This window comes from Kribbella sp. VKM Ac-2568 (assembly GCF_004345365.1).
Taxonomy (GTDB): domain Bacteria; phylum Actinomycetota; class Actinomycetes; order Propionibacteriales; family Kribbellaceae; genus Kribbella; species Kribbella orskensis.
On the sequence record NZ_SLVF01000009.1, the window covers coordinates 169,317 to 281,881 of the forward strand.

The window sequence follows — 112,565 nt, forward strand, 5'->3', positions numbered from 1 at the left end:
GTCATCGGGATCTCGTCGGCCTTGCCGTTGCCGTTCGGGTCCTTCGTCTTGAAGGCCTGCAGCACGGTGCGCAGTTCCTCGGTCGTCTTCGGCATCTGCAGACCGAGCTTCTTCAGCCAGGTGCTGTTGATCCACAGCTTGTCCGGGTAGGTGCAGTGGAAGCAGTCCGACCACTGCGGCAGGGCGTAGATGTGACCGTCCGGAGCGGTCGACATCTCCTTGAAGGTCTTGTTGGAGTCCAGCGCCTTCTGGATGTTCGGCGCGTTGTCCTTGATCAGGTCCTCCAGCGGCAGGGCGACGCCCTGGGTCCCCAGCTTGAGCACCTCGGCCTGGGTGAACCCGTCGACCCACGGGATCAGCATGAACAGGTCCGGGTAGTCGCCGCTGGCCAGCGCGATCTGCCGCTTCTCCTTGGCCGGCCCACCGTCGTACGTCGTGGTCTGCCAGCGGAACTGGATCTTGAACTTGTCGCTCATGATCTTGGTGACAGCGTTCGAGTCCAGCTTGTCGTCCGGGCCCTGTGGCGAGAAGGTGTCGATGACCACCTTGCCGTCAGCACTCACCTCGTTCGTCGCACCGTCGTCGGACTTGTCGGAGCTACAGCCCGCGACAGCCAGCGCGGTGGCTGCCACCAGGGCGGCCACCACCCTGCTCTTGGTTGAGCGCATTTTTCCCTGTTTCCCTTCTGGAACTTACTTACTAACCCTTGACAGCGCCGACCATGACGCCCTTGGTGAAGTGACGGGCGATGAACGGGTAGATGAGCAGTACGGGCAGACTCGAGATGACGATCAGCGCGTACTTGAGCACGTTCGCCAGCTGCTGCCGTTCGAGCTGCTGGGCGACGTCGGAGGCGGATCCTGTGGTGGAGTTCAGGATGAGGATGTTCCGCAGCACGATCTGGAGCGGATACAGGCCCGGGTCCTTCAGGTAGACCAGAGCGTCGAAGTAGGTGTTCCACTGGAAGATCGCGTACATCAGCGCGATGACGGCGATCACCGGCTTGGACAGCGGCAGCACGACCGACCAGAGGAAGCGCAGGTCGCTCGCCCCGTCCAGCACCGCGGCCTCGTAGAGGTCGTCGGGGATCGTGCTGCGGAAGAAGGTGCGCGCGATGATCACCTGCCAGACGCCGATCGCGCTCGGGATCACCATCGCCCAGCGGGTGTTCAGCAGGCCGAGGTCCTGGACCACCAGGTACGTCGGGATCAGGCCGCCGGAGAACAGCATGGTGAACAGCAGCACGCTCATGATCACGTTGCGGCCGAAGAACGTCTTGCGCGAGAGCGGGTAGGCGATCGCGATCGTCAGGGTGACACTGATGAACGTCCCGCCGACGGCGTAGATCAGCGAGTTGTAGTAGCCCTTCAGGATCTGCGGGTCGCTGAGCGCCTCGCGGTACGCGCGCAGGCTCGGCTCGACCGGCCAGAGGAACACCCGGCCGCCGCTGACAGCGCTCGCGCTGCTGAAGGAGTTGGCGACCACGTAGATCAGCGGGATCAGTACCGCGATCAGCGCGACGGTCAGCATGATCTTGATGCCGATCAGGAAGATCCGGTCGGTCCGGGTCTCGGCGATGGTGGTCTTCTCCACCTGCGCCCCGGGCTTGTTCAGCCGCGCCTTGAACGGCTGCAGGGTGACGCTCATCGGTTCTCCTCCGACAGGTAGCTCGAGCTCGCGGTCATGACCACAGTCCGTTCCCGGTGATCCGCTTGGCGGCGAAGTTCACGCCGAGGAGCAGGAAGAGGTTGATCACCGAGTTGAACAGGCCGACCGCGGTGGCCATGCTGAAGTCTGCGTTGAGCAGGCCGGTCTTGTAGACGTAGGTGGCGATGATCTCGGACTGCGCCAGGTTCAGCGGGTTCTGCAGCAGGAAGGCCTTCTCGAACCCGATCGACATGATGTTGCCGACGCCGAGCACCAGGATGATCACCGCGGTCGGCATGATGCCGGGCAGGTCCACGTGCATGATCCGGCGGATCCGGCTGGCTCCGTCGATCTTGGCCGACTCGTGCAGCGCCGGGTCGATGCCGGCCAGCGCGGCCAGGTAGATGACCGCGGAGTACCCGGTGGTCTGCCAGACGTCGGACCAGACATAGATATGGCGGAAGTAGTTCGGATCGCCCAGGAAGTCGATCGACGGGATGCCGAACAACCCGATCGCGTCGTCCACGAAGCCGATCCGGGGCGACAGCACCAGGATCGTCATCGAGACGACCACCACGGTGGAGATGAAGTACGGCGCGTAGGTGACCAGCTGGACGGTCTTCTTGAAGAAGCCCTGCCGGATCTCGTTCAGCGCGACCGCCAGAATGATCGGGATCGGGAAGCTGGCCAGCACCGTGTAGGCGGCGAGCAGGAAGGTGTTCTTCACCAGCGTCCAGAACACCGGGTTCTGGAAGAAGAGCTCGAAGTTCTTGAAGCCGACCCAGTCGCTGCCCCACGGGCCCTTGATCGGGCTGTAGTTCTTGAACGCGATCACCGCGTTGGAGATCGGGATGTACTTGAAGATGACGAAGTACGCGAGCGGGATGATGATCAGCAGGTAGAGCTGCCAGTGCCGGCGGAAGCTGTGCCGGGCTTCGGTCCAGCGGCTCGGCCGCCGGATCCGGGTGGTCGCCGCCGCCGCCTGCTTCACCACCGGCGCGGGTGGCGCCGGTTTCACCTCGATCGTTCCGCTCACACCTGCATCCCTTCGGTACAAATCCGCACCCACCCGACCGCCCGGTCAGGTGTCGTGCACATGCTGTGACGAGTTGTCACATCCTGGAACCAAACCGATATCCGATAGGATCTCGGCTCCACCGGGAGAATGACACAGAACCGGGCCGGGCGGAAGAGGCACCGTCACGGTCGATATCGGACCTTGACCGAGTGGCCTTCCGGCCTGCACCACAAAGGGATCCGCGCATTTGCCCAGGGCAACCAACGCCGCAAGATCCCGTGGCACACCACGGGACCTGGGCGGTCGTCAGCGCCGGGCGGACTCACTCTGAGCCGCGACCCCGGACCGCTGTCCGAGTTTATTTCCTTTGTGAACTATATGGCAGTCAACTGCCCCGCGCTCATCGTGTCAAGACGTGGATGATGAGATGTCACCGACCACCTCGGCAAGTGTGACGCGCCGTTTCTCGGTGGCGGATCGGACCGCGGCCTCGACCATCGCCAGGCTCTGCACGTTACTGTCCGCCGCGGTCGTGGACGGCTCACCAGTTCGCACGCAACGGACGAATTCCGCGAGCGAGCCATCCGTCTGTTCGGGATCGTCGTCGACCGGAACCTCCCGCGGCGGTTCCCCCGCGAGCGGAGCGTTGTCGCCGTCCCAGGTCGCCGTGCCGAGCTCACCGGCCACCCGCCAGCGGCTGTTCCACGAGGTCTCCTGGCCGGAGTTGCACCAGCTCCCGTTGAACACGAACCTGGCGCCACCCGGGAACTCGAAGATCGCCGTCGCCGCCGCATCGCCGGCGAACCAGCTCCAGGCCGGGTTGTACGACTCGCAGTACACAGAGACCGGGTCCTCGCCGAGCAGGGCGCGGGCGGAGTCGAACTGGTGGATCGCCATGTCGACGAGCAGCGGGTACGGCATCTGCTCGCGGAAGCCACCGAAGTGCGGGGCTGTGGCGAACTCGCAGGAGACGGACGCGATCGGGCCGAGCTCGGCGACCGCGTCGCGCAGGGCGGTGAACTGGTTGAGGTAGCGCCGGGACTGGCTGATCATCAGGAGCTTGCCGGTCTCCTTCGCGACCTCCGCGATCCGCTGGGCCTCCGCGACCGTCGGCGAGATCGGCTTCTCGCAGAGCACCGGCAGGCCGGCGCGCAGGGCTTCCTCGTTCACCGGGTTGTGCGCGCCCGGCACGGTCACGTTGACGACCGCGTCCGCGCCGACGAGATCCACCAGCTCGGTGAGCGACCTCGCGACCGGGACGACCGCGGCGAGTTCCTCCTCGCTGACGCGCTGGGCGAGCTCCAGATCCAGGTCGACCAGGCCGACGACCTCGGTGTCCGGGGACCGGCCGAGCGTGTGCAGCCAGGTGTGACCCATCGCGCCGGCGCCGACCAGGATGATCCGCAGCGGCGCGGCCGCCTTCCTCTGCTTCCTCCCCCGTGGCTCAGACACCGAAGTCCCCCACCGCGTGACGCTCGAGCGTCGGCGCCTTCCGCTCCGGCCGATCGGTGACCGCCCAGGCGACCCCGTTCGCGATCACCTTGCGGACGTCGTTGTGGTGGTAGACCGGGTACTCCTGGTCCCCAGGCGAGAAGTAGAAGATCCGGCCGTGGCCGCGGCGGAAGGTGCAGCCGCTGCGGAACACCTCGCCGCCGCTGAAGTTGCTGACGAACACGAGTTCGTCGGGCACCGGGATGTCGAAGAACTCGCCGTACATCTCCTGGGCCTCGATCTCGATCGGCTGCGGGACGCCCTGCGTGATCGGATGGGTCGGGTCGACGGTCCAGACCAGCTCGCGGTCGCGCTCGTTGCGCCAGCGCAGCGTGCAACTGGTGCCCATCAGCGCACGGAAGATCTTCGACCAGTGGCCGGAGTGCAGCACGACCAGGCCGAGACCGGCCAGCACGTGCCGCTGGACCCGCTCGACCACCTCGTCGGACACCTCCTCGTGCGCCATGTGACCCCACCAGACCAGGACGTCGGTGCTGGCGATCACCTCCTCGGTCAGCCCGTGCTCAGGCTCGTCCAGGGTGGTCGTCCCGACCGTGAACCGGTCGCCGAGGTTCTCCTCGATGCCTTCCTTGATCGTGGTGTGCATGCCGTCCGGGTACAGCTCGGCGACCCGCTGGTCGCGGTGCTCGTGCCGGTTCTCGCCCCAGACGAGAACGCGCGGGGTGTCTGCCATGAATGTCCGTTCGATCGCGTCGAGCTGGGCGGTAAAGCGATTAACCTGAGCCTAGCGGCGCGAGCGGCGCCCATGTCAAGACTTAGGGAGTACTGCGGGTGGCCACGGTGCGGGATGTCGCCGAGCGCGCGGGAGTGTCGATCGCGACGGTCTCCTTCGTGCTGAACGGGACCAAGCCGGTCACCCCGGCGACCCGGGATCGCGTCGAAGCGGCGATGGCCGAGCTCGGCTACCGCCGCAACGTGCTCGCCCGGGCCCTGGCGTCGCGCCGGACCCGGATCCTCGCTCTCGCCCACCCGACCCTGGAGCAGCGGTTCGGGAGTACGACGACGGACTTCGTCACCAGCGCGGCGCGAGCCGCCCGGGCGCGGGGATACCACCTGGTGCTCTGGCCGGCGGACACCGACGGCGACGAGATCCGCGAGCTCCTCAGCCAGGGTCTGGTCGACGGGGTGGTGCTGATGGAGGTGCTGCTCGAGGACGCCCGGGTGGAAGCGCTGACCGGCTCCGGCACCCCGTTCGCGCTGATCGGGCGTACTGCGGATCCGGCCGGGCTGATCCATGTGGACATCGACTTCGACCAGAGCATGGCGATCGCGCTCGACCATCTGCAGGAACTCGGCCACCGGAAGATCGCGCTGGTCAGCGCCGGCCACGCGCTCCCGGAGTACGGGCCGAAGGTGCGGTCGGTGGCGGCGTACCGGCGGCTGTGTGGAGAGCGGGGGCTGCGGCCGCTGCTGCTGGAGTGCGAGGCGAGTGTGGTGGGTGGGCGTTCGCTCGTGCCGCGGTTGGAGGGGAGCACCGCGGTGGTGGTGATGAACGAGTTCGCCGGCTTCGGGTTGCTGTCCGAGCTGGCGAGCCGCGGCGTCGCAGTACCGGGTGACGTGTCGATCGTGTCGTTCACTTCGCCTGACATGGCGGCGATCGCCGATCCGCCGCTGACGATCATGCGGTCGCCTGGCGCCACGCTCGGTGCGCTCGGGGTCGACGCCTTGATCGATCGGCTGGAGGATCCCGGGCTGATGCCACCGCCCCAGCTCCTCCCCTGCACCTTGGAGCTGGGCGGTTCGACTGCTCGGACTTAGGTGTCCAGTCGGGCTTGGTCGTCGGTGCGGAGGCGGCCGTGGAGGTGCCAGTCGTGCCAGCCGTCGGCGTGCTTGATCGCCTGCCGCAGGGTGCCCTCGTGCCTGTATCCGGTGCGCTCGGCGACGCGGCAGGACGCGGTGTTGGCGGTCGAGTGGTGGATGTCCAGGCGGTTGAAGCCGATCACGCCGAAGGCCCAGGCGGTCAAGGTATCCACAGCCCTCGCCGCGGTGGCTCTGCCGCGGGCGCTCGGCGTCACCCAGTAGGACAGGCTGGCCGATCCCTCGGCCAGGGAGATATTGCGCAAGCCGACCTGGCCCAGCGGTTCGTCCGCTTCGTCCACGACTGCCCAACTGGCCGCGCTCTCGTCATCCCAGCGCTGCTTCCATTGCCCGGTCCACTCCTGCGCTTCGTCGAGGCTGTCCAGCCGGCGAACGTGCCAGCGCTGGATGTCCGGATCCTCGAACGCGGTCCGTACCGCGTCGGCGTCGCTCCTCCGCCACGGGCGCAGTACGAGCTTGTCGGCCGCGAGCCGAGGCTGGCCGAGTGTGTGCAGAGTTCCCTTGGACAAGGCCGGATCCACGAGCAGAGGCATGCCCTGATTCTAGGGTTTCGGGGTTCCAGTCAGGCCGAGCTGGCGTTCGATCATGGGCAGGTCGAACGAGCCGGTACGGCGGCCGTCGGTCAAGTGCAGGTTCCAGGTCGCGAAGTCGCCGTGCACGATGGTCTGCGGCAGCTCGAGAAGGTTGTTCTCGGCAACGGACTTCTTCGCCTCGGCCATCGCGAACGCGGCCCAGGTCGAGGTCCGCGAGGTCGGCGTGCAGCGTCGCGAGCAAAGTCCCGCGCTCGTCGATCTGCGCCGCCGTCTCGTTCTGGTGCGGAGCACCCGGGACGTGGCGAGTCGCCGCCCACAGGCGTTCGTCGTACCGGATCGGGCCGGCGACCGGCGTCGGTACGGACCAGCCGCGCGCGGTGAGATGGCGCAGTACTGCGGACTCGTACGCGAGATCCTCGGCGGTGGAGCTGCGGATGCGGCCGTAGGTGGCCGGCGAGGTGCGAGCGGACGTCGGGTTCACCCCCTGACCCAGCGGCGCCTTTCGTTGCCGAGGTCAACCCGACCGGGAGCGTCGCGCTTTACGAAAGCCTGGGCTACCGGATCACGGTTCGGCAGCCCAGGTATCGCAAGGCCTTCTAGTCCACGATCGCGCCGCAGCTGAGGTTGACCACCGCGCCGGTCATCGCGCCGGCGCGGTCGGAGGCGACGAACGCGGCGGTGCCGGCCACCTCGGCGAGCCGGGGCAGGCGGTCCAGCGCAGTACCGTCGATCAGCGGCTTCAGGCTGTCACCGTCGAGATTCACCCACTCCGGATGGGTTTCCGGCGTGAAGTTCGGGCGGAGGGCGACGACGCGGACGCCGTACCGGCCGACCTCGCCGACCAGCGTGCGGGTCAGGCACTCGATCGACGCGCACGCGAGGCTGAAGCCGCCCATCTCGAAGCCGGACTCCCGCGCCGAGGAAGCAGACAACATCAGGATCACGCCCCCGCCCTGCGCGATCATCCGGCGCGCGGCCGAGGTGGCGGTGACGAAGTTGGTCCGGGCCGCGTCCTCGACCGGCCGGACGAGTCCTCCACCGACAGGTCGACGAGCGGCACGTTCTGCTTCTCCCGGACGCTGACCCCGTTGAAGCAGACGTCGATCGGCCCCTTCATCGAGGCCGTGTACGCCTCGACCGCCTCGGCGTCGTACCCGTCGACGACTGCCGTGGTGGCACGACCGCCGGCCTCGGCGATGTCGGCAGCGACCTTCTCGAGCTTGGCGAGCGTCCGCCCGGCCAGGTGCACGGTCGCGCCCTCGCGAGCGAAGGCCCGGGCGACCGCGCCGCCCATCGCGCCACCGCCTCCGTGGACGATCGCGACTTTGCCGTCGAGCAGCATGGTGTTCTCCTTCGTGCTCAGGGGGATTCCTCACTGAGACGACGAAGCTCGCGGGCGGATCTCTACACACCCGCTGACAGAAAAGACCCGACCCGACCATCACGGGGGAACGGCCGGGCCGGGCTAGTTCCGATGGTACCCCCGCGAGGGCTGCTCAACCGGGTAATTCGGAGGCGGAGAACGGCGGGTCTGCCTTACCATCGCGCACATGCAACGTCGCTCCTGAAAGCGCACCACCGCCCTCACCGGCCGGCGCCCGTCTCCACCTCGTGGAGCGGCGCCATCCTGAGCTGTGCCGTCGTGCGTCACGTCCGGCGCCTGACCGTCGCCAGTCGAACGGTCGCGCCTCGTCATGCCCGCACACGTGATGCTTTCAGGAGCTCCCGACGATGCCTTTTCCTGCCTATCGGGCCGCTGATCCGGTCCGCACCTACTACGCGTTCAACGGCGTCTGGTCTTTCCTGTCCGCGCTGACCTTCACGCTCAGCATGGTCTACTACGTCAAGGACGTGGGCCTCAGCCCGCTCCAGATGGTCCTGGTCGGGACCACCCTGGAGGTGGCCTGCTTCCTCTTCGAGGTCCCGACCGGGATCGTGGCCGACCTGTACAGCCGCCGGTTGTCGATCATCATCGGCTTCACGCTGATCGGCGCCGGCTTCCTGCTGCAGGGGCTGGTTCCGGCCTTCATCGCGATCCTGGCCGCCCAGGTGCTCTGGGGTATCGGCTACACCTTCACCTCGGGCGCCGACCAGGCCTGGATCACCGATGAGGTCGGCGAGGACCGGGTCGGCCGGGTGTTCGTCCGCGAGCAGCAGGTCAACCTGACCGCGAAGATCGCCGGCACGATCTCGGCCGGCGCACTCGGTCTGCTCAGCCTGCCGCTGCCGATGATCCTGTCGGGAGTGGGCATGGTGCTGCTGGCCCTCGGCCTGGCGGTGTTCATGCGAGAGGAGAACTTCCACCCGACTCCGAAGGCCGAGCGCGAGACCTTCCGGCAGATGGGCGACACCTTCAAGCACGGGCTGGCGGTCGCGCGCCGGCGTCCGGTGGTCCGCACGCTGGTGCTGATCAGCCTGATCTCCGGGCTGTCCAGCGAGGCGTTCGACCGGCTGTGGTCGGTCAAGATCCTCAACGACTTCAGCTTCCCCAGCCTGTTCGGTACTTCGGACCCGGCGGTCTGGTTCGCGGTGCTCTCGCTGATCGGCACGTTCCTCGCGCTGACCGCCTCGCTGGTGGTCAACAAGGTGTCGCCCGAGCGGGTCAACTCGTTGCACCCGAACGGACTGCTGGCTCTGCTGTCCGGCATCCAACTGGCCGGCGTGATCGGGTTCGCGCTGGCGGGTCACCTCTGGCTCGCGCTGGCGGCGATGTGGATCGGCACCGTCGCCGGCACCATCGCCTACCCGGTCGAGTCCGCCTGGCTGAACCGCAACGTCGATTCCCGCTCGCGCGCGACGGTGATCTCGATGGTGTCCCAGTCGAACGCCATCGGCCAGGTGGTCGGCGGACCACCTCTCGGTGCGCTGGCGGGCCGGACCTCCCTGCGTACTGCGCTGGTGGTGTCGGGGTTGATCCTCACGCCGATCCCGCTGCTCTACCTGCGGTTGCGGCCGGACCGGCGTACCGAAGTACCGGCCGAACCGGAGGCGACGGCGGCTTAGGCGCCTAGTCCATGCTGACGCGGCGGCGGTCGTACCCGGACTTGATCAGGCTTGCGACCGTCGTCACCAGCAGCGTGCCGGCGATGAACCCGAGTGAGGTGGCGATGCCGATGTGCGGCAGGTGGATCGCGCCGATGTCGTCGATGTGCGAGCCGTGCAGCGCCTCGATGATCAGCTTGACGCCGATGAAGGCCAGGATCACCGACAGGCCGACGTTCAGGTAGATCACCCGCTCCAGCAGACCACCGATCAGGAAGTACAGCTGGCGCAGCCCCATCAGGGCGAAGGCGTTGGCGGTCAGTACGACGTACGCGTCCTGGGTGAGGCCGAAGATCGCCGGGATCGAGTCGAGCGCGAAGATCACGTTCGCCATCCCGATCGCCGCGATCACGATCACCAGCGGGGTGAGCATCCGCTTGCCACCGACCTTGCTGACCAGCTTGGCGCCGTCGTAGTCGTGCTGCAGCGGCAGGATCCGGCGCATCCCGCGCAGGACGGCGTTCTCCTGGAAGTCGGTCTCGTCGTTCTCGCCCTCGAGCGCCAGCCGGACCGCGGTGTAGACCAGGAACGCGCCGAAGATGTAGAACACCCAGCTCGCGGCGGCGATCGCGGCGGCGCCGGCCAGGATGAAGACCGCCCGCAGCAGCATCGAGACGACGATGCCGATGTAGAGCACCTTGTCCTGGGCCAGCGACGGGACGGCGAACCTCGCCATGATGATGACGAAGACGAACAGGTTGTCGACGCTGAGGCTGTACTCCGTGATGTAGCCGGCCACGAACTCCGACCCGGAGGCCCCCGGTGTGAACAGGAACAGCGCGACCGCGAACAGCCCGGCCAGACCGATGTAGAAGAGCACCCAGCGGGTGGCGTCCTTGATCGTCACGGTGTGTTTGCGGCGGGCGATCACGATCAGGTCGAAGGCGACGATCGCGAGCAGACCGATGACGGTGATGATCCACACGTGGGTGGGCACAGCAGAGACCATGACGATCCTCCGGACGACGACAGGGGCGGGTCCGGAGGTCTCTTCCGCCCGAGTGACTCGGACCGACAGCACCGGGTCGACCGCCGTCCCGGCGGGGCCGGGGGTCTTCCGTGATGACGACGCTGCCGCGAAGGAATACTCCCCTCCACAAACGGGCCGATCCTACCCGCGCGAGTCCGTCAGGACCGTGCCCGGGGTCACAGCCCGTTGCATTCGTCGAGAATGGTATACCGGATACTGCCGCCACCACCAGCCCCAAGGTCTGCCGTCCCACCGTTTGCCGCCCCGGCCGGCCGGGCACCCGGAGTGCCGATGACACCCCGCCGGTCCGCCGGTACGGCGTGATCCACAACCTGAGGAGGCACGATGGGTATCGGTGCGGGAATCTTCCTGCTCGCATTCGGCGGGGTGCTCGCGTTCGCGGTCTCGGACCGGATCAGCGGCGTCGACCTGACCATGGTCGGCTACATCCTGATGGGAGCGGGCGCCCTGGGCCTGATCCTGGCGGTCCTGCTCAACAGCCGGCGCCCCCGCAGCGTCGGCACCCACACCACAGTCATCGAAGAAGAACGCCACACCCCCCGCGACCCCCGCGTGTAAACAACTAGCCGCAGGCGGCCAGGACGTCGGTGACGCCCCCGCCACGCCGGCGATCGCGTTGGTGCCGGCCGACCGGTGGCTGCGGTGATCGTGGGGCTGAGGACAACAAAACGGGACCTCGGACAGGTCATCTCCTGTCCGGGGTCCCCACTTCCTGTCCAGGGTCCCCACTTCCTGTCCGGGTCCCCACTTCCTGTCCGAGGTCCCCACCTCTTGCCTGAGGTCCCCACCTTTGTCCCAGGTCCCCACCCCACCTGCTGTCCGACGTCCCCAGTACCTGTCCGAGGTCCCCGCTTGATGTTCGGACCCACTACATGGGCTCGGCCGGGCAAACACCTGGGCGGGCGTGGGGTTGGTGGTCAGCCCGGACCGCCAGTACTCATCAACCAGGCCCGACCCTGGGGCGCGCTGCGTGGCAGCGCCAACCCAGGAGCGACCGGCCAGGTTGCTGAGTGGCGGCCGTCCGCTGGTCATGCGGGTCATCGCATCAGATGGGCCCTCGACGGGGGTTCGCCGTACTCGCGCTTGAAGGCTCGGGTGAAGGTGTCGGGTCCGGATCCTCGCGGCCAAGAACGCGGCTGACCCGGTCGGTCATTACTCCCGCTCCGACGTGCTCCGGCTTGCACTTCAACCGGCAGGCGAGGCCCAGGGGGGTCGAGACCGTCGAGGCGGATCTGGTGGAGGTCGACCGACGCGCGGAATATGGAGGGAGCGCCGTCGGCTGTAGCCGATATCAGCGACAGCATCTCCGAGGAGCTCCCGATGAAGGCAATCGTGCACGACCAGCTCGGCCCCGCCGAGTCCGTACTCCGCCTGGTGGACAGGGAGGTTCCCGAGCCCGGCGCCGGCGAAGTACGGATCCGGGTGACCGTGTCGGGCGTCAACCCGACGGATTGGAAGGCCCGGACCGGCCTGTACGGCGGTGAGGTGGTCGAGTCGGTCCCGAACCAGGACGGCGCGGGTGTTGTCGACGCGGTCGGGCCGGACGTGGACGGCCTCGCGGTCGGCGATCGGGTCTGGGTCACCCTGGCGGCCTACCTTCGGCCCACGAGCGGGACGGCGCAGCAGTACACGGTCGTTCCCGCCGAGCGGGTCTTCCCGCTGCCGGGTGATGCTTCCTTCGACCTCGGCGCGAGCATCGGGGTCCCGGCGATCACCGCGCACCGCGCTCTCACCGTCGCCGAAGACGGGCCGACGCGTCTCGCGCCTGGAGCTCTCGACGGCAAGGTGGTCCTGGTGGCCGGTGGGGCCGGCGCCGTCGGGCATGCGGCTATCCAGCTGGCTCGGTGGGCTGGAGCCACGGTCATCGCGACCGTCGGGTCAGCCGCCAAGGCCGGCTATCCGGAGGCGGCCGGCGCGCATTACGTCGTGAACTACAACGACGCGGACGCGGGTGCGCAGATACGCGGATTCGCGCCCGAGGGCGTCGATCTCGTGGTGGAGGTTGCCATCGGCGCCAATGCCGAGCTCGACCTCGAGGTACTGCGGCCGCTCGGCACCATCGCGATCTACGCGAACAACGGCGACAAGCCGTTCGCTGTCGACATCCGTCAGAACATGGGCCTGAACGCGCGGTACCAGTACGTGCTGCTCTACACAGTCGGGTGGGACAAGCTGACCGCGGCGGCGGAGGACATCAACGCCGCCATCGAGGCCGGCGCGCTGCCGGTCGGCGAGGACGCCGGCCTGCCACTGCACCACTTCACCCTCGACCGGACCGCCGAAGCCCACCAGGCGGTCGAATCCGGCGCCACCGGCAAGGTCCTGATCGACATCTCCTGACGGTCCCCGCGGCTGGGCGGGGTGGGCGGTCGATCGGCGGGCGCGGCTGGTGGGTTCCACGGCGGCTGGCAGCGTGTAAGGCGTCAGCGGGCGAACACCCCGTCATCGGGAGGCCGGTCGCGGGCTTGGAGCCGATGGCGCGCGGTTGAGGACGCACGTCAGCAGTTCTTCGCCGCCCTCCGATTGGCGGGCAACGGCGACTACACCTGGCTGGTCCGGACCGCGATCGGCTGGCCACCTCCGGCTCGTTCGTCGAGGCCGGCACGCTGTACGGCGGACGGGTGGTCCGCCGGCTGGGTCAGGCAGGTGGGGCGACGGTTGCGTCTGGGCGGTTGGAGCGGTGGAGGGAGCTGGCGACGAAGCCGTTGGCTTTCTGGTCCTCGATGAAATGCCGGAGGAACTCGACGGTCTCGGGGCGGCGCGACTTCGTCGTACCGAGGGCTTGCTGGATTTGCATGAAGGCGTCGTCGATCACGCGCAGGCCGTCGTTCGCGGCGACGAAGTCGGTGACTGGTTGTCTGATGCCGGCGCCGGCCTCGAGGCGGTCGGCGAGGAACACGTCGACGCCTTCGTCTCCGCGGACCAGCGTCGCGTGCTCGAGTGTCCGGGTCAGGAACAGGTCGTAGGCGGAGCCGTTCTTCACGCCGACACGGAACCCCTCGCGATCCACATCGGCAGACTTGGTGATCGCCGAGTCTTCCGGCACCGCGAAGACACCCTCGATGACGACGTACGGCGCGGTGAAGGCCACCTCGGCTTCCCGGGCCGGGTCGATCGCGAGGAAGCAGATGTCGGCCTGGCCGTTCACCATCGCCTCGAAGGACTTCCGCGCGGCGTCGAAGCAGACGAACTCGACCGGGACGCCGAACCGCGCCGCGAGCTCGCGAGCCAGGTCGACGGTCACGCCCGCCGGCGCGTCCGGCGTGCCCTGCGCGAGCACTGGATTGCCCAGGTTGATGGACGCCCGCAGGGTCCCGGTGGGCGCGAGATCCTCGATGACGGCTGAAGAAACGTTGCTCATGCCGCCCAACCTACGAGAGCGTTCACCAGCTGGTGTCGACGGGTTTGCCTTCGGTGTAGCCGGCTGCGCTCTGGATGCCGACGACGGCTCGCTCGTGGAACTCCTCAAGGTTGGCGGCGCCGACGTAGGTGCAGGAGCTGCGGATGCCGGAGACGATCGAGTCGAGCACGTCCTCGACGCTGGGTCGCTCCGGGTCGAGGTACATGCGGGCCGTCGAGATTCCCTCGCCGAAGAAGCTCTTGCGGGCGCGCTGGAAGGGGGTGTCGTCCGCAGTACGGAGGCGGACGGCGCGGGCGGACGCCATCCCGAAGCTCTCCTTGTAGATCCGGCCGTTGTTGTCGCGGTGCGGGTCCCCGGGCGACTCGTAGGTGCCGGCGAACCACGAGCCGATCATCACGCTGGACGCCCCTGCGGCGAGGGCGAGCGCCACGTCCCGCGGATGCCGTACTCCCCCGTCGGCCCAGACGTGCTTGCCAAGCTCCCGCGCCCGGGTCGCGCACTCCAGTACTGCGGAGAACTGCGGCCGGCCGACCGCGGTCTGCATCCGGGTCGTGCACATCGCACCCGGCCCGACGCCCACCTTCACGATGTCGGCGCCGGCCTCCACCAGATCGGTGACTCCCTGCGCCGTCACCACGTTGCCCGCCACAATCGGGACCTGCGGCTGCAGCGCGCGGACGAGACGCAGTACCTCGAGCATGCGCTCCTGGTGACCGTGAGCGGTGTCGATCACCAGTACGTCGATGCCGGCGTCGAGCAGGGCCTTCGCCTTCTGCTCCGCGTCGCCGTTGATCCCGATGGCCGCGGCGACCCGCAACTTCCCGGCCGCGTCGACGGCAGGCTCGTACAAGGTGGCGCGCAGAGCTCGTTGACGGGTGAGAATGCCGACGATGTGGCCGTCCGCGTCGACGACCGGCGCCAACCGGTGGCGACCGTCGTGCAACTGGTCGAACGCCTCCTCGGCGGCGATCCCGGCCGGCAGCGTAAGCAACTCGCGGGACATGATCCCGTCCAGTTGCGTGTACCGGTCGACGCCCTCACAGTCCGCGTCCGTCACCACACCGACAGCCCGGCCCTCGTCGACCACGATCACAGCGCCGTGACCGCGCTTCGGCAGCAGGTTCAGGGCCTCACCGACAGTGCCGTTGGGCGCCATCGTGAGCGGGGTGTCGTAGATCGTGTGCCGTTGCTTGATCCACGAGACCACCTCGGCGACCACCTCGACCGGGATGTCCTGCGGGATCACCGCCAGCCCGCCACAGCGAGCGATCGTCTCGGCCATCCTCCGCCCGGACACCGCGGTCATGTTCGCCGCGACGATCGGGATCGAGGCCCCGGTCCCGTCCCCGCTGGACAGATCCACATCCAGCCGAGACGCCACCACCGACCGGTTCGGCACCAGGAACACGTCACTGAACGTCAGGTCCTGCTCGGACACTCGATCATGAAGGAACCGCACGTCAACCACCTCACCGGCCAGTCGTCAGTTGCACCCGGCAATCACAACGAACCCTTCGGAGCGTACGTCATCGCCCCCACCGGTTCCCATGCATTCACCGAACAAGCCCGACCGGCCGCAAAGGGTTCAGAGAGTACGGCGGAAGCGGCCCGGGGTGGTTCCGACCGCCTCCTGGAAGGCCCGGGCGAAGGCGGACTCCGAGTGGTAGCCGACCTTCGACGCGACCGCGGCGACGGTGACTTCGCGATCCGCGAGCAGGTCGGCCGCGGCCATCATCCGGACGTTCGAGAGGAAGGCGCCGACGGTGGTCCCGGTGTTCTTCACGAAGCGCCGCAGGAAGGTGGCACGCGCGAGTGCCGCGATCCCGGCCAGCCTCTCGATCGACCAGTCGGCACCGGGATCCCGCAGTACGGCGTCGATCACGAGGGCGATCCGCTTGTCGTCGACGGCGGTCCACAGCGGGGTCTCGGCCGGCCGGCCGGTGGACTGCCGGAGCACCATCGCCAGCAGCGCGGTACAGATCGACGAGAGGATCGCGCTGGTCCCTGGACCTTCGGCGAGGGCCTCCTGCCGCATCAGCCCGCTCATCGTCCGGACCATGTCGCCACCCTCGCCGAAGGACACCACGAGCGGATCGGGAAGGCTGCGGACGAGCAGTACTCCAGCGCGCGAACCGAACGTGTAGTGCCCGCAGAAGAGGTCGATCACCCCGTCACCCGCGGAATCGCTACGAATGGTGTCGAAGAAGTCACCGTGGGTCTCGACGACTCCCTGCGCCCGACCGGCGCCCGCAGTACGGATGCGGTGCGGCGGGCTGCTCGGCAACAGGACCGCGTCGCCTGCCTTCAGGGCGTAGTTCTTGCCGCCTGCCTCCAGCGTGCACTCGCCGTCGAGCAGAAAGTGGAAGGCGGACTCGGCGTCGCCGTACGCCGGCACGTCCATCACTGTCGTGCCTGCGAGCAGGCAGCGCTTGTCCAGCCGGGCCTGCACCCGGGCCAGGTCCAGCAACTGGCTGATCGCATCCATATGGGACTCTCACGAAGAAAATTGGCATGGAAACACCTAGTGAGGATCATTCCCCACGGTGGAGGCTACTCCCCATGGACAACAACACCCTGCATGCCGACGTCGTGGTGATCGGATTCGGCAAGGGCGGCAAGATCGCCGCCGCGACCCTGGGACGGCTCGGCCGGAGGGTCGTGCTGATCGAGAGGTCGGACCAGATGTACGGCGGGACCTGCCCCAACGTCGGGTGTGTGCCGACCAAGGCGCTGGTGCACCACTCGGGCAACCGCCGGCCGGACGACTCGCCGCAGGAGTGGTTCGAGCACGCCGTCGGCCAGGTCCAGGCGCTCACCTCGCTCTTCCGGGCCGGCAACTACGACGCACTCAACGGCGCCGACACCATCACCGTGATCACCGGCGCCGCCGCGTTCGTCGACTCGCACACGGTGGCCGTCGGCAAGGGCGCGGATCGGATCACGGTGACCGCCGAGACGATCCTGATCAACACCGGGTCGGCGCCGGTGATCGCCGACATCCCAGGGCTGGCGGACAGCAGCCGGCTCGTGACGAACGTCGACCTGATCAAGAACACCACGCTGCCCGGGCGGCTCGCGGTGATCGGCGGTGGCTACCTGGGCATCGAGTTCGCCTCGATCTACCACCGGTTCGGCTCCCGGGTCACCGTGTTCGAGGCCTCTGCCCGGATTCTCGGCAGGGAGGACGACGACGTCGCGGCCGCCGCCGAGCAGATCCTCACTGACGAAGGCGTCGACATCATGCCGGGCTCCACCGTGCTGGAGATCCGCGATGGCGCGAACGAGACAACCGTCGTCTACGAGAAGAACGGCCGGCAGCACACCCTCGTGGTCGACGCCGTCCTCGCCGCCACCGGCCGCGCGCCAGTGACGGACGGCCTCGACCTGGAGAAGGCGGGCATCCGTACTACGCCCCGCGGTGCGATCGACGTCGACGAGTACCTCCGGACCAGCCAGCCGCACGTGTTCGCGCTCGGCGACGTCAACGGCGGCCCGCAGTTCACCTACATTTCCCTCGACGACAGCAGGATCGTGCTCGACCAGTTGACCGGCGAAGGCAAGCGCACCACCACGGACCGGGTCGCAGTACCAGCCACGCTCTTCATGACTCCTCCACTGGCCACGATCGGCATGACCGAGAAGCAGGCCCGCGCTGCCGGGCACCGGATCACGGTCGCGCGGCAGAACGTCGCCGACATCGTGGCGATGCCGCGCGCGTACATCGTCGAGGAGACCCTCGGCCTGATGAAGTTCGTCATCGACGCGGACACCGACCAGATCCTCGGCGCGGCCCTGCTCAGCGTCGACGCCCAGGAACTGATCAACACGGTCGCCCTCGCGATGCGCCACGGCATCACCGCCTCCGAGCTGCGCGATTCCATCTACACACACCCGAGCTCGACCGAGGCCTTCAACGACGTCATCGGCGCCGTCATCCACACGGACGACCCGCTGGACGTCTGACCGGGTCGATCCGGCCGGGGGTCGCGGTGCGTACAGGCTCTCGTCAGTCCCTACCACGAGAGTTGAACATGATGTACCGAATCCTCTTCGCCTTCCTGGCCTTCGGTTTCGCGGCCGGTGGCGTCGGAACCTTGCTGGGCGTCCGCTTCTACACCGACATCCTGGATCGGGTCGGGGTGGGCAAGCGCCTTGGCACGCTGATCTCCTGGTTGGAGATCGCGGCGGCCGCAGCGCTGGTCGCAGGTCTCTTCTATCCCTTGGCCGGCATTGCGGCCGCCATCGGCCTGGCTGTCCTGATGGTGGGCGCCCTGCTCTACCACCTCAAGGCCAAGGACTACAAAGGTCTGCCCACACCTCTGGTCCTGGGCATCCTCTCGGCCGCCGCAGCCCTGATCGCCTTACCCAGCGCCTGACAGCTTCCGTCGCCCTATGCTGAGGCCCGTGGTGCGGCGGGTCGGGTGGGGATTCATCTCTTTGTACGCCTTGGCGTACATGAGTACTTGTCTGGTGCTGATCGCGCCGCTGCTGGTCACGCTGGCCCTGAAGGTCAACTCGCTCGTAGGGATCGAGCGCGCGCCGAACAGTCTGGCGCTCGTGGCCGGGGTCGGCTCCCTGGTGGCGATGGTCGGAAACCCGTTCTTCGGCAAGGTGAGCGACCGCACCTCGTCGTCCCTCGGGATGCGGCGGCCATGGATGGTCATCGGCCTGATCGGCGGATCACTCGGGGTACTTGTCGTCGCGCTCGCGCCCACCATCGCGGTCGTGCTGATCGGGTGGTGCATCGCCCAACTCTTCTTCAATGCTCTCCTCGCCGCCCAGGTGGCGGTATTACCGGACCAGGTGCCGACGGTCCAACGCGGCATGGTGTCCGGGGTTCTGGGCATCTGCGTACCGATCGCGTCGGTGAGCGGGACCTTCCTGGTCAGGTTGTTCACCGGCAACCAGGTGGCCATGTTCCTGGTCCCCTGTGCGATCGGCGGATTCTTCATCCTGCTCTTCGCGATCGTGCTGAAGGATCGCCTGCTGTCCAGGGCGGACAAGCCGGCCTGGTCTCTGCGCGAGTTCGTCGGCACCTTCTACGTCAACCCGCGGACCAGCCCGGACTTCGCGTGGGCCTTCGCCGGACGCTTCCTCTTCGTGCTGGCCTATGCCTTCCTGGTCACCTATCAGGCGTACTACCTGCTGGAGAAGCTCGGCAGCGCGGAGGAGGACGTGCCCGGGCAGATCTTCCTCGGCACGCTCACCCAGTCCACCTTCATCGTCGCGGCCTCCCTGATCGGCGGAAGGCTCTCCGACCGATCGGGGCGACGGAAGATCTTCGTCATGATCGCGTCGATCGTGTTCGGTCTGGGGCTGTTCGCGGTGGCCGTGGCCGGCGACTTCAACGGATTCCTCGTCGGCATGGCGATCAGCGGACTCGGCTTCGGCCTGTACATGGCGGTCGACCTCGCGCTCGTGGCCGACGTACTGCCGGATCAGGACAACACGGCCAAGGATCTCGGCGTCTTCAACATCGCCGGGGCTCTGCCCTTCTCCGTCGGACCGGCGATCGCGCCGCTCATCCTGGCGATCAACGGCGCCGGCTACGGCGTCCTGTACGCCGTAGCCGGGATCTGCGCGATCGTGGGGGCCTTCGCCATCCTGCCTGTCAGGCGTGTTCGATGATCGGCGCGGGCTTGAACCCCTTCACGACCAGCCAGGCGCCGAGGGACAGCTCCCAGAAGAAGATCGGCGCGACCAGGATCATCGCGACCGGCGAGAACTGACCGAAGACGCCGAACAGCGTCGCGATCGAGGAGGCCAGCAGCAGCGGGGCTCCGATGAGTCCCACCGTCGGGATGATCCGCGGGACGAGGCCGGACTTGTACATCAAGGTGCCGATCAGCAGTGCGTTCATGGCGGCCATGAAGCCGGGGCCGAGCAGCATCGTCCAGTCACGGACGGCAACGAGCGACTGCCCGGCGACCACCAGTGAATCAGCCTCTGCCCCGGAGGCTCCGGGCTGTCGCAGAGTCACGATGGACAGCAGGCTCACGATGCCGATGACGATCACGGCGGCCTCGAAGAGTCGCGTGGTGACGAACCCGAGAGCCAGTGACTCGTTCTGTCGCTTGACCACCGGGAACAGCGCGACCGCCGTACCGATGGCGGCGAGAGCGTTGATGAAGTCGAGGAGGCAGGCGAACAGCACGCGGTTGTCGGCGCCGGAGCTGATGATGTAGTTCGCGTTGTTGAGCACGGGGTCGAGCAGCGGAACGGCCGGGATCGAGCTGGCGAAGGTCAGCAGGTAGAGGCCGCCTGCGATGAGTGCCGTCTTCCGGTAGAGGCCTTGCTTCTTGGTCGATGGCGCTGTCGTGGGTGGGAGTGTGCTGGTCATGTCGGTCTCCTTGGTGCTGTGACGAGTCATTGACGTTCAGTGGGATGCGCGGCGGGCTGATCGAGCTGCCGGAAGGACAGCAGCGGCAGCCCCACGTCGCGCACCTTCTGGAGCAGGCCGTGCAGCGCGGCCTGGTCGACCACCTGGCCGCGGATGAGGGTGGTGCCGTCGCTCTCGTTGGTGAGCGTCAGCCCGTCGAACCAGGCGGCCCAGCGGGCATCGAGGTGCCCCTTGAGGCGGATCTCGCAGCAACCGGTCTCGGGAGGTTCGCCAGTCGCCGCCTGCGTCTCGTTCATCGTGCTCCTTCCGCCGTTGCTCGAAAGCTAGAAGGAGATGTGGTGAGGCGGCGTCATCACTTGTAATGAACGAGGTGATGATCCAGCCGGCACCCCGGTACGGCGTACCGGGTGGTCGCCGCTGGTACGGCGTACCGGGTGGTCGCCGCGGGTACGGCGTTCCCGTCAGCGGTGATGGGTGAGGAGGTCGAGCTCCTCGGCGCGGCGGACCGCGGCGCGGCGGTTGTTCACGCCGAGCTTGGCGTAGATGTGCTGGGTGTGGGTCCGCACGGTGTTCAGGGAGACGATGAGCTCGCGGGCGATGTCCGGACCGTCGAGGTCGGTGCCGAGCAGTCGGAGTACATCTAGCTCGCGGTCGCTCAGTGGCTCGATCAATCCCTGCCTTGCGGTGGTTCCGTGCCGCCCCGTCTTGTCGAAAGCGGTGAGCAGCCGGACGACGTACTCCGTCTGGTGGGCTGCTTTCAGCAGGGTTGCCACGGGTGCGCCCTCGTCGACGAAGATCCGGAAGTAGCCCTCCGGCTCAGCCAATGCCAGGGCCCGCTCGAGTGTGACCAGCGCAGCGGGAACCTCGCCTCGCAGTTGCTGCGCGAGCGCCTGCAGCACCAGGATCTCGATAGTGCTCCTGCCGCCCTCGTCCGCTGACTGGAGGAGTCGCTCCAGGAGTCCGATTGCCTCGTCGCTCTGATGCTGCGCCAGGAGCGCCCTGGCCAGCGTCACGTGCTCGAACTCCCGCAGGTAGCTGAGCTCATCCTCTGACGACAGGCCGCGCTCGCTCACCCAACTGGAGACGTCACCCATACGACCCTGCGCGATCCACACCCGTGCTCTCATCGCCGGAACCGGCCGTACGTCGGGCGAGAAGTCTCCCACATAGAGCCGCTCCGCCTCGTCGTACAGGTCGACTGCTGCATCCAGATCGCCTTCCGCCTCACGGATCCGGGCCATCGCGACCCGCCAGCGGTACCGGTTCTGCGGCAGCCCCAAGTGCTCGCCGAGTTCCTGGCTCCTGTCCAGGTACTGCGTTGCTGCCTCGAGGTCGCCGTGTTCGCGGTGGAGCGCGCTGATTCCGACGTACATGTCCGGCGTTCCCCGCAGCGGCGGCCCGTCCTGCTCGGACGCAAGCCGCAGGGCTCGCTCGTACGTGCGCATGGCGTCGCCGAGTCGTCCTTGCACGATCCGGATGTCCGCCAGGGTGATCGAGCAACCGAGGACGTCAGCGATGTATCCCGCCTTGTGCAGGCTGGCGGTGGTTGCGGTGTAGGCCTCGTGGGCTGTCTCGAGATCACCACTTCCCCAGGACGCGAGCCCGATCAGCGCCGAAGCCGCTCCCTGCCCGAGAAGATCGTCGGGGTCGAGAAGGTCGAGAGCGCGACGTGCGTGCGTCATCGTGGCGGCTGGATCGCCCAACATCAGAGCCAGACCGGCACGGTAGACGGCGATCCACCCGGGCAGACGCCGTACCTCCTGCTCACCAGCTGGTGTGGCTTTCGTCGTCTTGTTCGCAGACTCCAGCCATCGCTCGGCGTCCCGCAGGAGTGACTCGACTCCCTCGGTCTGGTTGGTGGACAGCAACGTCCCGGCGTACCTGACCGTTAGCACAGGCCGGACCTTGATCACCTCGTCGGGTAGCGCCTCGAGCCAGCTGAGCAACGCCCCCTCGCGTCGATCCTTGAGCATCGCCGGGGTCGCCAGTTCCACCAGGTCCGCCGCATGGTCGAAGTCCTTGGCAGCCAGCGCGTGGTCGATAGCGACGGCCTGTTCGCCATTTCCCTCGTACCACGTGCTCGCGCGTCGGTGGAGCTCTGGAACGTCGTCGGGCTGCTCGTCGAGCAGGTGCGCGCGCAGTACGTCCGCGAAAAGCTGGTGATACCGGTACCACTGGCGTCGATCGTCAAGCGGTACGACGAACAGGTTGCCCCGCTCCAGCGCCACCAGCATCGCTTTGCCGCCGGGTTGGCCGGTGACAGCATCACACAGCGGCCCCGTCAGCCTCTCGAGGATGGAGGTCTGGAGCAGGAAACGCCGTACGTCCTCAGGCTGTCGTTGGAGGACCTCCTCCACCAGGTAGTCGACGACGTACCGGTCGTCTCCCGCGAAGCCAGCGATGAAGGCCCCAGCGTCATCGCGCCCTTGCATCGACAGCGCCGCCAGTTGCAACGCCGCGATCCACCCTTCGGTGCGTCCCTCCAACGCCTCGACATCCCTGGCTGTCAGGCCCAGTCCCATCACGCCGTTGAGGTACGCCGCCGCCTCGTCCGGCCTGAACCGAAGATCGGCAGCGCGGATCTCGACCAGCTCGCCGCGCGCCCGCAACCGTGCCAACGGCAAGCCCGGGTCAGCCCTGGCAGCGATCACCAGACGCACCTGAGGCGGCAGGTTCTCGACCAGGAAGGCCATCCCCTCCTGCACTACACGCGCCTCGATCACGTGATAGTCGTCCAGCACCACCACGATCTCGTTGGGTAGGACATCGAGGTCGTTGATCAGGGTGGCCAGGACCGCCTCGATCGGCGGCTTGCCCGACTCCAGCAACGAGAGTGCCCCGGCACCGACTCCGGGCTCCGCAATCCTCAACGCAGCAAGGAGATACGCCCAGAACAGAGCGGGATCGTTGTCCCGCCGATCCAGCGAGACCCAGGCCACCGAGCATCCGCACTCAGCAGCCCACTCGGCCACCAAGGTGGTCTTCCCGAACCCGGCCGGCCCCGAGACAACCGTCAGTTTGTCTCCACGCCGAAGCCGCTCCCCCAGTCGCTCCCGGCCCACGACTCCCCGTCGCCGCGGGATACGCAACTTGGTCTCGACCAGCACGTCACCACCACCCCCAACCCCCTGTGCGCGGTTCCACCGTACGCGTCGACCGGCGCGGCTGCTGCTGCCTTTTGCTGGTGCCTCTGCTGGCGTCTGCTGGTTTGCCTCGGTGATCAGGCTGGCGCTTAGAGTGACCGGCTCGAGCGCCGCGGACGCAGTACGGGCTGGGTCAGCGACCCGTTGGCCGCCTCAGCGGCGGACCAGCCGGGCGTGGGTGGCTTTCTCCGAGCTGACCAACTCGTCCACTCGGTAGTTCTCGGAGATGTCGCCCAGGTTGTCGAAGAGACGCTCGCCGCGGCCTGCCAGAAGGGGGACGATCACCAGGGACAGCTCGTCGATCAGATTGGCCTGCTCAAGTAGTCGAGTGGCCCGACCGTTCGGCCGGGCCGTTCGCGCGTGTGACGTTATTCCTTGCAGCTTGCTGCCTCAGCGCAACTGACGACGCCGACCATCGACGAGCCGCGACGTAGGAGTGGCGGAACGAGGGTGGGTGGGTGGGAGCAGCGACGGAGGTGCTGCGTTGGCGTGTCAGTGGCCGCCGAAGGTTTCCAGTAGAACCTGGCGCTCGGCGTCGGTGAGGTTTGTGTCTATGAGTTTGCTGTGCATGCCGTGGAAGCGTTCGCCGACCCGGTCGAGATCGCCCTGCTCGGTGACCGCGAAGAGAGCCGAGGTTCCTGGTGTCACCTCGGTGCGGATCTTCTCCAGTTGTTCCTTCGTGATGCCAGAATCCTGGGTCACCTTGCTGATCGCCCCGATCGCAGCGCCGGCCACACCGCCGATCACGGGCACGAAGAAGAGGGCCCCGAGGAGCACGCCCCAGAGAGCACCCCAGCCCGTCCCGCGCCAGTTCTCTTCGTGTCCCTGCTTGGTGGTCGGGTGGGAATCGCCCTCCGGCCAGGAAACGACCGCGTGATCGAGGATCTTCACCAACCCGTCCCGCTCGCAGCCCTTGAGGACCGTAGCGGCCTTGTCGGCTCCACCCGGACCGTCGAACTTCCACACCGTAAAGGCAGTCATCTCGTACTCCTTGCCTCGACCCGCTAACCCTTCTGTCCATCGCGGGCACTGCGGATACTCACCGTCGACACCGCCAACCGCCGACGAGCCGCGCCAGAGTGGCGTACCGCCCCGGCCGACCCGAACACCCGCGACGCTAAGCGACGGAGGAAAGGGGACGCATCACCCGCACAGGATGAGCCACTGGCGGTGGCGCGATACGACGGACCAGCTGTGCCGGAGCCGGGCCAGTCGGCAGACAGTGCAGAGTTACGCCCATGGGTTTCCTCCTCCTGCTGCTGTTCGTGGTGCTGGCCGGGTTCGGGCTGTGGTTCTGGAGCCGGTCGCTGGTGGGCGGCCGGTGGCGGTACAGCGCTGGCTGGTTCGCCGGTACGGCGGTACTGCTCGTCCTGGGAACGGGTGTCACCTACATCGTCGGTTCCCTGGCCGGAGCGAGCCTGGACCCGGAGGAGTCGTGCCATGCCGACGGCCAGACCTACGACCCGGCTTACCGCAGGGCGAACTTCGACGAGTACACCCAGTGGTTCCCCCTCCACGACAAATGCCACGCGAACTACGACCTGGTCCCGGCCTGGGTGAACCCGACCCTGGTCATTCTCCCCATCCTGGCCATCGCCTGCCTGGCATACGCAGTACGGCTAACCGTCATCCGCCGACACATCAAGGCAGGCACACCGTCATCGAGGTGATCAGGGGAGGTCAGCTGAACGACTGGGGGCCGAAGCGGGCGATGGCTACGAAAGCGATCAGGGCTAGGTAGGTCAGGTTCAGCAGGGCGTGCTTGGGCTCCTGGCGGCGGGTGGTCACGATCGCCGCGCCGGTCATGATCGTTGCCAGGCCGACGGCCGCGAGCGGTACCAGGATCGGTGCGACGTCGAGTGCGGCCGGTAGGATCAGGCCGACGGCGCCGAGGATCTCGACTGCTCCGAGGGCCTTGATGAAGCGGGCGCTGAAATCGTTGACCCATCCCCCGCCAGGCGCCTTGGCCAGTTTCTCCCGAGGAATGAACAGCTTGTTGGCACCCGCGACGAGGAAGACTGCTGCCAGCAAGCCGGCGATGATCCACAGAGCGAGGTTCATGAATTTCCTCCTGATCGGTTACCTCGGCCCGTCCGGGCCCGTCATCCCCCATGACGGAACTCGCTTGTGGGAGGTAACAACATGACCGGCTCTGGTCCGGAGGAAGCCGTAGCGGAAGCCTTCGAGGAGCAGCGCGGACGGCTGGTGGCGGTGGCCTACCGGATGCTCGGATCGCGGGCGGACGCCGAGGACGCAGTACAAGAGGCATGGCTGCGGCTTGCGCGCCAGGACCCGGCTGCCATCGACAACCTCGCCGGCTGGCTGACCACCGTGGTGGGCCGGGTCTGCATCGACGTACTGCGCGCGCGCAAGGCCAAGCCCGAGGCGTCGTACGACGATCGGCTGCCCGAGTTGGTGGTGACCGAGGAGGCCGACGGAGCGCCCGAGGACGACGCGCTGCTCGCCGAATCGGTCGGGCTGGCGCTGCTGGTGGTGCTCGATACCCTCCGCCCCTCCGAGCGGCTGGCGTTCGTGCTGCACGACATGTTCGCGGTGCCGTTCGAGGAGATCGGTCAGATCATCGGCAGGTCCCCCGACGCCAGCAAGATGCTGGCCAGCCGAGCCCGCCGGAAGGTACAGGGCACGCAGCGTTCAACCGATGAACCGCAGCAGCAGCGTGCGGTGGTCGATGCGTTTCTCGCGGCAGCGCGGAGTGGAGACTTCGAAGGGCTGCTGCGGGTGCTCGATCCGGACGTGACGTGGCACTCCCAGACCCCGCGTGGCGTGACCGTCAAGCTGGGGGCCACCGAGGTGGCCGCAAAGGCCAAGCTCGCGACGCGCGCGAAGCAGGTGACAACGCACCCCGTGCTCGTCAACGGTGAGCCCGGGGTGGTGGCGTGGGGCGCGAACGGCCAGGCGCTGAGCGTGATGGCGTGCACCGTCATCGACGGCCGGATCGTCGAGATCGTGTCAGTGACCGACCCGGAACGCCTCGCGTCCATGGACCTCCCCGGACGTCCCGTCCAGCGTCCGGCCGGAATCGATCAGTTTTGAAGAAGCAGGTACCGCGGGTCGCTGCATAGCATCAGGATCGTTGACATCGATCACGTAGACGGGACCCTCCGATGAACGCCACGCAGAGACGCACCGCGAAGAAGACCTCGGCCTCGCAGGACAAGTCGTACGGGGGCTTCACCGACGAGGAACGAGGCGCGATGAAGGAGCGCGCGAAAGAACTGAAGGCGGCCGCACGGGGCGCCGAGGCGGAAACCGCCGTAGTGGAAAAGATCGCCGAGATGTCGGAAGCGGACCGTACGATCGCCGAGCGGGTCCATGCCATCATCACGGCCAACGCGCCCGAGCTCTCGCCGAAGCTCTGGTACGGGATGCCCGCGTACGCCAAGGATGGCAAGGTCGTCTGCTTCTTCCAGCCCGCCGACAAGTTCAAGGCGCGGTACAGCACGTTCGGCTTCAACGACTCGGCAAATCTCGACGACGGCGACATGTGGCCGACCGCCTTCGCCCTGACGAAGCTGACCCCCGCCGTGGAGAAGCAGCTCATCGCCCTAGCACGGAGAGCCGCGAGCTGAGCACCATTCGCCAGGCCCTGGGCTGTCAGGCGCGGGAGCCGGGGCGGGTCTAGGGTCCGCCTCATGTCGCTCGGCCGCCTCCTGACCCACGGGCCGCACGGAACCCGCTCCCGACCGCAGCGGCACCCTGCTTGATGATGATCCGGCGGCCCGCCGCGGTGAGAGCGGGCCACCGGATTGTGGGTTAGCGCCCGGTGGCGAAGAAGGTTGAGAAGACGTTCTGGAGCGCGAGTGAGTCGACCAAGGTCGGGTTGGCGCTGCCCTGGTTGCTCCAGCCGTAGGTGTAGTCCATCACCGGGGACGGCACGAGCCGCTTCCACTCGGTCAGGATCGCGTGCTCCTGACTCGCGGTCGGCAGGTTGTAGTAGTGGCTCGTCGTCCGCTCCTGGCCGAATGCCTGGTACACGGGCACGATAGCTGTCAGCGGGACACCCGCCGCCCGAGCCGCGTCGACCTTCTGGCCGATCTTGCTCAGGTCACACTGAGGGTGGGCGATCGAGCAGGGGTACGGGTCGAGGCCGACCAGATCGACATGGCTGCTCGCCGGCGCGAACGGCTTGTAATCGGCCACCTTGCTGAGCACGATGAATGACTTCTGCCGCCCGCCGCTCGCGGCGCGAATGTAGTCCGCGCGCGACCGCAGCGCCGCGGGACCGCCTGGGCAGTCCCCGATGTGCGGCTCGTCGGACAGGTAGTAGGCGAACACCTTCGGGTTCGAGGCGAGGGCGTCGACCTTGGCCTTGAAGGTGCTGTCGGCCGGGGTCGGGCACTTCTGGCCCAGCCAGAACACCGACTGCACCCCGGTCGGCAAAGTGCTCAGACTGGAGACCGAGGACTTGTCGGCCAGGGTGTAGCCGAGGGCGAAGGGCGCGGTCGCCCCCTTGAGATTGGTCACGAAATGCCGGGTCGGCGTCTGTGCCTCCGTCTGGGCCTCCGCCTGCGCTCCGCCGGAGGTGGCGGTCAGGGCAACGACGAGGCTGGCGAGCAAAGCGAGCAGGCCGGCACCGAGGGTGATCTTGGTCGTTCGCGTCATTGGCGGCCCCTCTCGCCGCGGGTCGAGACAAGGCAGGGGAATGACAGGTGAGCGGGGATGGCGGACATGCAGCAACCTCTCGGGGCGCGTCGGATTACCGGACGGAGGGCGACCATCCGGTCGGCAGGTCACCACGGCATTCGTGCTGCGGTATCAGTTCCGCAGCGGCCGCATCATGGTGACTCAGGGGCGATTCCCCAGGTCACATCGCCCTCTCTGCCTGGCGCGTGACCTTACCGTGATGTTGCCGGGACAGCGAATGCCCCCCGGATACCGGTCGGCCAGGTCCGCTGGCCGTGCTCTCGTCAGAGGATGCCGCGATCCGCGAAGGCCTTCTGGACCGAGAGGTCAGCGGCTCTCCGCGTTGGGGCTCGTGGCGGCATGCCTCGGGGTGAACATCGTGGCCGCCTCCTACCAGGCGGTGTCACTGGATGGCGTCCGGTGCGTCCCCGTCATCGGGCACCAGCGCACCCTCCAGCTCGCCTGGTCGGCCGACAACGCCAACACCGCCCTGCCGGGATTCCTGGACATCGCCCGCCAGATCGCCCGGACCTCGCTTGTGCCCGGCGATCTACCGCTGGCCTAGCCCCGGGCCCGCAGTCCGCCCGGCCGTCATCACGCCGGAATCGCGGTCACCTTGCGCTCGCCCACAAGAGGACCCGGTTCCCACTGGATCGGCGAACCGCGAGTGGCGAGGCATGTTCTCACTATCCGTAGGCGGGTACTGCTCTGTTGCTCCGGCGGCGAGCGCACGCTGGTGGGCTTCGTCGAGCCCGACGACACCCAGTCCGAACGCGGACCTGTTCCCGTACTGGGGCTCGTCCGTCGATCGCACCCTGATATTCAAGAATCCAATGGCGTCGCCTTCTCCGAGGACCACCTGCTGGCTGGCTGACGCCTCCCCAGTTCTGAGAGTCGACCTTTGCCAGCGGCAACAGCCCGAGCTCGTCAGAGTGACGAAGCGTCGGAATCGACAGCCCGTCAAGCGGCGTACGGAACAACAGGAAGTACTCCGTCCCGCCTGCGCCTCAACCGCCTCGATTGGCATAGAGGTTGTCGCTGTGAGCAAGCTCTTCCTGTCGTTCGGTACGGCGGTGTCGGAGCAGCTGCTCGGGTGATCGTCTTGCGAGGTGGCCCGCCCGCCTGGACCCGGAGTCTGTCCTGTCGATCGTGAAGGGGATCAGGGTCAGCGGGTCAGGCGGATGTTGACGATGGGCTCAGTTTTGGATCAGGCCGCCGACCGGCACGGGAGGGACGTGGCCGGTTGCCGGTGCGGTCTGAGCCAGAGCGAGGCCGATGTCGACCAGCGATGAGCGGCGCAGGCCGGCGACGTCGAGGATCGGAGTCCAGACCGACTCGGCGGTTACGCCATTCGGCTCTGGGCGGAGTTGGCCGCCGGTGATACGGACCTGGTAGAAGATGCCGACATTCTGGTGCTCGATCCGCCCCCGCGCCTCGGCCGCGGGAATCACCCTCGAGTCTACGCCCAGCAGGCGTTCGACCAACCCGTCGCAGCCGGTCTCCTCAGCGACCTCCCGGATCACGGCATCGAACGGATCCTCCGCGTGCTCGACCCGGCCACCCGGAAGCGTCCAGTTGCTGTCGCCATTCGGTGATACGCAACGGGCGAGCAGCACCCGCCTGTCCGCGATGCACACGGCGTACGCCGCCAGCCGGAAACTCATCCCCGCACCCTAATTCCAACGTCCAAAGATCCACTCATCCCATGACCGTCTTGCCGCCTGCGCTCGAACATCTGACGATCAAGCGGATGGACCACGTCGGCGTCGCTGTCGACGACCTCGATGCTGCTATCGCGTTCTTTGTCGAACTCGTCGGCGAGCTCATGCAGTACGAGGACAGCTATCGGCTCTGCTAGGTCAGCGGCCCCGAGGGCATCATCGTCGCGCTGGCCGAGCAGCTCAGCTGAGCTACGGCCACGCAGTACAAGCAGAAGGCCGGTCTCCTGAGAGGGAGGACCGGCCTAGTGACTACTGGATGCAACCCTGGTGGCAGAATCAGCCAGGTGCTGATCGGGATGCTTGGTTCATTCGAGGTTCGTACGGACGACGGCACCTCCGCCGACGTGCCGGGCGCCCGGTTGCGCGGGCTGTTGATCGCCCTCGCCCTCGAACCGAACCGCGTCGTCCCAAAGGCGACGCTGATCGACTGGATCTGGGGTGAGCACTCCCCGTCCGACGCGTCGAATGCCCTGCAACGCTTGGCTTCCCGACTGCGGAAGGCGCTGCCCGGAGGCATGCTCGAGGGGCAGACGGGCGGCTATCGGTTGACGGTGGAACCCGAGGCTGTCGATGCCCTGCGGTTCGAACGCCTCGTCGGTCAGGCCCGCAACGAGGATGGTCTGCAGCGGGTTCGGCTGTTGCGCGAGGCCCTCGCCTTGTGGCGTGGGGCGGCCCTGCAGGACGTCGGTCTGGAGGACAGCGCAGCGTTCGACGCGGCGGTGACTCGGCTCGAGGGGCTACGCCTGGCGGCGATGGAGGATCGGTTCGAAGCGGAAGTCGGCCTCGGCCACGGTGCGGAGCTGGTCCCGGAACTGACCGACGCGGTGACTGCGCATCCGGTGCGAGAGCGGCTGGTGGCTGCGCTGATGCGTGCCCTCGCGGCAGCCGGTCGCGACAGCGAGGCGCTGCTCGTGTACGAGCGTATGAGGGAAGCCCTGGCCGATGCGCTGGGTGTCGACCCCTCGCCGGAGTTGTCGGCCTTGCATGTCGCGTTACTGCGGGGCGGGTTGGGCCGGCGGGAGGAGATCCGGAAGACCAACGTGCGTGCGGAGCTCACGAGTTTCGTCGGGCGGGAGGCCGATGTCGCCGCGGTCCGCGCACTCATCTCCGAGCATCGGCTGACCACCCTCATCGGGCCGGGCGGTTCGGGCAAGACCAGGCTCGCCACGGAAACCGCGCGGACGATGATCGGCGACCTGCCGGACGGGATCTGGCTGGTCGAGTTCGCCCCCATCGGCGCCGACGGTGACGTGGCGCAGACGGCGCTGGCCGGGCTCGGGCTCCGAGATGCCCTGCTCGGCGCGTCACCGAGCTCGGACCCCGTGGACGGGCTGATCGCCGCGATGCGCGATCGGGAGTTGCTGCTGATCCTGGACAACTGTGAGCATGTGATCGAGTCGGTGGCCGCGTTGGCGATGAGGGTGCTCGGGGAATGCCGGCGGCTGCGGATCCTGGCGACCAGCCGGGAAGGGCTCGGCATCACAGGTGAGGCGTTGTGGCAGGTCGAGCCGCTGGGCCTGCCGAACGGTGCCGGTCCGGCCGAGATCGCGTCGTCGCCGGCCCTCCGGCTGCTGCGGGACCGGGCCGGCGCGGTACGCAAGGACATCGGGATCGACGAACACACCAAGGCACTGATGGTGCGGATCTGCCGGTCGCTGGACGGAATGCCGCTGGCGATCGAACTCGCTGCCGCCCGGTTGCGCACCATGACCATCGAGCAGCTCGCCAACCGGCTCGACGACCGATTCCGCCTGCTGACCAGCGGGAGCCGTACCGCATTGCCGCGGCACAAGACGCTGCGCGCGGTGGTCGACTGGAGCTGGGAGTTGCTCACCGACGCCGAGCGGACGTTGCTGCGCCGACTGTCGGTGTTCTCGGGCGGGGCGAGCTTGGAGGCGGCCGAGCAGGTCTGTGTCGGCGATGTGGTCGAGCAGGATCAGGTGCTGGAGTTGCTCACCTCGCTGGCCGAGAAGTCGCTTCTGGTCACCCAGGGGGGCGGCGCGCCGCGCTATCGGATGCTCACCACGATCAAGGAGTACGCCGCGGATCGGCTCGCCGAAGCCGGAGAATCCGACCGGACCCGGCAGGCACATCTCGCCTACTTCACCGAGCTCACCGAGACCGCCGAGCCCCACCTGCGCCGCGCCGAGCAACTGGAATGGCTCGCTACGCTCGAGGTCGATCACGACAACCTCAGCGCCGCGCTGCGCGGGGCGATCGCGGCCGGAGACGCACAAGCGGCGATGCGGCTCGCTTCCGCCGCCGGTTGGTACTGGTGGCTGGGCGGACGCCGGTCCGAAGGCCTTGAGTCACTGATCGCCGCCGCCAACCTCCCGGGCGAGGTGACCGATGACATCCGTGCCATGACGTACGGGCTGGTGGTGCTCTACGTGACCTCGGGGCAAGGTGACGAACACCTGGGAGCGGAGTGGATCCACAAGGCGTATCGGTTCAGCCGGCTCAGCCGGAGCGACAACCCGCTGCTGGCATTCGTGATCCCGCTGGAACGCCTGCTGCAGGCACCGGAGGAAGCAGTGACCGCGTTCGAGTCGTTGCTGGACAGCGTCGACCCCTGGGTGCGCGCCATGGGTCGGTGGCAGGTCGCCAAGATGCGCACCATGCTCGGCCAGGGCCAGGACGGCCGGGAGGTGGAGACCCAGCTGGAGTTGGCGCTCGCGGAGTTCCGGACGCTCGGCGAACGGTTCGGGATTTCGCTGGTCCTGTCCGAGCTGGCCGGCCAACTTGCCCTGCGGGGTGAATTCGCCGGTGCCTGCGAGTACTACGAACAAGCGATCGCGGTCCTCACCGAGGTCGGCGCCGTCGAGGATGTCATCGAGGCGCGAACCCAGCAGGCCATGCTGTACTGGCTTGACGGCGATCGCGACGCCAGTGCTGCGTCCATCGCCGAGGCCGAGCGGAGCGCCGAAGGTGTCACCTGGCCGTACGCTCTGGTCTCCTTGGCGCTCGCCAAGGCGGGGCTTGCTCGCCTGGGCGGCGACGCCGAGGAGGCCCGCCGTCAGCTCGGCCTCGCGACCACCCTCTTGGGCGATGCCGCCGAGCAGGCGAACATTCGCGCGCAGATACACAACCAGCACGGCTACCTGGCCGACGATCTCCGGGAGACCCGTACCCACCGCGTGGCTGCCTGGCAGGCGGCGTCCGAGCTGGGACACGCCTTCCTGCTCGGCCCGATCCTCGTCGGTTTCGCGGACCTGGCAGCTCGCCTCGGCCAGTACGAACAGGCGGCGCGGTTGCTCGCGGCCAGTGTCGGCGTCCGCGGACTGGCGGATCTCTCGCAATCGGATGCGGCCAGAATCGAGCGGGACGCACGACGTCACCTCGGCGAAGCACGGTTCGCCGAGGTGACGCAGGAGGGTACGCAGACGGACTTGTCCGAGCTGATCGAGGTCACGCTCGCGTCGTGAGGGTCAGCTTGCGCGTTGAAGGGTGATGTCGCCGTGCCGGGTGCGGGCGTGGACCGAGACCTTGGCCTCGGACGGGCCCGGCTCGCCCTGCGAGGAAACGAAGTTGTGCACCGCCCCGCGCTCGCTGTTGACATCGATGGAGGCAGCGATGCCCTCGCTGATGCCGACCTCGATGTTTCCCGAGCCGTTCCTCAGCTTCGCCTGACCGTTGGTCATCCGGCCGATCCGGACGGCACCGCTGGAGGTCGCGGCGGTGACGTTGCCGTCGGCGCGGTCGATGTCGAAGTCACAGCTGGCACTCCCGAGATCAACGTCTTCCCAGGCATGGCCGATCCAGGCCTGACCGCCCGAGTTCGAGAGCTTGGCCGTGCCCTCGACCTCGCCGATCCGCAGCGCGAACGCGCCACCGTCGATCGTGGCGGGTCCGGCGATGTGGCCGATCACGACCTCACCGGACGCGATGTTCGCCCGCAGCGCGTCGAGGCGATCCAGCTGGACCTGACCCGATGCCATGTGCAGCTCGCACTCGCCGAATGAGCCGTCGGCGTGCACGGCCGAGTGCGCCAGGTAAGCGGCCAGGCCGGAGCCGGTGGGCAGGTCGATCGTGATGGCGACCGACCCGTTCTTGTTCCCGGAGACGGTCGTTTTGACCGACAGCTGGCCGTCGGCGAATTCGACCTTGGTCTTGTCGGCCACCTTGACATCCGACCGGTTCGCCTCGTCGATGGGTTCGACCAGGACGACGGTGTCGGTCCGGTCGCTCGCGGTGACCCGCACCCGGGCTCCGCCGACCTCGACGGTCGCGACGATGGGCCCTTGCGTGGCGAATGTAGGCATGACGAATTCTCCTTGTGTCTCGAACGTGAATGTGTTGGTGGGCGGCTCAACCCCGGCCCGGTCGGTCAGGCGCGCTTCTCAGCTGATCTGGCGCCGGTAGACCCGGATGGCGAGGACGTAGCCGAGAACGAGGATGCCGAGGCACCAGGCAAGTGCGGCCCAGATGTCGTTGCCGACCGGTTGCTGTGCGAACAGATCCTGGATGGTGTTGACGATCGACGTGACCGGCTGGTTCTCGGCGAAGGCGCGGACGGGACCCGGCATGGTGTCCGTGGGGACGAACGCCGAACTGATGAACGGCAGGAAGATCAGCGGGTAGGAGAAGCCGGCGGCACCGTCCACAGACTTCGCTGACAGGCCGGCGAGGACTGCGATCCAAGTGAGTGCCAGGGTGAACAGTGCCAGGATTCCGGCAACAGCCAGCCATGCCAGTAGGCCAGCCGATGTGCGGAATCCCATCACGAGGCCTACCAGCACGATGATCACGACCGAGAGCCCGTTGGCAACCAGCGAGGTCAGAACATGGGCCCACAGCACGGACGATCGTGCGATCGGCATGGAGTGGAACCGCTCGAAGATGCCGCTCTTCATATCGGTGAACAACCGAACGGCGGTGTACGCGATGCCCGACGCGATCGCGATCAGCATGATTCCCGGCAGCAGGTAATTGACGTAGTTGTCGGTACCTGTCTCGATTGCCCCGCCGAGCACGTAGACGAACAGCAGCATCATGGCGATCGGCGTGATCGCGGTCGTGATGATCGTGTCGACGCTACGGAAGATGTGACGCATGGAGCGGCCCGTCAGGACGGCCGTGTCTCCGAAGAAGTATGTGCTCATGACAGGTCCTTACTTGACTCGGCCTTGTTGTCGTTGCCCACCAGCGCGAGGAAGATCTCCTCCAGGGTCGGCTGCTTCTCGACGTACTCGACCTTCGCTGGGGGCAGGAGTTGCTTCAGCTCGCCGAGGGTGCCGTTCGCGATGATCCGGCCCTCGTGGAGGATGGCGATCCGCTCAGCGAGTTGCTCAGCCTCGTCGAGGTACTGCGTAGTGAGCAGAACGGTGGTCCCCCGGTTGGCGAGCTCCTGGATGACCTGCCACACCTCGATGCGTGCTTCGGGGTCGAGCCCCGTGGTCGGCTCGTCGAGGAAGATCACCTTCGGCTCCCCGATCAGGCTCATGGAGATGTCCAGGCGACGGCGCATGCCTCCTGAATACGTCGACACCTTTCGCGAACCCGCCTCGGTGAGGTTGAAGCGTGCGAGCAGGTCATCCGCGATCTTGCCCGGGTCCTTGAGGTGCCGCAGCTTGGCCACCAGCACCAGGTTCTCCCGGCCGGAGAGGATCTCGTCGACCGCGGCGAATTGTCCGGTCAGACTGATGGACTCCCGAACTCGGAGCGCGTCCGTCGTGACGTCGAATCCATTGACGGTCGCTGTGCCGGCGTCTGATCTCAGCAGCGTGGACAGGATTCTGACCATCGTGGTCTTTCCTGCGCCGTTCGAGCCGAGAAGCGCGAAGATGCTGCCCGGCGCCACCTCGAAGTCCACTCCCCGCAGGACGTGCAACTCCTTGTAGGACTTCTCTATACCCTGCACCCGGATCGCAGGTTCGCGGTCCCGCGTTCCTGATTCTGTGTTCGCTGAACTTGTCATGTGACAACCATCGGCGCCCGGCCTGACACACCCCAGCCACGCCCCTGACACGCCCACTGACACGGCCTTCCACCTCGTTGCGCCAGGCCAGGACACCGCGCAGAGCTGCGTGGAGCAGTTGCTCGTAGTACAGGCAAAGGCCGGGCTCCCGAGGTAGGAGACCGGCTCTTCGTGGGTGGAGCTCAGGGGTTCGCGGCACTCTAGACGAGGCGTCGTCGGGGCGGAGCCGGGAAGTTAATTCAAACGCCTTTCGGGGCGCTTTTGTTAGGATGAGCCCTATGGCGAAGAGAAATTACCTTGTCGAAGGCGGTTCGGGCACAGGCAAGAGTTCAGTATTTCGCGAGCTCCGAAGGCGCGGTTACAAAGCCATTGACGGTGATAATGAACTTGCTTATCAGGGCGACCCTGAAACGGGGAAACGAACCGAAGGCGTTAGTAGTCATGAGCATCACATATGGGATGTTGACAGAGTCAGAGAAATAGCAGCGAGCAAAGCGGATGAGATTGCTGTCTTCTGTGGCGGTTCAAGGAACTTCAATAAATTCTTGGACATATTCGACAAAGTAATCGTGCTGGACGTGGATACCGAAACACTCAAGCAGAGACTGGCTGGTCGTACTGCCGATGACTGGGGCGGGAATGAAGCGGAAAAGGAAAAGATACTTCGTCTTCATGCCACTAAAGAAGGTATACCCAAGGGCATGGTTATCGATACCGCACGTCCACTCGATGAAGTTGTTGACGCTATAGTCAAATGTATTGAAGCTTAGTTCTGACTTCCTCCACCACTGTCGCCGGCCTGCGAGCCCACGGCGCGGAACTCGTTGGAGAGGTGGCGCAATACCAGAACAGCTACCGGCTCTGCTACGTCCGCGGCCCCGAGGGGATCATCGTCGCGCTGGCCGAGCAGCTCAGCTGACACCCCGTCGCGGCCGAAATCTCCCGGTGGGATGTCGAGAACCCGCTCGCGGCTCCGTCCCCGGAGTGAACACGGCCACAGTGCGCCGTACGCGTAAGGAGAACATGATGGCCAAGTACCTGGCTGGAGGTTCGGCCGTTTCTGGCCGAGTCGCCCACGGTCACCGAGTGAACGAGCCGTTGCTTGCTCAGTGAGAGCGGGTTGGACATTGAGACGATCTCGCTGCTGGTCGGTCACAAGAGCACTCAGGTGACGAAGACCGTCCACCGCCACCAGCCTCGGCCTGTGCTCGCGGAGAGGGCCGAGGCGTTGGGCGGTGGAGCTTAGGGGATCCGATCCCTGACCTCTTCCATGTCTCATGGGTACCGACCAGGCGTGGTCACCGCTGTTTTGTCACGGATTTTGCTCTCCGACGGGACTCAAGGACGCCGATTTCGGTCAGCGCTTGGTCGTCGTGCCCGTTTGTCCTTCGAGGTCTCGGCCATCGATCGTCTGGCAACGGTCAGTCCAGCGAAAGCCGCGACCAATCCCGCCACCGATGACACCAGGCCGGCGACCGCCCCTATGACGTCGGTGACACCAGAGTCTTCGGGGATTACCGGTTGCGGTGGTGGCGTTTCCGGTTCTTCGCATGCCGTGCCCGTGCATGATGGTGTCGGTGACGCCGAGTGTGTTGATGATGGTTCCGGTGACGGCAGAGGCGGCCGCTCAACGCTCAGAAAGACCAGCCACAGCGTGACAATCCCAACTGCCAGCAGCACCAAGCCACCCGCTAGCAGGCTGAACCCGCGCAGCGTCCCCCTCACCCGCCCAGCGTAGTACTCCAGTCGCAGCAGGTGCAGGGTTCGAACCCTTGCGTGAGCACAAGCGGACAGATTTACAGACCGGGCCAAGACCTGCTCTGACCTGCGAGGTCAGGGGTCGGCTGGCGCGATTGACAGGCCATCAGCCTCCCGCCGCGGCGCCGTCCGCACCTCACCGAGGAACGGGAACTCGGCGATGCTGTGATGCACGCGCCGTCGCGCACGCCTTCGCCGTTCAAGAACAGATGAACCATGCCCCACTGTGAGGGAGCCCGGAGCGCTCACGCACTCCGGGCTCCTTGGGCTCCACCCGTCTGGAGGGACGTCCGGGCAGAGCTTTCTGCTACGGGTCGATCACGATCGTGCAGGTGTAGGTACCCGGCTGGAGGTTGGTCGCCGAGGCCGACCCGTCACCGTTCGCACCGGTGGTGCCGCTAGCCACGGTCCCACCGCCAGGTGCGGTGCAGACGATCGTCGACGCCGTACCGCCATTGATCTGCGAGTTGACCGAGACAGACAGGTCGGTGAGCGGAGTGTTGCTGAAGCTGACGGTCTCACCGAGGTACGGCGAGCCGGAGCAAGTCGCCACGTTGTCGACCACAACCGTCTTCGTGAGAGGCCCGTCGGCCACGTAGCCTGCCGGCAGTGTCTCGGTCACTGAGTAGCTCCCGAACTGCAGGTTGTCGAAGCATGTCTGACCGTTGGCGTCGGTGGTCTGAGTAACCCCGTTCACGGTGAACGCGACACCTGCATGCGGATGCGATCCAGGTCCATCGGCCGCGTGCTTCCTCGTCTTGGTGACCTTGATCGCGCCGCAGGTCGCGAGGTTGAGCGGCGTAGGAGCGATGAAGTCCTTCAGCGCCGATCCCGCGTCGTCCACCTTCAGGTTCGCGTCGGTGTCGATCTCGAAGTTGCTGCCCGGCAGACTGACCTCGGGATGCGAGGCCAGCGCTGGAGACGCGATCAGGGCGCTTGCCACCAGCAACAGCCCCGCGGCCCCGATCAACGGCCGCCGCGTCCTTGCCGTACAACGGTTTCATCACGGCTACTACCACGGCTCGGCCGACCACGTGGCGTGTTTCGATCGTGTGTGCGGATGGGGCATCGGCGGAGGCCTGAGCGTTGTGGTGATCACTGGAGCCAGTGCCGGAATCGGACGGTCTTGTGTCCCGGCGGACTGGACGCCCCGCGAGCTGCGGCACAGCTTCGTCTCGCTGCTCTCAAGCAGCGGAGTACCGATCGAAGACATATCGCGCCTGGTCGGCCACGTGAGCACCAACGTCACGGAGAAGGTCTATCGGCACGAGCTGCGGCCGGTGATGAGGAGAGGGGTCGCGAGGTCGAGAGCGGCGAGACGCTCGGGGTCGGCGGCGAGTGACTCGGGCAGGGAATGGTCGGCCACTGAGTCGGCCAGCCAGAGTCAATCGTCACGCGCCGTCGCCATCGCTGATGCGTAGCCCCGTAGTCCGTCAAGGTCGGTCACCACGATCTGGCGCCGGCGGGTTGCGATCAGCCCTTTGGTCCGCAACGTGCTGAGTCCACGAACGGCAGAGTCGCGCGAAGTGGACATCAGGCTGGCCAACTCCTCCTGAGTCAGATGGATGCTGATATCGATCACTGATCCGTCGGATGCGCCGTAGCTCTCCACCAGCTCGACCAGGAAACTGGCGAGGCTGCGCGAGACTCCCATCGAAGCTGAGGCCTCGCGACGGCGATCCGCCGCCCGCAACCGGCTGATGATGACACGCACCATCACCAGCAACATCCGCGGATGCGTCTCGAGGGACGCCATGAACTCGTCGCCCGGGATCACGCGGCACTCGACGGGCAGTACAGCGACATTGCCCGCTGACCGTTGCGGCCTTCCTTCGATCACCTCGAACTCGCCGAGAAGGTCGCCCGCCCCCAGGACGGCCAGCACGATCTCGCGACCATCCGGCGTGTCCAGGGTGACCTTGACCAGACCCGAAAGAGTGAGGAAGACGGTGTCGCTGTGGTCACCCTGGACGATGATCCTCGCTCCTTGGCGGAAGCGTTTCGGATGACCGAGCCGAAGCAGGAATGCTCGGTCAGCCGGTTCGAGCCTGCCGAGAAACGAGCGGTGGTCCACCACCTCCCCGCTTGCCATCCATCCAGCCTAGTGCCGCAGATGCCCCGTTCGCTGTGCCTCATTTGAGGCGGACGCGGCCCGTCGCCGGAAGCATCCTGGATGGGTAGTTCCCGCCGGTCCGCCTTGTAGACCGGATCCGTCTTGTAGAGAAGGTGAGAATCATGAATCGGAAGCCACACTCCATCTGGCGAACGACCACCGCGGCAGTGTCGGCGGTTCTCCTCAGTGCAGCCCTGCCGATCGCGCCCGTCGCTGCAGACGCTCAACCCGAGGACCGCGGACAGGGACCCCGGTCTGCCGCCCCTGGATCCGGCCCCGCCGTCTATGTCCTCGACGGCCGGGTTGTCGCCATCAGGCGGGATCCGTTGCCTTCGGGGGCGTACGGGGGCCAAGGCGTCGACTATTCACCTGACATGACGGCTTGGATTCTCGGTCCCCCATGCGGCCGATGAGCGACAAAGCGACGCAACAGGGGGCGCGACATGACAACCCAGCACATCGAGGCGGACGGATCACCGATCCTGTTCATCCATGGGCTGGTCGCAAAACCATCTCTGCCGGCAGAAGCAGTACGAAAGTGCGCTCGCCGACGAATTTCGATTCGTTGCCTATGACCTCCGTGGTCACGGCATGTCCGAGGGACCGCTCGACAAGCCGGCCAGGACCTTTGAGCCAATCGCGACCTCACTGCTGTTCACTGGTGTCGTGGTTGCGCAGGACCAGCGCCTGGGGATGGCGCACTTGACCGATGGCGGGCGGGTGGCCTATGCCCTGACAGGCAGCGGGCCGTTCCTGCTGGTTGCGCCGGGATGGCTCAGTCATCTCGAGCTCGGATGGGCCATCCCCGCCGAGCGCATGTTCCACGAGTCGCTGTCGTCGGGCCGCACGTTGGTGCGCTACGACCGCCCTGGTTGTGGCCTCTCGGACGCCTACGACGGCCCTCGCACGATGGCGCTCGAGCTTGCCACGATCGCCGCGGTGACCGAGGCGCTCGGCGTTACCCGCTGTGACGTCCTGGGCTGGTCGCTTGGGGCGGCGGTGGCCGCGCAGTGGGCCGCCGATCACCCGGAGAAGGTTTCGCGTCTGGTGCTGTACGGCGGCTGGGCGACCGGTGCCGCCATCGGCGACGAGGACAGCAAGAGGCACATGCTCGGGCTGCTTGCCTCTCACTGGGGTCTGGGATCAGACCTGCTCACCGATCTCTTCGCACCCGAGGCTGATGCCGGCACCCGCCTCGCGCTCGCCCGCTACCAGCGCGCAGCCTCCTCGCCCGAGACAGCGGTCGCCTTGTTGCGTCTGGCTTACGGCCTGGACGTGCTTCCGAGCCTGGCGCGGGTGCAGGCACCGACACTGGTGCTGCACCGGAGCGGAGACCGAGCCGCTCCGTTCGACCAGAGCAGGGTGCTCGCCGACGCGATCCCGGGTGCCCAGCTCGTGGAGCTCGTGGGTCGCTCGCACCTTCCTGCCTTCGGGGATGTGGAGTCGCTGGTCGAACAGGTGCGACGCTTCCTCGGACTGCCACGGCTACGAAGGACCGTTCCGACGGGACTCACCGCCCGCCAGACAGAAGTCGCGGCCCTCGTGGCGGACGGCCTCACGAACCGCCAGTTGGCCGACCGTCTGGGCATCACCGAACGATCCGCCGAGTCGCACCTCGAGCGGATCCGGCTGCGGCTCGGGTTCAGATCTCGTTCCCAAGTCGCAGCCTGGTACGTCGCGCGACACCCGCACAAGTGAGGTAATTCCACGGCTGCGCCGGGGACGGCCACCCCCGCAGTATGGAGACATGTCCCGACACCCTGCCCATCTCCTCCTCTCGGCCGCCGCCTGGTTGGGGTTCGTCGTTGTCACCGTGTGGACGATGGCCTTCCTCGCCGGCGTGGTCGTCCCCAGGACCGTCGACGGACCCGACCGCACGACCACCGCTCGCGCGGTCGCCATCGACCTGGCGCTCCTGCTGTTCTTCGCCGTCCAGCACTCGGTGATGGCGCGTCGTCAGGTGAAGTCATGGCTGAGTCGGCGGATCCCGACGGCGCTCGAACGCACTTCCTACGTGCTCGCCACAGACATCTGCCTCGCGCTGCTGCTGGTGCTCTGGCAACCCTGGGGTGGGCAGATCTGGCACGCCGAGGGCCCGGTCATGGTCATCGCCTGGTCACTCTTCGCCGCCGGTTGGGCGCTGACGATCACCGCAACGTTCGCGGTCGATCACCTCGAACTCATGGGGCTGCGGCAGGCCGGATGGGCGACCGCCCGAGACCCCGGTCTCACCTCTGACCTCTATGTCGGCGGTCTCCACGCCGTCGTGCGGCACCCGTTGATGACGGGGCTGGTGCTGGCCTTCTGGGCGACACCACGGATGGGCGCATCGCATCTTCTCTTCGCCCTCGCCGCGACCGGCTACATCGCAGTTGGGATCATGTTCGAGGAGCGCGACCTCCGCAACACGTTCGGAGCGGCGTACGACGACTACGCCGCCCGCGTCCCCGCCCTCCTGCCCAGACTTCCCGTCCGGCGAGGCTCGGTGCACAGCCCAGACCCTTCGCGTCGTGCGATACGTCGGCGAACCGCCGCCGCTGAAGACGTTCGCACCGAGACAGGTGAGGACACGGGCTGAGGGCCAGGACCGCGGCACGGCAGGTAGCCCAGCTCTGAGCCTCGCGGACTGCCGAACAAAGCAGCACCGTCCTCACGCCTCCTGGGTGCCACGCATCCGCTCATTGGATGAGGTGGAGATGGGTCGGCCTGGTCGCAACGGATTGGACTCCCCGCGAGCTGCGGCACAGCTTCGTCTCGCTGCTGTCCAGCAGCGGAGTACCGATCGAGGACATATCGCGCCTGGTCGGCCACGTGAGGGTCCGCGACGATGGATCAGATCTTCAAGCGGATGGACGACCACGGGTGGGAACTAAAGTCTTAGTCTCCCGGGTCAAACAGAAGAGGCCCTTTCCCAACCGGGAAAGGGCCTCCGACATGCGGTGGAGCTTAGGGGATTCGAACCCCTGACCTCTTCCATGCCATGCACACCTGACCACCGAACGACGGTCGGACCGCACCCGGCTCTCGTCCATCAACTTCCGTGGATGTCTGGGCCTGTTCGGCTCCGTTGTCACTCACTTAGTCACTCACCTACGACCCCAACTCGGATGCGGTCCAAGCTCGGGTGCCGCTACCGGCGAAATCTTCTCCAGATCAGCACCGGAAGCATGCTCACGCTCGACGGCTGGGCTAATCACCTTGCCCCAGAAGGGGATTCCCAATCGGTCATCGGCCGGCTGCCGTCCACGCTGGGTCTAAGGCACCGGTGGGCGTGCGGCTTGCGGATCAGTCGCGAGAGCCCGCCAAAGGTCCCCACGAGAGTGTGCACGTACGCGCAATCGTGGAGAAGCCGAGCGACTCGTAGAGACGGCGCGGTGCCGAGTAGCCGTCGTCTCCGCGTGGAGCGAGGGACCGGTTCAGTCGCGCGTGCCCGGGGCCACCTCGCGCACCATCACGCAGTTGCCCAGGCCCTTGGGCCGGTCGTAGGTGAAGCCCTCGCGCTCGTACATCCTGCGGGTGCCGTTGTAGAGGAACGAGGAGTTCTTCTTCCGGACCCCGCCGGTGTCGTGCGGGTAGCCCTCGACCAGGCCGCCGCCGGCCCGCGCGATCAGCTCGACGGCTCCGCGCAGGGCGATCGCCGCCAGGCCGTGACCGCGAACGCCGCGCTCGACCAGGATGCAGGTGACCCGGTAGTCGGGCAGTCGCTCGGCAGTGGCGACGTACTCCTTGCGGTGCTGGATGTTGGGCAGCTCCTCGGGTGATCCGTACTCCGCCCAGGCGATAGCCCGGTCGCCGTCGTAGACCAGCGCCGCGTGTGCGATCCCGTCGGCCACCAGACGTTGCTTGAGCGCCCGGTTCCCCTCGGCGCTCTGGCCCTTCTCCGCGCAGTCGGGATGGAAATGCGTACACCAGCAACTGGCGAACATGCCCTTGTTCCGCTCGACGAGAGCGGCGAAGTCGTCGAACGTCTCCGGCGTGAGCGCCTTGATCGCGAAGTCGGACATGCCGACAACGTACCCCCGATTGCGGACGTTCTGCGTCCGGTAGCGATGGACGAGATCCTGCCCCGAAACCGGTAGTCACTCAGGTCATGCAAGAGGCCGGTCTCCCGAAGGGGAACCGGCCTCTGATCTGCGGTGGAGCTTAGGGGATTCGAACCCCTGACCTCTTCCATGCCATGGAAGCGCGCTACCAACTGCGCCAAAGCCCCGCGGTGTCTTGCGACTCCGGAAGTTTAGCGGATGGGGGGCCGCAAAGAAAAATCGGGTGGGGTGGGGTTGGGGGTGAGCAGGAGCACGTCTGGGATGGGTGGGTTGTAGGCGCTGATCGGGGTGTTGGACTGGTAGATGGGCGACCAGTTTGGGGTTGTTGGTGTGCTCTTGAGAAAGCTGTCTTCAGCACCCAGCCCGCCCAGTGTCATCCGTCCGGTGTGTCAGCGTTGGGGGTCGTCGGACATGACCGGTTCGGGGAGCGAGCCGGCGTTCCACTCTTCGATTCGCCAGCCGTGGCGGCCGGGGAGGAGGGAGATCCAGTTGCAGTTGGAGAGGCCTCCGAAGGCGGGCCAGTGGGCCTTGGGGATGCCCAGGAAGAGGCAGATGCCTACTCGGGCTGCCAGACCGTGGGTGGTTACGACCACGGTGTCGGAGGGTTCACCGTGCTCGATGGCCCGGGCCAGGGCTGGGGCGAAGCGTTCGGCTACCTCTTCGACGGTTTCGCCGGCTGTACCGCGGCGCTGGGGTTCGCCGGACCGGATACGAGCGGCTGCTTCCGGGTGGATCGCGGCCAGCTCCTCCATCGTCATGCCGGCCCAGTCGTCGACGTTGATCTCGCGCAACGCGTCGTCGTACTCGATCTTCAGGCCGGTCAGGGCCGCCAGCTCACCGGCGGTCGCGACGGCGCGCTGGAGGTCGCTGGAGAAGAGCCGCGTCGGCGCCAAGGACGCCAGTCGCAAGGCGGCGGCGCGGGCCTGGGCGACGCCGACGTCGTCCAGCGGGATGTCGGCCTGGCCCTGGATCTTGTCCTGCAGGTTCCACTCGGTCCGGCCGTGCCGCCAGACGATCAGCCGCCCCGCGGTCATTCGGCCGTAGCGGACGTGCCGGCGCCGGCAGCACCGGACGAATCAGCGCCGGGACCGGGAGACGGCAGCGGGATGATCGGGCAGTCGCGCCACAGGCGCTCCAACGAGTAGAAGCTGCGCTCCTCGTCGTGCTGCACGTGGATGACGACCTCGAGGTAGTCCAGCAGCACCCAGCGACCCTCGCGCGCGCCCTCCCGGCGGACCGGCTTGGCGTCGAAGTCGACTCGCAGCTTCTCCTCGATCGCGTCCACGATCGCGCGGACCTGGCGGTCGTTGGAGGCGGAGGCGACCAGGAACGCGTCGGTGATGGCGAGCTGCTCGGAGACGTCGAACGCGAGAACGTTCTCGGCCTTCTTGTCGTGGGCCGCCTCGGCTGCCGCGGTGAGCAGCTCGATGGCGCGTTCGGTGGCAGGCATGCCTAGTCCTTTGATAGTCGGCCTTCTAGTGGTTGGTGTAGAGCTGACGCTTGGCGATGTACTGGACGATCCCGTCCGGGACGAGATACCAGGTCGGGTTGCCCTTGGCGACCCGTTTCCGGCACTCGGTGGACGAGATGGCGAGGGCCGGTACTTCGAGCAGGGTGACGCGGTCCATCGGGAGCTTGTCCAGCGGCAGCTCGAGCGACTCGGTCCCCGGCCGGGTACAGCCGACGAACTGGGCCAGCTTGAACATCTCGTCGACATCGCGCCAGGTGAGGATCTGGGCCAGCGCGTCCGCACCGGTGATGAAGAACAGCTCCGCGTCCGGGTAGAGCTCGGCCAGGTCGCGCAGCGTGTCGATCGTGTACGTCGGCCCGGGCCGGTCGATGTCGACCCGGCTGACGGAGAACCGGGGGTTCGAGGCGGTGGCGATCACCGTCATCAGGTACCGGTCCTCAGGCGGCGAGACCTGACGCTCCGACTTCTGCCACGGCTGCCCGGTCGGTACGAAGATCACCTCGTCGAGGTCGAAGTACGCCTGTACTTCGCTGGCCGCCACCAGGTGACCGTGGTGGATCGGGTCGAAGGTGCCGCCCATCACACCCAGGCGGCGACCGGGTCGCACCCGTTCCGGAGAATCCACGTCAGCTCGATCCGCCGCTCAGCTGTGCGGCCGGCCCTTGCCCATGATCAAAGTGATGAGCAGCATCACGACCAGGACAGCCAGGGCGAACCCGCCGTACCACCACGGTGAGATGTGCGCAGCCTTCTCGGCGGCGTCTTCGGTGGCCGCCAACTGCGGCAGGAGGAGGGAAAGCATGAGGCAGAGCCTATCTCTTGCCGGCCTACGCGAGCGCGACCGGTGGGCCGGGTGGCCTGCCGGTCGCGCGGGAGTGGTGTCAGCTGTGCCGGATGTAGCGGGTCAGCAGCCGGCGCCAAGCGGAGGGGCCGACGTGGTCGCGCTGATGGATCGCGGCGATACGGCGCTTCTCGTCGATGTGGGCACGGGCGACTTCGGGGGTGATCATGATTCCTTCACATGGTTGTACCGGACGTCGGAGCGGGCGGCTTCGACACTTGAAATTGTACGACGCGTCCTGCTACTACACAAACGAATTAAAGGCAGATCAGCTGATCTCCCTACGAATCTGCGGTAAACGGAGGGGAACACATGGACGCGATCGATCGGCAACTGGTCGAGGCGCTGCGCGCTAACGGCCGCTCCAGCTGGGCAGAGCTCGGCCGCGAGGTCGGGTTGTCCGGCCCGAGCGTCCAGGAGCGCGTCAAGCGGCTGGAGGAACGCGGCGTGCTGCTCGGGTACCGCGCCGTGGTCGCGCCCGAGCAGGTGGGGCTCGGCACCAGCGCGCTGGTCGGGTTGTTCCAGCGCGACGACGTGGAGACCGACGACATCGTCGAGGGGGTCCGCCAGATCCCCGCCGTGGAGGACTGCTGGTTCGTCGCCGGCGATCAGGAACTGGTGGTCAAGGTCCGCGTCCCCGACGTCGGCCACCTGGAGGAGGTCGTCGCCAGCCTCCGCCGCGTCAACGGCGTAGTCCGAACCCGGACGACCGTGGTCCTCTCCACCCGCTGGGAAGCACGCCCCGCTCCCCTACCGGAGTAAGAACGAGCGGACCTCAGCGGCGATCCGTGCCACCGCCTCAGGGCTACCGGTGGAGTTGATCGGGCTCGGGTCACTCGACGAGCCGTGGTCGAGGCCGTCGAACTCGATCCGGCGACCGCGCGGCAGCACCTCGACGAGCGCATCCCGTGCGGGCTTCAGAAAGGGCAGCCCCTTGCTGCCACCAAGAACCAGTACGTCGGCCGCAACCTCGCGAAACTCGTCGAACCGACCGGCAAGCTCGACGATCAGCGCGCCTTCGTAATGCACGGTCGGCGCCAGCTTGCGCAGGGTGATGTCGTCAGGCCCCGCCTGCCGATCCTCCTTCTTCATCATCTTGTCGGTGATCGACGCCAGCAGTCGGCGCGGCATCACCTTGAAGATCGGCGGCGCCAGTTCCAGGCCGTACATGCTGGTGATCATCGCGGCGGCAACGTTGCCCTGAGCAATCTCCTGGTCGAAGCGGGCCAACCAGGCGGTGTGCGGAGCCGCATCCGCAACCAGGGCCGGTTCGTACACAGCCACCTTGCGCACGGCCGGCAGCGTCCGCGCGGCCTCCAGCACGATCGCGCCACTCGCGCTGACCCCGAAGGCCAGGTCGCCCCCGGCCTCGGCCAGCACAGCCTCGAGATCCTCGACCTCGGTGCGCGCACTGTGGTCGGGCCGATGCGGACCGGACATTCCCCGTCCACGCCGATCCGGTAGATAGACGGTGAAGTCGTCCGCCAGCGCCTGGGCGAGCAACGTGTGGCTGCGAGCCGATTCCATGCTGCCGTGCAGTACTACGGCCGCCGGTCCTCGGCCCGTCTTCAGGTAGCCGATCCGGGTGCCGTCGCGGGACGTCACCGATCCCTGGGTCAGTTCTTCAAGGTCTGATTTTCTCATGGATCGATAGTTACATGCGGTCTAGTTACATTGCAACTAGTTTCTCTGACCTCTAGACTGCTGCCATGCAGCCGACCTTCCGCCGTTCACCGCTGGCGCTCGCGATCCTCGGCCTGCTGGAGAACGGGCCGATGCACCCGTACGGGATCCAGCGGCTGATCAAGCAGTGGGGCAAGGACCAGGTGGTCAACGTCGGCCAGCGCACGAGCCTCTACCGGATGATCGTCCGGCTCGAGGACGCCAGGCTGATCGCCGCCGGCGACACCCAGCGGGACGAGCGGTACCCCGAGCGCACCACGTATCACCTGACCGAAGCCGGCCGGGAAGCCTCACGGCAGTGGCTCGCGGAGATCGTCGCCACTCCGCGCAACGAGTTCCCCGAGTTCCCGGCCGCCTTGTCGTTCGTGATGCTGCTGACTCCGCAGGCCGCGACGGAGCTCTTCGAGGAACGCCGTGACCACCTCGCGCAGCGCATCACCGAGCTCGAGGCCGACCTCGCGTCGGAGTACGAAGGCGCGCCGGTCCCGCGGGTGGCGCTGATCGAGACCGAGTACCAGCGGGCGATCACCGAGGCCGAGGTGCGCTGGATCGAAGCCCTGCTCGACGATCTTCGGACCGGCTCACTCACCTGGCAGGCCGCCCTTCGCCCCAGCCAAGCCGGCACCAGCCAGGTCGGCACCGATCAGGCCCGCACCGATCAGGCCGGCGCCGATCAGGCGATGGCATGACGAGCGGCCCGCGGGCCGTCGAGATCTGGTGGGCGCGGCTCCGCGATGCGCGGCCGGAGTTGGCCGCAGACCTGGATGCCGCCGAAAGAGGCCGCTTGGCGGCGTACACCAGGGATGAGGACAAGGCGCGTTTCCTGCTTGGCGCCGCGGTGATCCGCAGAGTGCTCGGGCGAGATCTGGAAGTACCGCCTGCCGAAGTGCGGCTGGATCGAACGTGCCCGGACTGCGGCCGGCCGCATTGGAAGGTCGCGACCGACGGAATGCAGTTGTCGGTGTCGCATTCCGGCGACCTGGTCGCCGTCGCCTTCCATCCCCGTGCTGCGGTCGGCGTCGACGTCGAACTGGTGGATCCGACCATCGATGCGGACTCCCTGGCCGCGGTCAGCCTCTCCGAGGTGGAGGCGGATCAGTTGGCCGAAGTCGATCCAGCCGAGCGGGCGCGCGCGTTCACGCAGTACTGGACTCGCAAGGAGGCGGTCGTGAAGGCGACGGGCGACGGGGTACGCGCCGATCTGCGGAAGGTGATCGTCAGCGCGCCCGATCAGCCGGCCGCGCTGCTCGAGTGGCCCGGTTACGACGGACCCGTCCGGCTGGTGGATCTTCCGGCGGGACAGGATTATGCGGCCGCGCTGGCCGTGCTGTCGGACGAGACCCCCGACGTGCGCTCGATCGACGCGGGCCCGCTGCTCAGCTCCGGATCTGCCCCTCGCCGGTGACGACGTACTTCGTCGAGGTCATCTCAGGCAGCCCCATCGGTCCGCGGGCGTGCAGCTTCTGCGTCGAGATGCCGATCTCCGCGCCGAACCCGAACTCCCCACCGTCGGTGAACCGGGTGCTCGCGTTGACCACCACGGCCGCCGAGTCCACCGCCTGGACGAACCGCCGCGCGGCCGCCTGCGACCGGGTGATGATCGCGTCGGTGTGACTCGAGCTGAACTTGCGGATGTGCTCGACCGCCGCCTCCAGCGAATCCACCACGGCGGCGGAGAGGTCCAGCGAGTGGTACTCCTTGCCGTAGTCCTCGTCGGTGGCCGCCAGGATGTCATTGCCCGCAGCAACAACCTGGGCGTCGCCGTGCACCGTCACACCGGCCTCGGCCAGCGCCGGCAGAGCCTTGGCCAGGAAGTCGTCGGCCACGGACGAGTGCACCAGCAGGGACTCCGCCGCGTTGCACACGCTCGGCCGTTGCGTCTTGGCGTTCAGCAGGATCTTGAGCGCGAGATCCAGGTCCGCGTCGGCGTCGACGTACACGTGGCAGTTGCCGACGCCCGTCTCGATCACCGGCACGGTCGACTCCGACACCACTGTCTGGATGAGCCCCGCGCCACCCCGCGGGATCAGCACGTCGACGAGCCCGCGCGCCTGCATGAGTTCCTTGACGGCGGCCCGGTCGCCCGGCACACCCTGGATCACGTCGGCCGGCAGTCCCGCCTCGGCCGCGGCGGAGCGCAGTACGTCGATGATCGCGGCGTTGGACTCGGCCGCGGAGGACGAGCCGCGCAGCAGGACCGCGTTGCCGGACTTCAGGCAGATGCCGGCCGCGTCGGCGGTCACGTTCGGGCGGGCCTCGTAGATGATGCCGACCACGCCGAAGGGCACGCGCACCTGGCGGAGCTCCAGGCCGTTCGGCAGCGTGTAGCCGCGGACGACCTCGCCGACCGGGTCCACCAGGCCGGCGAGCTGCTCGAGCCCGGCGGCCATCGCGTCCACCCGGCTGGGGTCGAGAGCCAGCCGGTCCACGGTCGACTCCGGCGTACCGGCTTCGCGCGCGGCGGCGACATCCTTCGCGTTCGCCGCGACGATCGGCTCGGTGTTCGCGCGCAGGGCTGCCGCCATGGCGTGCAGCGCCGCGTCCTTGGTCGCGCGGGAAGCCGCCGACAACGCGTAGGAGGCCTCCCGGGCCCGCCGGCACAACTCGATGATCTCGCTCACCCCATCATCGTAGGGCGACCTCCCACTCCCCCGCCCACCCGTCTCAAGCGCGGCCTAGGCGACCCAGTAGGTCCTCGTGTTCGTGAACTCGCGGATCCCTGCCGCGGCCAACTCCCGTCCGTAGCCGCTGCGCTTGGTCCCGCCGAACGGCAGCCGCGGGTCCGACGCCACGACCGCGTTGACGAAAGCGGCCCCGGAGGTGATCTGGCGAGCGACCTCAACACCACGCGACGGTGAACCGGTCCAGATGCTGAGCCCCAGCCCGTACTGCGTGGCGTTGGCCAGGGTGATCGCCTCCTCGACATCTGCGGCGACGGCGACCGCGGCCAGCGGGCCGAAGGTCTCCTCGTCGAAGGCAGGCATGCCCGGAGCGGTCCCGGTCAGCACGGTCGGCTCGAAGTAGTACCCGGATCCGTCGATGCTCCCGCCACCGGCGACCAGCACCGCGCCGGCCGCGACAGATTCGTCCACCTGCCGCTGCAAGGCCGCCCGCAGGTCGTCACGAGCCAGGGGGCCGACGGCGACCTCGCGATCGGTCGGATCCCCGACGGCCAGCGCCTTCACGCCCAGCACGAAGCGGTCGATGAACTCGTCGGCGACGGCCGCCTCGACGATGAACCGCTTCGCGCACACGCAACTCTGCCCGGAGTTCGCGAACCGCGCCCGTACGGCGGCCGCCGCGGCAGCCTCGATGTCAGCATCCGCGAGGACCACGAACGCGTCCGATCCCCCGAGCTCGAGTACCGAGCGCTTCGACGCACGACCCGCGGCAGCCCCGACGGCGGCGCCGGCCCGGTTGCTCCCGGTCAGCGTGACCGCGGCGACCCGGTCGTCCGCGATCAACCCCTCGATCGTGGCCGGCACCTCCGGCTCATCCACCACCAGCGTCGTGACGAGGTGTTCGGGGAACCCGGCCTCGACGAACACCCTCTCCAGTTCCAGCGCGAACCCGGTCACGTTCGGCGAGTGCTTCAGCAGTACTCCGTTGCCAGCGGCAAGCGTCGGTACGGCGAACCGGAACACCTGCCAGGCCGGGAAGTTCCACGGCATCACCGCGAGCACCAGCCCGACCGGCTCGTACGCCACCCACGCGCGGACCCCGTCGACCGGGACCTCCTCGTCGGCCAGGATCGCGCCGCCGTTCGCCGCGTAGTACTCGGCCGTGACGGCGGACTTCTCGATCTCGCCCTCGGCCTCCTTGATCGGCTTCCCCATCTCGGCCGTGATCAGCGCTGCCAGCCGTGCGGATTCCGACCGCAGGTGCGCAGCCAGCCGAGTCAGCGCCTGGAGACGGTTCTCGACCGGAGTACGTCCCCAAGCAGCGGCCGCAGCAGAGCCCTGTACTACGGCCTGCTCGATCTGCGCCGGGGTCATCGCCTGGTAGGTGGCGAGCGTGGATCCGTCAGCCGGGTTGATCGTGGTGATCATCGGGTCGTCAGCCCGCCCCGGTCGCTCTCCGAGAGGTGCTCGAAGGTCTCACCGGTGGCTGTGATCGTGCGGGTGACCTCGCGGCCGCCGTACACCCAGTAGATCCGCATCGGCTCGTCGCCGCGGTTGAGGAACCGGTGCGGCACGCCCGCGGGGACCCAGGTCGCCTCGCCGGCCACCAGGTCGAAGCGTTCCCCGTCGATCTCCGCGATCGCGAGGCCCTCGATGATCAGCACGGACTCCTCGACGTTGTGGCTGTGCACGGGCAGGCCGGTGCCGACGGCGAACACGGTCTGCCCGGTGGTGATGCGGTTGTCCTCGGCGTTCCAGCGTCCGACGTACGGGATGGTGACGACGCCGTTGCCGCGGTCGAACGGTACGACCTGGTCGGGACGGATCAGCAGGTTCATCGGTGGGCCTCCGGGCTGTGGTGGTGGAAGAGCCGGCGGGCCAGGGTGTTCACCTGACTGCCGGGCACGACGTGTTCGGCGACGGCCGCGCGCCAGACCTTGAAGTGCGGCGCGGCTCGGTGCGCGTCGACGGCCGCCTCGTCGGTGTAGGTCTCGTGCAGCGTGAAGTGGTGGTCGTCAGCGAGGTCCTGGCTGACGTCGAAGGCCAGGCAACCGGGCTCGTCGGTGAAGGAGCGCTCGGCATTGGTGCGGATGGCGTCGACGAAGGCGTCCAGGTGGCCCGGGACGACCTGCAGCGAGACGGTCAGGGTGATCACGGGAGTTCGACCCCTGTCTCCGCGCTCAGCGTCGCCAGGCTCGCCCAGGTGGCGTCGGTGAGCGTGATGCCGGCGGCGGAGAGTTCGGCGTGATGGCGGTCCTCGAGTTCACCGGGGACGAGGATCTCGTCGGCCCAGGAAGCCTTCTCGGCGGCGCGGGTCGCGTCGACGAGGGCCTCCACCCGTTCGCCGTACTCCGCTGGGTCGGCCATCGCGGCGACATCGATGGTGAGCAGGAGATGACCGGCGCCGCTGGTCGCGTCCGGCTGGTAGGGGCCGGCCACCTCGTCGCCGAACGCGCTGCCGGTGAGCACTCCGGCCAAGACGTCGAACATAAACGAGATGACGTATCCCTTGGGCCCCGCCATCGGGAGGATCAGGCCTTCGATCGCTGCCTGCGGGTCGGTCGTCGGGTTGCCTTCGGCATCGGCCGCCCAGCCCTCAGGGATGTCGGTCCCCCTCTCGGCCGCGAGGTAGACCTTGCCGCGGGCAACCGCCGTGTTGGCGAGGTCCATCACGACTGCGCCGTGCCGCCCGGCGGGAGCCGCGATGGACCAGGGGTTCGTGCCGATGCTCTTGTGCTTGCCGCCCCACGGAGCCATCGCCGGGCTGGCGTTCGTGCAGAGCAGGGCGACGCAGCCGGCTTCTGCCGCCCGGCGGGTGAAGTACGCCGCGGTGCCGAAGTGGCCCGAGTTGCGGACGCCGATGGAGCTCACGCCGAAACGCTTGGCTCGCTCGACACCGAGGGTGACCGCCCGCTCGGTGATGACTTGGCCGATGCCGTGGCCGCCGTCGAGCACGACCAGCGCGCCGGTGTCCCGGACGGTCCTGACCTGGGTGATCTTGCGCATCGCGCCGCTGCGGAGGCGAGCGACGTACCAGGGCAGCCGGAGCATGCCGTGCGAGGCGTGGCCCCAGAGTTCCGCCGTCACCAGGGTGTCGGCGAGCAGGTGGGAGTCCGCGGCCGGGACGCCTTCGGCGCGCAGTACGGCCTGGGTGAAGGCCAGGAGGGCGTCCGGATCCGTCCGCTGGGCGGCGGCGGGCGGGGATGCCGAAAGATGGGCCATGCCTTGCTCCGATCGGGTGCGAGACTGGAGCCAGAGAAGCATACTTGTATACAAGTACGCAAAGGAGAGTTCGTATGACGGACAGAGTGCGGCGCGCGTCGGGCGGTCAGGTCGTGTACGCCGAACTGAAACGGCGCATCCTGTCGCTCGACCTGCCGCCGGGGCGGAGGTTGTTCGAGCCCGAGCTGTCGGCGCAGTTGCGGGTGAGCCGGACGCCGCTGCGGGAGGCGCTGCGGCTGCTGCTCGCGGAGGATCTGCTGGAGCAGTTGCCGACGGGCGGGATGGTGGTTCGCTCACTGTCGGCGGAGGAGATCGACGAGCTGTACACAGTGCGGGCGTCGCTGGAGGGGCTGATGGCGGCGGAGGCGGCCGAGCGGATGACCGACGAGGGCGCCGAGGCGCTGACGCTGCTGGTGGCGCGGAACCAGCGGCTGGTGGAGTTCGCCGACGACGCAATGAACGCCGGCCACGACTTCCACCTGAAGATCGCGGAGATCGCCCGCCACGGCTGGGCCGCCCGCCTCCACGAACAGGTAGACGGCCAGATGGCCCGCTACCGGGCCTTCACCAACTCCTCCCAATCCCGCCGAACAGCCGCCCTCCACGAACACCAGCAAATCCTCGACTCCCTGATAGCCCGAGACGCCCCTCGCGCCCGCGCCCTGGCCGAACACCACGTCCTAGAAGCCCGCAACACAGCCCTAACCGCCATAGGCGAACGCCTCCCCTGACCAGCCCACCCCAAACGCTCAAGCCACGCACAAAGTCGGGCCTCAGCCACACACCCAGGTCACGCGCACCTTGTTGCGGTCCACCGACAGGCGAGTCGCAGACGCTTGCGTGGTCGGCGGGCAGGTCGCTCGCGGGCAGTCATCATCCGCTGGTTTCACGGTCCCCAGTCTTCTGACCTGAAGGCTTGTCAGCGGGGTAATGGGTGGTAGCGGCGTTCGGGGCGGCCGGCGGTGCCGTAGCGGGGGCGCATCTCGGCTCGGCCGATGGTGACGAGGTGTTCCAGGTAGCGGCGGGTGCTGCTGCGGGAGAGGCCGGTGGCTTCGGCGCAGTCGGTGGCTGACAGGCCGTCGTCGGAGGCGTTACCGAGGGCTCGTAGGACCAGGTCGGTGGTTTCCGGGCTGATCCCCTTGGGCGGCGGCACGCGGCCGCTCTGGGTGCGGAAGACCCGGTCCACCTCGTCCTGGTGCGCCTCCGTCAAATGGTGGAGTTCCGCCCAGTGAGCCGCGTAGTCCTCCAGCCGACTTCGAAGAGACTCGATCTCGAACGGCTTCACCAGATACTGGAAGACCCCACCACGCAACGCAGTACGAAGTGTGTCGAGGTCCCGCGCCGCGCTGATCACGATCACGTCCACCGGATAGTCGGCCGAGGATTCGCGGAAGCGGCGCAGTACCTCGAGTCCGCTCATGTCCGGCAGGTAGATGTCGAGCAGCACCAGATCCGGCCGAAGCGTGCGCACTGCGGCGAGTGCCTCGGCACCCGTGCGAGCGGCACCCACCACCTCGAATCCGGGTTGACGCGCGACCACGCTCGAGTGCAACCGGGCGACCATGAAGTCGTCGTCCACGACCAGGACCTGGATCATGCCTGAGCCGCCGTGGCGAGCATCGGCAGCGTGGCGACGAAGACGGCGCCCGAGTCGTTGTGCACCGTCACATCGCCCCCGCGCTTGCGGCAGATCACCCGGACGAGCGCCAGCCCGATCCCATGGTCGTCATCCGACTCGCTGTACTTCGTACTGAACCCGTGCGTGAAGACCCGATGCTGCATCGCACTGTCCACTCCAGGCCCCGAGTCCCGAACCTGGATCCGTACTGCGCCCGCGTGCTCGACCACTTCCACAGCGACAAAGGGATCCCGCGCTCCGGCAGCAGCGTCGAGCGCGTTGTCGACCAGGTTCCCGAGCACCGTGGACACGTCGGTGGCGAGTCGTTCGTCCAGGCGCGGCAGCAAGGTCGCCTGGTCGACGACGAAGCTGACCCCGCGCTCCGCCGCCTGGCTGGACTTCGCGATCAGTAAGGCCGCGACCGCGGGATCCGCCACCCGAGCAGTGACCCCGGCGGTCAGCTCGGTCTGGTCGGCCGCGATGCGCTGGATGTAGCGGCGGACGTCGTCGTACTCCCCCAGTTCGATCAGGCCGCTGACGATATGCAACCGGTTGCTGAACTCGTGAGCCTGCGCGCGCAGGGTGTCGGTGGTATTGCGGGTCAGGTCGAGCTCGCGCTGGAGTTCGAGCAGTTCGGTGCGGTCGCGGAAGGTGGCGACCCAGCCGATGTGGCGCCCGTGGCTGCGGACCGGCATCCGGTTCAGCGTGAGCACTCGCCCGTGCAGCGGCAGGACCCGGTCGGTCGCGGGTTCCGGCCCGTCGAAGATCTCCCCCAGCCGGCCGGTGTCGTCGACCTCGACCAGTGCCCGGCCCGCAGAAGTCAGCGGGATCCCCAGCAGATGCGCCGCCTCGTCGTTGACCATGGTGATCCGCCGCTCGAGATCGACGGCGAGCACGCCCTCCTTGATCCCGTGCAGCAGGGCTTCCCGTTGCTCGACCAGACCGGTGATCTCGCGCGGCTCCAGTCCCAGCGTCTGGCGCTTGACGGTCCTTGCCAGCAGCAACGAGCCGAGTACGCCCAGCAGGCTGGCGATGCCGAGATACGTCAGCAGGTTCGGCGTCGCGGTCGCGAGGTTTGCCAGCAGGGACGGGTACTGGCGGCCGACCGCGACCACTCCGTCGGTCTCGCGGGTCTCCACGTTGATGATCGGCGCCATCGCCAGCGCCGCGCCGGTCTCCTCGTCACGCCCCATCCACGAGCGGCCGAGGAAGGCGTCGGTCTCCTGCAGCCGCGCCACGGAGGTCTGCGGCACGGGATCGGTAGACGCGATGATCCGCCGATCCCGCAGGGCGACCTTCACGTACGTCGAGCCGGAGAAGGTCCGCCCGGACTCCACCACGGACTGCGCCTGGCTGACATAGTCGGGCGCGCCGTCCGAGCCGGTGGCCCCACGTGCTCCGGCTGCGGCGGCCTCGCGGACTCCGGCGGTCACCGCCAGCCGCTCGGCCACGGCGAGCGCACGGCGGCCTTCCGTGTCGCGGAACCGGGCGTTCGACTGAGCCAGCGAAACGGCGGCCACGCCGACGAGGACGATCAGCACGATCAGCAACTGCATGGCCAGCATCCGCCCGGCCAGCGTCCACCGACGCCTGCCCAGGAACGCTCTCCACCTCGCGGTCACGGGTTGATTGTGCGCGGCACCGCCCGATCTGGCCAGCAGGCCGTGAGCACAATGAGCACAACAGAGTTTGCGTTCGTAACGGTGACACCGGATCGGCCCCACGCCACGCTGACGGCACCCGCTCCACCGAAGACCAAGGAGGCCCCCGTGCAAGCACGGACGTGGTTCACCAGTATCACCGCCGCCGTCACCCTCGCCGTCCTGGCGGCCGGCTGCGGCGTCAGCGCCGACGACAACGCCTCCGGCGGAACCAGTTCGGGCCCGGTCGAGGGCCTGCGCATCCTGGTTCCGAACTCCCCCGGCAGTGGTTACGACACGACCGCCCGGGCCGCCGCCAAGGCGATGCAGGACGCGAAGCTCACCGACACCGTCGAGGTGTTCAACACCGCCGGCGCCGGTGGCACGGTCGGCCTGCAGCGGCTGGTGAACGAGAAGGGCAAGGACGACATCCTGATGCAGATGGGGCTCGGCGTCGTCGGGGCCGTCTTCACGAACAAGTCGAAGGCCACCCTGCAGGACACCGTGCCGATCGCCCGGATGGTCTCCGAGGCCGAGGCGATCGTCGTACCGAAGGGTTCGCCGTACACGAGCCTCGAGCAGCTCGTCACCGCCTGGAAGGCGGACCCGGGCAAGGTCCCGGTCGGCGGCGCCTCGAACGCCGGCGGGCCGGACCACCTGACCCCGATGCTGCTGGCGAAGGCGGTCGGAGTACAGCCGAAGTCGGTCAACTACGTCGCGTACGACGGTGGCGGCGAACTGCTGACCGCGATCCTCGGCAAGAAGGTCGCCTTCGCGGCCACCGGGATCGGCGAGGTCGCGGAGCAGGCCAAGTCCGGTGACGTGAAGATCCTCGCGGTGACCAGTGAGCAGCCGGTCGAGGGGATCGACGCGCCCACGCTGAAGAGCCTGGATGTCGACCTGGTGTTCACCAACTGGCGTGGCATCGTCGGCCCGCCCGGGTTGTCGGCGGAGAAGCAGCAGCAGTACAACGAGCTGCTGACCAAGATGCACGAGTCGTCGCAGTGGAAGCAGACGCTGGCCGACCAGGGCTGGACCGATTCCTTCCAGACGGGTGACGAGTTCAAGACCTTCCTCACCTCGGAGAACGACCGGGTCGCCGGCGTACTGCGAGAACTCGGCCTCGTCGCCTGATGAGCACCCCGACCATGAGCACCGTGAAGCAGGGCCGCTCCGAGCTGGGAGTGGCCCTCCTGCTCCTGCTGCTCGGCGGCTGGGCGATGATCGACGCCCTCCGGCTCCCGGAGCTGGAGACGCGGGGGCCGATCGGGCCGAGGACGGTCCCGCTCGCGGTCGGCCTCCTGCTGGTGGTGACCGCGGTCCTGCTCGCCATCGACATCCTGCGGGGCGGCCGGGGCGAGCAGGAGGCCGGTGAGGACGTCGACCTCGCGCACGGCAGCGACTGGCAGACCCTGGGCATGCTGGTGGCCGCCTTCGTCGCGAACATCCTGCTGATCGAGCGGCTCGGCTGGCCGGTCTCAGGGGCGGTGCTGTTCTTCGGCACCACCTACGCGCTGGGCAGTCGGCACCTGCTCCGCAACGCGATCATCTCGATCGCGCTGTCCGTCGGCAGCTGGTACCTCTTCTACCTCGGCCTCGGCATCCACTTACCGGCCGGGATCCTCAAGGGAATCCTCTGATGGACGCGCTCACAGAACTGCTCAACGGGTTCGTCACCGCCGCCCACCCGACCAACCTGCTCTACGCCTTCGTCGGCGTCCTGCTCGGTACTGCGATCGGTGTGCTGCCCGGAATCGGCCCGGCGATGGCGATCGCGCTGCTGCTGCCGCTCACGTACTCGCTGGAGCCGACGCAGGCGTTCATCATGTTCGCCGGCATCTACTACGGCGGCATGTATGGCGGCTCGACCACCTCCATCCTGCTGAACACACCAGGTGAGAGCGCGTCGGTCGTCACCGCGATCGAGGGCAACAAGATGGCCCGCAAGGGCAGAGCGGCGGCAGCGCTGGCCACCGCGGCGATCGGCTCGTTCATCGCCGGTACCATCGGCACGCTCTGCCTGGCCCTGCTGGCGCCCGCGATCGTCCAGCTGGCCGTGAAGATGGGCGCACCGGACTACTTCGCCGTGATGGTGCTCGCCTTCGTCGCTGTCACCACCGTGCTCGGCTCGTCCAAGGTCCGTGGGGTGGCCGCACTCGCGATCGGCCTGCTGATCGGCCTGATCGGGATCGACCCGACGTCCGGCCAGCAACGGCTCACCCTCGGGCTGCCGGAACTTGCCGACGGCATCGATGTGGTCGTGGTGGCGGTCGGGTTGTTCGCGGTCGGCGAGGCGCTGTGGATCGCCGCGCACCTGCGTCGTACGCCGGCCGACATCATCACCGTCGGGGCCGCCCGGATGAGCCGGGAGGACTGGCGCCGGTCCTGGAAGCCGTGGCTTCGCGGTACGGCGATCGGCTTCCCGTTCGGCGCGATCCCCGCGGGCGGCGCCGAGATCCCGACCTTCCTGTCGTACGTCACCGAGAAGAAGCTGAGCAAGCACCCGGAGGAGTTCGGCCACGGTGCGATCGAGGGCGTCGCCGGTCCCGAGGCGACGAACAACGCGTCGGCCGCGGGTGGCCTGGTTCCGCTCCTCACGCTGGGGATCCCGACCACCGCGACCGCCGCGGTGATGCTCGGCGCGTTCCAGAGTTACGGCATCCAGCCGGGCCCACGGCTGCTGGAGACGCAACCCGAGCTGGTCTGGGGCCTGGTGGCCAGCCTGTTCATCGGCAACGCGATCCTGCTGGCGCTCAACCTCCCGCTCGCCCCGATCTGGGCCAAGCTGCTGCGGATCCCCCGGCCGTACCTGTACGCCGGCATCCTGTTCTTCGCCAGCATCGGCGCGTACGCCGCCAACCTGTCCACCTTCGACCTGTGGCTGCTGCTCCTGCTCGGTGCACTCGGCTTCGCGATGCGCCGGTTCGGGCTGCCCGTCGTACCGGCGATCATCGGGATCATCCTCGGGCCGGTCGCCGAGGAGCAGCTGCGGCGCGCGCTGCAGATCAGCGACGGCCAGCTGAGCGGCCTCTACGACACCTGGTTCTCCAAGACCGTGTACTTCGTCATCCTGCTGGTGCTGGTGGTTCCGCCCGTGGTGAACTCGGTGCGGAAGCGGCGTAAGCCGACGGACCGGGAACTCCAACCCTCTGAGCGAGCGGGAGACTGATCGTGGCGATCATCGTCGGGTACGTGCCGACTCCTGAAGGCGTGGCCGCGTTGGAGAGCGCGATCGACGAGGCGCAACGCCGGCATCAGCGGCTGGTCGTGGTGAACTCCTCGCGCGGCGAGTCCCTGGTCGACAAGCGGTTCGCCTCCGGCACCGAGTGGCAGTCGGTGGAGGAGCGGCTCACCGCGTCGGGCGTCGACCACGAGCTGACGCAGCTGGTGGAGAGCAAGGATGCGGCCGACCAGATCCTCAAGCTGGCGAGCGAACTGAACGCGGAACTGATCGTGATCGGCCTGCGCCGCCGCACGCCCGTCGGCAAACTCCTGCTCGGCAGCCAGGCGCAAACCATCCTGCTCGAAGCAGAATGCCCTGTCCTGGCGGTGAAAAGCAGCTAGTGCCTGGTGCTGGCCGCTAGAGCAGGACGAGGTCGTCGCGGTGGACGACTTCACGCTCGTACGCCGCGCCGAGCTCGCGGGCCAGGTCCCGGGTCGAACGGCCCAGGAGTTCCGGGAGCTCGGCGGCGTCGTAGTTGACCAGGCCACGCGCGATCACCACACCGGCCGGTGACACCAGGTCGACGGGATCGCCCGCGGAGAAGGTCCCCTCGACGCCGCTGATCCCCGCGGGGAGCAACGAAGTACGGCGTTCGGTGACTGCCCGGACGGCACCTTCGTCCAACTGGAGGCGGCCCTGTCCCGAGGTCGCGTGGGCGAGCCAGAGCAGCCGGGTCTTGCGGCGGCGGCCGGTCGGGTGGAACAGCGTGCCGACCGGATCACCGCGGAGCGCCTCGCCGACGTGTCCGGCAGAGGTCAGCACGACCGGAATCCCTGCCTCGGTGGCGATCGCGGCCGCCTCGACCTTCGTCTGCATACCGCCCGTGCCGACGCCGGACGAGCCGGTACGCCCGATCTTCAGCCGGGCCAGGTCCGCCGGACCACGGACATCCGTCAGCATCGTGGTGCCAGGCTTGCGCGGATCCCCGTCGTACAGGCCGTCCACGTCGGACAGCAGGACGAGCAGATCCGTGTGGACGAGGTGGCTGGTGAGCGCGGCCAGGCGGTCGTTGTCGCCGAACCGGATCTCCGTGGTGGCGACGGTGTCGTTCTCGTTCACGATCGGTACGACACCGAGCTCCAGCAGGCGGGCGAAAGTCCTGTAGGCGTTGCGATAGTGGCTGCGCCGGGTGACGTCGTCAACGGTCAGCAGCACCTGACCGACGCGGAGTCCGTGCGCGGCGAAGGCGTCGCTGTAGCGGGCCATCAGCAAACCCTGGCCGACCGACGCCGCGGCCTGCTGGGTGGCGAGATCCCGCGGACGCGAGCGCAGTCCCATCGGGGCCAGGCCGGCTGCGATCGCACCGGACGAGACCAGCACGACCTCGGTGCCCTCGACCCGACGAGCCGCCAGGGCGTCGACGAGCAGGCGAAGGCGTTCCAGGTCGATCCTGCCGCGCTGGGTCAGTGACGACGACCCGACCTTGACCACGATCCGCGCTGCGTCGACAACCTCCGCGCGCCGCTTCATGAGCTCTCCCGCATCATGCTTCCTACGATCCCGTAGTGAGTCGGTCAGATCCCCCGCAGTCCACATACCGGCTCAGGTGCGCGCCGCCGCGTCATGCGTCCTGGTTGCTGCTCTCGGCTTCGATGTCGATGTCCTGGCCGGCCCTGAAGAGCCGCTCGGCCTCGAGCTCCCGAGCAGCCTCCAGCTCGCGGGCTTCCTTGCGCGCGAGCCTCTCGGCGGCCTTCTGGGCCGCCTTCGCCTCGGCCGGCGACAGGTCGACCTCGTCCGCGATCCAGCCCTTGCCGTACTCCGACAGGTCCACCGGGCGCTCGATCTCGCCGGACCTGAGCGCGTGGTACTTCTCGTCCTTGTCCTTGCGGCGCTGCGCGGCCGGGCGGTCCTCCTCCAGCCGGTGGTCCTCACCACGCCGGGCGAGGATCTCCGCACCGGCCTGGACCTCCGGCGCGAAGTCGAAGACGACCGCGTTCGGGCCGTCGCCGATGATCACGTCGTCGCCCTCCATCGCGCCCAGCTCGAGCAGTTCGCGCTCGACGCCGAGCCGGTTCAGCCGGTCGGCCAGGTAGCCGGTGGCCTCGGCGTTGCCGAAGTCGGTCTGCCGGACCCAGCGCTCGGGCTTCTCGCCCTGGATCAGCCAGCCGCCCTCCGGGGTCGTCCGGATCTTGAACTCGGACCCGCCGGTGGCCTGCGGCCGGATGATGATCCGGGTGGTGTCCGGCTTCTCGGCCTCCGCGCGCCGCTTGGCGACCAGCTCGGCCATCGCGAACTTCAGCCCGTCCAGGCCTTCGTGGCTCGCGGTCGAGATCGAGAACACGGTGAAGCCGCGCTGCTCGAGCTCGGCCGTCACCATCTCGGCGATCTCCTTGGCGTCTGGCACGTCCACCTTGTTCAGCGCGACCAGCCGCGGCCGGTCGTCCAGCCCGCCGTGCGCCGTCAGCTCGGCCTCGATCGTGTCAAGGTCGGTGAGCGGGTCACGGCCCGGCTCGTAGGTAGCGCAGTCGATCACGTGCACCAGCGCGGCACACCGCTCGACGTGCCGCAGGAAGTCGTGTCCGAGCCCGCGTCCCTCGCTCGCGCCCTCGATCAGGCCCGGTACGTCGGCGACGGTGAAGGTGGTCTCACCGGCCACAACGACGCCCAGGTTCGGGATCAGGGTGGTGAAGGGGTAGTCCGCGATCTTCGGCCGGGCGCGGCTGATCGACGCGACCAGCGACGACTTGCCCGCGCTCGGGAAGCCGACCAGGCCGATGTCCGCGACGACCTTGAGCTCGAGGACGACCGTGCGCTCCTCGCCGTCCTCGCCGAGCAGGGCGAAACCAGGGGCCTTGCGGCTGGAGCTGGCGAGTGCCGCGTTGCCGAGGCCACCCTTGCCGCCCTGGGCCGCGACGAACTCCGCGCCGGGGCCGACGAGGTCCGCCAGCACCTCGCCTTCCGGAGTACTGACGACGGTGCCGTCCGGGACGGGCAGCACGACGTCGCCGCCCTTGCTGCCGGCCTGGTGGTCACCCTTGCCCTGGGCACCGTTCGTGGCGGAGCGGTGGGCGGAGCGGTGGTAGTCGACCAGCGTGGTCAGGTCCGGGTCGACGCGCAGGATGATGCTGCCGCCGTCACCGCCGTTGCCCCCGTCGGGACCGCCGAGCGGCTTGAACTTCTCCCGGTGCACCGAGGCGCAGCCGTTTCCGCCGTTGCCACCGGTGACGTGCACCGTGACCCGGTCGACAAAGCTGGGGATCGCCATCGGTATCTACTTCCTGCTGAATCGGTTGCTGCTCTGACTGCCGTACTGCGTACCGCCGGTACCGCGCCGCGGTGGGAAACCGTTGCCGCAGTACCCCTTACACAGCCGAAGGGCGGGTCGCGCTATTCCGCGACCCGCCCTTCGGCAACTACTGCAAAGGCTTCGAAACTCCGGGTGGCGGTGTTACTCCGCCGGGGCCGGGACGATGTTGACGACGCGACGTCCACGACGGACGCCGAACTCGACCTTGCCCTCGGCAAGCGCGAACAGCGTGTCGTCGCCGCCACGGCCCACCAGGTTGCCCGGGTGGAAGTGGGTGCCACGCTGGCGGACGATGATCTCGCCGGCGTTGACCAGCTGACCGCCGAAGCGCTTCACGCCGAGCCGCTGCGCGTTGGAGTCGCGACCGTTACGGGTCGACGCTGCTCCCTTTTTGTGTGCCATGTCTGTCTCAGCTCACTTCTTCTTGGCGTCGATCGCGGTGATCTTGACCTGGGTGTAGTGCTGGCGGTGCCCCTGGCGCTTGCGGTAACCGGTCTTGTTCTTGTACTTGAGGATGTGGATCTTCGGGCCCTTGGTGCGGCCGAGAACCTCAGCTGAAACGGCCACCTTGGCCAAGGCGGCAGCATCGGCCGTCACGGTGTCGCCATCGACGACGAGGACTGCGGGCAACGACACCGTGTCGCCGACCTGATCAGTCAGGCTGTCGATCTCGATGACATCGCCGACGGCGACCTTCTGCTGGGTGCCGCCACTGCGCACGATCGCGTACACCGTGGATCTCACTCTCTGTTTGTTCGGAAGTCTTAAGGGGCCTGCACAGACCTACTGCGGCCCACACAAAGGAGGCACGCGAGACGCGCGCCGAAGGACAAGAATACGGCGCGCGTCACGAGTGGGTCAAACCGGGGTGGACTCCAGCTCCGGAGCGCTCACTCCGGCGTCGGATCCGTTGTTGCCTGCATCACTGTCACCGCTGTCGTCCGCCTTGGCACGACTACGGCCACCACGCCGGCGGCGAGTACTGCCACCGCGCCCGGAACCGTTCTGCTGAGCCTTCTCAGCCCCAGCCTCGGCACCGTCCCCAGCAGCACCCTCAGAACCCTCCTGAGCCTGCGCTGCGGAAGCCTGGTCACCCTGCGAGTGGTCGTCCTGCGGGCGCTCACCCTGCGACTGGTCGCTCGGCGAGCGATCAGCCTGATCCTGGTCACCGTGCGAGCGGTCGCTCTGGGCCCGGTCACCCTGGGCCTGGTCGCTCTGGGCCTCGGCGTTGGTGACGCTGGAGGCTGCGGCGATCTGGGCCAGGCGCTGGGCGGCGTCATGGCTGTGCTGCTCGGTCTCGGGCAACTCGTCCGGCCCGTCGCCACGACCACGGCCCTTGCCACGGTTGCGGCTGCGGGAGCTCTTCTTTGCGACCTCGCCGTCACTCGTCTGGTCGGCGTGCGACTGCTGCTGCCCGCGGTTGCGTCCGTCGTCCTGCCGGCGGCGGGACTCCTTCGGCTCGTCGTGCAGGATCAGCCCGCGCCCACCGCAGTGGTCGCAGTTCTCGCTGAACGCCTCGAGCAGACCGGTACCGATCCGCTTGCGGGTCATCTGGACCAGACCCAGCGAGGTCACCTCGGCGACCTGGTGCTTGGTCCGGTCGCGGCCCAGGCACTCCACCAGCCGGCGCAGTACCAGGTCCCGGTTCAGCTCCAGCACCATGTCGATGAAGTCGATCACGATGATGCCGCCGATGTCGCGCAACCGGAGCTGCCGGACGATCTCCTCTGCCGCCTCCAGGTTGTTCTTGGTGACGGTCTCCTCGAGGTTTCCGCCGGAGCCGGTGAACTTGCCGGTGTTGACGTCGACCACCGTCATCGCTTCGGTCCGGTCGATGATCAGCGAGCCACCCGACGGCAGCCAGACCTTGCGGTCCAACGCCTTCTTGATCTGCTCGTCGATCCGGTAGTTCGAGAAGACGTCACCGTCACCGGACCACTTCTCCACCCGGTCGGCCAGGTGCGGGGCGACGTCGGAGACGTACTCCTTGACCTGGTCGAAGGCGTCGTCACCGGAGATGACGAGCTTGGTGAAGTCCTCGGTGAACAGGTCGCGGACCACCCGGATCAGCAGATCCGGCTCGCCGTGCAGCAACTGCGGCGCCTGGCCGGACTTCGACTTCTTCTCGATGTCCTCCCAGTAGGTCTGCAGCCGCCTGACGTCAGCGGTCAGTTCATCCTCGGTGGCGCCCTCGGCCGCGGTGCGCACGATCACGCCCGCCTCGTCCGGGACGATGTCCTTGAGGATGCCCTTCAGGCGGTTCCGCTCGGTGTCGGGCAGCTTGCGGCTGATCCCGCCGTTGCCCCCGCGCGGCACGTACACGACGTACCGGCCGGGCAGGCTGATCTGGTTGGTCAGCCGGGCGCCCTTGTGGCCGATCGGGTCCTTGGTCACCTGGACCAGGACCGCCTGGCCGGACTTGAGCACCGACTCGATCTTGCGCGGGCCGTTGCCGCCGCCGAGCGTGTTCCAGTCGACCTCACCGGCGTACAGCACGGCGTTGCGGCCCTTGCCGATGTCGATGAACGCGGCCTCCATGCTGGGCAGCACGTTCTGCACCCGGCCGAGGTACACGTTGCCGATCAGCGAGACCTGCTCCTCCTGGGCGACGTAGTGCTCGACCAGGACGTTGTCCTCGGAGACGGCGATCTGGGTCAGGTCGCCGCGGGCGCGGATCACCATCGTCCGCTCGACCGACTCGCGCCGGGCCAGGAACTCGGCCTCGGTGACGATCGGCGCGCGCCGGCGGCCGGCGGCGCGACCCTCGCGGCGGCGCTGCTTCTTCGCCTCCAGCCGGGTCGATCCCTCGACCGCGGTGATCTCGTTCGAGATGGTCTTGCTGCGCGGCTCACGGACCCGTACGACGGTCTCGTCCGGGTCGTCCGGCGCCGAGCCCGGGTCCTCGCCCTTGCGGCGGCGACGGCGACGGCGGCGGCGCGACGAGGAGCCGGAGCCCTCCGTCTCGTCCTCGGGCTCATCGGACTGGCCGTGCTCGTCGGTGTCGTCCTGCTGGTCGTCGGACTCCTCCGAGTCCTCGTCCTGCTCTTCAGCGCTGTCGTCGGAACCGTCGGCGTCACCGGACTTGCGGCGGCGACGGCCTCCGCGGCGACGGCGGCGGCGACGGGTGCCCTCGCCACCTTCCTCGCCGTCGTTCTCGTCGGCTTCGGCGGCGTGGTCCTCGTCGGTGTCCTCGTCAGCCTCGGTGTTGTGGGCTTCCTCGATCACCGGCTCGGCGCGGTCTGCCGCTACCTCTTCGGCATCCCGGCTGCGACGGCTACGGCGACGGCGGGTGCTGCTCGGCTGCTCGTCGGCAGCGACCCCGGTCGTCTCGGCGACGACCTCAGGCGCGTCGGTGACGGCCGCCTGCTCGTTCGCCGCGGTCTCGGCCGCGCCGGAGCGCCGCCTGGTGCGCCGACCGGAGGGCGCCTCGGCAGGAGTGGCCTCGACCGGGCTGGTGGCTGCAGCCTGGGCAGGAACATCGACCGGCGCCTGGAACAGCACGGCAGCGGCGGCAGGTGCACGGCGACGACGCCGCGACCCACCCTCAGCAGGCTCAGCCTGAGTGGACTCGGCCTGGACGTTGGCCTGGGCAGCAGCCTCAGCGGCGGCGGCGAGCTCTTCCTCGGTCAGCTCTTCCTCGGCGACGTCCGCGGAAGCCACCGGGCCATCGCTGACCGGGTTGTCAGAGGTCAGCAGGTCGGCCTGCGGCGCGGCCGCGGCCTTCTTGCTGGTCCGCCGACGAGTCGTCTTCTTGGCCGGCGCAGCGGAGGCGTCGGAGCCACCCTGAGCGGCCGAGTCGGCGCTGGATTGCACCGGGCCGGCGTCGGCGAGGCTGGTCGACCCAGTGGCGGACTCCACGGCGGTGGCGTCCTCGGAGGCGTCGAGCAGGCTGTCCTGGCCGCTGTTGCGGGCGGCGGCCTTCTTGGCCGGGCGCTTGGCGGCCGCCTTCTTCGCCGGGCGCTTGGCGGCCGCCTTCTTCGCCGGGGCGGGTGCCGGATCGGCGGCCTCGGCGTCTGCTTGGGTGCTGATCGCGGTGTCGGCGTCAGCGGGGGCGGTCTGCGCAGCGGCCTTCTTGGTCGTGCGCTTGCGGACCGTCTTCTTGGCAGCGGCCTTCTTGGCAGGCGGCTGCGTGGGGGCGGTGGCAGCCGGTTCGGCTGCCTCGGTGGTGTTCGGCTCGTTGTCGAGCATGCAGTGCGGGTCTCCTCAGGCCCTCCGGCGCATCCTGCGACCCCTGTCACGGGTCCGGCGCAGCCAGAAAGCGGTCTCGGTCTCGCCGATCCCGCAGTGTCAGCCGGTCCGGCGGAAGCCATCTGGATCCGCTCCCCCGGCGCTCGTCAGGGCGCAGATGGAGCGGCGGCGTCGCCCTCCGCTACATGCGTCTGGTGGTCGACCGCCTGGCCGGTCGCGGTCGCCTGGGTGGCGTCGCGGTCACGAGCGAGCGGATCGTCCACAGTGCCGGTGGCCGCGATGAGCGGGCCCTGGGCGAGCCTGGTCAGAAGAGCCGGGCCCGTCACCGGAAGCGTCGCTACTTCGAGCACGCCGGCGAGAACGTCGTCGGGTCTCACGGCCGGGGTTCCGTGCCGTAACACCACTTGCAGTATCGCACACGTCTCAACCGGCGCCGGTTCACTGCCGACCGCGAGTCGGAGAACGGCGTCCCGACAGTCGAACGAGCGAGGACCCCGTTTGGTCATGCGCTCGACGATGATTTCCTCCCGGGCGAGGAACGCATCGACCGCCTGCTGGGCGTCGGCCGGATCCACGCCGGGCAAAGCGATCAGCCACTCACTGGCCTCCAGCTGCTCCGCGAGCGACCTGGCGCCGGCGACCACCACCTCGACGATGTCCAGCCCGGTCGGCAGCGCCTCGTCCAGGTCCGCGCGGACCTGCTCAGGGTCACGCTCGTGTGTGAGCGAGATCTCCAGGTATTCCGCCTCTGAGGCGGCCCCGGTCGGCGCGGCACCGGCGTACGAGATCTTCGGATGCGGGCTGAAACCGTGCGAGAAGGCGACCGGCAGCTCGGCGCGCCGGACCGCGCGCTCGAAGGCGCGCTGGAAGTCGCGGTGCGAGGTGAAGCGCAGCCGTCCCCGCTTGGCGAAGCGGATCCGCAACTTCTGCACGGCGGGAAGCTGCTGGGACGGCGGAGCCTGAACTGGTGCCACGAGCGCCATTCTGGCAGTTCCGCCGCGACGCGACTCATTCCGGGGCGGGACCCAATCCGCGGCGGACTCAGTCCAGGGCGACCTGGAGCACAGTGTCGATGAGGTTGGGGAAGCGGGATTCCAGGTCGGCGTGACGGAGGGTGGTCCAGCGCCGGTTGCCTTCCTCGCGCTGGTGGATGACGCCGGCTTCGCGGAGGACGCGGAAGTGGTGGGTGAGGGTGGACGGTGCCACCGAGACCGGGAAAGTGCCGCACGCGCGCTCGACGTCCTCGCGCAGGGTCCGGACGATCGTCAGCCGGGTCGGGTCCGCGAGGGCGTGCAGGACCTCGTAGACGGTCAGGTCCCCGGCATCGGGGTGGACCAGGGCCGGGCGCCGCGAGTTCGCCATCAAATTCCTTTCGACGATCGTCGTACATGAGCGTAGTCTCGAACTCGACGTACGACGATCATCGAAAGGAATTCGTGATGCGCGCGCTGCTGTTCGACCGACCCGCTCCCGATGCGTCCACCACCCGGGTGGTGGACTTGGAAAGCCCTCTCCCCGGGTCTGGCGAGGTGGCGATCGACGTCCGGGCGGCGGGGGTGAACTTCATCGACGTGATGGCTCGGCGGGGTGATCCGGGGTACGCGACCGGGTGGCCGTTCGTGCCTGGGCTGGAGGTCGCGGGCACGGTTCGCGCACTCGGCGCAGGTGTCGACGGACCTGCCGTCGGTACGCCGGTCGCCGCGTTCACGGGGTCCGGCGGGCTCGCGGAGGTCGCCCTGGTGCGGGCCGAACTGGTGGCGGCGATTCCGGAGGGCCTCTCGTTCGAGCAGGCGGCTGCCGCGCCGGGCACGCTCACCACGGCCGCCCTACTGCTCAACCGCCTTCAACCTGGTGAGTCGGTGCTCGTCCACTCGGCCGCGGGTGGCGTCGGCCAGGCGCTGGCGTCGCTCGCGCGGCTGCGCGGTGCCGGCCTCCTGCTCGGCACGGTCGGCGGGGCCAGCCGGGTCCAGGCCGCGGAGAAGGCCGGGTACGACGCAGCGATGGTTCGTGGTGACGGGTTGGTCGACGCCGTGCGCGAGCGGACCGGCGGTCAGGGCGTCGACCTGATCCTCGATCCGCAGGGCACGGAGTGGCTCGACACCGATCTGGACCTGGTCGCGCCGGGCGGTCGGATCGTGTTGTTCGGCAATGCTGGTGGCACTCCGCTTGCTCCCCTGGCGCTTGGACCGTTGTTCGGCGGGAACGCGTCGGTCGGCGGGTTCAGCATCCGTGGGTACTCCACCAAGGCGCCGCACCTGGTGGCTGCGGCCCTCACGGATGTGCTCGGCAAACTCGCAGAGGGCGCGCTGACCGTTGACCCGACGGTTGTTGACGGCCTCGACCGTGCCGCCGAGGCCCAGCAGGCCTTGGCGGACGGCCGCGGCGACGGGAAGTACGTCGTACGGCTCTAGGTGTAGCCGGGTACCGCTCTGGCGTACCCGGCCGGGACTTTGGTGACACCTAGGCCCGGTGGCGATGGCGGCGCTGTTTGTGGGGGTGCTGTTCGGACCCGGCGGCACCGGCGTGCTGGCCGAGTGCGCCTAGGGCTGGGTGGCGGATTTGCCGGTTAGGTAGAGGGACCAGGCGAGAAGGCCGAAGGCGACTGTGCTGAGGACGGATCGGATCAGGTTGTAGGAGCTCCACCGGGCCTCGTTGAACGCGGTGCGGGCGGCGGTGACGTCGATGGTGTCGGGGTCACCGGCCGCCTTGAGCGCGTCGTTCAAAGGGACGTTGATGGCGATCGTGATGATCACCGTGATCAGGTTGAGCACAAAGGCGATCGCGATCCACGCCAGCGCGTCCTCCCCGAGGCTCAGCAGTCCGGCGACGAGCGTGAGAACCAGGGAGCCGAGGAACCCCAAGCCCAGGAACAACGGGTTGAGGATCGCCCGGTCGACCGCCTGGAACGCCCCGACGAAGGTCTTGTCGTCGGTCTTCCCCAGCCCGGGCATGAAGGCATTCGAATAGATCACGTACACCCCCGCCATGAGCCCGGTGGTGAGGGCCGCCGCCAGCAGAAGGGCCACTCGCAGTCCGTTCATGTCGCCGTCCTCAGAGACCCGCGCACTGGCCTGCGCGCGGACCAGAGACCTGGTTCGGGGCTTGCAGGTTGACCGGGGCGGTGGTGTTGGAGGTGCAGTTGAGGGGGCCGTTGATCTTGTTGCCGGCCAGGACTACGGGCTCGGCGGTTCGGGCGCCGGTGACCGAAACCGGGCCGCTGACGGCAGTCCCGACCAGTACTGCGCTTCGGGTCGTGCCGTCCAGTGAGACCGGGCCGCTGACCGTACTGCGGAGCAGGTGCAGGTCGGCCGCCATGGCAGCGCTCACGGGTCCGGAGATCTTGGAGTCCGTGGCGACCAGTGAGGCTCCGGCGCGGATCGAGATCTCGCCGTTGATCGTTGCCCCCTGCAAGCAAGTGACGCCGGAAGCCACTACCAGCGGGCTGTTCCGGACCCCGGTGATCGTCGTCGTGCAGGTCGGAGCCGGGCGTAGCAAGGTGACCGCGAACCGGCGCGGGGTACCGATGTTGCCGGAGGCATCGATGGCGCGGTACTCGACCTGGTGCCGGCCGTAGCCGGACGGGACCTCGTCCCAGGGGACCACCCGCGGGACGCCGAGCTTGCCGTAGACGAGCTGGTCGATCTCGGTGCCCTCGGCGGTGAAACGGAACGGGGCGTTCGCGTCGGTCGGCCAGCCGTAGTAGTTGTACCAACCGTCGCCGTCCACCCGGAACTCCGGCACGACGTACCCGGTGCTGTCGTCAGTGGCCTTCAGGTCCATCGTGAAGGCGTCGTTGTAGATGTACTCCGGGCCGGCCGGCTTCTGCACCTTCAGGAGGGGCTTGGAGAGGGTGGAGTCCACGGTCGGCTCGACGCCGTCGACCTGCCAGGTGAGGGTGTCGCTGCCGACCGAGGCGGTCAGGGTGTGGGGTCCGGTCAGGTTCAGCGGGGCGAGGGCGAAGTCGCGGTCGTTCCCCGGCTTCGCCACCACGCTGCCGTCAACCCGCCACTCGACAGCAGGCTGGGCGGAGTCGGACTGCGTGGTCTCCACGTAGACCACCTCGTCGGCGTTCACCGGGTGTTCGGTGGAGGTCGATGTGGTGAAGGTTGCCTCACCGGCAGCGGAAGACGGGGCTGCCAGGGTGGGGTTGAGGGTCCAGGTGCGGGTGGCGGTTAGGGCGGTGGAGGCTCGGACTGCGGGGTCTCGGACGAAGGTTGTGGGGTCGACGATCTTGGCTGTCAGGGTGTGGGGGCCGGGGGTGAGCGTGAGGGAGCCCAGGTCCACCGCGCGGCTGTTGGCGGTGTTGAGGACTGTGCCGTCTAGGGTCCAGGTGACAGTTAGTTCGTGGCTGGCGGGGTGGAGGGTTTGGAGCCAGACGACCTGGTCGGGCGCGACCTGGCCGGCGGGGGTGCTGGACTGGAAGAGCGTGGCTCGCGACGAGATGCGCTGGGTCATGCGCTCGCGGGAGACCTGGTCGAAGTAGTAGCCGAGAACCTTCATCATCGAGTGTTTGCTCGGGCGCCAGACACCCGAACCGGCGTACATGCCGGCCTCGAAGCGGGCGATCTTGCCGCCCGACTCGCTGTCCTCGCCGAGCCAGCGGAACCACTTCTTCTGCTGGTCGAGCATCTGCTGCTCGGTCAGCAGCGTGTGGTGGATCGAACTGGGCTCCGGACCCTCGTACGGCGCACCGCGCTCGCCGCGGGCGTAGTAGTCGTACTCGTCCTGGAGTCCGCCGAGCGAGTGGCCGAGCTCGTGCGGGGTGATCAGCGCGGACAGCGCGTTGCCGCCTGATGCGGTGGCGTAGGTGCCACCGGCGCCGCCATAGGTGTCGCTGTTGCCGATAGCAAGAATCTGCCGGTTCGACGCGGTGGTGCCGGGCACCAGGTCGGCGTACTGGCCGGCGGCGGTGGAGCTGACGGTCAGCAGGCGCTGCACGCTGGCCGGGTTGCAGCCGCCCCAGAAGCCCATCTGCAGCGGGGTGTCCACCTTGGGCGAGGTGAGGTCCGGGTCGCAGTCGACGCCGCTCTCGGGCGAGGCGATCTCGACCGCGTAGACGTTGACGTAGTTGCGGTACGACTTGAACGGCTCGATGCTCCAGAGCACGTTCAGGTGCTTGTCCACCTGCTCACGGAACTTGGGCAGCTCGGCCTCGGTGTATCCGTCGCCCATCACCACGAGGTTGAAACGCGACGACGCCGGCCCGGTCACCTGCAAAGGCACCACGGTCGCAGCGCCCGCGGCGGCGCTCGCGGCGGCGCTCGCGGTGGCGGCGGTGGCGGTCGATGCGGCGGTCGTGGCGACCGGCAGGCCGGCGAACACCGCCGCCACCACGGTCAGGCTCGCCGTCAGTCTCCTGGTCCTCACAACCCGGCCCTCCCCAGCTCGGCGGACATGCTGTGAGAACCCTACGGATGGTGGGTACCGGATGTCAGTGGTTCCCGCGCGCCGACTTGGGCGGCAACCGCAGCGGCGGCGGGGCGTCGTACGGCATCATGAGGCTCGGGGAAACGTGAGGAAAGGACATCGATGACGGAACCGGCGCATTCGCCGCGGCCCGAGCCGGAGCAGGTGAACCCGGTCGACGACGGCGACGGTGATGGCAAGGGCATCTACTGGGTGCTGAAGAACGTGCTGCTCGGCCCGCCGGTCAGGCGTATCTTCCGGCCCAAGGTGGAGGGCGCCGAGCACATCCCGGCACTGGGACCGGCGATCATCGCCAGCAACCACCTCTCCTACGTGGACTGGATCTTCATGCCGCTGGTGGTCCGCCGCCGGGTCACCTTCGTGGCCAAGTCCGACTATTTCACCGGCGCCGGGGTCAAGGGCCGGTTCCAGCGCGGTTTCTTCAAGGGCACCGGCCAGGTGCCGATCGACCGGTCCGGCGGGTCCGCGTCCGAGGGTGCCATCCGGGCCGGCATGAAGGTGCTGGAGCGCGGCGAGCTGTTCGGCATCTACCCCGAGGGCACCCGCTCGCACGACGGCAAGCTCTACAAGGGCCGGACCGGTGTCGCCCGGCTGGCGCTGGAGGCGAAGGTCCCGGTGATCCCGTGCGGGGTGATCGGCACCGACGTAGTCGCGCCGCCCGGCAAGGTGGTCGCCTCGCTGGCTTCCCCGACGGTCAAGTTCGGCGAGCCGCTGGACTTCTCCCGGTACGACGGGATGGAGGGCGACCGGTTGATCCTGCGGGCCGTCACCGACGAGATCATGTACAAGATCATGGAGCTGTCCGGCCAGGAGTACGTCGACATGTACGCCACCAAGGCCAAGTCGCTGGAAGGCCGGGCGACCACCGGCGCCCCCAAGAAAGTCCGTAAGACGGACACCTGATCCAGAGGGTGAGACACCGTGGCGCTAGGCTGGGAAACCGTGAACGGACCGATCGCTTACCAGGGTGAGCCAGGCGCCAACTCGGCGATGGCCTGCACCGAGATGTTCCCGGACCGCGAGCAGTTGCCCTGCACGACGTTCGAGGACGCGCTCGAGGCGGTCAGCACCGGCCGGGCCGGGCTGGCGATGATCCCGGTGGATAACTCGATCGCGGGCCGCGTCGCGGACATCCACCACCTGCTGCCGGACTCCGGGCTGCACATCATCGGCGAGTTCTTCCTGCCCATCCACTTCCAGCTGATGGCCGCCCCGGGCACCTCGATCGAGTCGATCAAGACGGTTCGCAGCCACGTGCACGCCCTCGGCCAGTGCCGCAAGATCATCCGCGAGCACGGCTGGTCGACCGTCGTCGCCGACGACACGGCCGGCGCCGCCCGCGAGATCTCGGAGCTGAAGGACCCGACTGTCGCTTCGCTGTCGCCGGTGGCCGCAGCCGGGCTCTACGGACTGGACATCCTGGCCGAGGACGTCGAGGACGAGCACCACAACACCACCCGCTTCCTGGTGCTGTCCCGCGAGCCGCACGTGCCGCCCGTCGGCTCCGGACCGATCATCACCAGCTTCGTGTACCGCGTCCGCAACGTGCCGGCCGCGCTGTACAAGGCGATGGGCGGCTTCGCGACCAACGGCGTCAACATGACCAAGCTGGAGAGCTACCAGCTCGGCGGGTCCTTCTTCGCGACCCAGTTCTACGCCGACGTGGAAGGTCACCCGGACGACCCGCACGTGGCGCTCGCCCTGGAGGAGCTCGCCTTCTTCTCGGTCGAGGTCCGGCTGCTGGGCGTCTACCCGGCGCACCCGTTCCGCGAGCAGATCGCCGAACCGGCCGCCAACCGCGCCCTCCGCCCGCACCACTGACGCGCCGCCGAAGGACCAACGGACCGCTGAGGTTCTACGTTGGGCCTCATGGAGGTCGTGGGAGTCGACGAGGCGGATGAGTTCCGGCGGGCTTTCGGCGTACTGGCGTCGGTCGCCGCGGAACGGGAGTTCCCGACGCTGATGCCTGTCGACGAGGCACTCGTACTGCTGCAGTCGCCACCCGCGGACTACCGCTTCAGCTGCTTGGCCTCGATCGAGGATGACGAGGTGATCGGCGCGGCCTTGCTGACCTGGCCGCAGTCCGAGAACCAGCAACTGGTCGTCGTCGACCTCGGTGTCGTACCAGCTCACCGGCGCCGCGGCGTCGGGTCAGCCCTGCTGCATGCGGTTCGGGCCCAGGCGCGGGACGAGGGCCGGAGCGCGCTGCTCGGCGAGACGTTCAGCCCGTACGGCGCTGAGGTGGGCTCGGGTGCGGCGTTCGCGTCGAAGCGAGGTTTCGTCGCCCAGTTCGCGGCCCTGCACCAAGTGCTCACCTACCCGGTGAGTGACCTCGCCGCGCAGGCTGACGCCGTGGCCGAGCATCACCGCGACTACGAGCTGATCAGTTGGCCCGGGGCCTGCCCGGAGGAGTACCTCACGGAGTACTGCGGGCTGCTCAGCCTCGTGGACGAGGAGGTTCCGCTCGACGACCTGGAGATGCAACCCAAGCGCTGGTCACCCGAGCGACTCCGCGCGGCCGAGGAGCATCGCCGTACCCAAGGGCATTTCGGCAGTACTACGGTCGCGGTCGCGGCGGACGGGAGGCTCGCCGGCTACACCGAACTGACGGGGTCACCGCAGCAGCCCGGTCGCCTGAACCAGCGCGACACCCTCGTCCGGCCGGAACACCGCGGCCATCGCCTCGGCCTGGCGCTCAAACTGGCCAACCTCCAGGCCCTCCAGTCCGCCTTCCAGGACCCCGCCACGATCCACACCTGGAACGCCGAGTCCAACGCCCCGATGATCGCCGTCAACGACCACCTCGGCTTCCGCCCGATCGAGCACCAGCACGTCTGGCACTCCCCCGCCTGACTCGCACGTCGGAGATCTCCCCGAAAATCACCGGCGGCGAGTGGGTGCCGGCCCGTAGGGTCGCCGGGTGGACATCGTGACTGTGGACGGGCGGGACGCCGCGACCTTCGAGCGGTTCTTCCAGCTAAGGGACGACGTACGGCGGACGGAGCAGGAGTTTCCGGCCGGGCTCGGGCTGGAGGAGGCCCGGGTGTTGTTCGCGGGTGAGCACTCGGACATGCGCGTCGACGGGATCGGTCTGGTCGAAGGCGCCACCTGGCTCGGGATCGCCTGGCTCGACTGGTGGCTGAAGGAGAACACGCATCTCGTCGACGTCGAACTCGCCGTGGCCCCGCAGTACCGGCGTCAGGGTGTCGGAAGCCGGTTGCTCGAGATTGTCGCGGAGCGGGCGCGGCAGGACGGGCGGCGGTTGCTGTCGGGGATCGCGCTGGGCGACGCCGAGACCGGTGAGAGCGCCGGTACGACGTTCGCCGCCGCGCGTGGGTTCGTCCGCAAGCACGTGGATCTGCACCAGGTGATCGAGTTGCCGCTGCCGGCGGAACAGCTCGACAAGCTGGAGCGAGAGGCGCCCGGGTACGAGATCCTGCAGTGGCGGGAGCACATGCCAGAGGCGTGGCTGGAGGAGTTCGCCGACGCGCTCAGCGCGATGACCGTGGACGTGCCGACCGGGGACCTCGAGCTAGAGGCGACTCAGTGGACGCCGGAGCGGATCCGCGAGGCCGAGGCCCGCCGGGTGAAGCAGGGCCGGACCTGCCACACCACCGTGGCGGTCGCCGAGGACGGGCGGCTCGCGGCGTACACGCAGATGGGCGGCGCGGCCGGTACGCCGGACCGCCTCTACCAGTGGGACACCTTCGTCCGGCCGGAGCACCGCGGCCGGAAGCTCGGCATGGCCGTCAAGATCCCGAACCTCCGATCGCTGCAGGCCGAGCTCGATCACCCGGCCGTGCTGCACACCTGGAACGCTCCGAGCAACGCGCCGATGATCGCGGTCAACGAGCATCTCGGCTTCCGTCCGGTCGCCCAGCGTTCCAACTGGGAACGCGAGCTCTAGACGCGGCGAGGGCCGCTCTAAGCGAAGGTCCAGTCCGGATAGGACTTCTGGAGCACCCCGCGGTGGTCGGACCAGTCCGCGTCGCGGCGGGCCGGGTCGAGCGGGTCGGGATAGCCGCCGGAGAGGCGGTAGCCCCAGGTGAAGGCGGCGACCGGAACGAGCGAGCGGGTGCGGACCACGTCCGGCGCGATCACCAGAAAGGTGTCCGCCCGCCAGACTCCGTCCGGATGATCGGGATTCGCGGGCGCGTCGAAGAACGTCGGCAGGTGCCCGTAGCTGAACAGCGGGCTCGCCTCGGCGTGGAACGGCAGCGCGTCGACGGACACGTGCCCGTCGAAGTCCCGGGTGGCCAGTTGGACCCAGCCCATGATCGCGTTGATGCCCTGCCCGTGGTAGCGCAGCGTCGCAGTACAGATCGGGAAACCACGGAAGGACTCGGCGACCAGATCCGGGACGAGAAGCTGGTGGCCCGACGCCCAGGGGTCGTCGTTGGCCACCACCCGGACATTGACCAGTCCGCGTTGACCGCGTACTTCGAACGGCACCGACAGCTCTCTGCGCATCGAACCCTCCCAGGGGACTCCTGCTGCAATTCTCCAACGTGGACAAAGGAAACGGTGGAAATCGACTACCCGCGCCCGTGGGGTTGTGCACCGGCGGTGACGAGAGGAAGGTAGAACACGAGCAGCGTCTTGGGGGCAGCCTGTTCGGTGGGGGAAGACGGCCGGCGCCGTCTTCGGCTGGTACGTGGGTCTGGGGGATCTGGGAAGCGTCCCGGTCCGGGACCATGGGCACGCGTTGGCGACAGCGCCGCGGCCGGTTCCGTCCTGCTCCGTTCGCCCCTGCCTGAGCAAGGGGGAGAGATGCCGAGAAAGGCCAACGGGAGAGCGGACAAGACCGAACGGGCCAGCGACAACGGAATGCCGGGTGGCGCGATGCCGTCCGGCGGCGGTCAGTCGGCCAACGGGACGCCGGCCGGGAACCAGCCGACGTCGACGAGCTCGACCGGCCCGGCGATGAGCGGCTCCCCGGGTCCGGGAGGCTACGCGATGAGCGGCGGAGGCGGCGGCGCCTCGATGACCGGCGGTGGTGGTGGCATGACCGGCGGTGGTGACGACCGCGACGTCGAGCAGCCCACACGCCGGGAGTGTGGCGTGATGGACGTGCACCGGCGGCTGCTGTCGACGTCGGCCGAGTACGTCGCGGCCCGGTCCGCGCTGGAGAACGCGACCGCGCTGTACCTGGCCAGTGACCAGCGGTTCGACGGGGTGGCTCGGATCCCCTGCGTCGTGCACGTGGTCTGGAACAACGCTACCCAGAACATCTCGCAGGCGCAGATCGACAGCCAGGTCGAAGTGCTGAACCGTGACTTCCGGGCCACCAACACCGACATCGGCATCGTCCCCGCCCCGTTCACCGGCCTGGTCGCGGACCCGCGGATCGAGTTCCACCTGGCCACGACCGACCCGAACGGCAACCCGACCACGGGTGTCACCCGGACGCAGACGACCCGGACGTCGTTCAGTACCGACGACGCGATCAAGTCGTCCGCGACCGGCGGCATCGACCCGTGGCCGGCGGACAAGTACCTGAACATCTGGGTGGGACAGCTCGGTGGCGGCCTGCTCGGCTACGCACAGTTCCCGGGCGGACCGGCAGAGACCGACGGCGTGGTCATCCTGCACAGCGGCTTCGGGACCAACGGGACCGCGGCGGCGCCGTTCGACCTGGGCCGGACGACGACCCACGAGATCGGGCACTACCTGAACCTGTTCCACATCTGGGGCGACGACGGCTCGGGCTGCAGCGGCAGTGACGAGGTCGGCGACACCCCGAACCAGGGCGGTCCGAACTTCGGCGTACCGACGTTCCCGAAGCTGTCCTGCAACAACGGGCCGAACGGCGACCTGTTCGTGAACTACATGGACTACACCGACGACCGCGGCATGGTGATGTTCACCAACGACCAGGTGTCCCGGATGGAGGCCTGCCTGGACACCGTGCGGAGCAGTCTCAACCAGGGCACGGGGGCCGGCGCCGCGACGCCGGAACCGGCGGGTCCGGTGGTCTCGTGGGGCGCGGGCCGGCTGGACGCGTTCGTCGTCGGCACCGACAAGGCGATGTACCACAAGTGGTACGACGGCGGCTGGGGACCGTCCGTCGGCGGCTACGAATACATGGGTGGTGTCTGCATGAGTGCTCCTGAAGTCGCGTCGTGGGGTCCGGGCCGGCTGGACGCGTTCGTGCTCGGCACCGACCACGGGCTGTACCACAAGTGGTACGACGGCGGCTGGGGGCCGTCGGTCACCGACTACGAGCCGCTCGGCGGGGTCTGCATGAGCCCACCGCGGGTGGCCACCTGGGGACCTGACCGGCTGGACGTCTTCGTCACCGGAACGGACCGCGCGCTGCACCACATCTGGTGGAACGGCACCGCGTGGTCGGGTTTCGAGAGCCTCGGCGGCGTCTGCCGGGGCGAGCCCGAGGTCGTTGCCTGGGGCACGGATCGGCTCGATGTCTTCGTTCTCGGCATGGACAGCGCGGTCTACCACAAGTGGTGGGACGGCACCGCGTGGTCCGGGTTCGAGAACCTCGGCGGCGTCTGTGTCGGTTCCCCGACCGCGGTCTCGTGGGGGCCGAACCGGCTCGACCTGTTCGCCGTCGGCACCGATTCCGCGCTGTACCACAAGTGGTACGACGGGTCGTCGTGGTCGGCGGACTGGGAGAACCTGGGCGGCGTCTGCGCGAGCGCGCCGACCGTCGTCTCCTGGGGTCCTGGCCGGCTCGACGTGTTCGTGCTCGGCACCGACTCGGCGCTGTACCACCAGTGGTGGGACGGGAGCGCCTGGTCCGCGTTCGAGTACATGGGCGGGGTCTGCGTCGACCAGCCGCGGGTGACGTCTTGGGCGGCGAACCGGCTCGACGTGTTCGTCGTCGGAACCGACAGCGGGCTGTACCACAAGTGGTGGGACGGGAGTGCCTGGGGACCGTCGACCACCGAGTACGAAGCGCTGGGCGGCGTCATCACGGATTTCAAGCTCGACCAGCCGGCCCCCGACAAGGTGCCGGCGGATCTGCACTCGCCGATGCAGTCCTCGGTCGGCAACCGGGCGGTGATGAGCTGATCCCCCAGCCGCAGGGACGCCCGGACCAAGGTGCTGCGGGCCGGGTGGACCCGGCCTTGCTGGACGGGCGGTGGACGCATTCCTCGGAGGAGGACCACGACGGTGTGAGCGTCTACCGCCGCGAGGACTTCGCCTTCCCGCCGGCTCGCGGCCGGCGGGGGGTGGAGTTCCGCCCGGACGGCACCTTCGTCGAATGGCTGCTCGGCCGCGGCGACGCACCCGAGGCTGCACAGCCAGGCCGCTGGCAGCCGACCGGCACCGTCAGTCGCGTCTCAGGCGCGCCCGGCCGGGTCGTCGCGGCCACACCCGATCGGCTCGAAATCGCTTGGCAGGAGTGAGATGAGCACCAGCAAACCCGTTCGGTACCTCGTCGTGCCGACCGCCGAAGCCGCCGACGGCGCGAAGTCGGCCAGCGTCGGCGACAAGACGATCCTCTGGTGCCCGACCGAGGAGCACCTCGGACGGGCTTCCCGAACCGCCCCTGGCCTGCTGCTCGTGACGCAGGTCGGCCGCACCTTCCAGGACGAACACCCTGACGTCACCCCGCTGCTGGACCACGGACGCCACCTGGTGATCTCGGCCGCCGACAAACCCAAGCGCCGGTCGAACAACTGCTGGCGGGTCGAACCGCTCCGCCCGGGCCTGGTGGTCGACGTACCGGTCATGCCGCCCGCGCGGGTGGATCCGTCAGTGGCTCAATTGCTCAACGCGTTGTCGCCGACCTCTTACCAGGCGGACCTGACTTGGCTGGCGAGTCTGCCGACGAGGCACTCGCTGAGCACCTCGTTCACCGCCGCCGTGGACTTCGCCGCCGCGCGAATGGTTGCCCTCGGCTACACCGTGACCCGGACGCCGATCACGGTCGGCGCGGGCCACTCGGAGAACCTGATCGGCGATCGCCCCGGCACCGCACCCGGTCCGCGCGGACTCGTGGTCATCACCGCGCACCTCGACTCGATCAACCTCGCGGGTGGTCCGGCCGCCAGTGCACCCGGCGCCGACGACAACGGGAGCGGTTCGGCCGGAGTACTGGAACTCGGGCGGCTGATCGCCACCCGGAACTGGCAGCACGACGTACGGCTGATCCTCTTCGGTGGTGAGGAGGAAGGCCTGCACGGCAGCAAGCAGTACGTCGCCGCGCTGCCGCCTGCCGAGCGGGCGCGGATCCGCGCGGTGCTCAACATGGACATGATCGCGAGCAAGAACACCGCGACGCCGACGGTGCTGCTGGAGGGCGCGACTGTCTCGTCCGGCCAGATCGCCGTCCTCGCGGCCGCGGCGGCGAGCTACACGGGGCTCAAGGTGGAGACCTCGCTGAACCCCTTCGCCAGCGACCATGTGCCGTTCATCAACGCGGGCATCCCGGCGGTCCTGTCGATCGAGGGGGCGGACAGCGCGAACGGCCACATCCACTCGGCCTCGGACACATTGAACTTCCTCGACTGGTCGCTCGCCGCGGAGATCCTCCGGATGAACGCGGCCGCGCTCGTCGGCTGGCTCGGAGGCGTGGAAGCGGTTCGGCCCAACCCCGCGGGACCAGTGGTGTCGTGGGGTCCGGGCCAGCTCGACGTGTTCGTCGTCGGCGCGGATGCCGCGCTGCACCACAAGGCCTACGACGGAACTTGGCATGACTTCGAGTCTCTTGGCGGTGTCATAGGGCGTGTTGGTGGACCCTGAGCAGTCCCGAGTGCCGCGCAGCACGCTCAGGGTCCACCAACCCCTAAACTAGCGCCGGTGACGCAGCTTGAGTGGAGTGGTTGCCTGAACACGCGCGATCTCGGTGGACTGCCGACCCGGTACGGCGCGACGACGCGCGCGGGGGCGGTGATCCGGACGGACTCCCTGCACCAACTCGATCCCGACGGCCTGGTGGCCTTCGATGCACTCGGGGCCGGGTTGGTCCTGGATCTGCGCTCGGACTGGGAGATCGACGAACCCCACCCGCTAGGCGGAGACCCGGCGTATCGGCGGATCCCGTGGATCGACACACTCCGCGATGCCGAGCGGGTGCCGGCCGACGAGCCGCTGATGGCCGATATCTATCGCGGTAGCTTGGAGCGGAACCAAGGCCAGATCGTCCAGGCGTTGCGCGCCGTCGCCGAGGCTCCGGAAGATGCCGCAGTGGTGGTGCACTGCCGCGCGGGCAAGGACCGGACCGGGCTGCTGATCGCCTTGCTGCTGGAGCTGGTCGGAGTACCTCGTGAGGTGATCGCGGCGGACTACGCGATGAGCGAGGAGCGGCTCGGAGTCCTTGCTGCGTTGGAGAATCACCCTGGCTCTGAGGAGGAGCGAGCGGCAGCCGCAGTACTTGCGAGGACTTTGCCCGAGACGATCCTGGACTCGCTGGATCACCTCGATTCGCAGTACGGCGGAGTGCGGGCTTACCTGGCTGCGTGTGGGCTGACGGCTGGGGAGATCCAACGGCTGGCGACGCGGTTGGTGGAGGTGCCGATCGAGGCGGTCGTGTTCGACTTCGACGGGCTGCTGATGGACACCGAGACCACGCTGGTGGAGAGCTGGCGGTCCGAGTGGCAGTGGCACGGGCTGGAACTCGATGTCGAGGACGGGTTCTTCCCGGGGCATGGCGGAGACACCTTGGAGATGCACTACGAGAAGCTGGCGGCCGCGGTGGGGCCGGGGTACGACAGGGAGAAGAGCCAGGCGCGGCGGCTCGCTCACCGGGATGAGCTGCATCGGACGCTGGACTTCCGGCCGGGGATCCGCGAATGGTTGCGGGAGGCACGCGAACTCGGGCTGCGGATCGCCATCGCGAGCAGTTCGGCGCGGCCGTGGGTGGTCGGGCATCTCGAGCGGGTGGGAGCAGTCGGACTGTTCGACCTGATCGTGACCGGCGACGAGGTGTCCGCGCACAAGCCGGATCCGGAGATCTATCTGCTGGCGTTGAAGCGGCTCGGGCTGGATGGTGCGTCGGCGGTGGCGATCGAGGACACCGCGCACGGGGTGGCAGCGGCGGCTGCGGCCGGGATGGCGACGGTTGCGATTCCGAACCCGTTCGTGCTGGCCCAGGCGGTCGGGCATGCCGACCTCGTGCTCGGCCTGGCCGACGAAGTACAGCTCAGCGAGGCCCTGCTGGTGGTCTCCGCGAAGGCCTGATTCCTCTTTCTCAGACGACGGAGAGCGGGAGGAGCTTCTTGCCGGTGGGGCCGATCTGGATCTCGGTGCCCATCTGCGGGCAGACGCCGCAGTCGAAGCACGGGGTCCAGCGGCAGTCCTCGACCTCGATCGCGCCGTCCTCCTCGAGGGAGTCCTGCCAGTCCTCCCAGAGCCACTCGCGGTCCAGCCCGGAGTCCAAGTGGTCCCAGGGCAGCACCTCGGCGTACTCGCGCTCGCGGGTGGTGTACCAGGCGAGGTCCACCGGCTCGTCGGCGAGCGCCTTCTCGGCCGCGCCGATCCAGCGCTCGTAGGAGAAGTGCTCGCTCCAGCCGTCGAACCGGCCGCCGTCGCGCCAGACCTGCTCGATGATCCGGCCGACCCGGCGGTCGCCGCGGGACAGCAGGCCCTCGATGATGCCGGGCTTGCCGTCGTGGTACCGGTAGCCGATCGCCTTGGCGTACTTCTTGTCCGAGCGGATCGCGGCGTTCAGCTTGGCCAGCCGCGCGTCGGTCTCCTCGACGCCGAGCTGCGACGCCCACTGGAACGGCGTGTGCGGCTTCGGCACGAATCCGCCGATCGACACGGTGCAGCGGATGTCGTTGCGGCCGGACACCTCACGGCCGGTGGCGATCACCCGCTTGGCCAGGTCGGCGATCGCGAGCACGTCCTCGTCGGTCTCGGTCGGCAGGCCGCACATGAAGTACAGCTTCACCTGCCGCCAGCCGTGGCTGTACGCCGCCGCGACCGTGCGGATCAGGTCCTCCTCGCTGACCATCTTGTTGATCACCTTGCGCATCCGGTCCGAGCCGCCCTCGGGGGCGAAGGTCAGGCCGCTGCGCCGGCCGTTGCGGGAGAACTCGTTGGCCAGCGTGATGTTGAACGCGTCGACCCTTGTCGAGGGCAACGAGAGCGAGACGTTGCTGCCCTCGTACCGGTCGCCGAGACCCTTGGCGACCTCGGCGATCTCGCTGTGGTCGGCGGAGCTCAGGCTGAGCAGGCCGACCTCCTCGAAACCGGTCTGCTTCAGGCCGTTCTCGACCATGTCGCCGATGGTGGTGATGCTGCGCTCCCGCACCGGGCGGGTGATCATCCCGGCCTGGCAGAAGCGGCAACCCCGCGTACAGCCGCGGAAGATCTCCACGGAGTACCGCTCGTGCACGGTCTCGGCCAGCGGGACCAGCGGCTTCTTCGGGTACGGCCAGGCGTCCAGGTCCATCACCGTGTGCTTGGCGGTCCGCCACGGCACGCCGGGCTTGTTCGGCGCGACCCGCTTGATCCGGCCGTCGTGGAGGTAGTCGACGCTGAAGAACTTGGGGATGTAGACGCCACCGGACGCGGCCAGCCGCATCAGCACCTCGTCGCGGCCGCCCGGGCTGCCTTCGTCCTTCCACTCCCGGATCACGTCGGAGATGGCGAGCACGATCTCCTCGCCGTCACCGAGCACCGCGGCATCGATGAAGTCGGCGATCGGCTCGGGGTTGAACGCGGCGTGACCACCCGCCAGCACGATCGGGTCCTCGTCGCCCCGGTCCACGGCGTACAGCGGGATGCCGGCCAGGTCGAGCGCGGTCAGCATGTTCGTGTAGCCGAGCTCGGTGGAGAACGACAGCCCGAAGACGTCGAAGGCGCGCACCGGGCGGTGGCTGTCGAGGGTGAACTGCGGGATCTTGTTGTCCCGCATCACCTGCTCCATGTCCGGCCAGACCGAGTAGGTCCGCTCCGCGAGGGTGTGCTCGCGCTCGTTCAGCACCTCGTACAGGATCTGGACACCCTGGTTCGGCAGGCCGACCTCGTACGCGTCCGGGTACATCAGCGCCCAGCGGACGCTCACGGAGTCCCAGTCCTTGCTGACCGAGTTGAGCTCACCGCCCACGTACTGGATCGGCTTCTGCACACCCGGCAGCAGCGGCTCCAGGCGCGGAAACAGAGATTCAACAGTCATCACAGAACTTCCGGTCAGAGGTCAGAGCGCCTACCAGCCTAACGCCGCCGACCGCCCTGCTCCGCCATCAGGTGCGGACGAGACCCCGGTCGGCGATGAACGCGCGCCACTCCGCGTCCTGCTCCGGCGAGAACTGGTCCTTCGGCAGCGTCATCCCGCGACCGGCGACGACCCTGAGGCTCCAGTCGTTCTTGTCCTCTCTGATCGACCGCACCGCGCTCCAGGCGATCTGGAGCGTGGTGATCGCCGTCGCCACCTGAAGGTGGTCATCGCTGAGCGTGTAGGTGTACACCCGGCCGAAGGTGCGCCCCCAGACGCGGTGCCTGATGAGCGCGATCAGCTCCGGTCCCAGCAGGAACAGCACGCCGATGAGCATCAGGGTCAGGTCGTAAGCCAGGAGCCCCCAGACGACGTACGCCAGGCCGAGCAGTCTGACCAGCAGGCCGGCATGGTGGAGCTGTTCCCGCACGTTCCGCATCCGCCGTCCGAGCGTCAGCTCGACCACGATGGTGATGTTCACTCCGGTCCCCTCCTCCGCCGACCACCCCGGTCAGCCGGCGCAGCCTACCGCTGAGTGAGCGCTGCTTCAGGTGAGGTGGGTGAGGAGGAGGGGGCTGGTGCGGTCGGGGCGAAAGCTAACGGAGCACGATCTTGCGCAACTTCTCGCCGTTCAGGGCCGCTGTCACGCCTTCGGCATCGCCGCGGACGACAGCGACCACCTCCGGATCGCCGAACAGTGGCTGCAGCTCGGCCGGTACTCCGTCGGCGGGGCTGCGGCTGCCGATCTCGTCGATCCGCTCCGGGTAGCGCGCCAGGTAGGAACCCAAGCGCGGCCATCGGAGCGTCAGGATCGTCCAGAGTGCGGTTTCCTGCTCCCGGTCGTGGTCGTCCTTCAGGTTGAAGCCTTGCAGTGTCTCGATGCCGCGGGCGATGCCGTACGCGTTGACGAGGCGTTTCATCGTGCGTGGGTTGGGGTCTCGCCCGAGCAGGGGACGGAACGGCTCCAGAGTGTGAGTGTTCCGGACCTGGGCGCGCTCCGTCACCATCTCGACCGCGACGATCTCCAACCTGGCCTGGATCTCGGCCGCCGTACTACCCGGGTTGTCCGCGACCCGGCGGCGCGCCTCCTGGCTGTGCTGACCGCCCAGCTCTTCCTTGGCCACGGTCCGGGCCGTTTCCAGTTCCTTCTCACCGGGAACGCTGGGCGATCGGAGGATCCGGCCCCAATAGGCCTCGATCTGCGCCTCCGCCTGCGGGAGTCCGGTCGAGATCTGGAACGTTTTCTCCAGGAACAGGTATCCGACCGGCCGGCCGGGCTCCGCGGCCACGCTGACGAATTCCGTGTACTCCGCGGCGTAGCTGTCGGCCAGCCAGTCCCGATCGGCCGCGATCACATAGGTCACCGGCACATCGCGGAAGAGCGTCTGGATCCCCTCCAGCAGCTCGACAACGTACGGGCCTTTGCAGCGATCCAGGTCGTCGATCATCACGACGACGTCGTACTGGATCCAGGCGGCCAGGTCGGCCAGGTGCTCCTGGACGAGCCGCATCGGGTCGCTCGTGTTCGCGATGAATCGTCTGGCTCCGCGGGCGGACGTCGCGAAGATCCAGCGGCCCGCACCGTGCAAGAGTCCCCAGACAGTGAGGACGGGAGTGACGAGAGCGGCGATGGTCACCACGAAGCCGGTCGCCGTACCCATCGAGAACAGGTCCTCGCCACGCACTGCGTCCAGCCAGCCGGTCCGCCAGATCACCACCGCGATCGCGGCGACCAGCAGCAGAGCGAGGTAGCCCGGCCAGCCTCCCTTGATCCGCCAGAACCATTCACGCAGCCGGAGATAGATGGCGCGCCGACGGTCGAACTGCCGGAGATCGCGAACGGCTCCGGAGTACAGCGCAGTCATCAGCCACCACCACGGCGGTTCGATGCGCTGATGGCGCCAGGCGTTGAAGTCGACGACGACGCACCGCTTCGCCCCGTCTTCGGTACTGCGGAGCTCGGCGGCCAGGAAGTTGAGCAAAGAGGTCTTACCGGCCCCCCAAGGTGCGTGCAGGTGAAGGAGGAAGGCGCCGCCACGGCTGGTCCGGCGGCCGTCCACGGCACTCGCGTTGCGAGCTTCCTCGGTGCGTGCGTCCCGGATCCGCCGCGCCAGCACTCGGGCGAATCCCTTGCGGCCGAGTTCGTCCACCAGCGCAGGACTGTCGGTGTGGGTCGGCACACCCTCGGCCCGGTTCTGCGGACCCCGCGGTGGAGAGGTGGGGGGAACATGCGGCTGGGTCGCGCTGCTCGTGCTGTCGGGGATCGTGCTGCTCGTGCTGTCGCGGGCCGTGCTGGAGGAGGTGCTGCTGGGGGTCGTGCTTTTGGAGGTCGTGCTCTTGGGGACGGGGCCGGCGGTAGTCGGCGTACCGGCTCGTGAGGATCTGCTGCCAGCCGGCTTGGCCGACTGTTGGGGTGCCGTGGAGAGATCGGTGGCCTCGAGGCCCGGGATCTGCCCCATAGTCGCCGAGAGTTGGGCGAACAGTTTTTCGTTGAGGACGCAGATCCGGGCCGGGCCGTCCGGTTGGTGCGTTCTGAACCCGGCGACGATCGCCGCGAGCGAGCGGTCCGGCTCCAGTCCACCGGCTCCGGTGCCGAGCAGCGGAAAGGCAGTCACGCCACCGGCTCCTGCGGCGATCCTGCCGATCTCCACAGCCGCAGCCTCGACCACCGCCGCGGTCGTGTCCAGGTCGCTCGGCACCACCGCCGCCAGCAGGTAGACCGGTCCGGTCTTCCGGCCGGCCCTTGTCTCGACCCGCATCACGTCACCCGGCGCGTAGCCCCCACTGGTGGGAATCCGAACTCCGACGCTGTCGAGGCGCGTCTGGATATCTGGGGCGATGCTTCCGGTCGTGCTGCACGGGATGACCAGAATGTCCGCGCCTACCTCAAAGAGATCGGCCAGCACGATCTCGATCGCTCCCACGACCGTCGTAGCTTTCAGCGCGGCCATGGCGAAGCCCCCTCGTCAGCCGATCAGCATGCCTGCCAGCACAGTAGTGGCGCCGAGCAGTCACGGACAGTGCCCCCGAACTCGGAGCGGACGCGTTGGATCAGGTGAGGTGGGTGAGGAGGAGGGGGCTGGTGCGGTCGGGGTGGGAGTAGGTGACCAGGTGGGCGGCGTGGTCGAGGACTTCCAGGTGGGCGCAGGGGATCTGGGCGGCCAGCGGGATGACGGTTTCCGGTGGGATGGACGTGTCGGAGTCCGCAGTGGCGAGCAGGACGGGCGCGGTGATGTCGGCCAGCTTGTCGCGGAGATCCATCGAACCGAGCGCCTCGCAGCAGGCCGCATAACCCTCGTCCGAGGTGTTCAGCAGTTGCTGGCGGATCGTCTCCACCTCGGCGGGGTGGGCTTCGACGTACTCCGGGAGGAACCAGCGGGCCAGGGTGGGCTCGACGATCGCCTGGGTACCCTCAGCGCGGACCTGGGCGGCGCGATCAATCCACATCTGCTGCCCTCCTGCCGGGTATGCCGGCGGGCAGAACAGTGCGAACCGGTGGAACCGATCCGGGGCGTTCTCCGCGAGCCACAGCCCGACCGCCCCACCCAGCGAGATCCCGACGTACGACGCCTTCTCCACGAGCAGCTCGTTCAGCAGGTCGACGACGTCTCCGCCGAGGTCCTCGATCGAGTAGGGCCCGGGCGGCGCCTCGGATTCACCATGGCCGCGGTGATCGAACGCAACAACCCGGAATCGCTCCGCCAGCACGTCCAGCTGCGGAGCCCACATCGCGTGCGTCGTCCCGAGCGACGAGCCGAGCAGAACCACGGGCGCGTCCTCGGGACCGGTGATCTCGTGATGGAGTCGCATGAGCCCACCCTACGGAGATCTGAGTGGTTCAGGGCGACCATCTGAGGAGCAACGCCACTCAGGCCGCCGCCACCCATCGACGTGACTGTCATCCGTCGAGACCGCCGACCCGCTCGGCATAGGCGGCGGCCTCGACCCGATTCGCCGTACCGGTCTTCTTCAGGATGCTGGAGACGTGAACGCTGACGGTCTTGGCGCTGATGACGAGTTCTCTGGCGATCTCCCCGTTCGACCTGCCAGCCACGAGGAAGCCCAGGATCTCCCGCTCCCGCGAGGTCAGGAAGCCCAGTACTTCGGACTGCTCGTCCGTCACAGCGGCCGGTTCTCGGAGGGAGACCCGGGCCTGGCGAGCCAGCGCCTCGGCGCGTTCCCGCAAGCGCGCTGCTCCCAGCCGCACAGCCTGGTGATGTGCCTGGCGTAGCTGCTCGCCGACGTCGGATCGCCGTACTCCGGCCGCCAGCGCCCCGGCCACCAGCCGCAGGCGGGCGACGGCCTCCTCCCATGGTGCGCCCGCGTGCTCAGCCGCCTCGACGACTTCCGCCCAGCAGGTGATCTGGTCCGGGTCACCACGACAGCGCGCCGACTCGGCCGCGAACATGGCTTTCCACATCGCCTGCTCATTGGTCCGCACCGCAACGAACGGTTCGTAGGGCAACGCCGAGAGAAGACCCGCAACCGGCACGTCTCCTCGCGCATCGACCGCGCAACTTCGGGCACCTCCCGCGTCTCGCGCTGCCTGGGCGACCTCGGCAGCCGCGGCCGCGAATACCACCAGTAACTCACCGCCAACATCTTCCAGATCGTCTGCCGGCACAGGCAATCGAGGCCGGAGCCAGTCGACTGCCATGGCCGCCTGACCTTCTGCCAGCAGCACCTCTGCAACCACTAGCGAGAAGAGGTTCCGCATTCCGTCGAAGTCCGCGGAAGTCAGCTCCAGCGCCCGGTCCAGGTGTTGGCGGGCCTCGTCGAGCTGACCCCGCCGCGCTGCAAGTCTGGCGGCGGTCAACCGGACAGCCGAGCCGGCGTACTCCACCGGCCGGGCGGCCAGCCCGGCACGAAGCACCTCTGCGCTCTCGGCCCATCGACCCAGATGGATCAGTCCCTCGGCGTACACTGCGCCGAAGTAATAGGCACCCCGCGCGCCCATTGTGTGCATCTCGTCCGACAGGCGTCGGGCGAGTTCGGTCGCCTCTGCTCGCCGTCCGAGCCTGTTCAGACGCCAGACCCTGTAGAGGGCGGGCTCGAAAATGAGATCGACAGAGCCCAACGACCGGCCCAGCTCCTCGGCCTCCTGGGCGTCGGTCAGCACATTCGACTCCACCTCATGCTGATGTGCGCAGGCCCGCGCGGACAGCGCTACACACTGTGCCAAAGGTGATCCCGACCGCCGGGCGATCTGGACCGCCTCCTCGGCGTGTGCGATCGCCTCGCGATGCAGGGACTCCCAGTGCTCGGCGAAGGCGAGCGCCGCGAAGCAATGGGCGCGTTCGTCGCTGTCCGGATAGGGCTTGGTCAGCTCCTCCGCCTCGAGCAGGGTCGCGATCACCGCCTTGCCTGGATCTGCGGAACGCCAAGCCATCGCGGCCCTGGTCAGAATCAACTCCGCGGTCTGCAAGGGCGCCTCACTGCGGTCCATCATTCCCAGGGCCTGGTCGGCCAGCGGTATGGCGGTGTCCATCCGGCCGGTGACGCCGCTCAGGCCGGCTGTACGGACGAGTAGGTCAAGGTGGTCCTGCGGCGTGCCACGGAGCGCCGGTGATACCTGATCCCAGAGCGCACAGGCGTTCTCCAGATGAAGAGCCGTCTCGGCCGGCGCAGGCAAGCGTTCTGCATGCTCGACAGCGGCCATCGTCCAGCGGAACGCCTCGTCGAACCTGCCGGCCCGGCGACAGTGGATGGCAAGAGCAGCCGCTCCTGTGCTGGTGACCTCCGCGGCGAGCACGTCCGCATACGCGGCGGCGAGACGAACCACCTGATCGGGCAACAGGTCGCCGTACAGAACCTCTGCCAGCAGAGGATGGCGAAACCAGAGCTGGTGACGATCCTCCATCTGGATGACGCCGTGGTCTCTGGCCTCGCTCACCAAGTCGGCAACAGCGGCGGGAACGATCCCGTCATGTTGGGCAACGGCGACCAACGCGCGCAGTTCGGTTGGTTGACCCGCAGCTGCCAGGACTCGGGTCAACTGCCGTGCCGGAGCTGACAGGCTGTGCCAACTGGCGAGCAAGGCGTCCCGCAGCGCGATCGGAGTACTGCGTGGGAGCTCTCGCTCCACTCCCGAGAGGCCGACGGCCAGCAGTTGCGTGAGATATGGGTTTCCCTGCGAGCGCTCGTGGAGTTGTGCGGCCAGGGCGACGTCGGGTGGGCGGCCGAACAGCGCGTGCAACTGGGCCTCGGTGCCTTCCGGTGTCAGCCGTTGGAGGCGAATCTCCCGGAAGTGCGGTAGGCGGTGGAGGTCCGCCAGCCACCCGTGCAGTGGGTGTCCGTCGGCCCGATCTTCGTCGCGGCACGTGGCCAGGACGGTCAGGTACGGATCACTGGCGATGAGGTAGGCCAGGACATCGAGCGAGGACTGGTCGGCCCACTGCAGGTCGTCGACCACGAGGATGATCGGTTCCCGGCCGGCGAGTCTGCGAAGTACGAGGTCGATCAGCGGCACCAAGCGTGCCGGCTCGGGAGTCGGTTCATCGGGCGCTTCTGTCGATTGGCTCGCCCGCGAGTTCGCCCTTGCCGATGCTGCCGGTGGAGCAGCGCGGCGGGACTGCGGTGTGATTGTGGGCAGGATGCTGCCCAGCTCATCCGCACCTGCCAGGACTTCGGCGCGGCCTGCAACGTCTAGCCGTGAGAGACCGGATTGCAGCGCAGCGGCAACGACGGCGTACGGGATGCTTGCTGCGGCGAAGTGCACGCAGCTGCCCCAAAGTACGGAGGTGCCCTCGTCGCTGCAGGCTGTACGGATTAGCTGGGTCTTACCGATACCTGCCTCACCCTGCACCACCACGGCGCACGGGATGCCGCTCGCCGACGCAGTTACGACATCGGCGAGCAATTGGAGCTCGTCGGTTCGGCCCACCGGTCGGAGGCCCGGTTGGGGCCCACCCATCCCCACATCGTCATTCTGTCCCCGCCATCCTCTTGCCGCCAGCGATTTGACGGGCTGGGGTGAGTCCGGTTGATAGCCTGCGGCGGCGGCTGAGTTAGGAGTGGTTGTGGTTGTGGGTGTGCCGGGGATGGACCGGGTTGTGGAGTTGGCGGCGGTTGTGCGGAGTGGGTTTGTGGAGAGCCGGCACTTCGGGGTGGCGGTGGCGGTGGATCCGGGCGGTGACGTGGTGTTCGCGGCCGGGGATGTTGAGGCGGTGCTGTTGCCGCGGTCGACTGCTAAGCCCTTGCAGGCCGTCGGGTGCATCGTCTCAGGTGCTGAGCTCAGTGATGAGGAGACGGCGATCGCGGCAGGGAGTCACACCGGCGAGGATCGGCACGTTGCCCTGGTCGACGGGATGTTGAAGGCTGCGGGGCTTGACCGCGAGGCATTGGGGTGTCCGCCGGATCGGGCTCAGGACGAGCCCACCCTGTTCCGGTTGATTGCCGAGGGCATCGGGCCGGAGACGGTACGGATGAACTGCTCGGGCAAGCATGCCGCGATGCTGAAGGCGATGGTTGCCCACGGCGACGACCCGAAGGACTACCTCGACCCACAGTCTCCCGTGCAGCGAGTGATCGCGGCTGAGATCGAGCGGTTGACCGACTCGTCCACAGGCATCGTGACGGTCGACGGCTGCGGCGCTCCCCTGCTGGGGATGCCGTTGCGTGGGTTGGCGCTCGCCTTCAGCCGTCTCGCCACAGCAGACGCCGGTACTGCGGACAGCCGCGTGGCTGAGGCGATGCGCAGGTACCCGGAACTCGTGGGCGGCAAGGGACACCAGAACAGCGAGGTGATGCGCCTACTGCCCGGCGTGATCGCGAAGGGCGGCGCCGAAGGGGTGATCGGGATGGCGACCCCCGACGGTCACGCCGTCGCCGTCAAGGTCATCGACGGCAACCCACGAGCCACCACCGCCCTCGGCCTCACCCTGCTCGAGAAGTGCGGGTACGACGTGTCGGGCGCGGACGATCTCCGGGCCCTGCCAGTCCTCGGCGGCGGCAAGCCGGTCGGCCACATCACCCTCACGATCTAGCCCGGCCGGTCCCCAAGGTCCGCGACCGATCCCCGGCCTCGGCTGACGGGTTGTTCGTTGACTGCCGGCTTACAAGGTGCCAGCGGGCGAACGACGCGCTAGCGGTAGAGGGCGAGGGCTCCGGTCAGGGAGTCGACGGCAGGGCGGGGGCCGTAGATGGCCAGGCCGGTGTACTCGAGGTCTTCCTCCTTGGTGCCACTCATCGTCGCGAGGTACTGCTCGTACGTCCGCGAGGTCCGAGCCACCTGGTTGATGTCGTGCACTGCGACCCCATCCCGCGCGGCCGCCGCCTCTCGCAGTACCCGCAACCGCCCGGCATCAGCTTTCAAGACCGGGATCGGATGCACGCAGATCCCCGGATGATCCCCGCCCGAGCCGTCCCTCGAGTCTTCGCCGACCAGGTCCGTGACGTGCGAGCCCAGCCCGACCCCGAGCAGAGCAGCCGCGTTCAACGCCACCCCCACGGGCGCGTCCGCATCAATTACCACCACCAGCTTGTTCGCCAACATGTCGCAAAGTTAGCCGCCTGCACGCTGATCCATCCTGCTCACCGAACGATGTTCGGCCGATCTGCGAAACTGATCGCCATGGACGAACTTGATACGGCGCTCCTGCGGATGCTGCAGAACGATGCCCGCCGCACCAACCGCGACATGGCCGCCGAACTGGGGATCGCGCCGTCGACCTGTCTGGAGCGGATCCGCGGCCTGAAGGACCGTGGCGTGATCACCGGGTACCACGCCGAGGTCGACCTGCAGGCGATCGAGCGGTCCACCCAGGCGATCATCTCGATCAAGCTCCGCCCGCAGGCGATGGCCGTCGCGACCGCCTTCCAGGACTACGTGAACAAGCTGCCCCAGACACTCGAACTCTTCATGGTCTCCGGCGCCTCCGACTTCCTCGCCCACGTCGCCGTCAAGGACACCCAGGCCCTCCGAGACCTGGTCCTCGACCTGGCCAAACGCCAGGAAATCGGCGACATCCGCAGCTCAGTAGTCTTCGAACACCACCGCCGAACCACCGTCATGCCCCTCGAACGCTGACAGCTTCTCTGGGTTGGCTACGACTCGTACTGCGGTTACCAGGGATCCGTCGGATTGCAGGGTGAGGAGGTGGGAGGTTTCGCGGACTCGGAGGAGGAGGGCAACCTCGCCGACCGAGTGGATCGGTACGGCGGCTAGCTGGTCGCCTCGGGTGTAGATGCGGGTGAAGAAGCGGGCTACCTTTTCCTGGCCGAGTACCGGTTTGCGGGCCGTTTTCGGTTGGCCGGCGCCGTCGGTCCAGGCGGTTACCTCGGCGCGCAGCATGCTCTCGAGGCGTGCGAGATCACCTTCACGAGCAGCCGCGACGAAGTCCCGCAGCAACCGCTCCTGCTCCGCGCGGCTCGGGGTGAACTTCGGCCGACCCTTCTCGAGCGCCGCCGCTGCTCGCCGATGGAGTTGCCTGCAGTCGTCGGCGGAACGATCCAGGATCGCGGCGACCTCGTCGTACGGGAGCACGAACGCGGTACGTAGTACGTAGACGGCGCGCTGCGGTGGCGTGAGTTGCTCCATCAGGTGCAGCATCGCCAGCGACAGGTCCGAGGTATCACCAGAGTCGAGCGAATCCAGCGGGAGCGGTTCGGGGAGCCAGTCGCCGACGTAGTTCTCGCGCCGGGCCTGCCGGGCGCGCAGCGAGTCGATGGCGAGCCGCGTCACCACCGTGGTGAGGTAGCGACGCGGCTCCAGCACCTGGGCGCGATCGACACGCGCCCATCGCAGGTAGGCCTCCTGGAGCACGTCCTCGGCGTCGTGCCAACTGCCGAGCAGGCGATAGGCCAGCCCGGCCAGCATCCGTCGGTGCTCGACGAACTCGTCGAGGATCAGGCTCCGGGTGGCGTCCGGCACGTGATCGCGATCCTGTTCCACAGGTTGATGGTGCCAATCGCGAGGAGCAGGTTGGCAGCCCCCTCCTCACCCCAGTGCTTCACCGCGTCGTCCCAGACCTCATCCGATACGCCGTGCTCGCCCAGCTTCGTGAAGGCATCCGTGAGGGCAAGCGCGGCCCGCTCCCCCTCGTCGTAGAAGGGCGACTCGTACCACGCGGCCAGCCCGAACAACCGCTCCGTGGACTCCCCCGCCTCCATCGCCTCGTGCGTATGCCGGTCCACGCAGTACGAGCAGGCGTTCGTCATGGACGCCCGCACCTTGACCAGCTCCAGCACGGTCGGCTCAACCGCCGACGCTACGTACCGCTCCACTCCCAGCACAGCCCTGAAGCCTGCGGGAACCACCTTCGAGATGTCTATCCGTCTCTCCATACCGGTACGACGGGCCGGCCGCGCGCCGACGTGACACCTCAGGAGGTGAGCCAGGTCACGCCATCAGCTGCCGGCGAGAACCGTGCGTGCCTTCTCGACGGCGGCCTCGGTGGCACCGTCGAGCTCGCCTTCCTGGCCGGCCAGGATCGAGACGGAGAGGATGACGTCGCCGATGCCGGTGGTGGCGGCGGTGAACTCGCGGCCTTCCAGCGGACCGGCGGTCCCGGTCAGCTTGAAGGCGAACGGTTCCTCACCGAACTTCGGCGCCGGGATCTCCACGACCTCCATCGGCGACGAGCCCTGGTCGGGGACCCGCATGGTCACCTTCTTGCAGGACTCGACGGCCTCCTTGTACGAGCTCTGCAGCTTCCGGACCGCCTTGGTGGTGACCATCGAGTCGATGCCGAAGTCGATGTACGGTCCCTCCTGGCTGCCCGAGAAGGACCGGGCCGCGCTTGTCTTGGAGCCGGGCGCCTTCTCGGAGTTCAGGTATTTCACCAGCGTCTTGCACTTGCTGGTCGGCGACGAGAAGGTGCCTGCGCTCTCGTCATCCGGGTCCTCCGGTTCCAGCGAGAACCCGCTCGGCAGATCCTTCAGCTCGAGCAGAGCCTTGGTCAGCTCGGCCTTCGTCCGCTGGGTCGGGCCGACCTCGGTCGGGGTCTCCGAGGGCGTCGGCTCGGCCGGAGTACTGACCGGAGCCGTGGGGGTCGAGGCGGACGGTGATACCGCTCCGCTGGGTTGGTCCGCGCCACATGCGGCGAGCGTGAACGTGAGAGCTGCGGCAACGGCGAGCGGGAACGGCGCGAGCTTCATAACCCATCCAGAACCGTCGAGGGCCTAGGGAAGGCTGAAGCGTACCCGACTCACACCTGGTGGGATCGAAGGTGGATGTTCTGCAGCAGCCCGACCGCCAGCAGCCCGGCGAACATCGACGAACCACCGTAGGAGACGAACGGCAGCGGCAGACCGGTGACCGGCATGATGCCGAGCGTCATGCCGATGTTCTCGAAGGCCTGGAAGGCGAACCAGCAGACCACACCGGTGGCCACCAGCCGGCCGAAGGCGTCTCGCGCGTTGACCGCGATCCGCAGGCCGCGCCACAGGATCAGCGCGAACAGGCAGATGATCGCGCCGGCACCGATCAGCCCGAGCTCCTCCCCCGCCACGGTGAACACGAAGTCGGTGTGCTGCTCGGGCACGAACGCGTTCTGCGTCTGCGATCCGTGGAACAACCCCTGCCCGAAGACTCCGCCGTTGCCGATCGCGATCCGCGCCTGGTTCACGTTGTAGCCGATGCCCTGCGGGTCCTGCGACGGGTCCGCGAACGCGGTGAACCGCGCGAGCTGGTACTCCTTCAGCACGTTCAGCTGGATCGCGAGTGCCCCGATCAGCGTCGCCGCGGTGACGATGCCGAGCATCCACCGCTTCGGTACGCCGGAGACCGCGATGATGCCGAACACGATCGAGCCGAGCACCATCACCGTGCCGAGGTCTGGCTGCAGCATCACCAGCAGCACCGGTACGGCGGCGACCGCGATCGCCTGGAGGATGTCGATCGTGCGGGCGTTCTCGCGGTGGTTCGTCTCGCCCTTCTCCGCGATCAGCAGCGCCATCCCGACGATCACCGCGAGCTTGGCGAACTCACTCGGCTGGACTGACATCCACGGCAGCTGGATCCACGAGCGCGACCCGTTGATCACCGCGCCGACCCCGGGCACCAATACGAGGATCAGCCCGACCACCGACGCGGCGTACAGGACGGGCGCGAGGATGCGGACGCGGCGGTGGTCGGTGACGGCGGCGCCGATCGCGAGCACCAGGCCGATCACGAAATTCAACGCATGCCGGACCAGGAACGCGTACTCGTTGCCGTCGGTGAGTGAGGTACGTCGGTAGGTCGCGGACCAGATCAGCAGCGACCCGATCGCCGACAGCGCGAGCACGCCGATCACGAGCACCCAGTCGGCGTGCCGGAGCGCGGAGCGTCGGTCGGCCCGCGGTCGCGACTGGCGGATCGGCGTCAACAGGCTCACTGGGCCGGCTTCTTCGCGGGCGGAGCGGGCTTGATGTTGTAGAGCGTCTCGTAGATCTTCCGTACCGCGTCGCCGGAGGCGCCGGACCCCGTACCGGCCTGGCTGATCATCATCACCACGGCATAGCGGTCCGAGTACGACGCCAGCCACGAGGTGGTCTGCTTGCCGTAGACCTCGGCAGTACCGGTCTTGGCGCGGATCGGGATCTGGTCCAGCGGGAATCCGGTGAACTTCCAGGCCGCCGTACCGGTGCGAGTGGTTTCCTTCAGCGCCTTGTCGATGAAGCGCAGGGTCGAGGAGGGCACCGGCAGGCGGGCGGCGACCTTGCTCGGGACGGCGCGCGCCTTGCCGTTTGGGCCGATCACCGCCTTCGCCACCCGGGGCTCCCAGAGGGTGCCGCCGTTCGAGAGCGCCGAGTAGACCGTCGCCAACTGTAACGGTGTCACCGTGGTGTCGCCCTGGCCGATGGCGAAGTTCACGGCGTCACCCGCGCGGTAGCGATAGCCGTCCGCGCAGAACTCGCGGGAGAACTGCTTCAGGAACGCCGACGTCCCGGACGGTGGATTCTCCGCGAGCTTGCAGTAGTAGTCCTTCTGCGCGTCGTAGTACTCCTTCTTCCACTTGCGGTCGGCGATCCGGCCGGACACCTCGCCGGGCAGGTCGATCCCGGTCGGCTTGCCGAGGCCGAACTTCTTCGCCATCTCGACCAGCGGGTCCACCGCGTTGATGTCACCGGAGTTGCCGCCTTCTTTGAGCCACAGGTTGTACGCGATCCGGTAGAAGAAGGTGTCGCAGGACAGCGCGAGCGCCTGGTCGAAGCCGATCATCCCGTGCGACGCGGACTCGTAGTTCTTGAACCTGCGGTTGCCGACCTCGAAGAACGACGAGCAGTCCAGCCGGGTCTTCGTGCTGTACCCGTTGGCCATCGCGGCCGCGGTGGTGATCGGCTTGAAGGTCGACCCCGGGGCCAGCTGGCCCTGCAACGCCCGCGACACCAGCGGCGTCCCCGACTTCGTGGAGTAGAGCACGTCCAGTTCGCGCTGCGAGATGCCGCCGACCCAGACGCCCGGGTCGTAGCTGGGGTAGCTCGCCATCGCGACGATCTGGCCGGTCTTCGTGTCCATCACCACGGCCGCGCCGGAGTCGGCGACGTACTTGCGCTTGGTGATCTTGTCGTACTGCTTGCGGGCCGTCACGATCGCGCCGCGCAACTGCGCCTCGACCGACGCCTGGACCCGTGCGTCGATGCTGGTCATCAGCGTCGACCCCGGCACCGGCGCGGTCTGCTTCTGCAGGCCGGTGGTGTACCCGACGGCGTCGACGATCACGTTCTTCACGCCGGGCTTCCCGCGCAGCAACTGGTCGTACGTGCGCTCGACCCCGGCCCGGCCGACCAGGTCCGAGCGGTGCGGCACCGAGTCCTGCCCGGCCTTCTCCAGCGCGTCCAGCTCGGTGGTGGTGATCGGCGACAGGTAACCGAGGATGTGCGCCGCGTTCACCCCGTACGGCGAGGGGTAGGCCCGCAGCGCGGCCGATTCCGCCGCCACGCCCGGGAAGTCCTCGCGGCGTTCCATCACCTCGATCGCCACCTGCTCGCTGACGTCCTTGGCCACCGGGATCGGCTGGTACGGCGTGCCGTTCCAGCAGGCGGGTGGCTTCGATGCCCCGGGTTCACCGCAGAGCATGGTCCGGGCGGTGAGGTCCTTCGGCTTCTGGCCGAGCACCTTCGCCAGCCGGGCGAGCACCACCTTCTGCTGGTCGTCCGGCAACTTGGCCAGCACTGACCGGTCGACGGTGATCACCAGCGACACCCGGTTGCCGACCAGGGTGCGGCCGGCCGCGTCGACGACCGTGCCGCGTGGGGCGGGAATGAGCACCTCGCGGGTGTGGTTCTGGGTGGCCGCCTGGGTGTAGTCGTCCGAAGACATCACCTGCATGTACCAGAGCCTTGCCAACAGGGTGAACATCAGCGAGAAGACGAGCACCTGGATCATGAACAGGCGCAGCCGCGGCTTCAGCGGCGCCGGGTTGAAGCTGTCGAAGCTCATCGCAGCACCCGCTGCCGTTCCCGGGCCGGGACGACTCGTCCCATCACCCACATCACCAGCGGGATCACCACGATCGCGCCGACCACGTCGTACCCGGCGGCGATCCCGACCCGGACTCCGAACTCACCCCAGTCGACCGCCGGGTCGTGCAACAGCGACCCGGTCGCGGAGTACACGGTCAGGGAGAGGACCGCGCCCAGTACTACGGTCAGCGCGACGCCGAGTGGTCCCACCGGTCCGGCGGACGTCTCTCGCCGGATCAGGCCCGCGGTGTAGCCGGCGATCGCCAGAGCAAGGGCCCACCGGCCGGTCGTGTGGTCCGCGGGTGGCACCACGTCGAGCATCAGGCCGCCGGCGAATCCCGCGATCGCGCCCCACTCAGGTCCTCGGGCGAGGGCGAGCGCGAGCACCACGATCATCACCAGGTCGCAGGTGACCCCGGCGACCGCGATGTGCGGCAGTACCGACGTCTGCACGGTGACGGCGATCATCAGGAACAGCGCGGCCAGGGCGATCCGGAGCGCGGGCAAGTCAGCGTCCCTTCTCCGGCGTCACCGTGGTGCGCGGCGCCCGGGCGGGTGGTCCGGTGACCACGCCGACCGTGTCGATGCTGCTCGGGTCGACGAACGGCTTCACCTGCGCGGTCGAACCGAGCGCGCCCTGCACCGGCGTCACCGAGGTGATCTGACCGATCGGGACCCCCGGGACGTACGGCGCATTGCCGCTCGATCCCCAGGTGACGATCCGGTCCCCCGGCTTCGGCTGCGCCTTCAGATCCACCAGCTTGTAGTCCAGCGATGCGTGCGAGCCCACCTCGCCACGGCCGGAGACAAACCCGAGCGCCAGCGTGGAGTTCAGCCGGCCGCCGACGGTCGAGTTCCGGTCGCCGATCAGCAGCACGGTCGCGGTCGCCTGGGTGGTGCGCACCACCCGGCCGACGAGCCCGTCGCCGTTGAGCACGGTCATGTCCGGCCGCACCCCGTCCGCAGTACCGGCGTCGATCGTGACCGTGTGGTTGAAGCTCTGCGCGCTGCCGATCCCGATCACCCGGGCCGGCGTCACCGTGTAGGCCGGGGCGACCTTGAGCAGCCGGTCCAGCTCCGCCGCGCGGCTGCGGGCGTAGTCGGTGGTCTTCAAGTCACTGTTGAGTTTTTCGTTCTCCGCTTTGAGTTTCTCGTTCTCTGCCTTGAGCCTATCCACTTCGGCGAACCGGTCCCGGAGGTCATCCACAGGCTGCCGCGCGTTGGTCGCACCCGACTCCAGCGGACCGAAGATTGCCGCCGCGGCGTGCCGGAGCGGCTCCACCGGAGAACCGGCCGAGCGCCGGGCGTCCAGCACGATCAGGGTGAACGAGGCCAGGATCACCAGCACCAGGATCGTCCGGCGGCGGCGGATCTCCCGCGGCAGACCGGCCGACCGGACCAGGCCCTTGGCCGGTGTTCCGAGGTCTTTGAGCATCGCGTCTGCCTCAGCGGCGGCGGTCGGTGACGAGGATGCGGTTCAGCGTCTCGATGTTGTCGACGCACTTGCCGGCCCCGAGGACGACGGCGTCCAGCGGGTTCTCGGCGACGTGGATCGGGATACCGGTCTCGTGCCGCAGCCGCTCGTCCATGCCCTTCAGCAGCGCGCCGCCGCCGGTCAGCACGATGCCGCGGTCGACGATGTCGCCGGCCAGCTCCGGTGGGGTCTTGTCCAGGGTGGCCTTGACCGCGTCGACGATCGCCGTGATCGGCTCCTCGATCGCCTGCCGGATGCTCGACGACGACACCTTCACGGTGCGCGGCAGCCCGGACACCATGTCCCGGCCGCGGATCTCGGAGTCCGGGCCGTCGGAGGTCGGGAACGCCGAGCCGATGGTCATCTTGATCTGCTCGGAGGTGGCCTCGCCGAGCATCAGCGAGTACTCCTTCTTGCAGTAGTTCACGACCGCCTTGTCGATGGCGTCGCCGGCCACCCGGATCGACTGGCTGGTGACGATGCCGCCGAACGAGATCACCGCGACCTCGGTGGTGCCACCGCCGATGTCGACCACCATGTTGCCGGTGGCGTCGCGGACCTCGAGGTTGGAGCCGAGCGCGGCGGCCATCGGCTCCTCGATGATGTAGACCTTGCGGGCGCCGGCCATGTACCCGGCGTCGCGGACGGCGCGCTGCTCGACCGCGGTGATCCCGGACGGCACGCAGACGACGATCCGCGGTTTGGCGAAGTACCGCCGGCGGTGCACCCGCTGGATGAAGTACCGCAGCATCTGCTCGGCCGCGTCGAAGTCGGCGATCACGCCGTCCTTGAGCGGCCGGATCGCGGTGATGTTGCCCGGCGTACGGCCGATCATCTTCTTGGCCTCGTGCCCGAAGGCGACCGCCTCACGCGGTTCGTCCGTCCGGGTCGCCACGACGGACGGCTCGTTGAGGACCACGCCGCGACCGCGCACGTAGACCAGGGTGTTCGCCGTTCCGAGGTCGACCGCCATATCGCGGCCGAGCATGCTGTTCGCCATCGGAGGCGCCCTTCCGCTCGATCCGGGTTCTCAGGCTAAGCGCGCGACCACTGTCGCCGCCGCATCGACACGGGCCCGACAAGTCCGGATTACCCAGGTCGACCGCCCACGCATCGTATCCGACTAGTGACCCCGAGAAACCCCCCGGGTCCCGTTGTTCTGCTTGGCATTGCGGGCCGTCAGTTGTCTGGCACCGTACCGCGAGCGACAGCGTGCGTCAGTGGCCGATATCCGGTCGGCGGCGTGGGCATCCAGCCGGCCGGCAGCTCCTGATCCGCCGACCGGCTGGTACCGCGGACTGCCGGTCGGTGTCGGGCGCGGGTCGGCGTACGGAACGACAGGTAGTACTGCGCTCTGGCGCGCCCCGATCGACCTCGGTGAGCGTGGAGGTTGACGTCGCGAGCGCTCCCGGCCACCCCGCGACCACCTGGTACTCACGAGCGGCGACGCAGGAGCCGCGATCGAGGTACGAGGCGGGCGGACCGGAGTACAGGGTCAGGGCAGGTCGGGGAACCAGATCTTGATCTCGCGGGAGGCGGACTCCGGGGAGTCGGAGCCGTGGACGAGGTTCTCGCGGTTGGAGAGGGAGAGGTCGCCGCGGATGGTGCCGGGAGCTGCCTTGCGGCCATCGGTGGCGCCGTTCAGGGCTCGGACCACCTCGACCGCCTCGTCACCCTCGAGGACCAGGGCTACCAGCGGGCCGCTGGTGACGAAGGCGCGGAGCGGCGGGTAGAAGTCGCGCTCGACGTGCTCGGCGTAGTGCTGGTCGGCCTGTTCGCCGTCGATCGTGCGCAGGTCCATCGCGACGATGGACAGGCCCTTCGCCTCGAAGCGGCCGAGGACCTCCCCGACCAGGCCACGGCGTACCGTGTCGGGCTTCAGCAGGACGAGGGTGCGCTGCGACATGTCTGTTCAACTCCGGGGTTTCTAGGCGGCCTTTCGCCGCTGAGCCTATCGATCACAACTTTTCACACGGATGGCGCATCTAGCAGGTAGCGGGGAAGGCGAGGGGGGCTTGCCGACTCTGTCGCGATGGGTTGCGAGCCGGCGTCACTGCCTCAAAGTGGCGCCGGCTCGCGTCAGCTCGGTTCTTCCTGCGCCGGCCCGCCTTGAGCGGACTGGGCCTGCGCCGCCTTCGCCTCGTCGATCCGCTTCCCGAGCACGATCGCCATCACCCAGAACGTGCCGAAGGCCAGACCGAGCGCGAACATCACCGGTACGACGAAGCCGAGGCCGACCGCCGCGACCTGGATGATCCAGCCCAGCACATAGCCGACCTGGGTCCGGAGCAGCCCGGCGGCGACGACAGCCAGTACTGCGAGCCCAAGGCACAGCGGGATCGCAATACTGGGTTCGACGTCCGCGACCGAGATCATCACGGGCGTGGCGAGGGCGAGCACGAGCGCCTCGAAGCCCAGCACGATCGACGCGAGCGATCTCATCGCGACTGCTCCTGGGACCGTGACCGGTCCTTGCGGACGAGCAGCGAGCGGGCCTCACCCGCGGTGATCACCGAGCCGGTGATCAGGACGCCGCCGGTGCCCATCGCGAGCGCGTTCTCCTCGGCCAGCCGGATCGCGTCGTCGATCGCGTCGATCAGCTTCGGCCGGACCAGTACCCGGTCCTCGCCGAAGATCTCCGCGGCGAGCTCGCCCAGCTCCTCGGCCGGCATCGACCGCTCGGCGAACGAGTTCCGGGTGCAGACGACCGTCTCCATGATCGGCTCGTACGCCTCGAGGAGGCCGTACACGTCCTTGTCCTTCATACAACCCAGTACGCCGATCAGCGGCTGGAACGCGAACGCCTCGGTCACGGTGGCGGCGGTCGCCTCGGCGCCGTGCGGGTTGTGCGCCGCGTCGACGATCACCGTCGGGCTGGTCCGCACGACCTCCATCCGGCCCGGGCTCGTCACCTCGGCGAACCCGGCCTCGACCAGATCGTTGGTGATCCGGTCCTCGGTCTGCGCGCCGGAGCCGAGCAGCGCCTCGACGGCCGCAAGGGCGGTCGCCGCGTTGTGGGCCTGGTACTCGCCGTGCAGCGGGAGGAACACGTCCTCGTACTCGCCGCCGAGCCCCTTGAACGACACCAGTTGACCGCCGACCGCCACGGAGCGCGCTGTGACGCCGAACTCCAGTCCCTCCCGCGCGACCTGGGCGCCGACCTCGGCCGCCCGGCGGAGCAGTACCTCGAACACCTCGAGGCTCTGCTGCGAGATCACCGCCGTACCGCCCGGCTTGATGATCCCGGCCTTGTCCTGCGCGATGGTGACGGGATCGGCGCCGAGGATGTGCGCGTGGTCGACCGCGACCGGGGTGATCACCGAGACGGTGCCGTCGGCGACGTTCGTCGAGTCCCAGGTGCCGCCGAGGCCGACCTCGACCACCGCGACGTCGACGGGCGCGTCCGCGAACGCCGCGAACGCCATACCGGTCATCACCTCGAAGAAGGACAGCGGGTGCTCGTTCTCGGAGTCCACCACGTTCACGTACGGCTCGATCTCGGTGTAGACCTCGACGAACCGCTGCTCGTCGATCGGCTCGCCGTTGAGCGTGATCCGCTCCCGGACCGACTCCAGGTGCGGGCTGGTGAACCGCCCGGTCCGCAGCCCGGCCTCCTGCAGCAGCGAGTCGATCATCCGCGCCGTGGAGGTCTTGCCGTTGGTACCGGTCAGGTGGACCACGGGGTACGTCTTCTGCGGATCGCCGAGCAACTCGACGAGCCGCCGGATGCGGTCCAGCGTGGGTGAGATCTTGTGCTCCGGCCAACGGGCCTGGAGCCGCGCCGACACTTCGGCAAACGAAAGGTCGCTCATCAGGGGGCCAGTCTAGGAGGGGGTGTGGATAACCGGTCGGAAGCACCCCTTGACAACCACTACGATTGGCGCATGACCGAAACGTCCCGTGTTCCTGACAAGCCCACCCTCGAAGGCCTCGAGGAGAAATGGGCTGCCGTATGGAAGGAACAGGAGACGTACGCGTTCGACCGGACCGCCGAGCGCGCCGACGTCTTCTCGATCGACACCCCGCCGCCGACGGTCTCCGGCTCGCTGCACGTCGGGCACATCTTCAGCTACACCCACACCGACCTGGTCGCGCGGTACCAGCGGATGCGCGGGAAGAACGTCTTCTACCCGATCGGCTGGGATGACAACGGCCTGCCGACCGAGCGGCGGGTGCAGAACTTCTACGGCGTCCGCTGCGACCCGTCGCTGCCCTACGACCTGGACTTCACCCCGCCGGCCAAGCCGGACGCGAAGAAGCAGATCCCGATCAGCCGCCGGAACTTCGTCGACCTGTGCGGCGAGCTGACCCACATCGACGAGCAGGCGTTCGAGTCGATGTGGCGCCGGGTCGGCCTGAGCGTCGACTGGTCGTACCTCTACACGACCATCTCCGAGGACTCACGCCGTACTTCGCAGCGCGCCTTCCTGCGCAACTTCGCCCGCGGTGAGGCCTACCTGGCCGAGGCCCCGACGATGTGGGACGTCACGTTCCAGACCGCCGTCGCCCAGGCCGAGCTGGAAGCCCGTCCGTATCCCGGCGCATTCCACCGGATCGCCTTCCACGGCGCCTCCGGTCCCATCTACATCGAGACCACCCGGCCCGAGCTGATCCCGGCCTGCGTCGCGCTGATCGCGCACCCGTCCGACGAGCGCTACAAGGATCTCTTCGGTACCACGGTCCGCTCGCCGCTGTTCGACGTCGAGGTGCCGGTCCTCGCGCATGAGCTGGCTGAGCCGGACAAGGGCGCCGGCATCGCGATGTGCTGCACGTTCGGCGACCTCACGGACGTCCAGTGGTGGCGCGAGCTCCAGCTCCCGGTCCGAACGGTCATCGGCCGCGACGGCCGGCTGCTGCGCGAGACCCCGGAGTGGCTGGAGGGCTCGGAGCTGTACGCCGAGCTTGCGGGCAAGACCGTCTTCAGCGCACGCGAGCTGATCGTGCAGAAGTTGCGCGAGAGCGGCGACCTCGACGGTGAGCCCAAGCCGACGGAGCGGATGGCGAACTTCTACGAGAAGGGCGACAAGCCGCTCGAGATCGTCTCCACCCGGCAGTGGTACATCAAGAACGGTGGCCGTGACGCCGACCTGAAGGCCGAGTTCATCGAGCGGGGCAACGAGCTCGCCTGGGTCCCCGAGCACATGAAGCACCGGTACCTGAACTGGGTCGAGGGGCTGAACGGCGACTGGCTGGTCTCCCGCCAGCGCTTCTTCGGCGTGCCCTTCCCGGCCTGGTACCCGATCGACAAGGACGGCGAGGCGGACTACGACCACCCGCTGATGCCGAGCGAGACCGATCTGCCGATCGACCCGACCTCGCAGGTCCCCGGCGGGTACGACGAGTCGCAGCGCGGCAAGCCCGGTGGCTTCGCGGCGGACCCGGATGTGATGGACACCTGGGCCACTTCGTCACTCACCCCGCAGATCGTCTGCGGCTGGGAGCGGGACGAGGACTTGTTCAAGCGAACCTTCCCGATGGACCTGAACACGCACGCGCACGAGATCATCCGGACCTGGCTGTTCTCCCGCGTCGTCCGGGCTCAGTTCGAGAATGGCACGCTCCCTTGGGCGCGCTCGATGATCTCCGGCTTCGTCGTCGATCCCGACCGCAAGAAGATCAGCAAGTCCAAGGGCAACACGATCCTGCCCGACGAGGTGCTGAAGAAGTACGGCTCGGACGCGGTTCGCTGGCGCGCGGCGATGGCCCGGCCGGGTCTGGACTCGCCGTTCGACGAGTCGCAGATGAAGGTCGGCCGGCGGCTCGCGATCAAGGTCCTGAACGCCTCGAAGTTCGTGCTCAGCTTCGGCGCCACCACCGTGGATGCCGCTGCCGTGACGCAGCCCGTCGACCTGGCGATGCTCGCTCAACTGCGCACGGTCGTCGACACCGCGACGAAGGCGTTCGAGAACTACGACTACACCGGGGCCCTCGAGGCCACGGAGCGGTTCTTCTGGACGTTCTGCGACGACTACGTGGAACTGGTGAAGGAGCGCGCGTATGGCGGACATGGTGAGGCCGGGGCCGAATCGGCCAAGGCCGCGCTCGCCGTCGCGCTGTCGGTCCAGCTGCGCCTACTCGCGCCGTACCTGCCGTTCGCGACCGAAGAGGTCTGGTCGTGGTGGCAGGAGGGCTCGATCCACCTGACCTCCTGGCCGGTCGCGTCCGTGGACGTCGCCACCCCGGAGCACGACCCGCGGGTCCTCGACGCTGTGGCCGAGGTCCTGGCCGGGATCCGCGGTGCCAAGTCCACCGCCCAGGTCTCGATGAAGACCGAGGTCTCCAAGGTCGAGGTCAGCGGCCCCGCCGACCGCCTCGCCCTCGCCGCGCAGGCTGAGGTCGACCTGCGCGCCGCAGGCCGGATCACCGGCGAGATCGTCTGGAGCTCCGACGAATCCGACACCGTCTCGGTCACCGCGACCCTCTGACGTTGGGCCCGACCGACCGATCTTCGTCGACCGGCTGACCTTGGTCGACCGGCTGACCTGTTCGACGGCCGATCGCAGCCTGGTAGCGCCCGCTTCTCGGAGGCGGGCGCTACTGCCGCGAAACAACCGACTACGCTGCGGAACCAGTTTGTCCCGATATGGAACCATCGGGACCGACACCCCGGCCCCACCCTGGCGAGTCCGTCCGCGCCCCGAGGAGCATCCATGACCGACCCCACCACCCCTCCCCCCACGGACGACTCCTCCACCCCCCGCGCCCAGACAACGCCGCCGGCCGACGCGACCACCCCGCCGGCCAGGAAGGTCACCCCGCGCCGCCGTACCAGCAAGAACGCGGCCCCCAAGCCAGCCGAAACCCCCGCCTCCGCGGAAATCCCTGCCACCCCCGCAACGCCCGCCTCCGCGGACGTGCCTGGCACCGGCGCCGGACCGGCCTCCGACGCTGCTGCGGCACTCACCGCCGCCTCCGAGGCCGCACGCCCCACACCCGCAGCCGCTTCCCCCGAGAAGCCCGCCGCCCGCCCCCGAAAGCACCCCACTAAGAAGTCCCCCACCCCCGCCACACCCCCAGAACTCCCCTTCGACGAAACCCGCGCAACCGGAGTACCGGTAACTCCCGCAGGCACGCCGTCTGCCCAGCCTGCAACACCCAGCCAGCAGACGGCCGCCACCTCCCCGGCGAGCGCAGCCACAGGCACCCCAACCGACCCCACAGGCAGCCCAGCCCTTGGTACGACGCCTGCTCCGGCACTCGGCTCCCCAACCAGCCCAGTGACAGGTACACCGGCCGCCGCCGCAACCGGCTCAGCAAGCAACCCGGCACCCAGCACCCCGACCGGCGCTCCGACGAGGCCAGGCACAGGTACTGCGGGCACCAACCGAGCCGCTGCCCCGCCAACCCCGGCTACTGGCACGCCGACTGCTCCTGTACCTGGCGCATCCAGCACCACACCAAGCACACCGACCAGCTCCCCGACAGGTGCAGACGCAGGAACTCCGCCCGCTTCCGCAGCCAGCTCCCCCAACCGCCCAACAATCGGTACGCCTGCCCCCGGCGCCACCAGTAGGCCTGGCGCTGGCGCAGTTGGTACGCCGGGTGCTGGCGCAGCTGGTACGCCGGGAGCTGGCGCAGCTGGTACGCCGGGAGCTGGCGCAGCTGGTATGCCGGGAGCTGGTGTGCGTGGCTCCGGTGGAGCGGCAGGCGTGGCGGGTGGTTCTGCTGTGGCTGGGAGCGCCGGAGCCGGCGCCGGCGGCTCGGCTGCTGGAGGCAGCGCGGGCCGCTCGGCTGCTGGAGGTGCAGCTGTTGGAGGCGGGGGTGCTGGCAGGCCCGCGAAGGCTGGTGCTGGTGCTGGTCCTGCCGGTGGCGGTGGAGTGGTCGGGCGGGACATTGCGGCTGATGACACCCAGCCGATTGCTGCGCAGAGCGCTGGTTCGCACACCGCTGGCTCGACTGCAGGCGGTGGTTCTGGGCTCGGTGGTCCGTCTGCGGCCGGCGGCGCAACTGCTGGCGGTGGCTCTGGTCGCGGAGCTGCGGCTAGCGGTGGCTCTGGGGCCGGTGGTGGGGGTGGAGCCGGTGGTAAGGGTGGGGCTGTGGTTGAGGAGGCATCGGTTGTCGGGAAGGGGCATAAGCGGGCTGGTGGGAAGGGTGGTTGGGGGAAGCGGGTCTGGGGGCGGGTTCGGAAGATTCAGTGGCGGCGGAATCCCTGGGTGACTGTCGGGGCCATTTTGGTGGCTCTGGTGGTTATTGCCGGGTTTGGGTATTTCGCGGGGATCGGGCCGATGAATCGGTTGAACGCGGCGCGCGGGATCGAGCCGCCGGCGAAGCTGGCCGGGCTGGATCGGATCACGGATCCGGAGATCCGTGGGCAGTTGCAGCTCGACCAGACCAAGGAGGCGTTGAGCCGGATCAACGACGGGAAGCAGGCAACGGTCGAGGCGTACGGGAACCTCGACGGCAAGCGGCTGTTCGTCGTGATCGCGATGCGCGGAAGGGTCGACATCGACAAGACGGTCAAGGATTCCGGGGCGACACCTGACCAGGTCAAGGTCGTCGGGAAGTCCACCTGCGTCGAGTCGACCGACAACCTGCCGACCCAGTGCTACCGCGGTTCCAACACCCTGACGGTGATCGCCCAGGCAGCCAACGCCGACGCCGGCGTGAACGACGTCGGCCCCGTCGCCGACGAAGCCTTCACCGCCATGAAGTAACCCACCAGAAGTCGCGACACACAACGAGAACCGCCGGAGCCCAACAGACTCCGGCGGTTCTTGCGACTCAAGACCTCAAGCCTCAAGCCCTCAAACCCCGAGCCCACCCCACCGCTGCACACCAGCCGGCACGTCAGGCCGCACGACCGAACCACCGGACATTGCCGTGGGCAACGGATCGAACGCCCTCTGGTCCGGCCGACACGTCGCCCTGTCTGCCGATCGAGGCGTAGTCATCCTCGCGGTTGTTCCACTCCAGCAACCCCCTGCGGCAACTTGCCAGCGGCAACAGTCGCCGTACACCCGGCCGCGTCTTCCCAGCAGCAGTCGCCAACTCGGCGACGGTGGATCGTCATCAACGCTAGGCGGGCGGTCCCTCGGTCCCCACATCCACCACGAGAAGGAGGCCGGCACCCGCTTGTCAGCGGACACCGGCCCCTTTCGAAACACCAAGCGGTCAGGCGGTCTTCTCGCGCCGCTCCCGCTTCCGCTCGATCTGGTCCCGCGGGATCAGGGTCGGATTCACGTTCTCCAGCACGACCTCACCGGTGACGACGACCTTGGCCACGTCCTCACGGCTGGGCACCTCGTACATCACGTTGAGGAGCACCTCCTCCATGATGGCGCGCAGGCCGCGGGCGCCGGTGCCGCGCAGCAGCGCCTGGTCCGCGATCGCCTCGACCGCGTCGTCGCTGAACTCCAGCTCGACGTTGTCGATCTCGAAGAGCCGCCGGTACTGCTTGACCAGCGCGTTCTTCGGCTCGGACAGGATCTTCATCAGCGCGTCCCGGTCCAGCGGGGACACGGTGGTGATGACCGGAAGCCGGCCGATGAACTCGGGGATCAGGCCGAACTTCAGCAGGTCCTCCGGCATCACGTCGGAGTAGCCGCCGACCTCGCGGGGCTTCTCCGGCTCGCGCTTGGCGTTGAAGCCGAGCGTCTTCTTGCCGACCCGCTGCTCCACCATGTGGTCCAGGCCGGCGAACGCGCCGCCGACGATGAACAGCACGTTGGTGGTGTCGATCTGGATGAACTCCTGGTGCGGGTGCTTGCGGCCGCCCTGCGGCGGGACGCTGGCCGTGGTCCCTTCCAGGATCTTCAGCAGGGCCTGCTGCACGCCCTCGCCGGAGACGTCGCGGGTGATCGACGGGTTCTCGCTCTTGCGGGCGATCTTGTCGACCTCGTCGATGTAGATGATGCCGGTCTCGGCCTTCTTGACGTCGTAGTCAGCGGCCTGGATCAGCTTCAGCAGGATGTTCTCGACATCCTCGCCGACGTACCCCGCCTCGGTCAGCGCGGTGGCGTCCGCGATCGCGAACGGCACGTTCAGCATCCGCGCCAGGGTCTGGGCGAGGTACGTCTTGCCGCAGCCCGTCGGGCCGATCAGCAGGATGTTGGACTTCGCCAGCTCGACTGCCTCGTCCTTGGCGTGCCGACCGGCGCTCGAGGCGCCCTGACCGTCGCGGACCCGCTTGTAGTGGTTGTAGACCGCCACCGCGAGTGCCTTCTTCGCCACGTCCTGTCCGACGACGTAGGCATTGAGGAAGTCGTAGATCTCACGTGGCTTGGGCAGCTCCGTCAGACCGACCTCGGAGCCCTCGTTCAGCTCTTCCTCGATGATCTCGTTGCAGAGATCGATGCATTCGTCGCAGATGTAGACGCCGGGACCGGCGATGAGCTTCTTGACCTGCTTCTGACTCTTCCCGCAGAACGAGCATTTCAGCAGGTCGCCGCCGTCACCTATGCGTGCCACCGGGACAGATCCCTTCTCTGAGCAGTCGAACCGGGCTGTCGAACCCGAACAGGGCCCGGATCCCGGTTTCGACGGTACCGCGCCGAGGGCCGAAACGCTGCGCTCACCGACGCGTTGTGACTACGCCGGTGGCGAACGCCCGTCCCCCTTGACAGCACCGTCGAACCGGGGATGGGCCGGTCAGACGCCGGCCGGGACCGGGGCCTTGAGACTCTGCAGGATGTCGTCGATCAGGCCGTACTCGATGGCCTGCTCGGCGGTCAGGAACTTGTCCCGCTCGATGTCGCGGGAGACCTCTTCGAGCGGCTTGCCGCTGGCCTCGGCGATCATCGTCTCCAGCAGCGCACGGAGCCGAAGGATCTCGTTCGCCTGGATCTCGATGTCACTGGACTGGCCGTAGGTGCCCTCGGTGGCCGGCTGGTGAATGATGATCCGGCTGTTCGGCAGCGCGAGCCGCTTGCCCGGAGTACCGGCGGCCAGCAGCACCGCGGCGGCCGAGGCGGCCTGGCCGAGGCAGACCGTCTGCACGTCCGGCTTGATGTAGCGGATCGTGTCGTAGATCGCGGTCAGCGCCGTGAACGAACCACCGGGCGAGTTGATGTAGATGCTGATGTCCCGGTCGGAGTCCATCGCCTGCAGGCAGAGCAGTTGCGCCATCACGGCGTTGGCGATCTCGTCGGTGATCGGGGTGCCGAGGAAGATGATCCGGTCCTCGAACAGCTTGGTGTAGGGGTCGATCCGGCGCATGCCGTACGACGTGCGCTCCTCCCACTGCGGGATGAAGTAGTTCATGCGAGTTTCCTTACTACGGAGTGGGAGATCAGGAGTTGGGGCTGCCGCTGCTCAGCTGGGCTGCGCTGGCCACGACGTGGTCGATGAAGCCGTAGTCCTTCGCCTGCTCCGCGGTGAACCAGCGGTCGCGGTCGGCGTCGTTCTCGACCTGCTCCAGCGGCTGACTGGTGTGCTCCGCGATCAGGCGGAACAGCTGCGCCTTGATGTGCAGCGACTGCTCGGCCTGGATCTTGATGTCGGAGGCGGTTCCACCCATACCGCCGGACGGCTGGTGCATCATGATCCGCGCGTGCGGCAGGGCGAACCGCTTGTTCTTCGCGCCGGCGCAGAGCAGGAACTGCCCCATCGATGCGGCCAGGCCCATACCGACCGTGGCAACGTCGTTGGAGATGTACTGCATGGTGTCGTAGATCGCCATGCCCGAGTCCACCGAGCCACCCGGCGAGTTGATGTACAACCAGATGTCCTTGTTGGGGTCCTCGGCGTTGAGGAGCAGCATCTGAGCGCAGATCGCGTTCGCGTTGTCGTCGCGAACCTCGGACCCCAGGAAGATGATCCGGTTGCTCAGCAGGCGCTGGTAGATGTGGTCGTCGAG

109 protein-coding genes and 1 tRNA gene (2 of these 110 cut by a window edge) are annotated in these 112,565 nt (G+C 68.1%); 39 read left to right on the forward strand and 71 right to left on the reverse strand.

Annotated features, from left to right (window positions below):
* The 5 genes from EV648_RS26240 to EV648_RS26260 all read right to left on the reverse strand — a co-directional run.
* Positions 1–668, reverse strand: partial view of an extracellular solute-binding protein gene (locus EV648_RS26240; protein ID WP_132297139.1) — the beginning only. It extends 997 nt beyond the left edge of the window; 668 of the gene's 1,665 nt are visible here — the first part of the coding sequence; the start codon lies at positions 666–668; the stop codon falls past the left edge of the window.
* Positions 669–699: 31 nt separating this feature from the next.
* Entirely contained in the window at positions 700–1,647 is a 948-nt protein-coding gene (locus tag EV648_RS26245) for a carbohydrate ABC transporter permease (RefSeq protein WP_132297142.1), read from the reverse strand.
* Positions 1,648–1,681: 34 nt separating this feature from the next.
* The gene (locus EV648_RS26250) at positions 1,682–2,683 is read right to left on the reverse strand and encodes a sugar ABC transporter permease (RefSeq protein ID WP_199234827.1); all 1,002 of its coding nucleotides are present in this window, start codon (positions 2,681–2,683) and stop codon (positions 1,682–1,684) included.
* Between the two features lie 390 nt (positions 2,684–3,073).
* Positions 3,074–4,117 (reverse strand): Gfo/Idh/MocA family protein, encoded by a 1,044-nt coding sequence (locus tag EV648_RS26255; protein ID WP_241995611.1) that lies wholly within the window; start codon positions 4,115–4,117, stop codon positions 3,074–3,076.
* Positions 4,110–4,850: a ThuA domain-containing protein gene (locus EV648_RS26260; RefSeq protein ID WP_132297145.1), complete on the reverse strand. Its 741-nt coding sequence runs from the start codon at positions 4,848–4,850 to the stop codon at positions 4,110–4,112. Before EV648_RS26260 ends, EV648_RS26255 begins: the two co-directional genes overlap by 8 nt.
* Positions 4,851–4,948: 98 nt before the next feature.
* On the opposite strand from EV648_RS26260, the gene EV648_RS26265 reads away from it, so the two are divergent.
* On the forward strand, positions 4,949–5,935 hold the full coding sequence (locus EV648_RS26265; protein ID WP_132297148.1) for a LacI family DNA-binding transcriptional regulator: 987 nt from the start codon (positions 4,949–4,951) through the stop codon (positions 5,933–5,935).
* Here the strand turns inward: EV648_RS26265 and EV648_RS26270 are convergent.
* From EV648_RS26270 to EV648_RS44805, 4 genes are all read right to left on the reverse strand, one after another.
* Positions 5,932–6,528 (reverse strand): GNAT family N-acetyltransferase, encoded by a 597-nt coding sequence (locus EV648_RS26270; RefSeq protein ID WP_132297150.1) that lies wholly within the window; start codon positions 6,526–6,528, stop codon positions 5,932–5,934. The genes EV648_RS26265 and EV648_RS26270 overlap by 4 nt on opposite strands.
* Positions 6,529–6,537: 9 nt before the next feature.
* Positions 6,538–6,714, reverse strand: a complete 177-nt coding sequence (locus EV648_RS44260) for a hypothetical protein (RefSeq protein WP_241995612.1) — start codon at positions 6,712–6,714, stop codon at positions 6,538–6,540.
* Positions 6,715–7,124: 410 nt separating this feature from the next.
* On the reverse strand, positions 7,125–7,463 hold the full coding sequence (locus EV648_RS44800) for an SDR family oxidoreductase (protein WP_255512875.1): 339 nt from the start codon (positions 7,461–7,463) through the stop codon (positions 7,125–7,127).
* 26 nt (positions 7,464–7,489) lie between these two features.
* Positions 7,490–7,870, reverse strand: coding sequence for an SDR family NAD(P)-dependent oxidoreductase (locus tag EV648_RS44805; RefSeq protein ID WP_199234829.1), 381 nt, complete (start codon positions 7,868–7,870; stop codon positions 7,490–7,492).
* Positions 7,871–8,259: 389 nt separating this feature from the next.
* Between EV648_RS44805 and EV648_RS26285 the strand changes: the two genes are divergently transcribed.
* A complete protein-coding gene (locus EV648_RS26285; RefSeq protein ID WP_132297153.1) occupies positions 8,260–9,531 on the forward strand; it encodes an MFS transporter in 1,272 nt (423 codons plus the stop codon).
* A gap of 4 nt (positions 9,532–9,535) precedes the next feature.
* Here EV648_RS26285 and EV648_RS26290 read toward each other — a convergent pair whose 3' ends face one another.
* Positions 9,536–10,519, reverse strand: a complete 984-nt coding sequence (locus tag EV648_RS26290; RefSeq protein ID WP_132297156.1) for a TerC/Alx family metal homeostasis membrane protein — start codon at positions 10,517–10,519, stop codon at positions 9,536–9,538.
* A 366-nt stretch (positions 10,520–10,885) separates the two neighbouring features.
* Between EV648_RS26290 and EV648_RS26295 the strand changes: the two genes are divergently transcribed.
* Both EV648_RS26295 and EV648_RS26300 read left to right on the forward strand, forming a co-directional pair.
* Positions 10,886–11,119: a DUF6458 family protein gene (locus EV648_RS26295; RefSeq protein ID WP_132297159.1), complete on the forward strand. Its 234-nt coding sequence runs from the start codon at positions 10,886–10,888 to the stop codon at positions 11,117–11,119.
* A gap of 762 nt (positions 11,120–11,881) precedes the next feature.
* Positions 11,882–12,901: an NADPH:quinone reductase gene (locus EV648_RS26300; protein WP_132297162.1), complete on the forward strand. Its 1,020-nt coding sequence runs from the start codon at positions 11,882–11,884 to the stop codon at positions 12,899–12,901.
* 298 nt (positions 12,902–13,199) lie between these two features.
* On the opposite strand, the gene EV648_RS26305 is transcribed toward EV648_RS26300, so the two are convergent.
* The 3 genes from EV648_RS26305 to EV648_RS26315 form a co-directional block, all read right to left on the reverse strand.
* Positions 13,200–13,922, reverse strand: a complete 723-nt coding sequence (locus tag EV648_RS26305; protein WP_132297165.1) for a transporter substrate-binding domain-containing protein — start codon at positions 13,920–13,922, stop codon at positions 13,200–13,202.
* A 22-nt stretch (positions 13,923–13,944) separates the two neighbouring features.
* Positions 13,945–15,381, reverse strand: a complete 1,437-nt coding sequence (locus EV648_RS26310; protein WP_132297168.1) for a GuaB1 family IMP dehydrogenase-related protein — start codon at positions 15,379–15,381, stop codon at positions 13,945–13,947.
* A gap of 126 nt (positions 15,382–15,507) precedes the next feature.
* Complete coding sequence (locus tag EV648_RS26315; protein WP_132297171.1) at positions 15,508–16,407, reverse strand: AraC family transcriptional regulator; 900 nt, start codon at positions 16,405–16,407, stop codon at positions 15,508–15,510.
* A 74-nt stretch (positions 16,408–16,481) separates the two neighbouring features.
* On the opposite strand from EV648_RS26315, the gene EV648_RS26320 reads away from it, so the two are divergent.
* The 3 genes from EV648_RS26320 (at position 16,482) to EV648_RS26330 (ending at position 19,550) form a co-directional block, all read left to right on the forward strand.
* Positions 16,482–17,885, forward strand: a complete 1,404-nt coding sequence (locus EV648_RS26320; protein ID WP_132297174.1) for an FAD-dependent oxidoreductase — start codon at positions 16,482–16,484, stop codon at positions 17,883–17,885.
* A gap of 68 nt (positions 17,886–17,953) precedes the next feature.
* The gene (locus EV648_RS26325; RefSeq protein ID WP_132297177.1) at positions 17,954–18,298 is read left to right on the forward strand and encodes a DoxX family protein; all 345 of its coding nucleotides are present in this window, start codon (positions 17,954–17,956) and stop codon (positions 18,296–18,298) included.
* A 16-nt stretch (positions 18,299–18,314) separates the two neighbouring features.
* Positions 18,315–19,550: an MFS transporter gene (locus EV648_RS26330; protein WP_132297180.1), complete on the forward strand. Its 1,236-nt coding sequence runs from the start codon at positions 18,315–18,317 to the stop codon at positions 19,548–19,550.
* Here EV648_RS26330 and EV648_RS26335 read toward each other — a convergent pair.
* The 5 genes from EV648_RS26335 to EV648_RS26355 form a co-directional block, all read right to left on the reverse strand.
* Positions 19,534–20,262, reverse strand: a complete 729-nt coding sequence (locus tag EV648_RS26335; protein ID WP_132297183.1) for a DUF4386 domain-containing protein — start codon at positions 20,260–20,262, stop codon at positions 19,534–19,536. The two genes, EV648_RS26330 and EV648_RS26335, sit on opposite strands and share 17 nt — an antisense overlap.
* 26 nt (positions 20,263–20,288) lie before the next feature.
* The gene (locus EV648_RS26340; RefSeq protein ID WP_132297186.1) at positions 20,289–20,558 is read right to left on the reverse strand and encodes a hypothetical protein; all 270 of its coding nucleotides are present in this window, start codon (positions 20,556–20,558) and stop codon (positions 20,289–20,291) included.
* Between the two features lie 165 nt (positions 20,559–20,723).
* Entirely contained in the window at positions 20,724–23,369 is a 2,646-nt protein-coding gene (locus EV648_RS26345; protein WP_132297189.1) for a LuxR C-terminal-related transcriptional regulator, read from the reverse strand.
* A 189-nt stretch (positions 23,370–23,558) separates the two neighbouring features.
* Complete coding sequence (locus tag EV648_RS44810) at positions 23,559–23,690, reverse strand: hypothetical protein (RefSeq protein WP_255512872.1); 132 nt, start codon at positions 23,688–23,690, stop codon at positions 23,559–23,561.
* A 207-nt stretch (positions 23,691–23,897) separates the two neighbouring features.
* Positions 23,898–24,386, reverse strand: coding sequence for a DUF1269 domain-containing protein (locus tag EV648_RS26355; protein WP_132297195.1), 489 nt, complete (start codon positions 24,384–24,386; stop codon positions 23,898–23,900).
* Between the two features lie 257 nt (positions 24,387–24,643).
* Here EV648_RS26355 and EV648_RS26360 point away from each other — a divergent pair, with 257 nt between their 5' ends.
* Complete coding sequence (locus EV648_RS26360; RefSeq protein WP_132297198.1) at positions 24,644–25,075, forward strand: hypothetical protein; 432 nt, start codon at positions 24,644–24,646, stop codon at positions 25,073–25,075.
* A gap of 10 nt (positions 25,076–25,085) precedes the next feature.
* Here the strand turns inward: EV648_RS26360 and EV648_RS26365 are convergent, their stop codons facing one another.
* Entirely contained in the window at positions 25,086–25,466 is a 381-nt protein-coding gene (locus EV648_RS26365; RefSeq protein ID WP_132297201.1) for a DoxX family protein, read from the reverse strand.
* Positions 25,467–25,547: 81 nt separating this feature from the next.
* Here EV648_RS26365 and EV648_RS26370 point away from each other — a divergent pair, with 81 nt between their 5' ends.
* Complete coding sequence (locus tag EV648_RS26370; RefSeq protein ID WP_132297204.1) at positions 25,548–26,459, forward strand: sigma-70 family RNA polymerase sigma factor; 912 nt, start codon at positions 25,548–25,550, stop codon at positions 26,457–26,459.
* A gap of 71 nt (positions 26,460–26,530) precedes the next feature.
* Positions 26,531–26,995 carry an iron chaperone gene (locus EV648_RS26375; protein WP_132297207.1) on the forward strand — a complete coding sequence of 155 codons (465 nt, stop codon included), beginning with the start codon at positions 26,531–26,533 and terminating at the stop codon, positions 26,993–26,995.
* A gap of 184 nt (positions 26,996–27,179) precedes the next feature.
* Here the strand turns inward: EV648_RS26375 and EV648_RS26380 are convergent, their stop codons facing one another.
* The gene (locus EV648_RS26380) at positions 27,180–28,028 is read right to left on the reverse strand and encodes a hypothetical protein (protein WP_132297210.1); all 849 of its coding nucleotides are present in this window, start codon (positions 28,026–28,028) and stop codon (positions 27,180–27,182) included.
* Between the two features lie 400 nt (positions 28,029–28,428).
* On the opposite strand from EV648_RS26380, the gene EV648_RS26385 reads away from it, so the two are divergent.
* On the forward strand, positions 28,429–28,614 hold the full coding sequence (locus tag EV648_RS26385) for a hypothetical protein (protein WP_132297213.1): 186 nt from the start codon (positions 28,429–28,431) through the stop codon (positions 28,612–28,614).
* Positions 28,615–29,245: 631 nt separating this feature from the next.
* Here EV648_RS26385 and EV648_RS26390 read toward each other — a convergent pair.
* Complete coding sequence (locus EV648_RS26390; protein WP_132297216.1) at positions 29,246–29,713, reverse strand: NUDIX hydrolase; 468 nt, start codon at positions 29,711–29,713, stop codon at positions 29,246–29,248.
* 41 nt (positions 29,714–29,754) lie between these two features.
* Between EV648_RS26390 and EV648_RS43375 the strand changes: the two genes are divergently transcribed.
* Positions 29,755–29,907: a hypothetical protein gene (locus EV648_RS43375; RefSeq protein ID WP_199234830.1), complete on the forward strand. Its 153-nt coding sequence runs from the start codon at positions 29,755–29,757 to the stop codon at positions 29,905–29,907.
* 159 nt (positions 29,908–30,066) lie between these two features.
* Positions 30,067–33,195 (forward strand): BTAD domain-containing putative transcriptional regulator, encoded by a 3,129-nt coding sequence (locus tag EV648_RS26400; RefSeq protein ID WP_241995613.1) that lies wholly within the window; start codon positions 30,067–30,069, stop codon positions 33,193–33,195.
* 3 nt (positions 33,196–33,198) lie between these two features.
* Here EV648_RS26400 and EV648_RS26405 read toward each other — a convergent pair whose 3' ends face one another.
* The 3 genes from EV648_RS26405 to EV648_RS26415 form a co-directional block, all read right to left on the reverse strand.
* Positions 33,199–34,032 (reverse strand): DUF4097 family beta strand repeat-containing protein, encoded by an 834-nt coding sequence (locus EV648_RS26405; protein WP_132297222.1) that lies wholly within the window; start codon positions 34,030–34,032, stop codon positions 33,199–33,201.
* A gap of 78 nt (positions 34,033–34,110) precedes the next feature.
* Positions 34,111–34,872 (reverse strand): ABC transporter permease, encoded by a 762-nt coding sequence (locus EV648_RS26410; RefSeq protein WP_132297225.1) that lies wholly within the window; start codon positions 34,870–34,872, stop codon positions 34,111–34,113.
* Positions 34,869–35,687: an ABC transporter ATP-binding protein gene (locus tag EV648_RS26415; protein ID WP_132297228.1), complete on the reverse strand. Its 819-nt coding sequence runs from the start codon at positions 35,685–35,687 to the stop codon at positions 34,869–34,871. Before EV648_RS26415 ends, EV648_RS26410 begins: the two co-directional genes overlap by 4 nt.
* 278 nt (positions 35,688–35,965) lie before the next feature.
* On the opposite strand from EV648_RS26415, the gene EV648_RS26420 reads away from it, so the two are divergent.
* On the forward strand, positions 35,966–36,457 hold the full coding sequence (locus tag EV648_RS26420; protein ID WP_132297231.1) for an AAA family ATPase: 492 nt from the start codon (positions 35,966–35,968) through the stop codon (positions 36,455–36,457).
* 1,295 nt (positions 36,458–37,752) lie between these two features.
* Here EV648_RS26420 and EV648_RS26430 read toward each other — a convergent pair.
* Positions 37,753–38,415, reverse strand: coding sequence for a SpaA isopeptide-forming pilin-related protein (locus EV648_RS26430; protein WP_199234831.1), 663 nt, complete (start codon positions 38,413–38,415; stop codon positions 37,753–37,755).
* Positions 38,416–38,536: 121 nt separating this feature from the next.
* On the opposite strand from EV648_RS26430, the gene EV648_RS45275 reads away from it, so the two are divergent.
* On the forward strand, positions 38,537–38,866 hold the full coding sequence (locus EV648_RS45275) for a tyrosine-type recombinase/integrase (RefSeq protein ID WP_370452743.1): 330 nt from the start codon (positions 38,537–38,539) through the stop codon (positions 38,864–38,866).
* On the opposite strand, the gene EV648_RS26440 is transcribed toward EV648_RS45275, so the two are convergent.
* Complete coding sequence (locus tag EV648_RS26440; RefSeq protein WP_132297240.1) at positions 38,830–39,537, reverse strand: Crp/Fnr family transcriptional regulator; 708 nt, start codon at positions 39,535–39,537, stop codon at positions 38,830–38,832. The two genes, EV648_RS45275 and EV648_RS26440, sit on opposite strands and share 37 nt — an antisense overlap.
* A 513-nt stretch (positions 39,538–40,050) precedes the next feature.
* Here EV648_RS26440 and EV648_RS26445 point away from each other — a divergent pair.
* Positions 40,051–41,256, forward strand: a complete 1,206-nt coding sequence (locus EV648_RS26445) for an alpha/beta fold hydrolase (RefSeq protein ID WP_241995614.1) — start codon at positions 40,051–40,053, stop codon at positions 41,254–41,256.
* A 49-nt stretch (positions 41,257–41,305) separates the two neighbouring features.
* Positions 41,306–42,136, forward strand: coding sequence for an isoprenylcysteine carboxylmethyltransferase family protein (locus tag EV648_RS26450; protein ID WP_132297243.1), 831 nt, complete (start codon positions 41,306–41,308; stop codon positions 42,134–42,136).
* 838 nt (positions 42,137–42,974) lie between these two features.
* On the opposite strand, the gene EV648_RS26460 is transcribed toward EV648_RS26450, so the two are convergent.
* The 7 genes from EV648_RS26460 to EV648_RS44815 all read right to left on the reverse strand — a co-directional run bounded on the left by EV648_RS26460 (position 42,975) and on the right by EV648_RS44815 (position 46,082).
* Positions 42,975–43,562: a GNAT family N-acetyltransferase gene (locus EV648_RS26460; protein ID WP_132297246.1), complete on the reverse strand. Its 588-nt coding sequence runs from the start codon at positions 43,560–43,562 to the stop codon at positions 42,975–42,977.
* A gap of 133 nt (positions 43,563–43,695) precedes the next feature.
* Positions 43,696–43,768, reverse strand: a tRNA-Ala gene (locus EV648_RS26465).
* A 222-nt stretch (positions 43,769–43,990) separates the two neighbouring features.
* Positions 43,991–44,635: a histidine phosphatase family protein gene (locus EV648_RS26470; RefSeq protein ID WP_132297249.1), complete on the reverse strand. Its 645-nt coding sequence runs from the start codon at positions 44,633–44,635 to the stop codon at positions 43,991–43,993.
* Positions 44,632–45,051 carry a ribosome silencing factor gene (gene rsfS, locus EV648_RS26475; RefSeq protein WP_132297252.1) on the reverse strand — a complete coding sequence of 140 codons (420 nt, stop codon included), beginning with the start codon at positions 45,049–45,051 and terminating at the stop codon, positions 44,632–44,634. The genes EV648_RS26470 and rsfS overlap by 4 nt, the downstream gene beginning before the upstream one ends.
* A 25-nt stretch (positions 45,052–45,076) precedes the next feature.
* Complete coding sequence (nadD, locus tag EV648_RS26480; protein WP_132196700.1) at positions 45,077–45,697, reverse strand: nicotinate-nucleotide adenylyltransferase; 621 nt, start codon at positions 45,695–45,697, stop codon at positions 45,077–45,079.
* Between the two features lie 18 nt (positions 45,698–45,715).
* Complete coding sequence (locus EV648_RS43385) at positions 45,716–45,874, reverse strand: hypothetical protein (protein ID WP_199234833.1); 159 nt, start codon at positions 45,872–45,874, stop codon at positions 45,716–45,718.
* A 79-nt stretch (positions 45,875–45,953) separates the two neighbouring features.
* Positions 45,954–46,082 (reverse strand): hypothetical protein, encoded by a 129-nt coding sequence (locus EV648_RS44815; protein WP_255512873.1) that lies wholly within the window; start codon positions 46,080–46,082, stop codon positions 45,954–45,956.
* Positions 46,083–46,225: 143 nt separating this feature from the next.
* On the opposite strand from EV648_RS44815, the gene EV648_RS26485 reads away from it, so the two are divergent.
* Complete coding sequence (locus tag EV648_RS26485; RefSeq protein ID WP_132196698.1) at positions 46,226–46,675, forward strand: Lrp/AsnC family transcriptional regulator; 450 nt, start codon at positions 46,226–46,228, stop codon at positions 46,673–46,675.
* Here EV648_RS26485 and EV648_RS26490 read toward each other — a convergent pair.
* A complete protein-coding gene (locus EV648_RS26490) occupies positions 46,664–47,557 on the reverse strand; it encodes an alpha/beta fold hydrolase (protein WP_132297255.1) in 894 nt (297 codons plus the stop codon). The genes EV648_RS26485 and EV648_RS26490 overlap by 12 nt on opposite strands.
* Before the next feature lie 65 nt (positions 47,558–47,622).
* Between EV648_RS26490 and EV648_RS26495 the strand changes: the two genes are divergently transcribed.
* Positions 47,623–48,285, forward strand: coding sequence for a PadR family transcriptional regulator (locus tag EV648_RS26495; protein WP_132297258.1), 663 nt, complete (start codon positions 47,623–47,625; stop codon positions 48,283–48,285).
* Complete coding sequence (locus tag EV648_RS26500; protein ID WP_132297261.1) at positions 48,282–49,001, forward strand: 4'-phosphopantetheinyl transferase superfamily protein; 720 nt, start codon at positions 48,282–48,284, stop codon at positions 48,999–49,001. Before EV648_RS26495 ends, EV648_RS26500 begins: the two co-directional genes overlap by 4 nt.
* Here EV648_RS26500 and EV648_RS26505 read toward each other — a convergent pair.
* Genes EV648_RS26505 through EV648_RS26525 form a run of 5 tightly spaced genes read right to left on the reverse strand, consistent with a single transcriptional unit; the run spans position 48,973 to position 53,439 of the window.
* Positions 48,973–50,217: a glutamate-5-semialdehyde dehydrogenase gene (locus EV648_RS26505; protein WP_132297264.1), complete on the reverse strand. Its 1,245-nt coding sequence runs from the start codon at positions 50,215–50,217 to the stop codon at positions 48,973–48,975. The two genes, EV648_RS26500 and EV648_RS26505, sit on opposite strands and share 29 nt — an antisense overlap.
* A gap of 54 nt (positions 50,218–50,271) precedes the next feature.
* The gene (locus EV648_RS26510; RefSeq protein WP_132297267.1) at positions 50,272–51,645 is read right to left on the reverse strand and encodes an aldehyde dehydrogenase family protein; all 1,374 of its coding nucleotides are present in this window, start codon (positions 51,643–51,645) and stop codon (positions 50,272–50,274) included.
* Positions 51,642–52,055, reverse strand: a complete 414-nt coding sequence (locus tag EV648_RS26515) for a cupin domain-containing protein (protein WP_132297270.1) — start codon at positions 52,053–52,055, stop codon at positions 51,642–51,644. Before EV648_RS26515 ends, EV648_RS26510 begins: the two co-directional genes overlap by 4 nt.
* Positions 52,052–52,372 carry a putative quinol monooxygenase gene (locus tag EV648_RS26520; protein ID WP_132297273.1) on the reverse strand — a complete coding sequence of 107 codons (321 nt, stop codon included), beginning with the start codon at positions 52,370–52,372 and terminating at the stop codon, positions 52,052–52,054. Before EV648_RS26520 ends, EV648_RS26515 begins: the two co-directional genes overlap by 4 nt.
* The gene (locus EV648_RS26525; RefSeq protein WP_132297276.1) at positions 52,369–53,439 is read right to left on the reverse strand and encodes an Ldh family oxidoreductase; all 1,071 of its coding nucleotides are present in this window, start codon (positions 53,437–53,439) and stop codon (positions 52,369–52,371) included. The genes EV648_RS26520 and EV648_RS26525 overlap by 4 nt, the downstream gene beginning before the upstream one ends.
* 74 nt (positions 53,440–53,513) lie before the next feature.
* Between EV648_RS26525 and EV648_RS26530 the strand changes: the two genes are divergently transcribed.
* On the forward strand, positions 53,514–54,170 hold the full coding sequence (locus EV648_RS26530; protein ID WP_132297279.1) for a GntR family transcriptional regulator: 657 nt from the start codon (positions 53,514–53,516) through the stop codon (positions 54,168–54,170).
* Positions 54,171–54,358: 188 nt separating this feature from the next.
* On the opposite strand, the gene EV648_RS26535 is transcribed toward EV648_RS26530, so the two are convergent.
* Entirely contained in the window at positions 54,359–55,036 is a 678-nt protein-coding gene (locus EV648_RS26535; protein ID WP_132297282.1) for a response regulator, read from the reverse strand.
* Positions 55,033–56,679 carry a sensor histidine kinase gene (locus EV648_RS26540; RefSeq protein ID WP_199234834.1) on the reverse strand — a complete coding sequence of 549 codons (1,647 nt, stop codon included), beginning with the start codon at positions 56,677–56,679 and terminating at the stop codon, positions 55,033–55,035. Before EV648_RS26540 ends, EV648_RS26535 begins: the two co-directional genes overlap by 4 nt.
* 147 nt (positions 56,680–56,826) lie before the next feature.
* Here EV648_RS26540 and EV648_RS26545 point away from each other — a divergent pair, with 147 nt between their 5' ends.
* From EV648_RS26545 to EV648_RS26560, 4 genes are read left to right on the forward strand one after another with little or no spacing between them, the layout of a single operon-like run.
* Positions 56,827–57,831: a tripartite tricarboxylate transporter substrate binding protein gene (locus EV648_RS26545; protein ID WP_241995615.1), complete on the forward strand. Its 1,005-nt coding sequence runs from the start codon at positions 56,827–56,829 to the stop codon at positions 57,829–57,831.
* Complete coding sequence (locus EV648_RS26550) at positions 57,831–58,337, forward strand: tripartite tricarboxylate transporter TctB family protein (RefSeq protein WP_241995616.1); 507 nt, start codon at positions 57,831–57,833, stop codon at positions 58,335–58,337. Before EV648_RS26545 ends, EV648_RS26550 begins: the two co-directional genes overlap by 1 nt.
* Positions 58,337–59,866: a tripartite tricarboxylate transporter permease gene (locus EV648_RS26555; RefSeq protein WP_132297288.1), complete on the forward strand. Its 1,530-nt coding sequence runs from the start codon at positions 58,337–58,339 to the stop codon at positions 59,864–59,866. The genes EV648_RS26550 and EV648_RS26555 overlap by 1 nt, the downstream gene beginning before the upstream one ends.
* A gap of 2 nt (positions 59,867–59,868) precedes the next feature.
* Positions 59,869–60,261 carry a universal stress protein gene (locus EV648_RS26560; RefSeq protein ID WP_132297291.1) on the forward strand — a complete coding sequence of 131 codons (393 nt, stop codon included), beginning with the start codon at positions 59,869–59,871 and terminating at the stop codon, positions 60,259–60,261.
* 16 nt (positions 60,262–60,277) lie between these two features.
* On the opposite strand, the gene proB is transcribed toward EV648_RS26560, so the two are convergent.
* From proB to EV648_RS26595, 7 genes are all read right to left on the reverse strand, one after another.
* Positions 60,278–61,390: a glutamate 5-kinase gene (proB, locus tag EV648_RS26565; RefSeq protein ID WP_132297294.1), complete on the reverse strand. Its 1,113-nt coding sequence runs from the start codon at positions 61,388–61,390 to the stop codon at positions 60,278–60,280.
* A gap of 91 nt (positions 61,391–61,481) precedes the next feature.
* Entirely contained in the window at positions 61,482–63,125 is a 1,644-nt protein-coding gene (gene obgE, locus EV648_RS26570) for a GTPase ObgE (protein WP_132297297.1), read from the reverse strand.
* Positions 63,126–63,308: 183 nt separating this feature from the next.
* A complete protein-coding gene (rpmA, locus tag EV648_RS26575) occupies positions 63,309–63,569 on the reverse strand; it encodes a 50S ribosomal protein L27 (RefSeq protein WP_132297300.1) in 261 nt (86 codons plus the stop codon).
* Positions 63,570–63,581: 12 nt separating this feature from the next.
* Positions 63,582–63,899: a 50S ribosomal protein L21 gene (gene rplU, locus EV648_RS26580; RefSeq protein ID WP_132297739.1), complete on the reverse strand. Its 318-nt coding sequence runs from the start codon at positions 63,897–63,899 to the stop codon at positions 63,582–63,584.
* Between the two features lie 126 nt (positions 63,900–64,025).
* The gene (locus EV648_RS26585; protein ID WP_132297303.1) at positions 64,026–67,355 is read right to left on the reverse strand and encodes a ribonuclease E/G; all 3,330 of its coding nucleotides are present in this window, start codon (positions 67,353–67,355) and stop codon (positions 64,026–64,028) included.
* A gap of 146 nt (positions 67,356–67,501) precedes the next feature.
* Positions 67,502–68,329, reverse strand: a complete 828-nt coding sequence (locus tag EV648_RS26590) for a TIGR03936 family radical SAM-associated protein (RefSeq protein ID WP_132297306.1) — start codon at positions 68,327–68,329, stop codon at positions 67,502–67,504.
* Between the two features lie 67 nt (positions 68,330–68,396).
* Positions 68,397–68,717 carry a helix-turn-helix transcriptional regulator gene (locus EV648_RS26595; protein WP_132297309.1) on the reverse strand — a complete coding sequence of 107 codons (321 nt, stop codon included), beginning with the start codon at positions 68,715–68,717 and terminating at the stop codon, positions 68,397–68,399.
* A gap of 26 nt (positions 68,718–68,743) precedes the next feature.
* Between EV648_RS26595 and EV648_RS26600 the strand changes: the two genes are divergently transcribed.
* Positions 68,744–69,766, forward strand: coding sequence for a zinc-binding dehydrogenase (locus tag EV648_RS26600; RefSeq protein ID WP_199234836.1), 1,023 nt, complete (start codon positions 68,744–68,746; stop codon positions 69,764–69,766).
* A 129-nt stretch (positions 69,767–69,895) separates the two neighbouring features.
* Here EV648_RS26600 and EV648_RS26605 read toward each other — a convergent pair whose 3' ends face one another.
* Positions 69,896–70,396 (reverse strand): DUF1772 domain-containing protein, encoded by a 501-nt coding sequence (locus EV648_RS26605; RefSeq protein WP_132297312.1) that lies wholly within the window; start codon positions 70,394–70,396, stop codon positions 69,896–69,898.
* 10 nt (positions 70,397–70,406) lie between these two features.
* Entirely contained in the window at positions 70,407–72,722 is a 2,316-nt protein-coding gene (locus EV648_RS26610) for a M64 family metallopeptidase (protein WP_241995617.1), read from the reverse strand.
* Between the two features lie 162 nt (positions 72,723–72,884).
* Here EV648_RS26610 and EV648_RS26615 point away from each other — a divergent pair, with 162 nt between their 5' ends.
* The 4 genes from EV648_RS26615 (at position 72,885) to EV648_RS26630 (ending at position 76,689) form a co-directional block, all read left to right on the forward strand.
* The gene (locus EV648_RS26615; RefSeq protein ID WP_132297315.1) at positions 72,885–73,685 is read left to right on the forward strand and encodes a 1-acyl-sn-glycerol-3-phosphate acyltransferase; all 801 of its coding nucleotides are present in this window, start codon (positions 72,885–72,887) and stop codon (positions 73,683–73,685) included.
* 39 nt (positions 73,686–73,724) lie between these two features.
* Positions 73,725–74,603: a prephenate dehydratase gene (locus EV648_RS26620; RefSeq protein WP_132297318.1), complete on the forward strand. Its 879-nt coding sequence runs from the start codon at positions 73,725–73,727 to the stop codon at positions 74,601–74,603.
* Between the two features lie 48 nt (positions 74,604–74,651).
* Positions 74,652–75,635: a GNAT family N-acetyltransferase gene (locus EV648_RS26625; protein WP_132297321.1), complete on the forward strand. Its 984-nt coding sequence runs from the start codon at positions 74,652–74,654 to the stop codon at positions 75,633–75,635.
* Between the two features lie 67 nt (positions 75,636–75,702).
* Positions 75,703–76,689, forward strand: coding sequence for a GNAT family N-acetyltransferase (locus tag EV648_RS26630; protein WP_241995618.1), 987 nt, complete (start codon positions 75,703–75,705; stop codon positions 76,687–76,689).
* Between the two features lie 17 nt (positions 76,690–76,706).
* On the opposite strand, the gene EV648_RS26635 is transcribed toward EV648_RS26630, so the two are convergent.
* Positions 76,707–77,252 carry a hypothetical protein gene (locus EV648_RS26635; protein ID WP_132297324.1) on the reverse strand — a complete coding sequence of 182 codons (546 nt, stop codon included), beginning with the start codon at positions 77,250–77,252 and terminating at the stop codon, positions 76,707–76,709.
* A gap of 300 nt (positions 77,253–77,552) precedes the next feature.
* On the opposite strand from EV648_RS26635, the gene EV648_RS26640 reads away from it, so the two are divergent.
* From EV648_RS26640 to EV648_RS44270, 4 genes are read left to right on the forward strand one after another with little or no spacing between them, the layout of a single operon-like run.
* Positions 77,553–79,814 carry a M43 family zinc metalloprotease gene (locus EV648_RS26640; RefSeq protein WP_241995620.1) on the forward strand — a complete coding sequence of 754 codons (2,262 nt, stop codon included), beginning with the start codon at positions 77,553–77,555 and terminating at the stop codon, positions 79,812–79,814.
* 44 nt (positions 79,815–79,858) lie between these two features.
* Positions 79,859–80,152, forward strand: coding sequence for a hypothetical protein (locus EV648_RS43390; protein ID WP_199234837.1), 294 nt, complete (start codon positions 79,859–79,861; stop codon positions 80,150–80,152).
* Between the two features lies 1 nt (position 80,153).
* The gene (locus tag EV648_RS26650; RefSeq protein ID WP_132297327.1) at positions 80,154–81,491 is read left to right on the forward strand and encodes a M28 family metallopeptidase; all 1,338 of its coding nucleotides are present in this window, start codon (positions 80,154–80,156) and stop codon (positions 81,489–81,491) included.
* Positions 81,492–81,548: 57 nt separating this feature from the next.
* Positions 81,549–82,928 (forward strand): HAD-IA family hydrolase, encoded by a 1,380-nt coding sequence (locus tag EV648_RS44270; RefSeq protein WP_132297330.1) that lies wholly within the window; start codon positions 81,549–81,551, stop codon positions 82,926–82,928.
* A gap of 10 nt (positions 82,929–82,938) precedes the next feature.
* Here EV648_RS44270 and EV648_RS26660 read toward each other — a convergent pair whose 3' ends face one another.
* From EV648_RS26660 to EV648_RS44955, 5 genes are all read right to left on the reverse strand, one after another.
* Complete coding sequence (locus EV648_RS26660; protein ID WP_132297333.1) at positions 82,939–84,870, reverse strand: TIGR03960 family B12-binding radical SAM protein; 1,932 nt, start codon at positions 84,868–84,870, stop codon at positions 82,939–82,941.
* A gap of 67 nt (positions 84,871–84,937) precedes the next feature.
* Entirely contained in the window at positions 84,938–85,390 is a 453-nt protein-coding gene (locus tag EV648_RS26665) for a YcxB family protein (protein ID WP_132297336.1), read from the reverse strand.
* Positions 85,391–85,505: 115 nt separating this feature from the next.
* Positions 85,506–87,860 carry a P-loop NTPase fold protein gene (locus EV648_RS26670; RefSeq protein ID WP_132297339.1) on the reverse strand — a complete coding sequence of 785 codons (2,355 nt, stop codon included), beginning with the start codon at positions 87,858–87,860 and terminating at the stop codon, positions 85,506–85,508.
* A 100-nt stretch (positions 87,861–87,960) separates the two neighbouring features.
* Positions 87,961–88,719, reverse strand: a complete 759-nt coding sequence (gene pcaD / locus EV648_RS26675; RefSeq protein ID WP_132297342.1) for a 3-oxoadipate enol-lactonase — start codon at positions 88,717–88,719, stop codon at positions 87,961–87,963.
* 88 nt (positions 88,720–88,807) lie between these two features.
* On the reverse strand, positions 88,808–91,792 hold the full coding sequence (locus tag EV648_RS44955; RefSeq protein ID WP_158294069.1) for a helix-turn-helix transcriptional regulator: 2,985 nt from the start codon (positions 91,790–91,792) through the stop codon (positions 88,808–88,810).
* A gap of 157 nt (positions 91,793–91,949) precedes the next feature.
* On the opposite strand from EV648_RS44955, the gene EV648_RS26685 reads away from it, so the two are divergent.
* Positions 91,950–92,894: an asparaginase gene (locus tag EV648_RS26685; RefSeq protein ID WP_132297754.1), complete on the forward strand. Its 945-nt coding sequence runs from the start codon at positions 91,950–91,952 to the stop codon at positions 92,892–92,894.
* A 98-nt stretch (positions 92,895–92,992) separates the two neighbouring features.
* Here the strand turns inward: EV648_RS26685 and EV648_RS26690 are convergent, their stop codons facing one another.
* Positions 92,993–93,403, reverse strand: coding sequence for a DUF2000 domain-containing protein (locus tag EV648_RS26690; RefSeq protein WP_132297348.1), 411 nt, complete (start codon positions 93,401–93,403; stop codon positions 92,993–92,995).
* Positions 93,404–93,481: 78 nt separating this feature from the next.
* Here EV648_RS26690 and EV648_RS26695 point away from each other — a divergent pair, with 78 nt between their 5' ends.
* Positions 93,482–93,937, forward strand: coding sequence for an Lrp/AsnC family transcriptional regulator (locus tag EV648_RS26695; RefSeq protein WP_132197533.1), 456 nt, complete (start codon positions 93,482–93,484; stop codon positions 93,935–93,937).
* On the opposite strand, the gene EV648_RS26700 is transcribed toward EV648_RS26695, so the two are convergent.
* From EV648_RS26700 to EV648_RS26750, 11 genes are all read right to left on the reverse strand, one after another.
* On the reverse strand, positions 93,884–94,801 hold the full coding sequence (locus EV648_RS26700) for a sigma-70 family RNA polymerase sigma factor (RefSeq protein WP_199234839.1): 918 nt from the start codon (positions 94,799–94,801) through the stop codon (positions 93,884–93,886). The genes EV648_RS26695 and EV648_RS26700 overlap by 54 nt on opposite strands.
* Positions 94,756–95,193 carry a carboxymuconolactone decarboxylase family protein gene (locus EV648_RS26705; RefSeq protein ID WP_132297351.1) on the reverse strand — a complete coding sequence of 146 codons (438 nt, stop codon included), beginning with the start codon at positions 95,191–95,193 and terminating at the stop codon, positions 94,756–94,758. The genes EV648_RS26700 and EV648_RS26705 overlap by 46 nt, the downstream gene beginning before the upstream one ends.
* 63 nt (positions 95,194–95,256) lie before the next feature.
* Entirely contained in the window at positions 95,257–96,006 is a 750-nt protein-coding gene (locus EV648_RS26710; protein WP_132297354.1) for a hypothetical protein, read from the reverse strand.
* A 50-nt stretch (positions 96,007–96,056) separates the two neighbouring features.
* Entirely contained in the window at positions 96,057–97,226 is a 1,170-nt protein-coding gene (rodA, locus tag EV648_RS26715; RefSeq protein ID WP_132297357.1) for a rod shape-determining protein RodA, read from the reverse strand.
* Positions 97,223–99,274, reverse strand: a complete 2,052-nt coding sequence (mrdA, locus tag EV648_RS26720; protein WP_132297360.1) for a penicillin-binding protein 2 — start codon at positions 99,272–99,274, stop codon at positions 97,223–97,225. Before mrdA ends, rodA begins: the two co-directional genes overlap by 4 nt.
* Entirely contained in the window at positions 99,271–99,804 is a 534-nt protein-coding gene (mreD, locus tag EV648_RS26725) for a rod shape-determining protein MreD (RefSeq protein WP_132297363.1), read from the reverse strand. The genes mrdA and mreD overlap by 4 nt, the downstream gene beginning before the upstream one ends.
* Before the next feature lies 1 nt (position 99,805).
* Positions 99,806–100,732, reverse strand: coding sequence for a rod shape-determining protein MreC (gene mreC, locus EV648_RS26730; RefSeq protein WP_132297366.1), 927 nt, complete (start codon positions 100,730–100,732; stop codon positions 99,806–99,808).
* A gap of 10 nt (positions 100,733–100,742) precedes the next feature.
* Positions 100,743–101,771, reverse strand: a complete 1,029-nt coding sequence (locus EV648_RS26735) for a rod shape-determining protein (RefSeq protein ID WP_132197545.1) — start codon at positions 101,769–101,771, stop codon at positions 100,743–100,745.
* Positions 101,772–102,266: 495 nt separating this feature from the next.
* A complete protein-coding gene (gene ndk, locus EV648_RS26740) occupies positions 102,267–102,677 on the reverse strand; it encodes a nucleoside-diphosphate kinase (protein ID WP_132197547.1) in 411 nt (136 codons plus the stop codon).
* Between the two features lie 173 nt (positions 102,678–102,850).
* Positions 102,851–103,213, reverse strand: coding sequence for a DUF4233 domain-containing protein (locus EV648_RS26745; protein ID WP_132297369.1), 363 nt, complete (start codon positions 103,211–103,213; stop codon positions 102,851–102,853).
* On the reverse strand, positions 103,210–104,583 hold the full coding sequence (locus tag EV648_RS26750; protein WP_132297372.1) for a folylpolyglutamate synthase/dihydrofolate synthase family protein: 1,374 nt from the start codon (positions 104,581–104,583) through the stop codon (positions 103,210–103,212). The genes EV648_RS26745 and EV648_RS26750 overlap by 4 nt, the downstream gene beginning before the upstream one ends.
* 72 nt (positions 104,584–104,655) lie before the next feature.
* Between EV648_RS26750 and valS the strand changes: the two genes are divergently transcribed.
* From valS to EV648_RS26765, 3 genes are all read left to right on the forward strand, one after another.
* On the forward strand, positions 104,656–107,196 hold the full coding sequence (valS, locus tag EV648_RS26755; RefSeq protein WP_132297375.1) for a valine--tRNA ligase: 2,541 nt from the start codon (positions 104,656–104,658) through the stop codon (positions 107,194–107,196).
* A gap of 1,117 nt (positions 107,197–108,313) precedes the next feature.
* Positions 108,314–108,928, forward strand: coding sequence for a hypothetical protein (locus tag EV648_RS26760; protein ID WP_132297378.1), 615 nt, complete (start codon positions 108,314–108,316; stop codon positions 108,926–108,928).
* 68 nt (positions 108,929–108,996) lie between these two features.
* Positions 108,997–109,425 carry a hypothetical protein gene (locus EV648_RS26765; protein ID WP_241995622.1) on the forward strand — a complete coding sequence of 143 codons (429 nt, stop codon included), beginning with the start codon at positions 108,997–108,999 and terminating at the stop codon, positions 109,423–109,425.
* 457 nt (positions 109,426–109,882) lie between these two features.
* On the opposite strand, the gene clpX is transcribed toward EV648_RS26765, so the two are convergent.
* From clpX to EV648_RS26780, 3 genes are all read right to left on the reverse strand, one after another.
* Positions 109,883–111,178 (reverse strand): ATP-dependent Clp protease ATP-binding subunit ClpX, encoded by a 1,296-nt coding sequence (clpX, locus tag EV648_RS26770; protein WP_132297384.1) that lies wholly within the window; start codon positions 111,176–111,178, stop codon positions 109,883–109,885.
* 180 nt (positions 111,179–111,358) lie between these two features.
* On the reverse strand, positions 111,359–111,970 hold the full coding sequence (locus EV648_RS26775; RefSeq protein WP_132297387.1) for an ATP-dependent Clp protease proteolytic subunit: 612 nt from the start codon (positions 111,968–111,970) through the stop codon (positions 111,359–111,361).
* Between the two features lie 28 nt (positions 111,971–111,998).
* On the reverse strand, positions 111,999–112,565 hold the 3' portion of the coding sequence (locus tag EV648_RS26780) for a ClpP family protease (protein ID WP_132297390.1). It continues 57 nt past the right edge of the window; the window shows 567 of its 624 coding nt (coding positions 58–624); its start codon lies beyond the right edge, outside the window; its stop codon occupies positions 111,999–112,001.

Excerpts from the sequence above, each read along its gene's own strand:
- EV648_RS26735 (WP_132197545.1), bottom strand. The coding sequence starts at position 101,771 with ATGGCGAACAGCATGCTCGGCCGCGATATGGCGGTCGACCTCGGAACG.
- mreC (WP_132297366.1), bottom strand. The coding sequence starts at position 100,732 with ATGCTCAAAGACCTCGGAACACCGGCCAAGGGCCTGGTCCGGTCGGCC.
- EV648_RS26390 (WP_132297216.1), bottom strand. The coding sequence starts at position 29,713 with ATGAGTTTCCGGCTGGCGGCGTACGCCGTGTGCATCGCGGACAGGCGG.
- EV648_RS26470 (WP_132297249.1), bottom strand. The coding sequence starts at position 44,635 with ATGACCGCGGGGCGGCTGATCGTCTGGCGGCACGGCCGGACCGAGTGG.
- EV648_RS26495 (WP_132297258.1), top strand. The coding sequence starts at position 47,623 with ATGCAGCCGACCTTCCGCCGTTCACCGCTGGCGCTCGCGATCCTCGGC.
- EV648_RS26685 (WP_132297754.1), top strand. The coding sequence starts at position 91,950 with ATGGACCGGGTTGTGGAGTTGGCGGCGGTTGTGCGGAGTGGGTTTGTG.
- EV648_RS26750 (WP_132297372.1), bottom strand. The coding sequence starts at position 104,583 with ATGAGCGACCTTTCGTTTGCCGAAGTGTCGGCGCGGCTCCAGGCCCGT.
- EV648_RS26640 (WP_241995620.1), top strand. The coding sequence starts at position 77,553 with ATGCCGAGAAAGGCCAACGGGAGAGCGGACAAGACCGAACGGGCCAGC.
- EV648_RS26525 (WP_132297276.1), bottom strand. The coding sequence starts at position 53,439 with ATGGCCCATCTTTCGGCATCCCCGCCCGCCGCCGCCCAGCGGACGGAT.
- EV648_RS26415 (WP_132297228.1), bottom strand. The coding sequence starts at position 35,687 with ATGACAAGTTCAGCGAACACAGAATCAGGAACGCGGGACCGCGAACCT.
- rpmA (WP_132297300.1), bottom strand. The coding sequence starts at position 63,569 with ATGGCACACAAAAAGGGAGCAGCGTCGACCCGTAACGGTCGCGACTCC.
- EV648_RS26325 (WP_132297177.1), top strand. The coding sequence starts at position 17,954 with ATGATGTACCGAATCCTCTTCGCCTTCCTGGCCTTCGGTTTCGCGGCC.
- EV648_RS26765 (WP_241995622.1), top strand. The coding sequence starts at position 108,997 with ATGAATCGGTTGAACGCGGCGCGCGGGATCGAGCCGCCGGCGAAGCTG.
- EV648_RS26650 (WP_132297327.1), top strand. The coding sequence starts at position 80,154 with ATGAGCACCAGCAAACCCGTTCGGTACCTCGTCGTGCCGACCGCCGAA.
- EV648_RS26600 (WP_199234836.1), top strand. The coding sequence starts at position 68,744 with ATGAGCGTAGTCTCGAACTCGACGTACGACGATCATCGAAAGGAATTC.
- EV648_RS26355 (WP_132297195.1), bottom strand. The coding sequence starts at position 24,386 with ATGACTGCCTTTACGGTGTGGAAGTTCGACGGTCCGGGTGGAGCCGAC.
- EV648_RS26445 (WP_241995614.1), top strand. The coding sequence starts at position 40,051 with ATGGGCTGGTCGCAAAACCATCTCTGCCGGCAGAAGCAGTACGAAAGT.
- EV648_RS26490 (WP_132297255.1), bottom strand. The coding sequence starts at position 47,557 with ATGAGAAAATCAGACCTTGAAGAACTGACCCAGGGATCGGTGACGTCC.
- EV648_RS26705 (WP_132297351.1), bottom strand. The coding sequence starts at position 95,193 with ATGGAGAGACGGATAGACATCTCGAAGGTGGTTCCCGCAGGCTTCAGG.
- EV648_RS26400 (WP_241995613.1), top strand. The coding sequence starts at position 30,067 with ATGCTTGGTTCATTCGAGGTTCGTACGGACGACGGCACCTCCGCCGAC.
- EV648_RS26440 (WP_132297240.1), bottom strand. The coding sequence starts at position 39,537 with ATGGCAAGCGGGGAGGTGGTGGACCACCGCTCGTTTCTCGGCAGGCTC.
- EV648_RS26460 (WP_132297246.1), bottom strand. The coding sequence starts at position 43,562 with ATGTCCGACTTCGCGATCAAGGCGCTCACGCCGGAGACGTTCGACGAC.
- EV648_RS26535 (WP_132297282.1), bottom strand. The coding sequence starts at position 55,036 with ATGATCCAGGTCCTGGTCGTGGACGACGACTTCATGGTCGCCCGGTTG.
- EV648_RS44260 (WP_241995612.1), bottom strand. The coding sequence starts at position 6,714 with ATGGCCGAGGCGAAGAAGTCCGTTGCCGAGAACAACCTTCTCGAGCTG.
- EV648_RS26420 (WP_132297231.1), top strand. The coding sequence starts at position 35,966 with ATGGCGAAGAGAAATTACCTTGTCGAAGGCGGTTCGGGCACAGGCAAG.
- EV648_RS26365 (WP_132297201.1), bottom strand. The coding sequence starts at position 25,466 with ATGAACCTCGCTCTGTGGATCATCGCCGGCTTGCTGGCAGCAGTCTTC.
- mrdA (WP_132297360.1), bottom strand. The coding sequence starts at position 99,274 with ATGAGCTTCGACAGCTTCAACCCGGCGCCGCTGAAGCCGCGGCTGCGC.
- EV648_RS26595 (WP_132297309.1), bottom strand. The coding sequence starts at position 68,717 with ATGGCGAACTCGCGGCGCCCGGCCCTGGTCCACCCCGATGCCGGGGAC.
- EV648_RS43375 (WP_199234830.1), top strand. The coding sequence starts at position 29,755 with ATGACCGTCTTGCCGCCTGCGCTCGAACATCTGACGATCAAGCGGATG.
- EV648_RS26690 (WP_132297348.1), bottom strand. The coding sequence starts at position 93,403 with ATGTTGGCGAACAAGCTGGTGGTGGTAATTGATGCGGACGCGCCCGTG.
- EV648_RS26605 (WP_132297312.1), bottom strand. The coding sequence starts at position 70,396 with ATGAACGGACTGCGAGTGGCCCTTCTGCTGGCGGCGGCCCTCACCACC.
- EV648_RS26710 (WP_132297354.1), bottom strand. The coding sequence starts at position 96,006 with ATGAAGCTCGCGCCGTTCCCGCTCGCCGTTGCCGCAGCTCTCACGTTC.
- EV648_RS26300 (WP_132297162.1), top strand. The coding sequence starts at position 11,882 with ATGAAGGCAATCGTGCACGACCAGCTCGGCCCCGCCGAGTCCGTACTC.
- EV648_RS44800 (WP_255512875.1), bottom strand. The coding sequence starts at position 7,463 with ATGTTGTCTGCTTCCTCGGCGCGGGAGTCCGGCTTCGAGATGGGCGGC.
- EV648_RS26670 (WP_132297339.1), bottom strand. The coding sequence starts at position 87,860 with ATGGCCGCGCTGAAAGCTACGACGGTCGTGGGAGCGATCGAGATCGTG.
- EV648_RS26515 (WP_132297270.1), bottom strand. The coding sequence starts at position 52,055 with ATGAACCTGCTGATCCGTCCCGACCAGGTCGTACCGTTCGACCGCGGC.
- EV648_RS26485 (WP_132196698.1), top strand. The coding sequence starts at position 46,226 with ATGGACGCGATCGATCGGCAACTGGTCGAGGCGCTGCGCGCTAACGGC.
- EV648_RS26625 (WP_132297321.1), top strand. The coding sequence starts at position 74,652 with ATGGAGGTCGTGGGAGTCGACGAGGCGGATGAGTTCCGGCGGGCTTTC.
- valS (WP_132297375.1), top strand. The coding sequence starts at position 104,656 with ATGACCGAAACGTCCCGTGTTCCTGACAAGCCCACCCTCGAAGGCCTC.
- EV648_RS26380 (WP_132297210.1), bottom strand. The coding sequence starts at position 28,028 with ATGACGCGAACGACCAAGATCACCCTCGGTGCCGGCCTGCTCGCTTTG.
- EV648_RS26410 (WP_132297225.1), bottom strand. The coding sequence starts at position 34,872 with ATGAGCACATACTTCTTCGGAGACACGGCCGTCCTGACGGGCCGCTCC.
- EV648_RS43385 (WP_199234833.1), bottom strand. The coding sequence starts at position 45,874 with ATGCTTTCCCTCCTCCTGCCGCAGTTGGCGGCCACCGAAGACGCCGCC.
- EV648_RS26530 (WP_132297279.1), top strand. The coding sequence starts at position 53,514 with ATGACGGACAGAGTGCGGCGCGCGTCGGGCGGTCAGGTCGTGTACGCC.
- EV648_RS26500 (WP_132297261.1), top strand. The coding sequence starts at position 48,282 with ATGACGAGCGGCCCGCGGGCCGTCGAGATCTGGTGGGCGCGGCTCCGC.
- EV648_RS26660 (WP_132297333.1), bottom strand. The coding sequence starts at position 84,870 with ATGACTGTTGAATCTCTGTTTCCGCGCCTGGAGCCGCTGCTGCCGGGT.
- pcaD (WP_132297342.1), bottom strand. The coding sequence starts at position 88,719 with ATGCGACTCCATCACGAGATCACCGGTCCCGAGGACGCGCCCGTGGTT.
- EV648_RS26550 (WP_241995616.1), top strand. The coding sequence starts at position 57,831 with ATGAGCACCCCGACCATGAGCACCGTGAAGCAGGGCCGCTCCGAGCTG.
- EV648_RS44815 (WP_255512873.1), bottom strand. The coding sequence starts at position 46,082 with ATGATCACCCCCGAAGTCGCCCGTGCCCACATCGACGAGAAGCGCCGT.
- EV648_RS26285 (WP_132297153.1), top strand. The coding sequence starts at position 8,260 with ATGCCTTTTCCTGCCTATCGGGCCGCTGATCCGGTCCGCACCTACTAC.
- EV648_RS26295 (WP_132297159.1), top strand. The coding sequence starts at position 10,886 with ATGGGTATCGGTGCGGGAATCTTCCTGCTCGCATTCGGCGGGGTGCTC.
- EV648_RS26635 (WP_132297324.1), bottom strand. The coding sequence starts at position 77,252 with ATGCGCAGAGAGCTGTCGGTGCCGTTCGAAGTACGCGGTCAACGCGGA.
- EV648_RS26305 (WP_132297165.1), bottom strand. The coding sequence starts at position 13,922 with ATGAGCAACGTTTCTTCAGCCGTCATCGAGGATCTCGCGCCCACCGGG.
- EV648_RS26510 (WP_132297267.1), bottom strand. The coding sequence starts at position 51,645 with ATGATCACCACGATCAACCCGGCTGACGGATCCACGCTCGCCACCTAC.
- EV648_RS44805 (WP_199234829.1), bottom strand. The coding sequence starts at position 7,870 with ATGCTGCTCGACGGCAAAGTCGCGATCGTCCACGGAGGCGGTGGCGCG.
- EV648_RS26320 (WP_132297174.1), top strand. The coding sequence starts at position 16,482 with ATGGACAACAACACCCTGCATGCCGACGTCGTGGTGATCGGATTCGGC.
- proB (WP_132297294.1), bottom strand. The coding sequence starts at position 61,390 with ATGAAGCGGCGCGCGGAGGTTGTCGACGCAGCGCGGATCGTGGTCAAG.
- EV648_RS26340 (WP_132297186.1), bottom strand. The coding sequence starts at position 20,558 with ATGAACGAGACGCAGGCGGCGACTGGCGAACCTCCCGAGACCGGTTGC.
- EV648_RS26315 (WP_132297171.1), bottom strand. The coding sequence starts at position 16,407 with ATGGATGCGATCAGCCAGTTGCTGGACCTGGCCCGGGTGCAGGCCCGG.
- EV648_RS26375 (WP_132297207.1), top strand. The coding sequence starts at position 26,531 with ATGAACGCCACGCAGAGACGCACCGCGAAGAAGACCTCGGCCTCGCAG.
- EV648_RS26330 (WP_132297180.1), top strand. The coding sequence starts at position 18,315 with ATGCTGAGGCCCGTGGTGCGGCGGGTCGGGTGGGGATTCATCTCTTTG.
- EV648_RS26360 (WP_132297198.1), top strand. The coding sequence starts at position 24,644 with ATGGGTTTCCTCCTCCTGCTGCTGTTCGTGGTGCTGGCCGGGTTCGGG.
- EV648_RS26260 (WP_132297145.1), bottom strand. The coding sequence starts at position 4,850 with ATGGCAGACACCCCGCGCGTTCTCGTCTGGGGCGAGAACCGGCACGAG.
- EV648_RS26695 (WP_132197533.1), top strand. The coding sequence starts at position 93,482 with ATGGACGAACTTGATACGGCGCTCCTGCGGATGCTGCAGAACGATGCC.
- EV648_RS26370 (WP_132297204.1), top strand. The coding sequence starts at position 25,548 with ATGACCGGCTCTGGTCCGGAGGAAGCCGTAGCGGAAGCCTTCGAGGAG.
- EV648_RS26585 (WP_132297303.1), bottom strand. The coding sequence starts at position 67,355 with ATGCTCGACAACGAGCCGAACACCACCGAGGCAGCCGAACCGGCTGCC.
- EV648_RS26290 (WP_132297156.1), bottom strand. The coding sequence starts at position 10,519 with ATGGTCTCTGCTGTGCCCACCCACGTGTGGATCATCACCGTCATCGGT.
- ndk (WP_132197547.1), bottom strand. The coding sequence starts at position 102,677 with ATGTCGCAGCGCACCCTCGTCCTGCTGAAGCCCGACACGGTACGCCGT.
- rsfS (WP_132297252.1), bottom strand. The coding sequence starts at position 45,051 with ATGCCTGCCACCGAACGCGCCATCGAGCTGCTCACCGCGGCAGCCGAG.
- EV648_RS26615 (WP_132297315.1), top strand. The coding sequence starts at position 72,885 with ATGACGGAACCGGCGCATTCGCCGCGGCCCGAGCCGGAGCAGGTGAAC.
- EV648_RS26270 (WP_132297150.1), bottom strand. The coding sequence starts at position 6,528 with ATGCCTCTGCTCGTGGATCCGGCCTTGTCCAAGGGAACTCTGCACACA.
- EV648_RS26775 (WP_132297387.1), bottom strand. The coding sequence starts at position 111,970 with ATGAACTACTTCATCCCGCAGTGGGAGGAGCGCACGTCGTACGGCATG.
- EV648_RS26405 (WP_132297222.1), bottom strand. The coding sequence starts at position 34,032 with ATGCCTACATTCGCCACGCAAGGGCCCATCGTCGCGACCGTCGAGGTC.
- EV648_RS26555 (WP_132297288.1), top strand. The coding sequence starts at position 58,337 with ATGGACGCGCTCACAGAACTGCTCAACGGGTTCGTCACCGCCGCCCAC.
- EV648_RS26745 (WP_132297369.1), bottom strand. The coding sequence starts at position 103,213 with ATGAGATCGCTCGCGTCGATCGTGCTGGGCTTCGAGGCGCTCGTGCTC.
- obgE (WP_132297297.1), bottom strand. The coding sequence starts at position 63,125 with ATGGCGATCCCCAGCTTTGTCGACCGGGTCACGGTGCACGTCACCGGT.
- EV648_RS26450 (WP_132297243.1), top strand. The coding sequence starts at position 41,306 with ATGTCCCGACACCCTGCCCATCTCCTCCTCTCGGCCGCCGCCTGGTTG.
- EV648_RS26245 (WP_132297142.1), bottom strand. The coding sequence starts at position 1,647 with ATGAGCGTCACCCTGCAGCCGTTCAAGGCGCGGCTGAACAAGCCCGGG.
- EV648_RS26335 (WP_132297183.1), bottom strand. The coding sequence starts at position 20,262 with ATGACCAGCACACTCCCACCCACGACAGCGCCATCGACCAAGAAGCAA.